Origin of the sequence: Bacillus sp. DX3.1, assembly GCF_030292155.1 — a bacterium.
GTDB lineage: Bacteria > Bacillota > Bacilli > Bacillales > Bacillaceae_G > Bacillus_A.
Genome location: NZ_CP128153.1, coordinates 673529 through 788871 on the forward strand (window position 1 = coordinate 673529; position 115343 = coordinate 788871).

At 36.2% G+C, this 115343-nt stretch carries 93 protein-coding genes and 3 pseudogenes (2 of these 96 running past the window's edge); 75 read left to right on the top strand and 21 right to left on the bottom strand.

Features of this window, described 5'->3' with window-relative positions; translation table 11 throughout:
* Nucleotides 1-398 carry the final stretch of a MocR-like pyridoxine biosynthesis transcription factor PdxR gene (gene pdxR, locus QRE67_RS03290; protein ID WP_286123523.1) on the top strand. It extends 1000 nt beyond the left edge of the window, so the window shows 398 of its 1398 coding nt (coding positions 1001-1398); its start codon lies off the left edge, out of view; its stop codon occupies nt 396-398.
* Between the two features lie 133 nt (nt 399-531).
* Here pdxR and QRE67_RS03295 read toward each other — a convergent pair whose 3' ends face one another.
* From QRE67_RS03295 to QRE67_RS03305, 3 genes are all read right to left on the bottom strand, one after another.
* Nucleotides 532-1044, bottom strand: a complete 513-nt coding sequence (locus tag QRE67_RS03295) for a GNAT family N-acetyltransferase (protein ID WP_286123524.1) — start codon at nt 1042-1044, stop codon at nt 532-534.
* A 263-nt stretch (nt 1045-1307) separates the two neighbouring features.
* Nucleotides 1308-2684: a sensor histidine kinase gene (locus tag QRE67_RS03300; RefSeq protein WP_286123525.1), complete on the bottom strand. Its 1377-nt coding sequence runs from the start codon at nt 2682-2684 to the stop codon at nt 1308-1310.
* A 116-nt stretch (nt 2685-2800) separates the two neighbouring features.
* Nucleotides 2801-3472, bottom strand: a complete 672-nt coding sequence (locus QRE67_RS03305) for a response regulator transcription factor (RefSeq protein WP_286123526.1) — start codon at nt 3470-3472, stop codon at nt 2801-2803.
* A 335-nt stretch (nt 3473-3807) separates the two neighbouring features.
* Here QRE67_RS03305 and QRE67_RS03310 point away from each other — a divergent pair, with 335 nt between their 5' ends.
* Nucleotides 3808-3930: a hypothetical protein gene (locus QRE67_RS03310; RefSeq protein ID WP_286123527.1), complete on the top strand. Its 123-nt coding sequence runs from the start codon at nt 3808-3810 to the stop codon at nt 3928-3930.
* A 776-nt stretch (nt 3931-4706) separates the two neighbouring features.
* Here QRE67_RS03310 and QRE67_RS03315 read toward each other — a convergent pair.
* Both QRE67_RS03315 and fdhD read right to left on the bottom strand, forming a co-directional pair.
* Complete coding sequence (locus tag QRE67_RS03315) at nt 4707-5213, bottom strand: GNAT family N-acetyltransferase (protein WP_286123528.1); 507 nt, start codon at nt 5211-5213, stop codon at nt 4707-4709.
* 399 nt (nt 5214-5612) lie between these two features.
* Nucleotides 5613-6422 (bottom strand): formate dehydrogenase accessory sulfurtransferase FdhD, encoded by an 810-nt coding sequence (gene fdhD, locus QRE67_RS03320; RefSeq protein ID WP_286123529.1) that lies wholly within the window; start codon nt 6420-6422, stop codon nt 5613-5615.
* 447 nt (nt 6423-6869) lie between these two features.
* Between fdhD and fdhF the strand changes: the two genes are divergently transcribed.
* The 18 genes and pseudogenes from fdhF to QRE67_RS03410 all read left to right on the top strand — a co-directional run bounded on the left by fdhF (nt 6870) and on the right by QRE67_RS03410 (nt 30400).
* Nucleotides 6870-9812 (top strand): formate dehydrogenase subunit alpha, encoded by a 2943-nt coding sequence (gene fdhF / locus QRE67_RS03325; protein WP_286123530.1) that lies wholly within the window; start codon nt 6870-6872, stop codon nt 9810-9812.
* Nucleotides 9813-9824: 12 nt separating this feature from the next.
* Nucleotides 9825-10310, top strand: coding sequence for a helical membrane plugin domain-containing protein (locus QRE67_RS03330; protein ID WP_286123531.1), 486 nt, complete (start codon nt 9825-9827; stop codon nt 10308-10310).
* Between the two features lie 348 nt (nt 10311-10658).
* The gene (locus tag QRE67_RS03335; RefSeq protein WP_286123532.1) at nt 10659-12530 is read left to right on the top strand and encodes a glycerophosphoryl diester phosphodiesterase membrane domain-containing protein; all 1872 of its coding nucleotides are present in this window, start codon (nt 10659-10661) and stop codon (nt 12528-12530) included.
* A 444-nt stretch (nt 12531-12974) separates the two neighbouring features.
* Nucleotides 12975-13763 carry a DeoR/GlpR family DNA-binding transcription regulator gene (locus tag QRE67_RS03340; protein ID WP_286123533.1) on the top strand — a complete coding sequence of 263 codons (789 nt, stop codon included), beginning with the start codon at nt 12975-12977 and terminating at the stop codon, nt 13761-13763.
* A gap of 167 nt (nt 13764-13930) precedes the next feature.
* A complete protein-coding gene (locus tag QRE67_RS03345; protein WP_286123534.1) occupies nt 13931-14797 on the top strand; it encodes a carbohydrate ABC transporter permease in 867 nt (288 codons plus the stop codon).
* A gap of 10 nt (nt 14798-14807) precedes the next feature.
* The gene (locus QRE67_RS03350) at nt 14808-15626 is read left to right on the top strand and encodes a carbohydrate ABC transporter permease (RefSeq protein ID WP_286123535.1); all 819 of its coding nucleotides are present in this window, start codon (nt 14808-14810) and stop codon (nt 15624-15626) included.
* 24 nt (nt 15627-15650) lie between these two features.
* Entirely contained in the window at nt 15651-17012 is a 1362-nt protein-coding gene (locus tag QRE67_RS03355; protein ID WP_286123536.1) for an extracellular solute-binding protein, read from the top strand.
* A gap of 99 nt (nt 17013-17111) precedes the next feature.
* Entirely contained in the window at nt 17112-18539 is a 1428-nt protein-coding gene (locus QRE67_RS03360) for a CehA/McbA family metallohydrolase (RefSeq protein WP_286123537.1), read from the top strand.
* On the top strand, nt 18532-19239 hold the full coding sequence (locus QRE67_RS03365; protein ID WP_286123538.1) for an HAD family hydrolase: 708 nt from the start codon (nt 18532-18534) through the stop codon (nt 19237-19239). Before QRE67_RS03360 ends, QRE67_RS03365 begins: the two co-directional genes overlap by 8 nt.
* A 68-nt stretch (nt 19240-19307) precedes the next feature.
* On the top strand, nt 19308-20408 hold the full coding sequence (locus QRE67_RS03370; protein WP_286123539.1) for an ABC transporter ATP-binding protein: 1101 nt from the start codon (nt 19308-19310) through the stop codon (nt 20406-20408).
* 662 nt (nt 20409-21070) lie between these two features.
* Entirely contained in the window at nt 21071-22204 is a 1134-nt protein-coding gene (ald, locus tag QRE67_RS03375) for an alanine dehydrogenase (RefSeq protein ID WP_286123540.1), read from the top strand.
* 105 nt (nt 22205-22309) lie between these two features.
* Nucleotides 22310-23725, top strand: coding sequence for an amino acid permease (locus QRE67_RS03380; protein ID WP_286123541.1), 1416 nt, complete (start codon nt 22310-22312; stop codon nt 23723-23725).
* A gap of 803 nt (nt 23726-24528) precedes the next feature.
* Nucleotides 24529-24906, top strand: a complete 378-nt coding sequence (locus tag QRE67_RS03385; protein ID WP_286123542.1) for an ArsR/SmtB family transcription factor — start codon at nt 24529-24531, stop codon at nt 24904-24906.
* 26 nt (nt 24907-24932) lie between these two features.
* Nucleotides 24933-27302, top strand: a complete 2370-nt coding sequence (locus QRE67_RS03390) for a heavy metal translocating P-type ATPase (RefSeq protein WP_286123543.1) — start codon at nt 24933-24935, stop codon at nt 27300-27302.
* Between the two features lie 335 nt (nt 27303-27637).
* A pseudogene (locus tag QRE67_RS03395) lies at nt 27638-28524 on the top strand (DMT family transporter).
* A gap of 365 nt (nt 28525-28889) precedes the next feature.
* Complete coding sequence (locus QRE67_RS03400) at nt 28890-29246, top strand: ATPase (RefSeq protein WP_286123544.1); 357 nt, start codon at nt 28890-28892, stop codon at nt 29244-29246.
* A gap of 549 nt (nt 29247-29795) precedes the next feature.
* The gene (locus QRE67_RS03405) at nt 29796-30011 is read left to right on the top strand and encodes a penicillin-binding protein (RefSeq protein ID WP_286123545.1); all 216 of its coding nucleotides are present in this window, start codon (nt 29796-29798) and stop codon (nt 30009-30011) included.
* An 89-nt stretch (nt 30012-30100) separates the two neighbouring features.
* Nucleotides 30101-30400 (top strand): hypothetical protein, encoded by a 300-nt coding sequence (locus tag QRE67_RS03410; RefSeq protein ID WP_286123546.1) that lies wholly within the window; start codon nt 30101-30103, stop codon nt 30398-30400.
* A gap of 401 nt (nt 30401-30801) precedes the next feature.
* Here QRE67_RS03410 and QRE67_RS03415 read toward each other — a convergent pair whose 3' ends face one another.
* On the bottom strand, nt 30802-32265 hold the full coding sequence (locus QRE67_RS03415; RefSeq protein ID WP_286123547.1) for a nicotinate phosphoribosyltransferase: 1464 nt from the start codon (nt 32263-32265) through the stop codon (nt 30802-30804).
* A 488-nt stretch (nt 32266-32753) separates the two neighbouring features.
* Between QRE67_RS03415 and QRE67_RS03420 the strand changes: the two genes are divergently transcribed.
* Both QRE67_RS03420 and QRE67_RS03425 read left to right on the top strand, forming a co-directional pair.
* Complete coding sequence (locus QRE67_RS03420; protein ID WP_286123548.1) at nt 32754-34025, top strand: helix-turn-helix domain-containing protein; 1272 nt, start codon at nt 32754-32756, stop codon at nt 34023-34025.
* Between the two features lie 315 nt (nt 34026-34340).
* A complete protein-coding gene (locus QRE67_RS03425; protein ID WP_286123549.1) occupies nt 34341-36020 on the top strand; it encodes a M4 family metallopeptidase in 1680 nt (559 codons plus the stop codon).
* A gap of 51 nt (nt 36021-36071) precedes the next feature.
* Here QRE67_RS03425 and QRE67_RS03430 read toward each other — a convergent pair whose 3' ends face one another.
* Nucleotides 36072-36620 carry a TVP38/TMEM64 family protein gene (locus QRE67_RS03430; protein ID WP_286123550.1) on the bottom strand — a complete coding sequence of 183 codons (549 nt, stop codon included), beginning with the start codon at nt 36618-36620 and terminating at the stop codon, nt 36072-36074.
* 153 nt (nt 36621-36773) lie between these two features.
* On the opposite strand from QRE67_RS03430, the gene QRE67_RS03435 reads away from it, so the two are divergent.
* The 5 genes from QRE67_RS03435 (at nt 36774) to QRE67_RS03455 (ending at nt 40805) form a co-directional block, all read left to right on the top strand.
* Nucleotides 36774-37076 (top strand): metal-sensing transcriptional repressor, encoded by a 303-nt coding sequence (locus QRE67_RS03435; protein ID WP_286123551.1) that lies wholly within the window; start codon nt 36774-36776, stop codon nt 37074-37076.
* 16 nt (nt 37077-37092) lie between these two features.
* Nucleotides 37093-39483 carry a heavy metal translocating P-type ATPase gene (locus QRE67_RS03440; protein WP_286123552.1) on the top strand — a complete coding sequence of 797 codons (2391 nt, stop codon included), beginning with the start codon at nt 37093-37095 and terminating at the stop codon, nt 39481-39483.
* A gap of 168 nt (nt 39484-39651) precedes the next feature.
* The gene (copZ, locus tag QRE67_RS03445) at nt 39652-39855 is read left to right on the top strand and encodes a copper chaperone CopZ (protein ID WP_286123553.1); all 204 of its coding nucleotides are present in this window, start codon (nt 39652-39654) and stop codon (nt 39853-39855) included.
* Between the two features lie 143 nt (nt 39856-39998).
* Nucleotides 39999-40517 (top strand): RNase A-like domain-containing lipoprotein, encoded by a 519-nt coding sequence (locus QRE67_RS03450; protein ID WP_286125180.1) that lies wholly within the window; start codon nt 39999-40001, stop codon nt 40515-40517.
* Between the two features lie 15 nt (nt 40518-40532).
* Nucleotides 40533-40805 (top strand): hypothetical protein, encoded by a 273-nt coding sequence (locus QRE67_RS03455; protein ID WP_286123554.1) that lies wholly within the window; start codon nt 40533-40535, stop codon nt 40803-40805.
* A 4-nt stretch (nt 40806-40809) separates the two neighbouring features.
* Here QRE67_RS03455 and QRE67_RS03460 read toward each other — a convergent pair whose 3' ends face one another.
* From QRE67_RS03460 to QRE67_RS03470, 3 genes are all read right to left on the bottom strand, one after another.
* A complete protein-coding gene (locus QRE67_RS03460) occupies nt 40810-42063 on the bottom strand; it encodes a VanW family protein (protein WP_286123555.1) in 1254 nt (417 codons plus the stop codon).
* Nucleotides 42064-42818: 755 nt separating this feature from the next.
* Nucleotides 42819-43835, bottom strand: coding sequence for an LCP family glycopolymer transferase (locus QRE67_RS03465; protein ID WP_286125181.1), 1017 nt, complete (start codon nt 43833-43835; stop codon nt 42819-42821).
* 340 nt (nt 43836-44175) lie between these two features.
* Nucleotides 44176-45354, bottom strand: a complete 1179-nt coding sequence (locus QRE67_RS03470; protein ID WP_286123556.1) for a NupC/NupG family nucleoside CNT transporter — start codon at nt 45352-45354, stop codon at nt 44176-44178.
* Nucleotides 45355-45445: 91 nt separating this feature from the next.
* On the opposite strand from QRE67_RS03470, the gene gloA2 reads away from it, so the two are divergent.
* The 3 genes from gloA2 (at nt 45446) to aspA (ending at nt 49345) form a co-directional block, all read left to right on the top strand.
* Complete coding sequence (gloA2, locus tag QRE67_RS03475) at nt 45446-45832, top strand: SMU1112c/YaeR family gloxylase I-like metalloprotein (RefSeq protein ID WP_286123557.1); 387 nt, start codon at nt 45446-45448, stop codon at nt 45830-45832.
* Nucleotides 45833-46047: 215 nt separating this feature from the next.
* Nucleotides 46048-47367: a hemolysin family protein gene (locus QRE67_RS03480; protein ID WP_286123558.1), complete on the top strand. Its 1320-nt coding sequence runs from the start codon at nt 46048-46050 to the stop codon at nt 47365-47367.
* Nucleotides 47368-47914: 547 nt separating this feature from the next.
* Entirely contained in the window at nt 47915-49345 is a 1431-nt protein-coding gene (gene aspA, locus QRE67_RS03485; RefSeq protein ID WP_286123559.1) for an aspartate ammonia-lyase, read from the top strand.
* A 147-nt stretch (nt 49346-49492) separates the two neighbouring features.
* Here the strand turns inward: aspA and QRE67_RS03490 are convergent, their stop codons facing one another.
* Nucleotides 49493-51100 (bottom strand): lactate permease LctP family transporter, encoded by a 1608-nt coding sequence (locus QRE67_RS03490; protein WP_286123560.1) that lies wholly within the window; start codon nt 51098-51100, stop codon nt 49493-49495.
* A gap of 944 nt (nt 51101-52044) precedes the next feature.
* Between QRE67_RS03490 and QRE67_RS03495 the strand changes: the two genes are divergently transcribed.
* Nucleotides 52045-52332, top strand: coding sequence for an ArsR/SmtB family transcription factor (locus QRE67_RS03495; protein ID WP_286123561.1), 288 nt, complete (start codon nt 52045-52047; stop codon nt 52330-52332).
* Between the two features lie 116 nt (nt 52333-52448).
* Complete coding sequence (locus QRE67_RS03500; protein ID WP_286123562.1) at nt 52449-52628, top strand: acid-soluble spore protein H; 180 nt, start codon at nt 52449-52451, stop codon at nt 52626-52628.
* A gap of 92 nt (nt 52629-52720) precedes the next feature.
* Here the strand turns inward: QRE67_RS03500 and QRE67_RS03505 are convergent, their stop codons facing one another.
* Together QRE67_RS03505 and QRE67_RS03510 are read right to left on the bottom strand one after the other, a co-directional pair.
* Nucleotides 52721-54112 carry a peptide MFS transporter gene (locus tag QRE67_RS03505; RefSeq protein WP_286123563.1) on the bottom strand — a complete coding sequence of 464 codons (1392 nt, stop codon included), beginning with the start codon at nt 54110-54112 and terminating at the stop codon, nt 52721-52723.
* Nucleotides 54113-54506: 394 nt separating this feature from the next.
* Complete coding sequence (locus QRE67_RS03510; RefSeq protein ID WP_286123564.1) at nt 54507-55472, bottom strand: ABC transporter substrate-binding protein; 966 nt, start codon at nt 55470-55472, stop codon at nt 54507-54509.
* Between the two features lie 174 nt (nt 55473-55646).
* Here QRE67_RS03510 and QRE67_RS03515 point away from each other — a divergent pair, with 174 nt between their 5' ends.
* The 3 genes from QRE67_RS03515 (at nt 55647) to fpuD (ending at nt 58592) form a co-directional block, all read left to right on the top strand.
* A complete protein-coding gene (locus QRE67_RS03515) occupies nt 55647-56651 on the top strand; it encodes a FecCD family ABC transporter permease (protein ID WP_286123565.1) in 1005 nt (334 codons plus the stop codon).
* On the top strand, nt 56648-57706 hold the full coding sequence (locus tag QRE67_RS03520; RefSeq protein ID WP_286123566.1) for a FecCD family ABC transporter permease: 1059 nt from the start codon (nt 56648-56650) through the stop codon (nt 57704-57706). Before QRE67_RS03515 ends, QRE67_RS03520 begins: the two co-directional genes overlap by 4 nt.
* A gap of 64 nt (nt 57707-57770) precedes the next feature.
* On the top strand, nt 57771-58592 hold the full coding sequence (gene fpuD, locus QRE67_RS03525; protein ID WP_286123567.1) for a petrobactin ABC transporter ATP-binding protein FpuD: 822 nt from the start codon (nt 57771-57773) through the stop codon (nt 58590-58592).
* A gap of 773 nt (nt 58593-59365) precedes the next feature.
* Here fpuD and QRE67_RS03530 read toward each other — a convergent pair.
* A pseudogene (locus QRE67_RS03530) lies at nt 59366-59476 on the bottom strand (SAM-dependent methyltransferase); the annotation flags it as partial.
* A 229-nt stretch (nt 59477-59705) separates the two neighbouring features.
* On the opposite strand from QRE67_RS03530, the gene QRE67_RS03535 reads away from it, so the two are divergent.
* Genes QRE67_RS03535 through QRE67_RS03545 form a run of 3 tightly spaced genes read left to right on the top strand, consistent with a single transcriptional unit; the run spans nt 59706 to nt 62388 of the window.
* Nucleotides 59706-60896 carry a glycine C-acetyltransferase gene (locus tag QRE67_RS03535; protein ID WP_286123568.1) on the top strand — a complete coding sequence of 397 codons (1191 nt, stop codon included), beginning with the start codon at nt 59706-59708 and terminating at the stop codon, nt 60894-60896.
* Nucleotides 60897-60941: 45 nt separating this feature from the next.
* Nucleotides 60942-61907 (top strand): L-threonine 3-dehydrogenase, encoded by a 966-nt coding sequence (locus QRE67_RS03540; protein WP_286123569.1) that lies wholly within the window; start codon nt 60942-60944, stop codon nt 61905-61907.
* A 58-nt stretch (nt 61908-61965) separates the two neighbouring features.
* On the top strand, nt 61966-62388 hold the full coding sequence (locus tag QRE67_RS03545; RefSeq protein WP_286123570.1) for an NUDIX hydrolase: 423 nt from the start codon (nt 61966-61968) through the stop codon (nt 62386-62388).
* A gap of 91 nt (nt 62389-62479) precedes the next feature.
* On the opposite strand, the gene QRE67_RS03550 is transcribed toward QRE67_RS03545, so the two are convergent.
* From QRE67_RS03550 to QRE67_RS03560, 3 genes are all read right to left on the bottom strand, one after another.
* Nucleotides 62480-64363 (bottom strand): vWA domain-containing protein, encoded by a 1884-nt coding sequence (locus QRE67_RS03550; RefSeq protein ID WP_286123571.1) that lies wholly within the window; start codon nt 64361-64363, stop codon nt 62480-62482.
* Nucleotides 64364-64366: 3 nt separating this feature from the next.
* Nucleotides 64367-65260: an ATP-binding protein gene (locus QRE67_RS03555; RefSeq protein WP_286123572.1), complete on the bottom strand. Its 894-nt coding sequence runs from the start codon at nt 65258-65260 to the stop codon at nt 64367-64369.
* A gap of 163 nt (nt 65261-65423) precedes the next feature.
* Entirely contained in the window at nt 65424-66953 is a 1530-nt protein-coding gene (locus QRE67_RS03560) for a cardiolipin synthase (protein ID WP_286123573.1), read from the bottom strand.
* Nucleotides 66954-67235: 282 nt separating this feature from the next.
* On the opposite strand from QRE67_RS03560, the gene QRE67_RS03565 reads away from it, so the two are divergent.
* Both QRE67_RS03565 and QRE67_RS03570 read left to right on the top strand, forming a co-directional pair.
* Nucleotides 67236-67550: a hypothetical protein gene (locus tag QRE67_RS03565; protein ID WP_286123574.1), complete on the top strand. Its 315-nt coding sequence runs from the start codon at nt 67236-67238 to the stop codon at nt 67548-67550.
* A 163-nt stretch (nt 67551-67713) separates the two neighbouring features.
* On the top strand, nt 67714-68475 hold the full coding sequence (locus tag QRE67_RS03570; RefSeq protein ID WP_286123575.1) for a C39 family peptidase: 762 nt from the start codon (nt 67714-67716) through the stop codon (nt 68473-68475).
* A gap of 248 nt (nt 68476-68723) precedes the next feature.
* Here the strand turns inward: QRE67_RS03570 and QRE67_RS03575 are convergent, their stop codons facing one another.
* Nucleotides 68724-70148, bottom strand: a complete 1425-nt coding sequence (locus QRE67_RS03575; protein ID WP_286123576.1) for an amino acid permease — start codon at nt 70146-70148, stop codon at nt 68724-68726.
* Nucleotides 70149-70626: 478 nt separating this feature from the next.
* Here QRE67_RS03575 and treR point away from each other — a divergent pair, with 478 nt between their 5' ends.
* The 18 genes from treR (at nt 70627) to QRE67_RS03665 (ending at nt 93990) form a co-directional block, all read left to right on the top strand.
* On the top strand, nt 70627-71337 hold the full coding sequence (treR, locus tag QRE67_RS03580) for a trehalose operon repressor (RefSeq protein WP_286123577.1): 711 nt from the start codon (nt 70627-70629) through the stop codon (nt 71335-71337).
* Nucleotides 71338-71494: 157 nt separating this feature from the next.
* Nucleotides 71495-72922, top strand: coding sequence for a PTS system trehalose-specific EIIBC component (gene treP / locus QRE67_RS03585; protein ID WP_286123578.1), 1428 nt, complete (start codon nt 71495-71497; stop codon nt 72920-72922).
* 15 nt (nt 72923-72937) lie between these two features.
* Nucleotides 72938-74596, top strand: a complete 1659-nt coding sequence (treC, locus tag QRE67_RS03590; RefSeq protein WP_286123579.1) for an alpha,alpha-phosphotrehalase — start codon at nt 72938-72940, stop codon at nt 74594-74596.
* 540 nt (nt 74597-75136) lie between these two features.
* Nucleotides 75137-76969, top strand: coding sequence for a GAF domain-containing sensor histidine kinase (locus tag QRE67_RS03595; protein WP_286123580.1), 1833 nt, complete (start codon nt 75137-75139; stop codon nt 76967-76969).
* A 1-nt stretch (nt 76970) separates the two neighbouring features.
* On the top strand, nt 76971-77612 hold the full coding sequence (locus tag QRE67_RS03600) for a response regulator (RefSeq protein WP_286123581.1): 642 nt from the start codon (nt 76971-76973) through the stop codon (nt 77610-77612).
* A gap of 560 nt (nt 77613-78172) precedes the next feature.
* Entirely contained in the window at nt 78173-82414 is a 4242-nt protein-coding gene (locus QRE67_RS03605) for a S8 family serine peptidase (protein WP_286123582.1), read from the top strand.
* 217 nt (nt 82415-82631) lie between these two features.
* On the top strand, nt 82632-83231 hold the full coding sequence (locus tag QRE67_RS03610) for a TasA family protein (protein WP_286123583.1): 600 nt from the start codon (nt 82632-82634) through the stop codon (nt 83229-83231).
* A 462-nt stretch (nt 83232-83693) separates the two neighbouring features.
* Nucleotides 83694-84665 carry a phosphotransferase enzyme family protein gene (locus QRE67_RS03615; RefSeq protein ID WP_286123584.1) on the top strand — a complete coding sequence of 324 codons (972 nt, stop codon included), beginning with the start codon at nt 83694-83696 and terminating at the stop codon, nt 84663-84665.
* Nucleotides 84666-84834: 169 nt separating this feature from the next.
* Nucleotides 84835-86295: an alanine/glycine:cation symporter family protein gene (locus QRE67_RS03620; RefSeq protein WP_286123585.1), complete on the top strand. Its 1461-nt coding sequence runs from the start codon at nt 84835-84837 to the stop codon at nt 86293-86295.
* 221 nt (nt 86296-86516) lie between these two features.
* Entirely contained in the window at nt 86517-87245 is a 729-nt protein-coding gene (locus QRE67_RS03625; protein WP_286123586.1) for an amino acid ABC transporter ATP-binding protein, read from the top strand.
* Between the two features lie 12 nt (nt 87246-87257).
* Entirely contained in the window at nt 87258-88082 is an 825-nt protein-coding gene (locus QRE67_RS03630) for a glutamate ABC transporter substrate-binding protein (protein ID WP_286123587.1), read from the top strand.
* A gap of 67 nt (nt 88083-88149) precedes the next feature.
* Entirely contained in the window at nt 88150-88806 is a 657-nt protein-coding gene (locus QRE67_RS03635) for an amino acid ABC transporter permease (protein ID WP_286123588.1), read from the top strand.
* The gene (locus QRE67_RS03640; RefSeq protein WP_286123589.1) at nt 88807-89451 is read left to right on the top strand and encodes an amino acid ABC transporter permease; all 645 of its coding nucleotides are present in this window, start codon (nt 88807-88809) and stop codon (nt 89449-89451) included.
* 244 nt (nt 89452-89695) lie between these two features.
* A complete protein-coding gene (locus QRE67_RS03645; RefSeq protein ID WP_286123590.1) occupies nt 89696-91120 on the top strand; it encodes an amino acid permease in 1425 nt (474 codons plus the stop codon).
* The gene (locus tag QRE67_RS03650; protein WP_286123591.1) at nt 91098-91475 is read left to right on the top strand and encodes an OsmC family protein; all 378 of its coding nucleotides are present in this window, start codon (nt 91098-91100) and stop codon (nt 91473-91475) included. The genes QRE67_RS03645 and QRE67_RS03650 overlap by 23 nt, the downstream gene beginning before the upstream one ends.
* Nucleotides 91476-91755: 280 nt before the next feature.
* Entirely contained in the window at nt 91756-93192 is a 1437-nt protein-coding gene (locus tag QRE67_RS03655) for a SulP family inorganic anion transporter (protein WP_286123592.1), read from the top strand.
* A 113-nt stretch (nt 93193-93305) separates the two neighbouring features.
* Nucleotides 93306-93728 carry a universal stress protein gene (locus QRE67_RS03660; protein ID WP_286123593.1) on the top strand — a complete coding sequence of 141 codons (423 nt, stop codon included), beginning with the start codon at nt 93306-93308 and terminating at the stop codon, nt 93726-93728.
* Nucleotides 93729-93870: 142 nt separating this feature from the next.
* Nucleotides 93871-93990 (top strand): DUF4027 family protein, encoded by a 120-nt coding sequence (locus tag QRE67_RS03665; RefSeq protein ID WP_286123594.1) that lies wholly within the window; start codon nt 93871-93873, stop codon nt 93988-93990.
* 124 nt (nt 93991-94114) lie between these two features.
* Here the strand turns inward: QRE67_RS03665 and glpT are convergent.
* Nucleotides 94115-94276: pseudogene (gene glpT / locus QRE67_RS03670) on the bottom strand (glycerol-3-phosphate transporter); the annotation flags it as partial.
* Between the two features lie 103 nt (nt 94277-94379).
* Here glpT and QRE67_RS03675 point away from each other — a divergent pair.
* The 11 genes from QRE67_RS03675 (at nt 94380) to QRE67_RS03725 (ending at nt 107689) form a co-directional block, all read left to right on the top strand.
* Nucleotides 94380-94838, top strand: coding sequence for a MarR family winged helix-turn-helix transcriptional regulator (locus tag QRE67_RS03675; protein WP_286123595.1), 459 nt, complete (start codon nt 94380-94382; stop codon nt 94836-94838).
* Nucleotides 94839-94857: 19 nt separating this feature from the next.
* Nucleotides 94858-96471: an MDR family MFS transporter gene (locus tag QRE67_RS03680; protein ID WP_286123596.1), complete on the top strand. Its 1614-nt coding sequence runs from the start codon at nt 94858-94860 to the stop codon at nt 96469-96471.
* Nucleotides 96472-96615: 144 nt separating this feature from the next.
* A complete protein-coding gene (locus tag QRE67_RS03685) occupies nt 96616-97587 on the top strand; it encodes a LacI family DNA-binding transcriptional regulator (RefSeq protein WP_286123597.1) in 972 nt (323 codons plus the stop codon).
* Between the two features lie 13 nt (nt 97588-97600).
* Nucleotides 97601-98497, top strand: coding sequence for a ribokinase (rbsK, locus tag QRE67_RS03690; RefSeq protein WP_286123598.1), 897 nt, complete (start codon nt 97601-97603; stop codon nt 98495-98497).
* On the top strand, nt 98494-98889 hold the full coding sequence (gene rbsD, locus QRE67_RS03695) for a D-ribose pyranase (RefSeq protein ID WP_286123599.1): 396 nt from the start codon (nt 98494-98496) through the stop codon (nt 98887-98889). The genes rbsK and rbsD overlap by 4 nt, the downstream gene beginning before the upstream one ends.
* Before the next feature lie 18 nt (nt 98890-98907).
* Nucleotides 98908-100392: a sugar ABC transporter ATP-binding protein gene (locus tag QRE67_RS03700; RefSeq protein WP_286123600.1), complete on the top strand. Its 1485-nt coding sequence runs from the start codon at nt 98908-98910 to the stop codon at nt 100390-100392.
* Between the two features lie 3 nt (nt 100393-100395).
* Nucleotides 100396-101331 (top strand): ABC transporter permease subunit, encoded by a 936-nt coding sequence (locus QRE67_RS03705; protein ID WP_286123601.1) that lies wholly within the window; start codon nt 100396-100398, stop codon nt 101329-101331.
* A 14-nt stretch (nt 101332-101345) separates the two neighbouring features.
* Entirely contained in the window at nt 101346-102269 is a 924-nt protein-coding gene (gene rbsB, locus QRE67_RS03710) for a ribose ABC transporter substrate-binding protein RbsB (RefSeq protein WP_286123602.1), read from the top strand.
* 34 nt (nt 102270-102303) lie between these two features.
* The gene (fsa, locus tag QRE67_RS03715) at nt 102304-102951 is read left to right on the top strand and encodes a fructose-6-phosphate aldolase (RefSeq protein ID WP_286123603.1); all 648 of its coding nucleotides are present in this window, start codon (nt 102304-102306) and stop codon (nt 102949-102951) included.
* A 408-nt stretch (nt 102952-103359) separates the two neighbouring features.
* Nucleotides 103360-105759, top strand: coding sequence for an immune inhibitor A (locus QRE67_RS03720; RefSeq protein WP_286123604.1), 2400 nt, complete (start codon nt 103360-103362; stop codon nt 105757-105759).
* A 1087-nt stretch (nt 105760-106846) separates the two neighbouring features.
* Nucleotides 106847-107689, top strand: coding sequence for an N-acetylmuramoyl-L-alanine amidase (locus QRE67_RS03725; RefSeq protein ID WP_286123605.1), 843 nt, complete (start codon nt 106847-106849; stop codon nt 107687-107689).
* A 250-nt stretch (nt 107690-107939) separates the two neighbouring features.
* Here the strand turns inward: QRE67_RS03725 and QRE67_RS03730 are convergent, their stop codons facing one another.
* Entirely contained in the window at nt 107940-109085 is a 1146-nt protein-coding gene (locus tag QRE67_RS03730) for an MFS transporter (protein ID WP_286123606.1), read from the bottom strand.
* A 225-nt stretch (nt 109086-109310) separates the two neighbouring features.
* Here QRE67_RS03730 and bdhA point away from each other — a divergent pair, with 225 nt between their 5' ends.
* Nucleotides 109311-110363, top strand: coding sequence for a (R,R)-butanediol dehydrogenase (bdhA, locus tag QRE67_RS03735; protein WP_286123607.1), 1053 nt, complete (start codon nt 109311-109313; stop codon nt 110361-110363).
* A gap of 318 nt (nt 110364-110681) precedes the next feature.
* Here the strand turns inward: bdhA and QRE67_RS03740 are convergent, their stop codons facing one another.
* The gene (locus QRE67_RS03740) at nt 110682-110984 is read right to left on the bottom strand and encodes an antibiotic biosynthesis monooxygenase family protein (RefSeq protein ID WP_286123608.1); all 303 of its coding nucleotides are present in this window, start codon (nt 110982-110984) and stop codon (nt 110682-110684) included.
* 501 nt (nt 110985-111485) lie between these two features.
* On the opposite strand from QRE67_RS03740, the gene QRE67_RS03745 reads away from it, so the two are divergent.
* The 5 genes from QRE67_RS03745 to QRE67_RS03765 all read left to right on the top strand — a co-directional run.
* Entirely contained in the window at nt 111486-112754 is a 1269-nt protein-coding gene (locus QRE67_RS03745) for a 3D domain-containing protein (RefSeq protein ID WP_286123609.1), read from the top strand.
* A 108-nt stretch (nt 112755-112862) separates the two neighbouring features.
* On the top strand, nt 112863-113090 hold the full coding sequence (locus QRE67_RS03750; RefSeq protein ID WP_286123610.1) for a helix-turn-helix transcriptional regulator: 228 nt from the start codon (nt 112863-112865) through the stop codon (nt 113088-113090).
* Nucleotides 113083-113556, top strand: coding sequence for a DUF2178 domain-containing protein (locus tag QRE67_RS03755; protein WP_286123611.1), 474 nt, complete (start codon nt 113083-113085; stop codon nt 113554-113556). The genes QRE67_RS03750 and QRE67_RS03755 overlap by 8 nt, the downstream gene beginning before the upstream one ends.
* 193 nt (nt 113557-113749) lie before the next feature.
* Nucleotides 113750-115186, top strand: a complete 1437-nt coding sequence (locus QRE67_RS03760) for a choice-of-anchor I domain-containing protein (RefSeq protein ID WP_286123612.1) — start codon at nt 113750-113752, stop codon at nt 115184-115186.
* Between the two features lie 96 nt (nt 115187-115282).
* On the top strand, nt 115283-115343 hold the 5' end (the start) of the coding sequence (locus QRE67_RS03765; RefSeq protein ID WP_286123613.1) for a class A sortase. Its footprint extends 575 nt past the window's final position; 61 of the gene's 636 nt are visible here — the first part of the coding sequence; the start codon lies at nt 115283-115285; its stop codon lies beyond the right edge, outside the window.

The window sequence follows — 115343 nt, forward strand, 5'->3', positions numbered from 1 at the left end:
TGTTCTATACACAAAGCGTTTCACGAATTGATCAAGAAATCATTAGAAGGTTTCTAAAAGAAGGACATTGGGAAAAGCATATTCATAAGATGAGGGTTGTCTATCGGAAAAAGAGAGATGCTCTTGTTGTAGCAATTGAAAAGCATTTTTCTACTAAGGTCGAAGTAATTGGCGAAGATTCGGGTTTGCACATCTTATTAAAGGTCCATAATGGGATGTTAGAAGAAGAATTAATAGAAAGAGCGGCGGTAAGCAGTATAAAAGTATATCCTGTTTCTACGTATTATAAAGAAGAAACAAGTGATGGAAATACAGTTTTACTGGGATTTGCCATTTTATCAGAGCAAGAGATAGAAGAAGCAATTCAGCTGCTATATAAGGCATGGTTTGGCAGGTAAAGTGAAACTTCCATCAGTTATGGATTTCTTCATCCATAACTGATGGAAGGCTCTCACTAATTGGAATCTTACTGCCTGTTTGAAATGAATAGAAGGTAATAAAAAAATCCTCAATTATGTGAGGATTTTCTTATTATTTTTCTTTATCTAAAAATAAAACCATATGCTCTTCATCCCAATATTGACCGTTATATTTTAGTGAACGCTCTTGTACACCAAAAGTTTTAAAGCCTAATGATTCATATAGTTTTTTCGCGCCATCATTTCCGACAACAACATCAAGTATGATTTGCTCTACTTCTAATTTCTTTGCTAAGTCAATACATGCTTTAATAAGAGATTTTCCAGCACCAAGCCCACGTGCTTTTGGTGATACATATACAGAACCGATTTTTGCTTTATGTCCTTGTTTTACGTATGGTTTCGTTTCCAGTGTCGCAACTCCGATTAGCGTATCCCCTTTAAATGCACCAAGGGTATAGTTTTCGTCTTGTGCTAACTTTTGTGCTTTATATTCAATGGGGCATTCTTTATTAATAATATCTTCGTAAGAAGAACTAAAAGCCTCAGGGTTCTGTTTTAATCCTTCTACACGAAGTTCTAAATAAATTTCTGCTTCTTGTTTTGTTAATACATGAATTTCCAATCGTATCACACTCCAAATCTTTGACAGTTGTAGTTACATTGTATATTGAAATAGTAATAATTTCAAAAAGATAGCTCTTCTTATTAATATTTTAATGTGTTTGTTAATAATTTGCGAATAAATATTAGCTAGTAACATAATAAAATGAAACTTCGTTTAGCATATTTTTAGCTCACACAATTGGGGTCTTACTACCCTTAGAGCGGGAGTCACCAACAGTGGCTCAATAGAGAGACTGCGGGTGATATTACGTAAAATCTATATTATTCGATCGGTAATTCAATGATAAATTCTGTTCCGATTCCTAGCTCACTTTTTACTTGAATAGAACCGTTATGTAACTCAATAATTTCTTTTGCAACAGCTAGACCAATTCCTTTGCCTCCTGTTGCACGAGTCCGTGATTTATCGACTCGATAAAAACGATCAAAAATGTGCGGAATATGTTCCTTTGGAATACCTTCTCCTTCATCTTGCACACATATAGAAAAAGTATGCTCACTTATAAATACATGTATTGTAATAGCTGATTTTTCGGGAGAGTGTTGATAGGCATTGTGTAATATATTCAACATGACTTGTTCCATTCGGCGTTCGTCTATACAAACATCAAGTGCACCTTCAAAACTGAACATAATATTCATTTGCTTTTTGGCAAATGTTGTTCTTGTTTTTTCAATCATTCGTTCTAAAAAGGGCTGCAAAGGAACCTTCTGTTTTTTTATAATAAATTGATGTTGTTCGAGCTGGACAAGGTCGAATAAATCTTGAACGAGTTCTGTTACACTATCTGTTTCATCTTCAATAATTTGCAAATATTCATCGCGTTCTTCTTTAGATAAGGAGTCTCTCTTTGCTACTTTTGCATAACCTTTTACATATGTAAGCGGGGTTAGAAGTTCATGAGCAACACTTGCTAGAAATTCATCGCGCTCTTTTTTCATATAGGTTAATTCATTTGATAATTCTTCAATTGTTGTTGCCAAACTACCAAGTTCATCTTTTCGTTTAATCCCTAATTTAATGGGCTTATTTAACTTTAACATTTTTTCTGTTGCTCTTTTCATTTTAATGAGAGGATCAGTAAGTACACGGGAAAAAATAAAAACAGAAATAGTTGTTAAAAGAAGGGTTAGTACACCAATAATAATAAATTGTTGTGTTAAACGAAGAATCATTTTTTCTAAGAAAGTTGTATCTAAAAACATATGTACATAGCCAGTTACTTGATTATTTATAATAATGGGACTGGCTGTTGAAATGAACTTTGATGTTTTCCAATTTTTTTCAATCATCGTTCCATCTCTAGAAATAGACTGTGTTTTGCAAGGGAGTTGCTTCAGCATTTCTTCTGTAACAGAATCAGAAGAAGAAAGAATTTTCCCATTAACATCTGTTATGACTAATTTTGTATCGGAATTAGAGTGAGATTCCATTGCTGTAGCATGCTCAAAGGCCCGTGGCCCATACCGTCTTTCAATAAAGTTACGGTAGCGATTCCCTTTTTCTAATAAGGCTGTTGTTTCTTCATCTATACGCATTTTTGTGAGACTTGTATAAAAGGATACAAAGGCTATCGTTTCAATACATAAAGATAAAATTAAAAAGTACGTACCTATCTTGAGGGAAAGTTTGTTCATTTTTCACCATACCTTAATCCCGCTCCAACGGGCAGTAATATCCTTACCTCAACAGCAAAGAAGTTTGGGGGATGAAGAAAATCCCCACTGGTAGAAGTTTTACTGTATCGTTACTATCATTCGTTCTTCCACTTATATCCTACTTTATAGATTGTCTCTAAATATTGTTCAACAGGAAAATCTTTTTTTCTTAATTTATCCCGAATATTACGAATGTGTGAATCGACGGTACGATATTCAATATCCGTTTGATAACCCCATATTTTTTCAATTAAGTCATCGCGGCTATAAGCACGGTTTGGACTTTGTAAAAAAAGCCCAAGTAGTGAAAACTCGATAGGAGTCAGTGAAATCTTTTCATTGTAAACAGTAACGGTATGCTTGGTTTTATCCCATTCAATGCCATTGAAGCTAATAAAACCATCTTTTTTCGTTCGACGCAATACCGTTTCAATGCGAGCAACTAACACTTGTTCATCAAAAGGTTTTGTAATATAATCATCGGCTCCAATTGTAAGTCCCTTTACCATATCGTAGTTTTGATTACGTGCTGTTAGCATAATAATCGGTACATTACTCATTTTCCTGATTTGAAAACATGTATCCCATCCATCTATATCAGGCATCATGACATCTAGCAAAATAATATCAAAGTCTTTTTGTTGGACAAGCTCAAGAGCTTCTAAGCCAGAAGTTGTTTTCATGCAAAAATAACCACGTGGACTTAAAAATAAATCTAATAGACGCAACATGCGTTCTTCATCATCAACTAATAAAATTTTTGTCATCGTATTGTACACCTCAAAACATTCATTCTGTATCCATAGTTTACATGAAAATGAGAAAAAACTCTGTTTATGAGATTTAATCATAAAGTATTTTTTTGTGCAAAAGCAATTGCCATAAAAAATGCACTACTTTTGCACAACTCTTTTTTATAATAGAAAACGTAGCGACACAAATACCCTATGTTGCGACATAACGTCATGTCATTTTATTTATAAAATGACAATTCCATTCTATTGTGTATGTGAGATATTGGGGATTTTCGTATTCACCTCGCATCGAATAAGGAAATTTTCCTATCTCACACTTTTTTTGATGTTATAAAGGGGACTTGCAAATGAATCAAAAAGAAGAACGTTTGAAAAAAGAAAAGCAGGATCGTAATGCAGCGGTTATGTGTATTGCAGTATCTATGCTGATTATCGTGACATGCGCAAATAAATTTTTCGGAATTCTATAGATCATAGAAAAACTCGTTGTTTCAGTTTCAGGAAACAACGAGTTTTTTATTATTTTGTCTATGTAAGAGGCTAATGATGAGTTTCCTAAGGGAATAAGGGATGAAAAAATGATAGAAGGCTTAAACAATAAACCAAGGAAGAAGAGCTAAAAATGTTGTGACAACAACTGTACCGCAAACTAACAAGATAAGATGTTTGTGCTGTTTCATGTCAAAACTCCTCCAATTATTGATTTAATTTCATTACAACAGATTTTTCGTTTACCATTACTTCTATCATTTTTGTCATCGCTTATCTCTCCTTATTGTTATTTTGTATTTTTAGTATAGCGAAATAGGGTGTGTAAGACGATCGATAAAAGTGACATGAACATTACATTATTGTAAGAAAACATACCTTGGTGAAAAATTATCCCGCTATTCGCGGGCAGAGACCCCCACTTCAAGATTCAGAGAGAAACAAAGAAGATAGGTGGGGGATAACTGCCCGTAAAAGCCCGATTGGTGAGGGCTAATGATCAGTGGGGGATGAAGAAAACCCCCACTGATAAAAGTTTTACTTTATCTTGTAGCGGTAAACGAAGTTATATGTAATACAAAAATAAGGATAGATGGAGCTGAGTATACTCAGCTCCATCTATCCTCTTTTTGTATTATACAATGTGTAATAATATCCCGCTATTCGCAGGCAGTAAAACCCCCACTGATCAAAGTTTCAATTTATATTGAATACTTTGTTTCATAAGAATTTGTAGTGATTTTACTTTTTCATACAATCAATCGTTTAAAAATAAAACCATATGTTCTTCATCCCAATATTGACCATTATGTTTCAAGGATCGTTCTTGTACGCCATATGTTTGGAAGCCAAGTGATTCATATAATTTTTTCGCAGCTGTATTTCCGATGACAACATCAAGCATGAGCTGTTCTACATGCAATTTATGGGCATTTTCAATAATCGCTTTGATTAATGCACGTCCCGCTCCAAGGCCGCGAACTTTTGGTGATACGTAAACAGAGCCAATTTTTGCTTTATGTTCTTGCTTTATAAATGGTTTCGTTTCCAAAGTAGCGATTCCAATTAAATCATTATCTTTAAATACACCGAGTGTACGTTTATCTGGATTATCCAAACGTTTTGCCATTGCAGCAACAGGGTCTGCTTGTTTTAGTACATCTTCATAAGAGGAACTAAAAGCCTCTGGATTTTGAATTAATCCTTCTACACAAACTTGTAAATAGATCTTAGCATCTTCTTTTGTTAATAAACGAATTTCCATGCAGGTGACCTCCTAAGTTTATCCCGCTCTATAGGGCAGCAGGCACTCCGCTCCAATGTTTGAAGCAAGGAGATGGCTGACCATAAGAGTCCGATTGGTGGAATTTTCTCAACTAATATAAATTCCGCTTTATACTTCATTAGAGCTTTGTTTACAAAGCAAATATATTCTGCACTCATTCCATCTTAATTTGTAAAAGAATGAGAAGAGATATGCGGTGAAGAGCGTATCTTCATTTGTTTTGCTATTGGTGAAGGCCAATCGTCGGTGGAGATGAAAAAATCTCTACTGTTGAAAGCTTCACTTTATGTAATGAAATTATATATTAACTTTATTAACTATTCAATAGTTAAATATGTTACATTTTCATAACTAAAAAATGACCCCTTTGTATAGGAGTCATTTTGTCTCTACTATATATCCTTCAATCCGACTTGGATGCGTATAAATATTGCAAGATCCATTTCGAATAAACCCAACAACAGTAATACCTAAATCGTTAGCGAGTTGTAACGCTAATTTCGTTGGGGCTGATTTGGAAAGAACAATTTCACAACCAATTTTAGAAACCTTTAATAAAATTTCAGATGAGATACGACCGCTAAATGCAATAATTTTTCCTTTGACGGGGATATCATTACGTAAACAATGACCATATATTTTGTCTAATGCGTTATGTCTTCCAATATCCATTCTTGATACGAGAATGTTATTTCGGTCACAAAGAGCTGTATTATGGACCCCACCTGTTTGACGAAATGTAGTAGAAGATTGCTGTAAGTTATTCATTAAATGAAAGCATTCTTCAGGAGTAATCGTTATATGTATATGATCCAATTTTTTTGCTTTTGCTGCATCATTTATAAAAACAAAGCCTTGTCTACTTTTCCCGCAGCAAGAAGTAACATATCGTTTATTATATAAGGTTTGATAGAGTGGATTGATTTGTGATGTTGTAACATGTACGAAACCTTTTTCCTTCTGTATCCATAACTCATCGATATGTTTATAAGAAGTTATAATCCCTTCAGAAATTAAAAAACCTACTACCATATCTTCAATATAATCTGGAGTACATACAACTGTTACATATTCTTCCCCGTTTAATTTAATTGTCACAGGATATTCTGTAACAATTTCATCTTCTTGTTCAAGAAATGGTCCAGCTTGATAACGTACCATTTTACATGTTTCTTGGACAGGTCCCATACGATTTCCCCCTTTATCCCGCTATTTGCGGGCAGTAAGGCCTCCACCTCAAGATTCCGAGAGTAGCAAAGAAGATAGGTGGGGGATAAACTGCCCGTAAAATCCCGATTGGTTCAACCTTTCTCAGTGGGGGATGAAGAACCACCACTGAGAAAAATTTTACTTTATATGTATTTTTCTCTCTATTCATCATAAAACAACAAGAAAAGAAAAGCATCTGTTATATACTTAATAGAAGATTTTTTGGTTATTATTGTATATGTAAGATATAATAGAATGGTAGAATATATATCAATTGTAGGCTTTCGGAGTAAACCTTATAGCATCTAGAATCGGCTTCTAAGATATGTTTTTAACATGAGCGTTTCAACAAAGAACGTATAGCAATTCAGTTTTGAAAACGTATTCAAAACGTATTGTGCAGTTGAGTGTAAGGAGAGGGAAACTATGGAAGAACAGACAGTTCGTGTAATCGTTGATGGAAAAGAATTTCTTTCATCTGGTGAAAAAACGATACTGCAATTATTTAACGAGAGTAATGTAGAGCATCCGCAAATTTGTCACGTACCAGAAGTAGATCCAATTCAAACTTGTGATACATGTATTGTGGAAGTGAATGGCAAGCTAATGCGTGCTTGCTCAACAAAATTAGAAGACGGCATGCATATCGAAAGAAAATCAGCGCGTGCTAAAGAAGCACAAACGGAAGCAATGGATCGAATATTAGAGAATCATTTATTGTATTGTACAGTATGTGATAACAATAATGGTAACTGTAAAGTTCATAATACGGTACATATGATGGGGGTTGAAGAGCAGAAATATCCATATGAACCGAAAGTCAGTGCTTCTGAAGTGGACATGTCTCATCCATTTTATCGTTATGATCCAAACCAATGTATTGCCTGTGGTCAATGCGTAGAAGTATGTCAAAATTTACAGGTGAATGAAACGTTATCAATTGATTGGAGCTTAGATCGCCCACGTGTTATTTGGGATAGCGGTGTGAGTATTGATGATTCATCTTGCGTTAGCTGCGGACAATGTGTAACAGTTTGTCCTTGTAACGCGTTAATGGAAAAATCCATGCTGGGGGAAGCAGGATTTATGACAGGTTTGAAACCAGACGTGTTAGATCCAATGATCGATTTTGTCAAAGATGTAGAACCTGGATATAGCAGTATTTTAGCGGTTTCAGAAGTTGAAGCAGCAATGCGTGAAACGAAGATAAATAAGACAAAAACAGTTTGTACATTTTGTGGTGTTGGTTGTTCATTTGAAGTTTGGACAAAAGACCGTCAAATTTTAAAAGTGCAGCCTGTATCAGATGCACCAGTAAATGGAATTTCTACATGTGTAAAAGGGAAGTTTGGCTGGGACTTTATGAACAGTGAAGACCGCATCACAAAACCATTGATTCGCCAAGGCGACATGTTTGTTGAAGCAACATGGGAGGAAGCTTTAGAGGTCGTTGCGTCTAATATGCAGCATATTAAAGAAGAACATGGTAGCAATGCCTTTGGATTTATTTCTTCTTCGAAAGTAACGAATGAAGAGAACTATTTAATGCAAAAGCTTGCTCGTCAAATATATGGAACAAATAACGTTGATAACTGTTCCCGTTACTGTCAATCACCAGCAAGTGATGGCTTAACAAAAACTGTTGGTATAGGTGGTGACACTGGGACAGTGAAAGATATTGCGGAGGCTGGCCTTGTCATTATTATCGGTGCGAATCCAACAGAGGGACATCCAGTACTTGCAACCCGTGTGAAACGTTCTCATAAATTACATGAACAAAAGTTAATTGTGGCAGATCTTCGTAAACATGAAATGGCAGAGCGTGCTGACATGTTCGTTCATCCAAGTCAAGGAACAGATTATGTCTGGCTGGCAGGTGTAACGAAATATATTATTGATCAAGGCTGGCATGATAAAAAATTCTTAGACGAAAATGTGAAGAACTTTGATGAATATAGCAAAATGTTAGAGAAATATACACTTGATTATACGGAAAACATTACAGGTATTTCGAAAGATACACTAAAAGAAATGGCTCGTATGGTATACGAAGCAGATGGTACTTGTATACTTTGGGGTATGGGTGTTACACAAAATACAGGAGGTAGTACAACATCTGCAGCCATTTCAAACTTACTGCTTGTAACAGGTAACTATCGTCGTTCTGGTGCAGGTGCATATCCACTACGCGGACATAATAACGTACAGGGTGCTTGTGATATGGCGACATTGCCAAACGTGCTTCCTGGTTACCAAGCAGTATCAGATGATGCACTACGCGCGAAATTTGAAAAAGCATATGGGACTACAATTCCGAAAGAACCGGGATTAAATAATATTGCAATGCTTGCTGCAGCAGAAGAAGGAAAACTGCGTGGTATGTATGTAATGGGAGAAGAAATGGCGTTAGTTGATTCCAATGCGAATCATGTGCAACACATTTTAGGTAATCTTGATTTTCTTGTCGTTCAAGACATGTTCTTATCAAAAACAGCACGTTTTGCTGATGTTATTTTACCAGCGGCACCAAGTTTAGAAAAAGAAGGAACGTTTACGAATACAGAGCGTCGTATTCAGCGTCTATATGAAGTTATGAAACCACTTGGCGATTCTAAACCAGACTGGTGGATTTTACAAAAAGTAGCTCGTGCACTTGGCGGAGATTGGAATTATGAAAATCCAAGTGAAATTATGGATGAAATTGCATCACTTGCACCGTTTTATTCTCAAGCGACATACGACCGTTTAGAAGGATGGAATAGTTTATGTTGGGGTAGTCATGATGGTAGTGATACACCAATGTTATATGCGGATGGCTTTAATTTCCCTGATAAAAAAGCACGTCTATCATTGGATGAATGGGTTCCACCAGTTGTAGCGCCGGAAGAATACGATTTATTATTAAATAATGGTCGTCTGCTCGAACATTTCCATGAAGGAAATATGACAAAAAAATCAGTAGGAATCTTATCCAAAATTTCTGATGTGTTTGTTGAAATTTCACCAGAGCTTGCAAAAGAGCGTAATGTGAAAGATGGTGGTCTCGTAGAGCTTACATCACCATTTGGGAAAATAAAAGTGCAGGCACTTATTACAGATCGTGTGACTGGTAACGAACTATATTTACCGATGCATGCGACAGTGAATGAAGAAGCAATTAATATTTTAACGGGAACAGCAACAGATATTTACACATGCACACCAGCCTATAAACAAACGCGAGTGAAAATGCGTGTACTGCGTGAAAAAGGAAAACGCCCGCTTCCTGCTTCAAACCCAAGAGATAAAAAACGTCATCCACAAAATGGTGTTGAAATTCAGCAGAAATGGCAACGAAAACAATACGTATCACTTGTGGATCAGGACTAGGGGGCGAAGAATGTGGCAAAAGAAATTACATTGATTCAAAAGAAAGTTATAACAGAAGAAGCGAAGAAGCAACAGTTATCAGATGAGTTGTTAACACAATTCGCTGAAAACCGCGAAGCAGTGGAAGAAACGATGCAATTGTTAGCTGGGTTGCAACAAGCTGGTCTATTAGATGCGGCAATTAGTTTACTAGCTGCGAAAGAGGATGTTTCTAAAATTGCCGTAGAGCAACTGAATCGTGAGCCGGTAAAAAATGCATTAAATAATATGATGGGGGCAGGAGAAGCGTTATCTTCTGTAGACCCAGAAGTGACTAAGCAAGTGACATCTAGTTTAGTTACAGGTTTACAATTTGCAACAGAAGAATTAAAAAAAGGCAAGAAAATAAAAATTATGGATTTCTTTAAAGTGTTAAAGGATCCAGATATAAATAGAGCGATTACTTTTGGCTTTAACTTTTTAAAAGCGTTTGGACAAGAATTAGAAGAGAAGAAATGATGAGGAAAGAGCGATGGATATGAAATCCATTGCTCTTTTATATATATGTATAAGAGTGTTAATGTTAGGCGGAACATATTATTATTAAAAGCATGGATTCCGAATATATATAAATCCATTTTGATTTTTCGACATATAGCCGCGGCTATGGATAACAAAAGGTGACCTGCACTCGTTTTCTCTCTTTGTTTTCACTATGTCTGGGACAGGAAAAGGATCTGACCGCTTCTATGCATGACCGGATGCTCTCTCCCGCCTAAAAAGAAGGGTTTTATGTCGTTTTTTTAATTTGTATTTATATAGAATATGGACTCCTTCTTAAATATAGTTTTAGAATTTGGAGGATATATGCTACACCGTAAAAGACTATCTATACCAGGGGTAATGAGACATTCCTTTCAAACAGTAAGATTTGCTTTTGGGAATGTATTAGCGTTTCAACTCGTTTATAAACTGTTAGCGGCAATTGTGTTTATCCCGCTATTCGGTATGATTTTTAACAAGTTATTATATTTAGGCGGTTATGCGCATGCGACAAATGAAGAGTTGCTCGCATTTTTGAAAACGCCATATGGCATTGCGGCAATTTTAGTTTTATCGATACTGGCACTTTTCCTCATTTTTACGGAGTTTGCAGTGCTCATTATGATTTCGTATTTTGCACATAAACGGCAGAAGGTGCGATTACGTCCTATTTTATATAAAACGGTAACGTATTTACCTTCTTTTTTCACATATTGCTTACCAGGATTTATTTTATATGTTGTTGTTTTACTACCTCTTTTAAGCATCGGTTATAAGTCCGCATTGATTCCCGAAATTCAAATTCCAAATTTCATTACGGGAGAATTGTTTAAAACAACAATAGGACAAGTAGGGTACTATACTTTTTTTGCGGTAGTAACGTACCTAAATCTTCGTTGGATTTTCGTTCTTCCTATTATTGTGTTAGAAGGCAAGACGTTTCGCGTTGCTGCACGTAAAAGTGCAATTCTTGTGAAAGAAAGCTTTTTTAAAGTCGTTTTATTTTTAATTGGATTCTTTATATCAATTGGGATTGTGTTTCTATTCTTTACAGGTATTTATCTCTTGTTATTGTGGGCACTATATTATGTTACAAATCCAGAAGGTACATTTGCATTGCTCGCAGAATCAACTTTATCCGTATTTCTAACAAGTACCTTATATGTATTTAGTTTTATCGTAACGCCGTTCTATATTATGGCGTTAACTCGCTTGTATTTACAGAAGGTTCCGATTGAAGAAGTTTTACTAGAAGAAGGATTAGATTATTCGAAAACAAAGGCAGATAAATGCTTCTTTAAAAAGCATCGTTTGAAATTTATCGGTGTATATATTGGCAGTGTTCTTGTAGCTGGAATGGTTGTTGCTTTTATCGTGGCATTTATTACGAACACGTATAAAGAACCGGTTATTATGGCACATCGTGGCTATATTTCTAAAGGAGTAGAGAATACGAAAGAGGCAGTGCAAGGAGCGATTGATGCAAAAGCAGATTACGCTGAAATTGACGTCTTGCAAACAAAAGATGGCGAGTTAGCAGTGATACACGATTTGAAATTAAAGCGTCTTGCAAATGCAGATGTACATGTATCAGATTTAACGATGGATGAGCTTCGACAGCTTACATTGAATCAAGATGGATTCTCAGGGGGAATTAGTACACTTGATGAGATCATTAAGCTTGCGAAAGGAAAAATCAAGCTTAATATAGAAGTAAAGTTGCACGGAAATGAGAAAGATTTTGTAAAGAAGGTTTTAAAAATAATCGAGAAAAACGAATTCGAAAAACAATGCGTGATTCAAACACTTCATTACCCGCTCATTAAAGAATTTAAACGTGCAAATCCAGATATAAAAGTAGGGTATGTACTATATGCAAGTGTTGCAAATTTAAAATATGTTCAAGCAGATTTTTATGTAGCAGAAGAATACATGCTGAATAAGCGTTTAGTAAACTCAGCTCGTAAATTAAATAAACCGATTTACGTATGGACTGTAAATGATATGGAAAATTTAAAGAAATATTATAAATTGAATGTTGATGGAATCATTACAGACTATCCGGAAGATGCAAGAGAAACGATTAAAGTGCTGAAAGAGCAAGAAGAGAATGAAACGGATATGTTTGATAAAATTACAGAAACAACGGAAGATTTATTTTCAAAATTATTTATGAGCTACCCGGCTGCTGGTTAAATACCAGGAGCTTATTTTGTGTAAAAGAATATGCTTCTAAAATATTAGAGGAATCCTAAAGTGTATATGTATATAAGTGTAAGTGTTAACGGAAGTGCATTATCATAAAAAAGATTGGATACAGATTAGCTAGTAGGGCTTCTAATTAGAATATGGTCCTCTGCTCAAATATAGTTTGTGCATTGGGAGGAAGATGTGTTATTCCATGGAAGATGAGACATTGCCTTCAAACTATACGATTTGCCTTTTAGAATGTTTAGACGAAATTGTTGGCTAGTTACTGCTAGTTACACTATACTTTAAGTAAATGAGTAAAGATGAACTGAAGAAAGATAATTTTTTAATACTGCTATAGATGATGTTATGTTAAAGGTATCACTCTAGTCTTTATCAGGGTCTTTAGAACTATGTATATTTTGTGTAATACGAAGAGGTGTTAATTAAATGAAATCCTACACACAATTTGAACGAAGAAAATACATACTTGATGAGTTAGAAAAATACAATCGAGTGATGGTAAATGATTTAGCCAAGGCGTTAAATGTTACCACAGAAACAATTCGAAGAGATTTAGATATGATGCATAAGGAAGGTAAGCTTACGAAAATACATGGTGGTGCAGTTAAGAAAAAAGATCATACTATTGAATTTTATTTTGACAAACGTCGATCTGAGAATATTGAAGAAAAACGAAAAATTGCTATGGAAGCAAGTAAATTAGTAGAAGATAATGATATTATTGCCATTGAAATTGGCACGACTACAATGCAAATTTTGGATTTTATACATGACAAAAAGAACTTGACGATCCTAACAAACTCAATACCAGCTGTTAATAAAGTTATTGAGCTTAAAGAACAGTATGATTCATTTGATTGTAAATTAATAGTCTTTGGTGGAATGCTAAATTCCAATTCATTAGCATTGTCTGGAGACGTGATGCTAAACTATCTTGACCACTTCACTGTTAATAAATTATTTGCTTCGTGTGATGGAATTTCTTTAGAAAAGGAACTGACATGTTCGTATATTGAGGATGCGCAAGTTTTTCAGCAGTTAAAGAAAAATGCAAAACAAGTTGTGATGATGATAGATGAGTCAAAGTTTAATTTAACAAAGTTTTATAAAAGCGGAAATTTTGATGATATAGATGCACTATATACAAATGCTAAACTCGATGAAGTATGGCAAAACGTCCTAATAAGTAAAGGGATTGAAGTAATAACAGTATAGAAAGAAAATCTTAAAGTAGACTATTTCTTAGTGAGGTAAGAAATAGTCTACTTTTTTGTTTATATGTTGTTTTGTTTTGTTATTATGTTGATTTTACAATTCGTTAACATAATAACAACATTGCGTTAATAATGTGCTCGTACAATATGAACTAGGAGGTGACAAGAATGCAAATAAAATTATCAAAAGCTGTGTTCTTTTTATTACCGGTTGGAATACCTCTAATATTGTTTTGGGTGGTTCCAAATTTAATTAGTTTAGGTATTAGTTTTACAGACTGGGATTTCATGACCAATGATTTTAACTTTGTTGGTTTAGATAACTATCTCAATTTGTTTACACAGGATTCTTTTATACAAGCATTGTTAAATACTCTTTATTTCGGAATTGGAACAGTCGTTCCAACGATTGTATTAGGTTTAGGTTTTGCATTGTTCTTTCGAAAAAAATTCAAAGGTTCTGCAATTTATCAATTATTGATTTTTTCACCTTGGGTAACACCAACGGTAGCTGTATCGATTGTATGGTCACTTCTGTATGAACCTAAATTTGGAGTTATCAATACGCTGCTAGAGTTTTTCGGGATACCTGGTCTGGACTGGCTGAAGAGTAGTGACACAGCGATGCTAGCGGTCATTATCGTAACAGTATGGAAATTAGTTGGATGGACGATGATTTTCTATATCGGTGCACTAGAGAAAGTACCAGATAGCTTGTATGAAGCGGCTAGTATCGATGGGGCGAATTCATGGCAGAAATTTCGATATGTAACATTACCGATGGTTTCACCAACAACCTTTTTCTTAGTTGTTGTTAATACAATTTCTTCGGTACAGGCGTACGATCAAATTAAAATTTTAACACAAGGTGGACCGAGTGGATCGACGCGAACGTTACTGTATTTATTCTTCCAGCAAGGATTTGAACAGTTCGATATGGGATCTGCAACGGCAATCGCATTTATTATATTAATTATTACAATCCTACTATCCGTTATAAACAAGATAATAGGTGACAAGTGGGTGAGCTATTAAGGTGAATGATATGAAAAAGACGCCATTAATTATAAAGCATCTCTTTTTAACTTTATCAAGTATCTTGTTTGTCTTTCCATTCATATGGATGGTACTTGGTTCATTTAAAACATCCAGTGAAGTATTACAAGGAGGGTTTTGGCCTAAGACATTTCACTGGGAAAATTATCGTGAAGTATTAGAAATTCTTCCGTTTCATACGTATCTATTTAATAGTTTTTATACCTCTTTCATTATTACGATATATGTACTTGTTTCGTCTGCACTCTTTGCTTATATGTTGGCATTTTATAAGTTTAAGGGGAAGAACTTGACCTTTAGTATTGTCATGGCAACGTACATGATTCCTGGAGCGGTATCGTATGTTCCGGTATATGTGATGTTAGGAAAGGCGGGCTTACTTAATTCGCATTTTGGATATATCATTTCTATGGCTGTGAGTGTATTCGGTATTTTTTATTTAAAACAATCATTCCACAAGGTTGGTTATGAAACGATAGAAGCAGCCAAAATTGATGGAGCAAGTGATTGGAAAATTCTTTGGAAGATTGTTTTTCCAATGACAAAGTCATCATTTGTAACACTAGGATTGGTCACATTTATTGGTAATTATAATAATTATATCTGGCCAGCTCTTATATTGAAAGATAATACTCAAAAATTAATTACGAACGGAATTGCTGATTATTTCATTAATAGTTCTTTAGGCCGAGATTGGTCGCACATTATGGTTGCAAGTACAATCGCCACAGTGCCACTCTTAATCGTATTTTTAGTTTTACAAAAATGGTTCCTTTCAGGCGTTACTGATTCAGGAATAAAAGGTTAACTAAATTTAAAGGAGACATTCGAGATGAGAAAATTATTCATGCTTTTAACAATTTTATCATTGTTTGTTAGTGCACTTGCAGGATGTGCAGGCGGAAATGGGAGTACTGTCAAAGCAACTAAAGAAGGAGAGAAGATTGTTGTTCCGTTTATTAATGGCGTAGGTGGTTCACTTGCAGACCGAGTAGATAAAATTGTCGAGGAATACAATAAAAGTCAAGACAAATATGTAGTGAAAACAACAAAAGCAGGTAACTACGATGAGTCTTATCAAAAGCTTCAAAGTGGATTTGCAGCGAATAACCAAGAAGCAATTGCATTGTTAGGTTCGGACGTCATTCAAGAATATGTTAAGAAAGATTTAATTGTACCTATAGATGAATATGTTAAAAATGATAATGAATTGAAAAAAGAAGAGTATGGAAAAGGTTTTATGAATCAAGCAACAATTGATGGGAAATTATATGGAATTCCTTTTTACGGTACAACTCAAATTTTTTATTACAATAAAAAAGTGTTAGCGGAAAATGGTTTTACTGCTGAGGATTTAAAGACGTGGGAAGGCGTAGAAAAAGTAGCAAAAAAAGTAGCAAAACGTGACGGGAATGAAAATGTCACATACGCAGGTTGGATGCCAATGTGGGGTACATCAAACTTAATTGACTCAGTTCAAAGTGCTGGAGGAAGTGTATTAAGTGAAGATGGAACAAAAGTGTTAATTAACGATGAAAAATGGGTTACAGTATGGGAAAAATTCCGTACGTGGATTCATGAAGATAAAATCATGAATATTCATTCAGGTGGAACTGGATGGGAATATTGGGATAAAACAATAATCGATCTAGTTGAAGGTAGAACGTTAGGATTTACAGGTTCATCTGGTGACCAAGGATTTGTTTTTAAATCGTTAGGTAAGGGAATGAATGAGGAAGAACGACTTAACACATTTGGCGCATTACCACAGCCAGCTTGGGGTAACAATAAGCCAGCACCAAAATTAGAAACTTATTTATTCACATTAACGAGAAATATTGACCCAGAAGTAGCAAAAGGTGCATATGACTTTATGAAATTTGCTACAAGTACTGAGAAAACGGCTGAGTGGTCAATGGCAACAGGTTATATTCCTGTTCGTGACAATGTAACAGATTATGGCCCTTATGCTGAATTTGTTAAAAAACAACCACAAGCATTAGTTCCATTAGAGCAAGCGAACCAATACGGAGTTGCACCATTCACAGATCCAACAGGTGGTAAAATCAATGACGCGTTAAATGTAGCGAAGGATAAAGTAGAAATTGAAGGGATTCCTGCCAAAAAAGCATTAGATGAAGCAGCTAAAATTGCACAAGAAGAATTGGATAAAGTTCTGAAAAAGAAGAAATAAACTTATGTATTACTTTGAAGAGAAACGTGAGGTGCTTTTGAAGCAAAGAAGTACCTCTATGATCCTATAATTAAAATATAGAAAAAAGGTGTGGGAATCATGATTGAAATGAAAAGTACCATGACTCTTTCTCCATTTGTAAAAAATAAACATTACTTTTTAATGGATTCAGCCGAGATTCTTAATTTCACATTAACTATTGATCAAGGAGTCAGTCGGAAAATCCCGCTTTTATTAATCTTGAGAGACTCTAGAGGTTGTGTGCGTATACAGTATCAAACACCAATTGTTGAAGAAAAACTGGTTGTCGCAAAAGATCCAAAGTTTTGTTCAGCTGGTTGTGCTGGAGGGGAAATACCGTCTGGTAATTGGGAATTAGAAGTAGTGTATACTCCTCATTGTGCAGATAAAGCACTAAAATTTACCGGAAGAAAAGTTGACTATACAGTAAATATACTGGTGAATGACGTGGTAGAGCGAGAATACAATCGAGAGCATTTTTGCAAAGAAAATGTTTTTATTGATGAACATGATTTTGAAAAAGTAGTGAATGAAGAGCAGCGTTGGTACAAAGGAGATTTTCATGTACACACAAATTTAACGGATGGCGAGATAGATGACGAACTGGCAATGAGTATATGTGAAAAACAAGAGTTGGATTTTTTATATGCGACGGAACACAATATTGTCATGCCATCTTATCAAAAAGGAAGCACATTGATTATACCATCTATGGAACTTACAACTCCTTATGGTCATTACAATATGTTCGGTATGAAGGAATACGTTAACTTTACAGAGTATTTAGATGAATCGCTTAGCGCCAAAAGCATGAATGAGCTATTTTCTCTCATGAAAGAAAAAGGCTATTTAATTAGCGTGAATCATCCATTTATGGAGCCTTGGGCGAACCAAATTAATATTAACTTAGAAAATATTCATACAATGGAAATAATGTGTGATCCAACTTATAAAAAAAGCAAAAAATCTACTTTAGAAGCTTTAAAGTTTTTCGATCAAATGTGGTTGAATGGTCTTAAAATCTGGGGGATAGGAGGAAGTGATTCCCATCTACATCCATCTAAAACCTTCCCAGGATCTAAAGACCCGTCGATTTATGGTGATCCAGGAACGTATGTATTATGTAATGGTTTATCTATTAAAAATTTAAAGGATGCTATCGAAAGAGGTAGAATTTATTTTTCGCGATTTAGAAAATTAGAGATAGATATTCAAAACGAAGGTAATGCCATTTATGTTGGCGATGAGGCTCAAGGGAATATCCGTTACAACATTCAGACGGATAAACCGTGCGAGTGGAGGTTAATTAGGAATGGCCAAATAATCGAAAAAGAATTTGGCAGCGAAGTAACCTTTGATTTTGATTTAAATGAAGGATCATATGCTAGAGTTGAGGGCTGGGAAGATGATGAATTAGTAGCGTTTATTAATCCTATTCGTCATAACGTTAGGCGTAAGAATATTAAAACATGGTATGAAGTTTTAGGGGGAGTCGAAGGTGAATAAAGGAATTATTTTTGATAAAGATGGAACACTAATACAGCTAGATTCTGTTTGGTACAAAATTGTTCATCGTGTGCTAGATGATATATTTCAAATGTATCCAAATGAAAAAAGTAAACGAAATGAATACCTAAAGATTATTGGTATGAGTGATAACAATTTTGAGAGTACAAGTTTATTAGCTTGTCGAACAAATTATTTTATTGCAGCTGCATGGTTTTCGTTATTAGAAAATCAAAATGTGAATAAAGAAAATTTTATTCATGATGTATGTACGTTATTCAAGAAGCACTCTACAGCAGATGATCTCGTGTTTACAGAAGTGGAAGGTGCAAAGGAAACATTAAAATATTTAAAAGATCATGAATATGTAATTGGAGTTGTTACAGCAGACGACGTTGATGCAGCTATTCATTCACTTAAAATGACGGGATTATATGATTATGTGGATTTTTTAGGTGCAGATGATGGTGTTAATAAAACAAAACCTGAAAGTGATTTTTATCATATATTCAAAGAGAAATTTTCACTGGCTGAAGAAGATGTGTTGATGGTAGGAGATACAATAACAGACGTTAAATTTGCAAGAAATAGCAACATTAAAGTGGTGGGTGTTCTGTCAGGTGCGAGCAGGAAGGACGATTTAGAAGGAAAAGCTGATTATATTTTAGACAGTATGAAGGAGATTTCAAAAGTTTTATAAAACAACTGTTTGATTAATATTGTCGATAACAGCATCTTTAAAAATAGCTAAAATTATAGGAGGCAATTATGGCTCAGCTATCATTCAAAAATATTTATAAGAAATATGATCATGATGTGACAATCGTAAAAGATTTTAATCTAGAAGTGAATGATGGAGAATTTATCGTTTTGGTTGGACCTTCAGGATGCGGAAAATCAACGACATTACGTATGATTGCAGGACTTGAGGAAATTTCAGACGGAGACTTTTATATTGATGGAAAACGTGTGAACGATGTGACACCGAAAGACCGAGATATTGCAATGGTTTTTCAAAGCTACGCTCTTTATCCGCATATGACAGTTTATGATAACATGGCGTTCGGTTTAAAACTGCGAAAATATAGTAAAAATGAGATTGACCAACGTGTGAAACATGCAGCACAAATCCTTGGACTTGAGAAATATTTAGACCGAAAACCAGCAGCACTTTCAGGTGGACAGCGTCAGCGTGTTGCATTAGGTCGAGCGATTGTTCGGAATGCAAAAGTCTTCTTAATGGACGAGCCATTGTCAAATTTAGATGCGAAGCTACGCGTTCAAATGCGTGCCGAGATTACAAAATTACACCAGCAGTTGCAAACAACAACTGTGTATGTCACGCATGATCAAATAGAAGCTATGACGATGGCGACACGCTTAGTTGTGCTAAAGGATGGTATCATACAACAAGTCGGTACACCTAAAGAAGTCTATGAAAAGCCAGAGAATGTATTTGTCGGAGGATTTATTGGATCTCCTGGAATGAATTTTTTTAAAGGAACATTAACAGAAAGTGCTGTTATGATTGATAAATGGAAAATTGAAGTTCCGGAAGAGAAGATGAAAAGTTTACAAAACAAAGGGTATATCAATAAAGAAATCATCATAGGGATACGTCCAGAAGACTTTTATTATGGAAAAACGCTTTTAGACTTACCGCATAATACAAAGATAACGGTAACGATTGATGTGTCAGAATTAATGGGATCAGAAACATACCTTTATTCCAACATCAATGGTCAATCCTTTGTTGCACGTGTTAACTCCTCAGTTGATGTGCATAGTCAATCAAAGATGGACCTAGCTTTGAATATGGACAAAGTGCATTATTTTGACGCTGAAACTGAAAAACGAATTGTTTTATAGATTATTCCATTATTAAGTTATCAACACTTTGATAGAATAAATTTCATTGGGCTTATCCAAAACAGGGATAAGCCTTTGTTGTTGAGTAACTTCTTTAATTTTTAACATGTTTGTTTTATATAAGTACAAGTTGAAAAACTGACATAAAAAACCCCTTTCTTTTTAGATGGACGAGAGTATCCGGCCATACATAGAAGCGGTCAGATCCTTTTTCTGCCCCACGCCAAGTTAAAACAAGGAGAGAAAACGAGTGCAGGTTACCTTTTGTTCTTTATAGCAGCGACTTATATGCCTGCGAATCAAAATGAATTTATATAAAAAGAATATAGTTCTAAAATATTACAGGGAATAGGAAGCGTATATGTATTCACTTTTCATTAATTTTTCACATTGTTATATTATTGTCAAATAATAAATGGTTAATACGCATTTGCCATGGTTATAATAAAAATAGAATGGTAGATAATAGAAAATACGAAACTTCCCCCATGAAATAAAGTTCTTTATATTTACACTATTCTAAATATATAAACTTTTAAAATTTGATATGTTAGCGTTTTCATAATTTTGAAGTTATGCTAGAATAAGGACATAAGTTATTAATTATTATAAAAAGAAAAAAGAATTCCTTTTTTCTGTTAATTATAAGGGGGCATTTCATTATGCGTATTGGGGTACCAACAGAAATTAAAAATAACGAAAACCGTGTGGCAATGACACCAGCTGGTGTTGTGCATTTAGTTCGTAACAATCATGAAGTATTCATTCAAAAGGATGCAGGTCTAGGATCTGGTTTTACAGATGTTGAGTATGTTGAAGCTGGAGCGAAAATCGTTGAAACAGCTGAAGAAGCTTGGAACATGGATATGGTTATGAAAGTTAAGGAACCAATTGAAAGCGAATACAAACATTTCAGCGAAGGTTTAATCTTATTCACATATTTACACTTAGCTCCAGAACCAGAATTAACAAAAGCTTTAATTGAAAAGAAAGTTGTAGCAATTGCTTACGAAACAGTACAATTAGAAAATCGTTCTTTACCATTACTTGCACCTATGAGTGAAGTAGCTGGTCGTATGTCTGCACAAATCGGTGCACAATTCCTTGAGAAAAACAAAGGCGGTAAAGGTATCTTACTAGCAGGTGTTCCAGGAGTAAAACGTGGTAAAGTAACAATTATCGGTGGTGGACAAGCTGGTACAAATGCTGCTAAAATTGCAGTTGGACTAGGTGCGGATGTAACAATCATCGACTTAAGTGCAGAACGCCTTCGTCAATTAGATGACATTTTCGGTAACCAAGTGAAAACTTTAATGTCTAATCCTTACAATATTGCACAAGCGGTAAAAGAATCTGATCTTGTTATTGGTGCAGTATTAATTCCAGGTGCAAAAGCTCCAAAACTTGTTACAGAAGAAATGATTAAATCAATGGAACCAGGTTCTGTTGTAGTAGATATCGCAATCGATCAAGGTGGTATTTTTGAAACAACTGATCGCATTACAACTCATGATAACCCAACTTATGAAAAACATGGTGTTGTTCACTATGCAGTTGCAAACATGCCTGGTGCGGTTCCACGTACATCTACACTTGCATTAACAAACGTAACAGTACCATATGCAGTACAAATTGCAAACAAAGGCTACAAACAAGCTTGCTTAACAAACTCTGCGTTATTAAAAGGTATTAACACATTAGACGGCTATGTAACATTTGAAGCAGTTGCAGAAGCTCACGGTGTAGAATACAAAGGTGCAAAAGAATTATTAGAAACAGAAGCTGTATCTTGCTAATTGTAGCATTGTACTAAATTAAAAATCGAACAATATTTCATACAATATGATAAGAGCTAAGAGAGAAGACCTCTTAGCTCTTCTTAGTAAAAGGGGGCATACATCGTGGCCAACCTATTTAAAAAGAAATCCGTTACGCAATTGTTAGGGGAAAGTAAAAGTAAGACTTTGTCGAAGACTTTAGGGGCATTCGATCTAACAATGCTAGGGATTGGTGCGATAATCGGTACAGGAGTTCTTGTATTAACTGGATTAGTAGCAGCAAGAGATGCTGGTCCAGCTGTTATTTTCTCATTTATGATTGCAGCAATTGTTTGTGGTTTTGCAGCGTTATGTTATGCAGAAGTTGCTTCCGCACTTCCGGTCTCGGGTAGTGTGTACACATATTCATACGCAACAATTGGTGAGTTTGTAGCCCATTTGATGGGATGGACGTTACTATCGGTATACGTCGTAACAACAGCGGCAGTAGCTGGTGGATGGACGGGTTACTTCCATAACTTAGTGAGTGGATTTGGATTAGAAATTCCAAAAGCGCTGTTAACGATTCCATCACAAGGTGGTATTGTTAACTTACCAGCAGTTATCATTACACTGGTGTTAACATTGTTATTATCACGTGGTACGAAAGAAAGTAAGCGCGTAAATAATGCAATGGTATTAATTAAAATTGGTATTGTTGTATTATTTATTGCAGTTGGTGTATTCTATGTAAAGCCAGAAAACTGGGTACCATTTGCGCCATACGGTTTAAGTGGAGTCTTTGCCGGAGGAGCAGCAGTATTCTTTGCCTTCTTAGGTTTTGATGCATTAGCAACTTCAGCAGAAGAAGTGAAAAATCCACAGCGTGACCTTCCAATTGGTATTATTGCCTCGTTAATCATTTGTACAATCATCTATGTTGCCGTTTGTCTAGTTATGACTGGTATGGTTTCTTATAAAGAATTAGATGTACCAGAAGCGATGGCTTATGTACTAGAAGTTGTAGGACAAGATAAAGTAGCGGGTATTATTGCGATTGGAGCTGTAATTGGTATTATGGCTGTAATTTTCGCTTACATCTATGCAACAACACGCGTATTCTTTGCAATGAGTCGTGACGGCTTATTACCGAAATCTTTTGCGAAAATCAACAAGAAAACAGAAGCACCAACGTTTTCAACTTGGTTAACAGGGATCGGTAGTGCTTTAATTGCCGGATTTGTCGATTTGAAAGAATTGTCAAACTTAGCGAATATTGGAGCGCTACTAACATTTGCGATGGTTGGTGTAACGGTTATCATCCTTCGTAAAACCCATCCAAAATTACAACGTGGGTTTATGGTTCCACTTGTACCAATCTTACCGATTATTTCAGTCGCATGTTGTCTATTCTTAATGGTTAATTTACCGTTACAAACATGGATCTACTTCGGTATTTGGTTGGCGATTGGTGTAGTCGTATACTTTGCGTATTCGAAAAAACACAGTCATCTAAAAGAAGACGAAAGTTCGCAAGATAGCTTAAAAGAAGCTAATTAAGGGATATAGATTTGAGCCTTGTGCGTTGGGGAGCGCGCAGGGCTTTTTTTGTTTTGTAAAAGGAAAAAAGAGATAACTTGTAGGATTTTGTATTTTGAAATTTATAAATGGGAATTTTCATTATGATCATTGGAATCAAAAGGAAGGATTTATCCCGCATTAATGGGCAGTAATACCTCCACCTCAAAGTTCTGCAAGAAGTAAAAAAGATAGGTGAGGGCTAATAATGAGTGGGGGATGAAGAAAACTTCCACTCATTAAAGTTTCACTTTATCGCTCTAAATGTGTTGATTATAGAAATCAAGATGGGAAATTAGGTTTCGTTAATCGTTGATGTAGTTAAAGCTGAATAGGTATAAGAAAAGAGGATGTGCTGAAGAGTCAATTTTTTAGCGAACATCCTCGTTTTATGTGCACCTATGATTTAGGGCTCATATATATATATAAATCCATTTTGATTTTTCGACATATAAGCCGCGGCTATGGATAAAAAAAGGTGACCTGCACTCGGCATGGGGCAGGAAAAGATCTGATCGCCTCTATGCATGGCCGGATGCTCTCTCCCACCTAAAAAGAAGGGTTTTATGTCGGTTTTTTAATTTGTATTTATATAGGACGATTTTGCATGAAGAGTTTAAAGTAGGCCGAAAATACGTTATATACTTGTATGGTTTGAAATGTGCACAAAATGTTCGGAAAATTTAGTGCGGATTTTATTGACACATATGAATAGACGCTCATATAATAAAAGTATAAGATATATGAATGAATGTTCATATGTTCAAATGAAGAGGTGAACTATAATGGCTGAAAATAAAGTAGAAACATGTCAGGAAGCATGTTCTCAAACAATTATTCATGAAGAAACTATTGATCAAGTAAAACAAACGATTCCAGCTGATGAAAGCTTAAGCAAAGTGGCAGAGTTATTTAAAGTACTAGGTGACCGCACGCGTACACGTATTTTACATGCATTATTTGAGGCGGAAATGTGCGTATGTGATTTAGCTTATTTACTCGGAATGACACAATCATCTATTTCACATCAATTGCGCGTACTAAAGCAAGCGAAGCTTGTGAAAAACCGTAAAGAGGGAAAAGTTGTCTATTATTCATTAGCTGACCATCACGTAATCCGTATCTTTGAGCAAGCATTTGAACACGTAAATGAGGAAGAGTAAAAAGAAAAGCACAAGGAGGGAGAAAGATGGCAGAGGCACTCGTGAAACGAAAACTTGTGTTAGAAGGATTAGATTGTGCAAACTGTGCGATGAAAATTGAAAAAGGCGTTGGTGAGTTAGAAGGTGTATCTTCTTGTTCGGTTAACTTTGTAACAAAGATGATGACAGTAGAAACAGATCAAAATAAAGAAAACAATGTGATTGCTGAAGCAAAGCAGCTTGTTACGAAACTAGAACCGCACATTCAGGTGCAAGAAGAACAAAAAACAAAGTCGGCAAAAGAAATTTTCCTATTAGAAGGATTAGATTGTGCCAATTGTGCAATGAAAATTGAAACAAAGGTAAAGGAAATGCCGGGAGTCTCAGCAGCAACTGTTGATTTTGTTTCCAAGAAATTAAAAGTCGAAGTTGTAAGTAAAAAAGAGCTTGAAACAACAGTACAGGACATCAAAAATGTTGTGCATAAACTAGAGCCAGATGTAAACGTAGTGCGAGAAGAAGAGAGGAAAGATCATGAACATGGACATAGCCACGATCATGGCGAAGGAAATGTTAAGAAAATGCTGTGGCGTATATCGATTGGTGCGGTTGTAACAGGGATTGCTGCACTTGCTGGATTGCCGCAAATGGTGACAATTCCCCTCTTTGTGATTGCATATCTTATAATTGGTGGAGATATCGTTTGGCGGGCTGTGAGAAATATAACCCGCGGCCAAGTGTTTGATGAAAACTTTTTAATGGCAATTGCGACGCTTGGAGCATTTGCAATTAAAGAATATCCAGAAGCAGTTGCGGTTATGCTCTTTTACCAAGTCGGTGAATTATTCCAAAGTGTTGCTGTGAATCGTTCTCGAAAATCAATTAGCTCGTTAATGGATATTCGCCCTGATTATGCCAACATAAAAGTAGGGAAAGAAACAAAACAAGTATCACCAGAAGAAGTACAAATTGGAGACCTTATCATTGTAAAACCGGGTGAGAGAGTACCGTTAGATGGAAAAGTAATCGAAGGAACATCAATGGTAGATACTTCAGCATTAACAGGTGAATCTGTACCTCGTGAAGTGGAAGTAGGGAATGATGTATTAAGTGGTTTCGTTAACCAAAATGGTGTGTTAACAATTGAGGTTACAAAAGAATTTGGTGAATCTACTGTATCAAAAATTTTAGATCTAGTACAAAATGCAAGTAGCCGCAAAGCACCGACTGAAAACTTTATTACGAAATTTGCACGTTACTATACACCGGTTGTTGTTATTACAGCAGCGGCACTTGCGTTTATTCCGCCTCTCATTTTAGAAGGTGCAACATTCTCTGATTGGATTTACCGTGCGTTAGTATTCCTTGTTATTTCTTGTCCGTGTGCGTTAGTTGTTTCCATTCCCCTAGGATTCTTTGGGGGGATTGGTGGGGCATCAAAAAGCGGTATTTTAATAAAAGGAAGCAACTATTTAGAAGCATTAAATGATGTGACGCATATCGTATTTGATAAAACAGGAACATTAACAAAAGGTGTCTTTAAAGTAACAATGATGGAGCCAAACGGTACAACTACGCAAGAAGAGCTCCTTGAATATGCTGCATTTGCAGAAGTGTATTCAAATCATCCAATTGCACAATCCATTCGAAGTGCTTATGGGAAAGCAATTGATGAAAATGTAATCGAGGACTACAATGAAATTTCCGGTCATGGTACGGTTGTAAAAGTAAACGGTAAAGAAATATTTGCTGGTAACGCAAAATTAATGAAAAAAGAAAATATTGCATTCCAGCAGCCGCAGACTGTAGGGACACTTGTTCATGTTGCTGTAGATGGCACGTATGCAGGATATATCGTCATTTCAGATGAAGTGAAAGAGGATTCTAAACAAGCGATCAAAATGCTAAAAGAACTTGGGATTAAGAAAACAGTAATGTTAACAGGTGATGCGAAGTTAGTTGGAGAAGCGGTTGGAAAACAGCTTGGTTTAGATGAAGTGCATGCTGAATTATTACCACAACAAAAAGTAGAAGAAATTGAAAAAATTGATGCGGCAAAACATGCAAAAGAAAAAATTGCATTCGTTGGTGATGGTATTAACGATACGCCAGTATTAGCTAGAGCAGACGTTGGGATTGCAATGGGTGGCCTAGGTTCGGATGCAGCGATTGAAGCGGCGGATATTGTTATCATGACGGATGAACCTTCTAAAATCGCAACAGCTGTCAAAATTGCAAAACGTACACGTAGCATTGTATGGCAAAACATTATCTTTGCACTAGGAGTAAAAGGACTTGTTTTATTACTCGGTGCATTCGGCATTGCAACGATGTGGGAAGCTGTTTTCTCCGATGTTGGTGTTACACTACTCGCTGTATTAAATGCAATGCGTGTATTACAAGTAAAAGATTTGTAAAATAAGAAGAGAAGCGAAAAGTTAAAAATACTATAATGATTAGAGGATACTACGTTCAATATAAGAGCGTATATCCTCTTTCTTTTTATATAATAAAATTTTTATATAGCTATGGAGGAATATATCTAAAATATATAGAATATTCAGTTGTTAATGAAAATTTTAAGAAGGTGGGGACATAGCCCACAGCGGAAGGCGTAGTGAGGTCTGTAAATCGAGGAGAATTAGAAAACGGAGCAAAGCTCAAAACAGGTGAACGGGGAATTTTTGTATCGCAAATCTAACAAATTACGAAATACTTTAAAAGCTAAAGAAAGACTAACGAGGGAATAAAGATGAAAATACAATTAAAAGCTGATTTAATGCTACTAATGATTACATTTTTTTGGGGTGCATCCATCTTACTTACAAAAATTGGCCTTGATTACGTACAAGAATATAATTTAATCTCATTACGTTTTATTATTGCTTTTCTTTTGTCAGGCATAGTATTTTACAAGCACCTAATCAAAATTGATTTTAAGACTATAAAATATGCTTTTATATTAGCTTCTATTTTGTTTATAGTTTATGTTTTTGCGACTTTTGGTACAAAGTATACATCTGTTTCTAATGCTGGTTTCTTAATGAGTCTCACAGTCATATTTATTCCAGTATTATCATCTATATTTTTAAAGCAAAGGCCTGAAAAAAAGTTGTATTGGGAATTGTTTTAACCATAGTAGGAATAGGTCTATTAACATTAAATAGCCAATTAAAGATAGGTGATGGTGATATATTATGTATTTTATGTGCTTTATTTTATGCAGTTCATATCATCGTTACTGGAACAATGACTAAGCATGTTAATTCAATTACCCTGGGAGTTTTACAACTTGGTTTCGTTGGCCTATTTAGTATCATTTTCTCAATGTTTATGGAAACACCAAAACTTCCTGACACTTCCGCATCATGGTTTTCAATCTTAGCATTAAGCATATTTTGTACAGCAATAGCTTTCATTGTTCAAATAATTGCACAGCAATATACCAGTCCTACACATACAGGTCTTATTTTTTCATTAGAACCTGTTTTTTCAGCAGGTTTTGCTTTCTTTTTCACAGGTGAAACTCTCACATTTAAAGGTTATTTAGGTGCAACACTATTATTATTAAGTGTATTAATTGCTGAACTAGATTTTAAAAGTTTATTAAAACTAAATTATAAGAAAAATATAGAATAGATATTTTATCATGGTACATAAAAATACATCTACGTTGAGAATATTCATTTGTATCATTCTAATTTACATAACCTAGATTTACTTCTGATGAATTCAATTATGTGAACTAGAGATGTATATGGTATACAATGATTTATGGCTTTTTGATTCATTTATAATAAATTAGTAGGTATGTCTAAGTTTAATAGATTTTTTGCACCAAAACTGTATTAAAAACTGTGAAATCATAATCCATATATTACTATTTTTTTATTTTTAGAACAAATTGATTAATTGATTTAGACCATTTTAATAAAGTATTGCATACTATGAAATTGTAATCTGCAGATTACTAATCTTTTGATTTAATTGGAGGTGAATTTAAAATGCCTTTCACTACTGGTCCAATTGAAAACGTAGGAAATCAACCTGCTAATGCAAATAGAGCTAGGGTTAAAATCCTCAATCGTACTGGAGGTCCACTTACTGGGGTAGTTAGATCTTTTAGACTTGACGGTACAAGAACATTAATCGAACAGATAAACTTTAATGTGGCTGCTAATGCTTCTAATTTTGTAACTCTAAGTTTAGTTCACTCTACTTTGGGACAAGCGCTTCAATACGAAGTTGAAATTGTTCCTAATCAAAACGGTGGTATATACAGTGTTTACGGAGTAACAGCTGGTGGCGTTATTATTACTGCACAACGAGTATTGAATTCAGAATTAACGCAGATTCTTTAGTTTTAAAAAATGGGTTGGGTACCTAAAAGGTGTCCAACCCATTTTATTGTCGATAATCATATGTTATGTCAGCTATATAAATCCAAATTTAAAAAACGACATAAAACCCTTCTTTTTAGGTGGGAGAGAGCATCCGGCCATGCATAGAAGCGGTCAGATCCTTTTCCTGCCCAGACATAGTGAAAACAAAGAGAGAAAACGAGTGTAGGTCACCTTTTGTTATCCATAGCCGCAGCTTATATGTCGAAAAATCAGAATGGATTTATATAGATATGATATACGGTATATATAAGTAAGAAAGGTAGTAATGCTTGTAGTTTATATAAGAGATGTAAGAGATTTGTTCGATCTTATAAATAGTGTATGTAAGAAAGAAAAAAGTACCTGTACCATTTTTTTAGGTATACAGCAACGATTCGAGGAATAATCAGCTGTATATGGAATTTTTTATAATAAAATATTTGAGAGAATATGAGGCTAATCAACAAGCGCTTTTTTGGTTGAAACATAGAATAATATTATCTTTGATAGAGAGGAGGTATTTTTTAGATGGCTAATCATGATAAATGTGTATGTGAACAATTAGCAAGATTACAGTTAGGTACAGAAGTAGATATTTTTCTAAGTGGAAATACAATAGAAGATGTTATTTTTGCTAATTTCGATCCGGAAAATTTTTGTGCAACTTTTGTAGATAATGAAACAGAACCAGGAACTGTGATTGTTTTAGATTGTCGAGACATTCTAGCACTTCGAATTGAATAATTAGGTAGCAAAAAGGGCTTTTTTCAAAGCTCTTTTTGCCATTTTATAAATTTATTTTTATATTAAATAAGTAAGAGAGGAAAAGAAAAATGTCAATTTTTATAAACTATACTATTACACCTAAAGTATTTGGTTTTAATTTAGTAAATCCTATTAATCAACAATCTTTTTATATACGAAATCTCAAAAAAAATTCTAAAAGTATGCGTTATCTTTTAGAAACATTTTATTTAGGAAGGAACGTAAAACAACTTTTAGTTAATGGAATAAGATTAATAGTCTCTATGTTTGTAGGATTCCATAATAAAACAGGTCTTGCTACATTTATAGATGAAAATGGAGACATTGTTTTAGTTAATTGTGATTCTATTGATGCAATTTTACTTTGATATAAATACAAATTAAAAAACCGACATAAACCCCTTCCTTTTAGGTGGGAGAGAGCATCCGACCATGCATAGAAGCGGTCAGATCCTTTTCCTGCCCAGACATAGTGAAAACAAAGAGAGAAAACGAGTGCAGGTCACCTTTTGTTATCCATAGCCGTGGCTATATGTCGAAAAATCAAAATGGATTTATATAAATAAAAAATAGAGTTATTTTACTTTTCTAATGTTATACAATTAAAAATTTATAAATAGGATAAATTTCCAAAAAATTAGTGGTATTCCTATATAAATTATACAAAGTAGTAAAAAAAGAACTGACTCATAAGTTAGTTCTTTTTCTGTTTTACTTTATTTTTTTAACCTCTTTAAAATTCAGGTCTTAATAACAATCACTTCTCTTTTTATTTTTGGATATTATTTGAAATTTGATCCCGCACAGTTTGAATATAATTCATTTTATGATCCCAGCACATTTGGCTTAGATCAACGGGATATTCTTCAGGGTTAAGCGTTCGTGTATATTCTTCCCAAAATAGTGCTAAACTGCTTTCTGCATAGGCTTGAATCTCTAGTATGTCAGGTAATTCATACGTTCTTTTACCATTTATGAAAATATCATGGTGTAGCTCACGTGCTTCGAAGTTCGTCACAAATTTACTAATGTACGTATGAACAGGGTGGAACATTTTTAACCGTTCTTCTTGTTGTGGTACTTCTGTTTCTAAAGCGATATAATCACCTTCTGTATGTTGGTTTACGCGATTAATAATACGATACACACGCTTTAATCCTGGTGTTGTAATCTTTTCAGGATTGGAAGAAATTTTGATTGTATCGTTTAATGTCCCATCCTCATCTTCAATGGCCACCAATTTATAAACAGCACCTAATGCGGGCTGCTCAAATGATGTAATGAGCTTTGTTCCCACACCCCACACATCGATTTTTGATCCCTGTGATTTTAAATGCATAATCGTATATTCATCTAAATCGCTAGAAGCGATAATTTTTGTGTTTGTAAATCCTGCTTCATCAAGCAGTTTTCGTGCTTCTTTTGATAAATATGCCATATCGCCACTATCAAGACGAATCCCGTAAAAATTAATGCGATCGCCAAATTCTTTCGCAATGCGAATTGCATTTGGCACACCAGATTTTAAAGTGTCATAGGTATCAACGAGAAAAACGCATTTCTCATGTGTTTCCGCGTATTTTTTAAAGGCAACATATTCGTCACGATATGCTTGGACAAATGAATGAGCATGAGTGCCTGCCACTGGAATGCCAAACCTTTTTCCTGCACGGACGTTACTTGTAGAAGAAAATCCCCCGATAAAGGCTGCGCGTGTCCCCCAAAGGGCAGCGTCGAATTCATGGGCACGACGTGTACCAAATTCCAGTAGCTCATCATTGTTCGCTGCATGCTTCATTCGAGCAGCTTTTGTAGCAATTAATGTTTGGTAATTCACAATGTTCAACAAAGCAGTTTCAATAATTTGAGCTTCTCCAAGCGGTGCATCAACACGCAGGAGTGGTTCATTGTTAAAAATAACTTCGCCTTCTATCATGCTGCGAATCGTTCCAGTAAACTTCATATTTTGTAAATAATGTAGAAATTCTTCCTCAAATTGAAGCTCTTTTAAATAAGCGATATCACTTTCGGTGAAACGAAAATTTTCTATGTACTCGATAATTTTTTCAAGACCAGCAAAAAGGGCATAACCATTTTCAAATGGAAGCTTCCGAAAATATAAATCAAAAACAGAGCGGCGATTATGAATGCCGTCTTTCCAATACGTATAAGCCATATTAATTTGATATAAATCTGTATGTAAGGCGTAACTATCGTCTTTATAATGATTCATTGCGAAAAACACCTCCGTAATTTGGTTATAGTATAACAATTTTTACTAGTTTATGCCAAAGAAGATCCTCTTAGTAAGAAGGAGGAGGACTTTCTTTGGATGATTATGTAGGAAATTTAGACATAATCATCCATACCATTGATCAAGTAAAAAGTACAGTCAAGTCAGTTGAAAAAACGACATAAAACCCTTCTTGTTAGGAGGGAGAGAGCATCCGGCCATGCGTAGAAGCGGTCAGATCCTTTTCCTGCCCCATGCGAAGTGAAAACAAAGAGAGAAAACGAGTGCAGGTCACCTTTTGTTATCCATAGCCGCGCTATATGTCGAAAAATCAAAATGGATTTATATAATATAAAATTTGGTTGTTTGGATTGGAATAAAACTCTTTTATCAAAAAATAAATAGAAAATTTGCATTTATTAATTTATATTTTTGCCATTTTTATGTATTATTAGAGTAGAGAGGGTAAATGAGAATGGAGGAGGACAATGCAACAAACTTTAGAAAAAATTGGCAAACAAGTTTTTTATAAGCGACTTCAGCAAAAAATGACACAAGAAGAATTATGTCAGGGCATTTGTTCCGTCTCATATTTAAGTAAAATTGAAAATGGAAAGATAGAAGCATCGGAAGAAATTCTGCAGTTGCTCTGTGTGAGGTTAGAGATTGCTGTGTCGGATTTGAGAGATGTGGAAGCTGAAGTGAAAGAGAAGCTGGATGACTGGTTAAACGCATTAGTTCATTTGGATAAACAACAGGTTGAACGCATATACAACGAACTACAGTCTGAAATGCAGCATGTTTTAGATTTTGAAATCATAAATTATTTTAATCTTCTTTATACACGTTATTTAATTATGAAAAGGGATCTTCCAGCGCTTGAAGAGGAATTAGAGAAGCTGAAGAAGATGTATAAGAAGTATTCGCCATTTCAGAAATTGTTGTATACGTATAGCAGTGCTTTGAGGTATTTCATGAAGCATAGATACAAAGCCTCACTTGAGTGTTTGATTCAAGCAGAATTAATGGCGAAAGAGCAAGGTTATTATGAGACCGGGATTTATTATAATTTAGCGCTCGTATATAATCATCTAGAAGCTGAACATATGTCACTACATTTTGCTCAAATTGCATTAGAAGGATTCCGAAATGAATATAAGTTTCGGAATGTAATTAATTGTCAGCTTATTATTGCTTTTAGTTATATACACAGGAAACAATATAGTGAAGCCTTAGAAATGTATAATAATATTTTAAGAGAGGCAAATTCTTTTGCTGATAAAGATAACATTATAGCGATGGCTTTAAATAATATAGGATATTTGCATTATCATAAAAAAGAGTATGCAAAAGCAAAGGAATATTATTTACAGTGTTTACAGTACAAAAAAGAAGAAGATTTTAGGTATATTGATACTACATATGAGATAGCTTTACAATGTGCTCAATTGCAAGAGTTTGAAGAAGCAAGGGAATGGATTACCAAAGGAATAACTGTTGCGAGAAAAGAGGAAAGATATAAAGGCGTGTTATATTTACTCTTAATGCTTCAGTATAAGTATTTTGAAAAAAAGGAAATATATATAAAGTTTTTAGAAGTAGAGGCTATTCCTTTCTTTAAAACAGAGGAAAATACAAAAGAATTGAAGAAGGTTTATTTAGAACTGGCAGAATACTTCGGAGGATTATCGGAATTCAAAGAAAGTAATCGCTATTATAAATTAGCGATAGCTTTGCTAGAAGAAGAGGGAGGACAATAGTATGAAAAAAGCATTTGTTGGTAGACTTGTGCTTATGATGTCCTTGATTGCTATAGTAGAGTTACAATATATTTGGATACCAGAAATGCTCTAGTCAAGAAATAATTTTAATAGAGATAATGAACGTATAAAGATACTTAAAAAGGTCCTTTCCAAAACGGAAAGGACCTTTCTCAATATTTGTTCCGCAAAATTCTACAAAAGTTGAGAAAAAATTTATTTTACTTTTTAGTATATTAATAGTGGAAACCTAATGCTAATATAAAATTACTCTTTTTCAAATTTTCAAAAAAAAATTATTAGGGGGAAGGTTATATGAAAAAGAAAAGTTTAGCATTTGTATTAGCAGCAGGAATGGCAGTTACGACATTTGGAGGGACAAGCTCTGCGTTTGCAGATTCAAAGAATGTACTCTCTACGAAAAAGTATAATGAGGCGGTACAGTCACCTGAATTTATTTCTGGTGATCTGACTGGTGCATCTGGGAAGAAAGCAGAATCTGTCGTTTTTGATTATTTAAATGCGGCAAAACAAGATTATAAGCTAGGAGAAAAGAGTGCGGAGGATTCCTTTAAAGTAAAACAAGTAACAAAGGATTCTGTAGGAGATGCGACAGTTGTACGTTTACAGCAAGTATATGAAGGAATACCTGTATGGGGATCTACTCAACTAGCTCACGTTGGAAAAGATGGTGCGCTAAAAGTGTTATCTGGAACAGTAGCACCTGATTTGGACAAAAAGGAAAAATTAAAAAAACAAAATAAAATTGAAGATAAAAAAGCGATTGAAATTGCACAGCAAGATTTAGGGTTAACTCCGAAATATGAAGTAGAACCATCAGCAGATTTATATGTATATCAAAATGGTGAAGAAGCAACTTACGCATATGTTGTGAAGTTGAATTTCTTAGACCCAGAACCAGGAAACTATTATTATTTCATTGAAGCAGATAGCGGAAAAGTGTTAAATAAATACAATACAATTGGTCATGTAACAAATGAAAATAAAGCTCCGCTTAAACCGGAAGCTGCTGTAAAACCTGTAACAGGAACAAATAAAGTAGGAACAGGTAAAGGGGTATTAGGAGATACAAAATCTATTAATACAACATTATCTGGATCTAGTTACTACTTACAAGACAATACACGCGGTGCAACGATCTTCACATATGATGCGAAAAATCGTTCTACGCTGCCTGGAACATTATGGGTGGACACAGATAACATTTTCAATGCGAGCCGTGATGCAGCAGCAGTAGATGCTCATTACTATGCTGGTGTAACGTATGATTATTATAAAAATACGTTTAACAGAAACTCTATCAATAATGCTGGAGCGCCGTTAAAATCAACGGTTCATTACGGAAGCAATTACAATAATGCATTCTGGAATGGCTCGCAAATGGTATATGGAGATGGAGATGGATCTACATTTGTAGCGTTATCTGGTGGAGTAGATGTAATTGGGCATGAATTAACACATGCTGTTACAGAATATAGTTCAAATCTTATTTATCAAAATGAGTCCGGAGCATTAAATGAAGCGATTTCTGATGTTTTCGGTACTTTAGTAGAATACTATGATAATCGTAATCCAGATTGGGAAGTAGGAGAAGATATTTATACGCCTGGTCAAGCAGGAGATGCACTTCGCTCTATGAGTGATCCAGCAAAGTATGGCGATCCTGATCATTATTCTAAACGTTATACAGGATCTAGCGATAATGGTGGTGTTCATACGAATAGCGGTATTATTAACAAAGCTGCTTATTTACTAGCGAATGGTGGTACACATTATGGCGTAACTGTGAATGGTATTGGTAAAGATAAAGCAGGAGCAATTTATTATCGTGCAAATACAGTATATTTCACGGAATCTACTACATTTAGCCAAGCTCGTGCTGGTTTAGTACAAGCTGCTGCTGATTTATATGGTGCAAACTCTGCGGAAGTTACAGCAGTGAAGCAATCGTATGATGCAGTTGGTGTAAAATAAGTTTCACTCCCCTTTAGGGACAATAAAAAAAGGAGCAGATGCTCCTTTTTTTTATTGTTTCTTCCACTTTTTCCATATATAAAATAGTCCGAGACAACCAGCAATCGTTATAATCCACTTTGCTTCCTTTGTTCCGTTCATTACATGATAAGCAGAATAAACTTCAATGAGCAATGCGGGTATTTTCCCTATTGTACTGGCGATACTGAAAGAGAGCAGTGACATTTTTCCTAGAGCTGCAAATAGTGTAACGATACTTGATGGAATAAATGGAACAAACCGAAACGATAAGACAAGTAAAAAGGCTTCTTTTCCTTGTACGTAAAGGAGACGTTCTATTTTTGGATAAGGGTTTATTTTTTTTTGGGCGAATTTTTGAAGTCCTAATCGATAGAAATAAAAGGAGACAATTGCTCCTAACGCTTCGCCAGCAATCGAAATAATCGTCCCATCGGATAAACCGAAAAGCTGTATGTTAATTGCTGTTAAGAAGATGCTTGGAATAAAACCAGCGAGGCTGATGATGATATTGAATAGGATGCTAAGTGGAATTGCAATACTGTAATGATCTGTGAGAAAAGAGTGAATGATTTCTTGCATCTATTTAAGTCCTTTGCCTTTTTTAGCATTACATCACATTTTATCTATAGAGGCAAGAGTGGATTTTATTATAATTATAAATTTTTTACAGTTAAAAACTTGCAAAAATATACCCCTTACGGGTATAATGTATATATGATGGGGGGTATATAAATGGATCATTGTTCAAATGAAGAAAAAATGGTTCCGCGAACGGACGAAGAAATTGATAGGGTTGTAAAGCGTTTAAAACGTATTGAAGGCCAAGTGCGCGGTATACAGAAGATGATTGAAGAAAATCGGTATTGTGTGGATGTCCTTATACAAATTTCTGCAGTACAGGCAGCTTTAAATAAAGTAGGTTTTTCATTGATGGAGCGTCACACAAGCCATTGTGTTGCAAAAGCAATTCAAGAAGGAAATGGAGACGAGTCGATTCAAGAATTAATGAAAGTCATCAAACAGTTCTCGAAATAGAAAGGGGATGAACTGTATGAGTAGTGTGAAACAGATAACGGTTGGTATCGATGGAATGACATGTTCGGCTTGTTCTGCCAGAATTGAAAAGGTTTTAAATAAGCTAGATGGTGTAGAAGTAAATGTGAATTTAGCGATGGAGCAAGCGACAGTTCAATATGATGCGGATGAACAATCTGTGGAGACAATTACGAATCGAATTGAGAAACTGGGATATGAAGTTCGAACGAAAAAAGTGAATTTAGACATTGAAGGAATGACATGCGCTGCATGTTCAAATCGGATTGAAAAAGTAATTAGTAAAATGGAAGGAATCGAAAGTGTTACTGTTAATCTGGCGATGAACACCGCAACAATCATATATAAAGATGGTATTATTACGATTCCAGCCATTTTAGAGAAAATAACGAAGCTTGGTTATAAAGGAAAACCTCAAGAAGAGACTGAGTCTAATAAAAAAGAAGAACAATTAAAAGGGAAACGAAAACAACTATTTCTTTCTATTTTGTTATCATTACCGCTTCTTTATACAATGGTTGCACATATGCCATTTGAGACTGGGCTACTCGTGCCGCACTTTTTAATGAATCCATGGGTACAATTATTATTTGCAACTCCGGTACAATTTTATATCGGCTCGCAGTTTTATATCGGTGCATACCGATCACTGCGAAATAAAAGTGCGAATATGGATGTACTGGTCGTACTCGGTACATCAGCAGCATATTTTTACAGCCTGTATGAAGGTTTGAAAACATTGCAAAATCCATCGTATTTACCGCAGCTTTATTTTGAAACGAGTGCAGTGTTAATTACATTAATTCTTGTCGGAAAATATTTTGAAGCTGTTGCAAAGGGAAGAACGACAGAAGCGATTTCAAAATTATTAAGCTTACAAGCAAAAGAAGCGTTAGTCATTCGAGATGGGAATGAAATGTTAATCCCAATTGAAAATGTTGTTATCGGTGATACAATTATTGTCAAACCAGGTGGAAAGATACCTGTCGATGGTATAGTTTTATTGGGTACTTCATCTGTTGATGAAGCGATGATCACAGGTGAATCTATTCCAGTTGATAAGCAGTCTGGAGATGCTCTAATTGGAGCAACCATTAATAAGAATGGCACATTAACAATGCGTGCAGAAAAAATTGGAAAAGATACAGCGCTTGCAAGTATTATAAAAATTGTTGAAGAAGCCCAAGGATCAAAAGCACCTATTCAACGTATGGCAGATACAATTTCTGGTATATTTGTTCCGATAGTTGTTGCTGTTGCCGCTATTGCTTTTCTAATCTGGTATTTTGCGATCACTCCGCAGGACTTACCGCAATCTCTTGAAGTTGCCATTGCAGTGTTAGTCATTGCTTGTCCTTGTGCATTAGGACTTGCAACGCCTACCTCTATTATGGTTGGAACTGGAAAAGGAGCAGAGAAAGGAATTCTTTTCAAAGGCGGAGAGTATTTAGAAGCAACACATAAAATTAACGCCGTTTTATTAGATAAAACGGGCACTGTTACGAAGGGGAAACCGGAAGTAACGGATGTGATGAGCTTGCAAGATGATATGCTCCTATTTGCTGCTTCAGCAGAAAATGTTTCGGAACATCCACTTGCTTCTGCAATTGTAGAATATGGAAAACAAAACAATATCGTCCTCTTACCTGTGGAAGAGTTTCGCGCGGTACCTGGACACGGTATTGAAGCAAATATAGAAGGAAAACAAGTCGTAATTGGAACACGAAAATTAATGAGAGAACATAGCATCGATATGGCGACATATGAGCAAGCAATGAGTGAGCTTGAAGCGGATGGAAAAACGGTCATGCTTGTAGCTATTTCGAGTCAGTTTACAGGGATGATTTCCGTTGCTGACACGATTAAAGAAAGCTCAAAAGAAGCCATTCATACAATGCGATCTGCTGGAATCGATGTTTATATGGTAACAGGAGACAATAAGCGAACTGCTGAAGCGATTGCAAAACAAGTCGGTATTGACCATGTATATGCAGAAGTATTGCCACAGCAAAAAGCTGATATTGTAGAGCAATTGCAAGAGCAGGGAAAGCGTGTAGCAATGGTTGGTGATGGTATTAATGATGCGCCAGCACTTGCGAAGGCGAATATCGGTATGGCGATTGGAACAGGAGCAGATGTAGCAATTGAAGCCGCGGATGTTACATTAGTTGGAGGTGACTTAGGTCATATTCCACAAGCGATTGATTTAAGCCAAAAGACAATGAAAAATATTCGTCAAAACCTGTTTTGGGCATTATTCTATAACGCGATTGGTATACCGATTGCTGCAAGTGGTTTATTAGAACCGTGGGTAGCTGGAGCTGCTATGGCATTTAGCTCTGTATCTGTTGTGACAAACGCACTTCGATTGAAACGCGTGAAAATATAAAGAGAATCCTATCGTAGTGATGTAATTTTTCAAATTCACACCGATGGATAAAATTATACGAATTTAGGCACTTACGGATGGTTTATCTTATACTGAGTTTCCTTACTTTGTGGATCATACTGCCCGTTTATGCGAGATAGATAAAATTTATTAAGGAGGAATACAAAAATGACTGTAACATTAAATGTACAAGGAATGACATGTAATCATTGTAAAATGGCGGTAACAAATGCACTGCAAGAATTAACGGGTGTAAAAAACGTAGAAGTTGAACTGCAAGCAGGTATAGTATCAGTTGAATATGATGAAGCAATGGTAAAAGTGGAACAATTAAAGGATGCAATTGAAGAACAAGGTTACGATATTGTGTAAGTGAAACTTCCATCAATAGGAGTACCCGTTAATGCGAGATGAATGAGACAAAGCGTGTGGAACTTTATCGTTCTACACGCTTTTTTCTATGTGAAATTGACTTTTTTTTAAGTTACGATAATAATCATGAAAGAGGTGATATGATGAAACGATTATGGAGTATTTTCTTTAGTGCAATGCTGGCGATGATTCTTATCTTAAGCGGTTGTTCAGGGCAAGAACAGAAAAAAACGAGTCCGAAAGAGAACAATTCAACATCGGTAGAAAAAATTAGTGATAACATTTTAGACGAGATGGAAGGGCCACCGAAAAATGGTCATACGATAGAACGTCATGTTGGAAAAACGGAAGATCAGTTAAAAGAAAGATTGCGTACAGATAAAATATCGGCTGCAAGTACATACTACGATAAAGAAACAGCAACAAAAGCTGTTAAAGACAGTTTGAAGCAACATGAGAAGGAAATTGAGAATTGGTTAAAGAATTCTAAAGAAAATCGTCTTGTACTAAATACGAGGCACGCATTTCCAGTTGGAAAAACAGTGTTTAAGCGAGATATGCGTGTACAAGATAAGCTTGTGAATACAGTTACTGTTTTAGCAAGAGATAAAGCGGGTTCATTAGGCTTTAAAATTATTACTTCTTATCCTTCAGATAAATAAAAAAGGGGGAGTAGCATGTATTCAACACTTCAATACTTTCTAAAAGCATACTGTACGTTAAGTGTGCATGAAGAAGAAATACTAGCTGTAATGAAAGAGTTTATTGAACAAGAGGAACGAGAAACCATCGAGAAATTGCGATATGAATTGTTACACATGCAGCAGCAAGAAGCATGGGAAGAAGGGTGTTTATTAGCAGCTAAACAGGGAAACCGTATTTGGTCCCTAGAAGAAACGAAAGAACATATGGAGACATTTGTAAGTTTGCTGCAAAACAAAAAGGCGTGATACTTCACGTCTTTTTGTATGTGCTTTTTGAAATTTGACCGTTCGAGATAATTTGACCGTTTTGCGTTACTTTTTTATATGTGACAGCAGTAATTCTAGTATCAGTATTACTGATAACCTTCGATGAAACTTCTACGTTTTTGCCAGTTGGTGTGCCAAAAATACGTGTTGTTACGCTACCACCATTAGAAAATGCTTGAATGTAAATATGTTTACCGGTATTGTTTTTAAATTTTAAATCTGGACCGTAATCAGCAACGGCTGCATCTTGCCCAAGCGGTAAGTAATGAACAGGTAATGAGTGATTACTACGTGCAACAACTCCTAAGTCAGCACGTAATACAGCACCGTATAATGTACTACTAACTTGGCAAACACCACCACCAGCACTTTGTTCGACTTTTCCATTTACAAATACTGCGGCTGATTTGTAGCCGTGCGCTGCATCTGTAATACCGACGCGTCCATTGAAGCTAAATGTTTCATCAGGTGCTACAAGTGCGCCGCTTAAAGTGTTAGCTGACTTTTTAACATTGAAGGATTGATTGCCATTTCGACCAGCCATAGGAGTAGAGTATTCAGCGATAACGTCTGTAATTCCCATCTTCTGTATATCTTCTGTAGTTCGTTCTGGTTTTATAGAAGCAATTGGAAGCTGAATATCTTGTGTGCGGGCAATGATAGCTTTTGTTGTTAACTCTTTTAGCTTATCTTTATCCACCTTTTCGCCATCTTGACTTTGGCTAATATTAATTGCTGTTCCTGAAACAGTTAAATCTGCATTCACAGGTTGCTTTAAGATCTCGTTATATTTTTCTTGCATAAATGCATCAAATGTTGCTGTATTTAACTGTGGTTCTAGTTTATAACCACGTTTTAATTCACCATTTTCAGATTTCTTTCTTATTTTATAACGATCGATAATGCCGCCTTTTTGTTCTTTAAAGATGTTGTCAACAATATCTGTTTCTCTATATTCCATACCTAGGTCTTTCCATGTATAAGTTTGTGTATTGCCTTGGAGAGTGTAGTTAAGCGATTTTTTTTGTAACTCATTCCCTTTTTGGTGAATAATTTCTTGAACTTCTTTTTTGCTTTTACCATCAAGTGAAATACCTTCAAATGTAGTGTGTGGTAACACAACTGTATCAAGCTGTTTGTTCAAATTTGATACATATTGATAACCAACAACTCCACCTGCACAAAGTAATAGTCCACCTGCAATGGTAGAACTAATAACTAAATTGCGTAGCTTCATTTATTTCCCTCCCCAAAAAACAAATATGTAAAGTCAAATATATTCTGTTTTTAACGTATGAATGATGAAAATAGTATTACATATGTACTAGTATACTATTATTTCCAGAAAAATCGTAATGTTTTTACAAAATTTGTTACTATTTTGTAACAAAAGTCTATTATCTTATAAGGGAATAAAAGGAAGGTTTGTTACTATTGTATTATAAATTATCAGAAAATTCAAATTTGTTTTACGGTTTTTTTAACAGTACTCCAGCTGAAGTCCCCTTCCTCAAGCATGTGCAGGGCATGGTCCAGGTGGTAGGGAGGGGATGAATGGTGGTCGTGGACAGCACGAAGTTTTTATTTCCTTTTTTGCGACATAGTGTAGGCTAGTGACAGGAAAAAACAAACATATGTTCTTTGTGTGGCTGTAGGGGAAGGGGGTGTCCGAACAGTATAAAGTGAAACTTTAATCAGTGGGGGGTTCTTCATCCCCCACTGATTAAAAGCCCTCACCAATCGGGCTTTTACGGGTAATTTATCTCCCGCCTAACTTCTTTGCCTTTTGCTGAACTTTGAGGTGGGAGGGGGCTTACTGCCCGTTAATGCGGGATACACGACGCCTGTAGAGCGTTGCTGATTGGGTATCCAATCAGCAACGCTCTATGAAACAGGAAGCCCCTTCTTCAAACACCTCGTTAGAATGTTAAAGAGGGGGCATTCACTAAGCGTAGATGAAAAATAAAAGGACCGTTGTTCACGGCCCTTTTATTATAACTTTTTATGTTCAGTTTTATCTGTAACACCGAGATGTTGTTTTAATGCCTTTGATATGTCCTGCACGCTTTTTTCTTCAGGAACATAGTAGTAGGTGCTGTTTATATATTCATCGTCACCTTTTACTTGAAGCTTGTCCATCTTTAAGTTTGAACCCATCGTATTTTTTGTAATTGTCATGATGTCATCAAAGGTTAAGTTTGTTTTTAAATCGTGATCAACTGCATCTAATAAATTCTCAATTTTATTAATAGAATTTATAGATAATGCCTTTTCAGCAATCGCTTCTAAAATGAGTTGTTGGCGTTGTCCACGCATATAATCGCTATCAATGTGACGAGTTCTTGCTAAAGCAAGAGCTTCTTCGCCATTTAAGTGTTGAAGGCCTTTTTTGAGGTGAATCGCATTCGGTTCATCTTTACTATTTTGCTCTGTAAATTCAACAGGGACATTCACATCAATGCCACCAAGAGAATCCACAATTTTTATAAAGGATTTAAAGTTGAATTTAACATAGTAGTCAACAGGAACATTTAAAAAGTTTTCAACTGTATCAATTGTACTATCAACGCCCCCAAAGACGTGAGCATGTGTAATTTTATCTTGTTTTTCGCGTGATTTAATATATACGCGAGTGTCACGTGGTATGCTTACAAGTTTTACCGATTTATCATTTTTATTAATTGTGGCAAGTAATAGCGCATCTGTACGTGTCGCACTGCCGTAAGATTTTTCGCGGATATCGCTTTCGTCCACACCCATAATGAGAACGGAAATATTATCTGTCATTGGTTTAACAGCTTTCTCGCGTTTATCAGATTTATCTCCTCTGCTCAGCTCAGAATATGCATTATTTACAATAGATTTTGCTTTACTGTATATATGGGAGAAATAGCCTCCACCACCAATTGCTACAATAAGTAATGGAATTAGAATAAACCATAGTAGACGTCTTTTTTTAGATCGCCTGGCTGAGGCTCTTATATATTTTTCTGTATCAAATTTCATTATCTAGTTCTCCTTTAGGTAATTCGATTTGTATAATATGCGGACAAGGCACATCTTTTATTTTCCAAAAAGACGATAATCTTTCACTTGAAATGAAAATGAAAGATAGGAAAAGGGTGACTACATCTAAGTGCGGCATATAAAGTGAAACTTCCATCATCCTACTGATGGAAAGCTTTCAACAATCGGAATCTTCCTGCCCGTTAGAGCGGACAAAAAATATTGTACGATAAATAGGAGGCGTTGTACATCAATAAAAAATAGATGTCTCGATTATTTATAAGACATCTAAGGGTATTTTATACAAAAAGGATCAAGAAGAAAAGGATTAAATTTTACCTGCTTATAGCATAATGCTAACAATAACCGCAGATAAAATACTGACGAGTGTAGCCCCGTATAGCAGTTTTAAACCGAAGCGAGCGACGACATTTCCTTGTTCTTCGTTTAATCCTTTTACGGCACCAGAAATAATTCCAATGGAAGAGAAATTTGCAAATGATACAAGAAAGACTGAAATAATACCTACCGTACGCGGAGAGAGCGTACCTGCTAGTTTACCTAAGTCCATCATAGCGACAAACTCATTTGTCACCAGCTTTGTAGCCATAATACTTCCTGCTGCCACGATTTCTTTAGTTGGCACACCGATAAGAAAGGCAACGGGGGAGAAGGCATATCCGAGCAACTGCTGAAATGTAATTCCAAAAATAATATGGAATAAATCATTAATACAGCTGATGAGGGCAACAAATCCAATTAGCATTGCACCAACGACAACAGCAACGCGAAATCCATCTAGAATGTATTCGCCTAACATTTCAAAGAAAGTTTGTTTCTCTTCTTTAATTTCTAAAATATCTTCTTCTTCTTTCACATCGTACGGATTAATGATGAGTACGATAATAAAGCCGCTAAATAAATTCAAGACGAGAGCGGTTACGACATATTTTGGTTCAATCATTGTCATATAAGCACCGACGATTGACATAGATACAGTAGACATCGCAGAAGCACAAAGTGTATAAAGGCGATGCCTTGGAATTTGGCCAAGCTGTTTCTTTACAGTAATAAATACTTCTGATTGTCCTACAATAGCTGATGCAACAGCGTTATAAGACTCCAGTTTTCCAAGCCCGTTTATTTTACTGAGGAAAAAACCAATCCAGCGAATACAGAACGGTAGGATTTTAAAATGCTGTAAAATACCAATTAAAACGGAAATAAATACAATTGGTAGTAGTACATTTAAAAAGAAAGGCATTTCTCCTTTATTAGCGATACCACCAAATACGAAGTTTATGCCGGACGCAGCGTAATCCAATAATTTCGTAAACAAATTAGAAATAGTTGTAACAAGCACGAGACCAATCTGTGTATTTAATAGTAAGTAAGTTAAAATTAACTGTATAATAAGCATAATGAAAATGGGTTTGAACTTAATATGCTTTTTATTGTTACTTGCAATGAAAGCAAGAAAGAAAACAAAGACAAGACCGAGAAAAAAAGTAATAAATTTCATAGTAATCCTCCTCAAGAGATGTTCTGTTACATAGGTTTTTCATTTCAAGGGAGAATATGCACGTTCGGTAAAGAAAGGGATGGATTAGGGAATGAATATAGTTAAAGTGCATCATATTGCAATTATTTGTTCGGACTATCAAAAATCTAAAAATTTTTATACAAATATATTGGGATTTAAAGTGTTAAATGAAGTATATCGGGAAGAAAGGGATTCATATAAATTGGATTTATGTGTAGGAGAGCAGTATCAAATTGAATTATTCTCATTTCCAAATCCTCCAAAACGACCAAGTTTTCCGGAAGCAGCCGGTCTGAGGCATTTAGCTTTTGCAGTTACTAACATACAGAAAGCCGTTCAACATTTACGACAATGCGGAGTAGAGACAGAGCCGATTCGTGTGGATGAAATAACGGGGAAACAATTTGTATTTTTTCAAGATCCAGATGATTTACCATTAGAATTGTACGAGCACTAAAAATTGGCGAAATTTATATAGGTTTGCTTCCTAATAAATGAAGAAAATAAAGACAAAGTAAAACCTCCATTAGTGGGAGTTTTCTTTATCCCGCTATTTGCGGGCAGTTCTCTCAAACATAACATCTTTAAGGGAGCTTACCACTTGTTAGAGCGGCGGAAAAACTTCTTTTCAAAAGGAGGTGTAACTTTAGCTAAGAAAGCTAAAGGTGTTCTTTGGAAATTGCTAAATTAATGATGGTGGCTATTCTAATTGCAATAACTGGTTTTTTTGTGGCAGTTGAATTTGCGATTATAAAAGTACGTAGTAGTCGTATTGATCAACTTGTGGGAGAAAAAAAACGAGGAGCGCTGGCAACGAAGAAAGTGATTTCAAATTTAGATGAATATTTATCAGCTTGTCAGCTTGGAATTACAATTACAGCTCTAGGGTTAGGTTGGTTAGGTGAACCGACTATAAAGCGCTTATTAGAGCCGTTATTTTTAAAGATGGAACTTTCACCTGCAATCGCAAGTACAATTTCTTTTATCATTGCGTTTGCAGTTATTACATTTTTGCATGTTGTTATCGGAGAATTAGCACCGAAAACATTTGCTATTCAAAAAGCCGAGCAAGTAAGTCTGCTATTATCTCAGCCACTCATTTATTTTTATCGCACTATGTATCCGTTTATTTGGGCATTAAATGGAGCGGCTCGCTTCGTGACGGGCATGTTCGGACTACACCCTGCTTCTGAGCATGAAGTTGCACATTCGGAAGAAGAGTTACGACTTATTTTATCGGAGAGTTATGAAAGTGGAAAAATTAATCAGGCTGAGTTTAAATATGTAAATAATATTTTTGAATTTGATAATCGTTTAGCAAAAGAAATTATGGTACCACGTACTGAAATTGTCGGTCTATATGAAGACGAATCATTTGAGACACATATTAAAGTGATTGGACAAGAAAAGTATACAAGATATCCTGTATTTGGTGAGGATAAAGACGAGATCATTGGGATGGTCAATGTAAAGGATTTATTTATTCATTATATGAATGGTGGACAAAGCGAAGAACGTTCCATCACGCTATATAAAAGGTCTGTTATTGAAGTGCTTGAAAATATCCCCATTCATGATTTGTTACTGCAAATGCAAAAAAAGCGAATCCCGCTTGCGGTTTTATATGATGAATATGGGGGAACAGCAGGGATTGTTACACTTGAAGATATTTTAGAGGAAATTGTTGGTGAAATTCGGGATGAGTACGATGAAGATGAATATCCACCAGTTCAACATATAAGTGATACATGTAAAATTGTTGACGGGAAAGTGCTAATAAGTGAAGTGAACGATTTGCTTGGCTTACATTTAGTTGCTGATGATGTGGATACAATCGGGGGTTGGTTGATGACGCAAAAACAGACAGTTACAGAGGGCGATATCATCGATACGAACGGCTGGATTTTCACAGTTCTTGAAAAAGATTCACATCAAATCAAGCGAGTTGAAATAAAAAGAGCTGAACCAGAAGGGAAAGTAATTGCTTTGTGAAGTGTATCATATATAAAGGCATGTGTTTAGCTATAGTTGTATTCATAACCTGTAACGAACGGGAGGAATATTTTTTATCCCGCTATTTGCGGACAGTAAAATTCCGATTGGTGAGGGCTAATAATCAGTGGGTGATAAAGCCCCCACTGATTGAAGTTTCACTTTATTAGACCGCGTTCTTACCGTTCGTTAATTATAATTTACTTTTACAGAAAAACATTGTTGTTTGCGCTTTTAAAATAGGTGTTATATAAATACAAATTAAAAAACCAACATAAAACCCTTCTTTTTAGGTGGGAAAGAGCATCCGGCCATGCATAGAAGCGGTCAGATCCTTTTCCTGCCCAGACATAGTGAAAACAAAGAGAGAAAACGAGTGCAGGTCACCTTTTGTTATCCATAGCCGCGGTTATATGTCGAAAAATCAAAATGGATTTATATATAGTGAAAGGGGATAAGAACACTTTTTTCTTGCTAAAAATAATATTTTCATAGAGAATAGTGTTTTTAGGTCATCAACCAGAATAAAAAGTATAGGTGATGGAATATGATAGCAACAAAAGACATTCGTATTGAAAAAGATTTTTTAGGGGAAAAAGAAGTGCCAGATGCAGCTTATTATGGCGTTCAAACGTTGCGAGCTGTAGAGAACTTCCCAATTACAGGATATCGTCTGCATACGTCATTAATTACAGCTATGGCAATTGTAAAAAAAGCGGCAGCACTTGCAAATATGGAGACAGGTTATTTACATGCAAATATTGGGGAAGAAATTGCAAAGGCTGCTCAGGAAATCATTGAAGGAAAATTCCATGATCAGTTTATTGTGGATCCAATTCAAGGAGGTGCAGGAACTTCCATTAACATGAACACAAATGAAGTCATTGCAAACCGTGCTCTTGAACGGATGGGATATGAAAAAGGAAACTATGCGACAATTAGTCCAAATACGCATGTCAATATGGCACAGTCAACAAACGATGCGTTCCCAACAGGTATTCATATTGCAGTGCTTATGATGTTAGAAGAACTTCTTGTTACAATGGAAGCACTTCATGGTGCATTTACTGATAAAGCAAAAGAGTTTGACCATGTCATTAAAATGGGGCGTACGCACTTACAAGATGCAGTGCCAATTCGGCTGGGGCAAGAGTTTGAGGCATATAGCCGCGTGCTTGGTCGTGATATAAAACGTATTAGGCAGTCTCGCCAACACTTGTATGAAGTGAACATGGGGGCGACAGCTGTTGGAACAGGATTAAATGCAAACCCAACTTATATTAAGAATGTTGTGGAACATTTAGTAGCTATTAGTGGATTCCCACTCGTTGGTGCAGAACATTTAGTAGATGCAACGCAAAATACAGATGCATATACAGAAGTATCTGCCGCGTTAAAAGTATGTATGATGAACATGTCTAAAATTTCAAATGACCTGCGAGTTATGGCATCGGGTCCGCGCGTTGGTTTAGCTGAAATTCAATTACCAGCTCGTCAGCCAGGGTCATCCATTATGCCAGGTAAAGTAAATCCGGTTATGGCAGAAGTGGTTAACCAAGTTGCCTTCCAAGTGATTGGAAATGACCATACAATATGCTTAGCATCAGAAGCTGGACAATTAGAATTAAATGTAATGGAGCCAGTATTAGTGTTTAATTTAATTCAGTCCATTAGCATTATGAACAACGCATTCCGTGTGTTCCGTGAATATTGTATTGAAGGTATTACTGCAAATGAAGAATTGTTAAAACAATATGTTGAGAAAAGCGTTGGAATTATTACGGCGGTGAATCCTCATATTGGATATGAAACAGCTTCTCGTATTGCTCGTGAAGCGATTGAGACAGGGAAATCAGTTCGTGAGCTTTGCTTAGAACATGGTGTGCTAACAGAAGAAGAATTGGATATTATTTTGGATCCGTATGAAATGACACACCCTGAAATTGCGGGAGCCGCGTTGTTAAAGAATAAAAAGTAATGATAAAAAAAGACCGATGAAGCGAATCGGTCTTTTTTCGTATAAAAGTAGGAATCAATTGGAATTAGTGAAGTACTATATCTTAGTGAATGGCTAGAAAGAAAAAGGAAATAAAAAACGATCCCTGTGCAAGGGATCGTTTTCATATTAGATAAAAAATTGAAGTAAGCTAATTACGGCCAAGAACATTAAACTATATTTCATTGTTGTTTTAAATAGAACGGATTCTTTACCAACTAATCCAACTGCTGCACAAGCAACTGCTACGGATTGCGGTGATACCATTTTTGCCATTGTACCGCCGACTACGTTTAGCGCAACGAGAGTAGATGGTACGATATCTAATTGAGCTGCAGTTACTGCTTGAAGCGGTGCGAATAAAGAACCACTTGATACTACTGAACCAGTTATGAATACGCCGATCCAACCTAGGATTGGAGATAAGATTGGGAACGTATCGCCAGTAGATGATAAGGCTAGTCCAAGAGTAGAAGACATACCAGAGTAGTTTGTTACATATGCTAATGCAATTACGCTGCAAATTGTGTAAATTGGAGCTTTTAACTCTTTTAATGTTTCAATAGCTAATTCTTTTATTAAATTTCCTTTTGCACGGTATACAAGAAGAGATACGATAATTGCTAGTACAATTGCAGTAGTTGTAGATGAAAATACATCTAGTTTGAAAATAGCTGCAAATGGTGTATCTGCATTTACAATTGGTGTTGTTTTAATAACTTGGTTGTGTAAACCAGGAACTTGAATATTCCATACTAAGCTTCCTAATGCACCATCTGGAGCGAATAAACCTTTAATAGCTTTTAAATTAAAGATTGTTACAAATGCAGTTAAGAATGCAAATGGTGACCATGCATATAAAATTTGTTTCATTGTATAACTATGTTTTTCTGCTTGTTTTGTTTCAGTTTTAGCTGAAGATTTTGGCTGCCATACACGTAGGAATAATGCTAATGAGATCATGCTGACAACAGCTGCGAAAATATCAGTAAGTTCTGCACCAAGGAAATATGTTACAACGAATTGAGTAATGGCGAAGGAACCACCACTAACAAGAATACCTTGCCAAGTTTCTTTAATTCCTTTTAAACCACCTACCATTGCAACAAGTAAGAATGGTAATACAAAGCTAATGAAAGGTAATAATGTAACTGTTTGACGACCTACAGTTAATGCATCTATTTGAGTTAATTGTGCTGGTACTGTAACTGGAATACCCATTGCACCCATTGCACCACCGGCAATGTTCGCAACTAAACAGATACCTGCTGCTTTTAATGGATCAAAGCCCATACCTACAAGTAATGCTGCTGTAATGGCAACTGGTACACCAAAACCTGCTGCGCCCTCTAAGAAAGCACCGAAGGAATAAGCGATTAATAATACTTGAAGGCGAGGATCGCTTGTAATGCTTGAAATACTGTCACGAATAACATTGAATTGCTCAGTTTTTACAGTTAATTTGTAAAGGAAAATTGCTGCGATAACAATTGTACAAATTGGATAAAATCCAGCAGCTACACCAAACGCAGCTGATGACACTGCCATAGTTGCAGGCATTTTGTAAACAAACACAGAAAGAATAATTGCTAAAATTACGCTATAAAGTCCTGATAAATATCCTTTGATTTTAAATACTGTTAAGCAAAGGATGAAGAATAAGATTGGCAGGGCAGCTACAAGCGCTGATAACCAAATATTGTTTAACGGGTCATAAACATGTGTCCAAGTATTCATAATAATGACAACTCCTATCTATAATATGTGAATTCATTCACATGCAATTGTGAAATTTTTCACAATCATCTTACATTGCTTAGTATATTCTCGTTCAACACTATTGTCAACGTGGAAAAGAATATTTATTCTATAATAATGTTAACTGTAAAAAATCCGCTACATTTTATCCATCAATTGGAAAAATAATAAAAGACGGAATGCTCGTATACTTTTGTAAGTATGAGAGCGTTCCGCCTTTTATTTATCCATATATTCCTTCATATTTTCGTACGTCATAGGTCCTACATGTTTAAACTGAATGATTCCTTTTGTATCAATTATATAGAAGGTTGTGGATAATCGTTCAACTAAGTGCAATACTAATAAGGCATACTATTAACCAATTTTTTATCCCGCTATTCGCGGACAGTAATATTCCCCCTCAAAGTTCGGCAGGAAGAAAAGAAGTTAGGTGGGGGATAAATTGCCTGTAAAGGCCCGGTTGGTAAGGGCTAATGATCAGTGGGGATGAAGAACCCCCAACGATCAAAGTTTCACTTTGTTATGAATTATCTTTATTTACAAAATTTAACTATTTTTATCGTGGCAAAGTAATTTTTATAGGTCAAACGCCTAAAAAATCCAATTCCCAACATAATCAAAAAACAATATTTTACAATATTATTGAGGTAAATAGAGCTGAACAAAAAATATAACAAAAATGCTGAGAAAACAGCGTTTAGAAGCAAAGTATTCCTATCTGTATGTTTTGCTTTTTCACTAAGTCATGTAGTATAATATTCAGAATCAGCAAGGGTTTTTCCTGAATTGTATGTTGATAAAAGGAGGAAAATATTTTTATTATTTTAGGTTGATAAAGTTGTGACGTAACAGGAAATATAAAAACAAATATATAACAATATATAAAGAGAAAATAAAATAGAAAAAATGAGGGGAACTTTATGAATCAAAATCAATTTGATTGTCGTATTTCAGAAGATGATGTACAAATGTTACGAGCGCTAGCTCATCCGATTCGCCTTCGTTTAGTGATGGAGCTTATGCAGCGTGGAACTTGTAACGTAACGCAATTGCAAGAAGTATTAGAAATTCCACAGTCTACTGTTTCACAACATTTGACGAAATTAAAGCAAAACAAAGTTGTTCGTTTTGAAAGACGTGGTTTAGAAGTTTATTATCAAGTACACAATGACAAAGTGAGTGAAGTTGTAAAGACATTATTTTCATAAAATTTGAATATTTAAGAAAAGGCGTATAGAAATATACGCCTTTTTATTATGGAATATATTTCAAAGAGATATGACAAGATAAAAAGGAGTGTAATAAATAGAAGGAGGGATGCTGAATGGAGTTAAAGCGAGTCAAGCAAATTCTATCATCTTCCAGTAGAATTGATGTTACCTATCATGGTGTACCTGTATGGATTGAAAGCTGTGATGAGGCGAGTGGAACAGCCAATGTGTATGATGTAAAAGTTCCACATGAAACGTTACAAGTGGATGTTATGGCATTAGAAGAGCAATAAAAAAGCGGAAGTTAGCTTTCAAAGGCTAACTTCCACTTTTTATTTATCCTACATTAACGGGCAGTAATACCCCTACTGAATAAAGTTTCACTTTACTCCATCATATGTGCAATTTTTTTAGAGAACAGAAGAAGTACAAAGCCTAGTACAATAACGATAATACCAATGCTTGCGAATACTTCTAAATATCCTAGAGATTGCGTGAAAGCAGCTAATGCACCTGCTAGGTAGTTTGCCATACCTGAACCAGCTAACCAAACACCCATTAATAAAGATGCTAATTTGACAGGAGCAATTGCACTTACCATTGATAGACCGATTGGTGATAAGAAGAGCTCACCAATTGTATGGAACATATATGTGATAACGATGAATAATAAATTTGCTTGGGCAGTAATATGAGCTTCATCGCTTCCAGTTTTCAGAACAGCCAATGTTAAAACGAGATAGCCGATTCCTAGTAAGATCATACCAAATGCCATTTTTGTTGGAACTTTTAAATCACCGCGTTTAGTTTTAGATAGTTTTATCCATAACATAGACACAAATGGTGCGAACAGTACGATAAATGCTGGGTTAACAGATTGGAACCAAGATGTTGGAACTTCCCATCCGAAAATTGTACGATCCACAAATGTGTTTGTATATAGTGTTAAAGAGCTACCTGCTTGTTCAAAGCCTGCCCAGAAGAAAACAACGAAACAAGTTAAAATGATAATTGCCCAAGTACGGTTTTTCTCTTGTTTTGTTAAAGTTTTTTTCTCAACAACTGCTGCATTTTTGTCTTTAGATTTTTTACCAATTACTACTGTTCCTGCATCACCAAGGTAACGAGGAGCTAATAAGTTGAAGAAAATTTGTCCAACAATCATACCAATACAAGCAGCTAAGAAGCCATATTTGTAACCCATTACCATAACGCCATCAACGCTTTGTTTAAAGAAATCTTCTGCTAGGAAGCCACAAATAAGTGGTGCAAAGAAAGCCCCTACATTGATACCCATGTAAAAAATTGTGAAGGCACTGTCACGGCGTGAATCATTTTCACCGTAAAGTTCACCTAGAAGTGTAGAAATATTTGGTTTGAAGAATCCATTACCAATAACTAATAGTGTTAATCCTAAAAATAGTCCTGTTTTTGTATTCATTGAAAAGAGAACGAAGTTACCAATGGCCATAATAATACCACCAAGGGTAATGGCATGACGTCTTGTAATGAAATGGTCAGTTAACCAACCACCGATAATCGGTGTGAAATATACTAATGCTGTGAAAATTCCGTATAATTGCACTGCGAATGCCTTATCAAATCCAAGTCCTCCGCTTACAACAGTCGTTGTTAAATAAAGAACTAAAAGCCCACGCATTCCATAGTAACTAAATCTTTCCCACATTTCTGTTAAGAACAACAAATATAATCCAGGTGGATGTTTCTTTGGTGATTGTTGTTCTCCAGCTTTGTCTAATTTTAAAGCTGCATCCATTTTGCTTCCCCCTAATCCTATATAACGGATATTTATGTAATTATTGTAATTCACAAAATATTTAGAAGTCAATAGAATTATATGGAAATAGAAATAAATTTCCTTATATAATCGCTTTAAACTTCGACCGTTGTTTTATTTTCCCCTAAAAAATTGATAATAAGCGTTTTCAAATGCAGTATTTCAATTCCGAAAGAAAATAAAAGAATGATTAATCTGAAAATTAAGAATGAAATAACTTTTCGGAAATAAAGAATATATCCACTAGTTATTTTTATAATATAACATATGGAAAATAAAAATACAAAATGAAATAATGTGAAACTTCCGTGAAAACGGAATAAAAAACAGCTCCAGAAAGGGGAGCTGTTTTAGAAAAGTATGAAAGAAAGTATTATTTTACAAAGCGTTTTTCAATATCATCTAGCAATAAGTTCGCAGCCATTACACCACCAGCTGTATTCCAAATAACATCGTCAACTTTGTATGCTTTGCCGTTTTTCACAGCGTTTAAGTTTTTGAATAGAGGATCGTTCGTATATTCTTTCTCTAATTCAGAACCTTTTTTCTCATTTCCTTTGTCGAATGTGAAGTAGAATAATACATCGCCATCCATTGCAGAAATACGTTCTTTTGATACGTTACGTTCTGCAAAATCGTTTTTATTTTGATCACCAGGACGTTTGAAACCAAGCTCTTTTAAGATGACACCAGAGAATGTATCTCCGTGATAAATACGGACATCACCAGGCATGAAGCGTACCATCGAAATTTCTTGGTTGACTTTATCTCCAAGTTTTCCTTTTAAGTCTTCCATACGTTTTGCGTAATCATCTAAGACCTTTTGACCTTCTTTTTCTTTATTTAATACCTTTGCATAAAATTTAAAGTTATCTTTCCATTCGCCACGTAATGTTTCAGCGTATACAGTAGGAGCAATGGCTTTTAACTGCTCGTACACTTTTTCATGGCGCATTTTATTTCCGATGATTAAATCTGGTTTTAAAGATGCGATTGTTTCCACATTCACTTGACCTTCATTACCTACGACTTTTACATCTTTCATTTTATCTTTAATATGTGGATACCATGGGTTACCAGTCCAAGATTGTACAGCACCAACTGGTTTGACGCCAAGAGTAAGCAAGGCTTCCGTTCCTTCATTTGTTAAAATGACAACGCGTTTTGGATTAGCAGGAACTTCTGTTTTCCCCATTGCATGTTCGACAGTAATCATTTCTTTTTTGTCTTCTTTTTTTGGCTCTGCTTTGTTGTCTGATTTACCGCAGGCTGCTAAAAGAAGGATAAAGGATAGTGCGCATACAAATAATGTAAAAGATTTTTTCTGAAAGAAATTCATGATGTATCCTCCTTGATATTGAGAATAATTTTCAGTAGCAAGCATGATATTAAAGCTTTATAATTAGATTGTCAATGGCTAAAATTGAGAATAATTATTAATTTCAATTGACAACCAGAATTGGGGTACAATACACTAACAACGTATCATTATGCATTGAAGGAGAAACGCTGCATGCTATTAAAAACAAATCAAGCAAAATGGATTGGACTATTTGTTGGAATCATTGCAGTTCTGACTTGTATTTGGGGGAGTATTATTTTCGGGTATACAAATACGAGCTGGAAATTAGCACTGGATGCTTTCTTCCATTTTAATGGTTCTAATGAACATATTATTATTCAAAATGTACGTCTTCCCCGTGCACTTATTGCAGCTAGTGTTGGTGCTAGTTTAGCCATCTCAGGTTGCTTTATGCAAACTTTAACAAAGAATCCGCTTGCTGCTCCAGACTTTATTGGATTAAACTCAGGGGCTGCCTTTTTCATTGTCGTAGCGATTGTTATTTTTTCCGTGACATCTTTATCTGCGTTTACGTGGATTGCTTTTTTAGGGGCAGCGTTAGCCGCAGCACTTGTATTTGCTTCTAGTTCTTTAGGAAAAGAAGGGACAACTCCGCTCAAGTTAACATTAGCAGGGGTAGCGATTAGTGCTCTATTTTCTTCCTTAACACAAGGATTGCTCGTGTTAAATGAAAAAGCATTAGAAGAAGTACTGTTTTGGCTTGCTGGTTCTGTACAAGGTAGAAAGCTAGAGGTATTACAATCTGTATTTCCATACTTATTGTTTGGATGGATTGCTTCTCTTATGATGGCAGGAAAAGTGAATACGCTTATGATGGGAGAAGATGTAGCGAAAGGTCTTGGACAACGAACGGTGATGATGAAGTCCTTTGTGATGGTAATCATTGTTCTATTATCTGGTGGGGCGGTTGCTGTTGCAGGTCCAATTGGATTTGTTGGAATTATTACTCCTCACTTTGCAAGAGCTCTTGTTGGGGTAGATCATCGCTGGAGAGTTCCATATAGCGGTTTACTAGGCGCTATTTTATTACTACTTGCAGATATCGCTGCACGGTATATCATTATGCCGCAAGAAGTTCCAGTAGGGGTAATGACAGCATTTATTGGTGCACCATTCTTTATTTATATTGCACGTAAGAGAGGACTTAGCAAATGAAGAAGTATATTCCGTTTCGTATAGGAAAAGACGGCCTCTCGTTTTTAATGTACAAACGAGCTTGTCTTGTCTTATTCAGTTTGTTAGCCTTGTTGCTCGTTTTATTTTTTGCGAGTGCAGGTATGGGAGATATGAAAGTAGCTCCGTACGATGTATGGCGAGCGTTAATTGGCAGCGGTGATGCGATGTCGAATATGGTTGTGAATCAGTTTCGCATGCCCCGTATTTTAATTGCGATTCTTGTAGGAATTGCTCTTGCTGTAGCCGGCTGTATTTTACAAGGGCTCGTTCGAAATCCACTTGCTTCTCCTGATATTATCGGGATTACAGGTGGTGCAAGTGTAGCGGTTGTACTATTTCTTGCTCTATTTAGTGATAAGAATAATGCATTAACAGTAAGCATTCATTATATGCCACTAGCTGCCTTTGTTGGTGCAACGATTGTTGCATTTTTTGTATATTTATTCGCTTGGAGAAATGATGGATTGTCAGCGATCAGTCTTGTTTTAATTGGTGTGGGATTTTGGGCGCTGACAAAGGCAGCGACAACATTATTTATGCTGTTAGCACCTATTTATCAAGCGAGTCAAGCTAATGTGTGGATTACCGGTACTGTTTACGGATCTTCATGGCAAAATGTTCAGGTGTTAGCACCTTGGGTTCTTATTTTGACAGTGATTGCTTTTGCTGCTGCTAGGCATTTAAATGCGCAAGAGCTTGGAGATGACATCTCTGTTGGACTTGGAATTCGTTTAACAAAATCACGTTTTTTCCTATTGCTACTTAGTACAGCATTAATTGGAGGAGCGGTAGCGTTTGCAGGTGGAATCGGATTTGTTGGTTTAATGGCACCACATATTTCAAGAAGGTTAGTTGGTTCTTTATACGGCGCATTACTTCCAGTTGCGGCTATCGTTGGTGCTATTTTAGTACTTGCGGCAGATTTAATTGGACGCACAGTCTTTGCACCGCTTGAAGTTCCTGCTGGTGTCTTTACATCAGCAATCGGTGCTCCGTATTTTATTTATTTACTTTATAAAAGTCGTAATTCATAAAGAAAAATATACATAGGCAGTTCTGACGTTACTGTCTACTAAAACGGAGTAAAGGAAGATGCGTATGCCAAAAGCATTAGAGACAAAATTATTAACATTGTCATATGGTGAAACAATTATTATTGATGAATTAAATCTTGAAATTCCTAAAGGAAAGATTACGATTTTTATCGGTTCTAACGGGTGTGGGAAATCAACTTTACTACGCTCGCTTGCTCGTTTATTAAAACCAACCTCTGGTGATATTTTGTTAGATGATCAGGCAATTCAAAACATGCAAACGAAGCAAATCGCTCGGCAAATGGCGATCTTGCCGCAAGGACCACAAGCGCCAGAAGGTCTTACGGTGATGCAATTGGTGAAACAAGGACGTTATCCATACCAAACATGGCTGAAACAATGGTCAGAAAAAGACGAAGAAATGGTGCGGAAGGCACTTGAAGCGACCAGAATGACTGAATTTGCTGAACGCGATGTTCATGCACTTTCTGGTGGACAACGTCAGCGTGCTTGGATTGCAATGACTCTTGCGCAAGATACAGATGTTATTTTACTAGACGAACCAACGACATACTTAGATATGACACATCAAATTGAAGTGCTTGACTTACTATTTGAACTAAATGAAACAGAGCAGCGCACAATTGTTATGGTATTGCATGATTTAAACTTAGCGTGCCGCTATGCCGATAACATTGTAGCCATTCAAGATAAACAGATTTATGCACAAGGAAGACCAGAAGAAGTGATTGATTGTAAATTAGTTCGTGATGTATTCCGTATGGATTGTCAAATTACAATGGATCCGTTGTTTGGAACGCCACTATGTATTCCACATGGAAGAGGAAGATGTTTACTTCCACAGGCAGCACAAATATCAAGATAAGGAAGCGATGAATACTTCATCGCTTCCTTATTTTTTACAAAAAAAGAGGAGGAAGAGAGGAATGCGCAGTCTATATAAATCCATTTTGATTTTTCGACATATAGCCGTGGCTATGGATAACAAAAGGTGATTTCTCTCTTTGTTTTTACTATGTCTGGGCAGGAAAAGGATCTGACCGCTTCTATGCATGACCGGATGCTCTTTTCCACCTAAAAAGAATGGTTTTATGTCGGTTTTTTAATTTGAATTTATATAAATGGATCTTGTTTTTCCGTTCCATACTTCTTCTTACTATATAAATCCATTTTGACTTTTCGACATATAGCCGCGGCTATGGATAACAAGAGGTGACCTGTACTCGTTTTCTCTCTTTGTTTTCACTTGGCATGGGGCAGGAAAAGGATCTGACCGCTTCTATGCACGGCCGGATGCTCTCTCCCACCTAAAAAGAATGGTTTTATGTCGGTTTTTTAATTTGAATTTATATAAATGGATCTTGTTTTTCCGTTCCATACTTCTTCTTACTATATAAATCCATTTTGACTTTTCGACATATAGCCGCGGCTATGGATAACAAGAGGTGACCTGCACTCGTTTTCTCTCTTTGTTTTCACTGTGTCTGGGCAGGAAAAGGATTTGACCGCTTCTATGCATGGCCGGATGCTCTCTTCCACCTAAAAAGAATGGTTTTATGTCAGTTTTTTAATTTGAATTTATATACGCGTATATTCTTTCTCATTTTGAAAATGCTGTATTTCCGGTGTGGCTTCTCATAAACTCGTAATCGTAAAACCAACTTGCTGCAGGGAAGTAAAGTATTGCTCAATGGTGAGATGATATTTGATCACTTCTTGGTCAATCCATGGTTCTACACGTTTGCCACTCGCTTGTAAATGCCATTGTCTCATCCCCTAGAAAGATTTTTTTAAATCTATCAAAATTTAGATAATCATGATAGATTTCTTTTGTTCCATCATATATAATTATTTAATGTAAGCGTTTTCTTTAAGCTATTTTTCTATAATAAATGTTAAAAACGTGTTAAGCTAGTAGAGGAATTATTGGCATTATTAAGATAATAATCCGCTTACATGAACGATAGGAGGCTTCACAATGTCTAGTAAAACACTTGCAAACTTTTTAGAAGAAAACTTAGAGGATTTAAAATCAAAGGGACTTTATAATGTGATTGACCCGCTAGAAAGTCCGAATGGACCAATCATTACAATCGGCGGGAAAGAATATATTAATTTATCTTCAAATAACTATCTTGGTTTAGCGACAGACAATCGTTTGCAAGAAGCAGCAATTGGTGCTATTCATAAATATGGCGTTGGAGCAGGTGCAGTTCGTACAATTAACGGTACACTTGATTTGCATATCAAATTAGAAGAAACAATTGCGAAATTTAAACATACAGAAGCAGCAATCGCATATCAATCTGGATTTAATTGTAATATGGCAGCGATTTCAGCTGTTATGGATAAAAATGATGCAATCCTTTCTGATGAATTAAATCACGCGTCTATCATTGATGGTAGTCGTTTATCCAGAGCGAAGATTATCGTTTATAAACATTCCGATATGGAAGATTTACGTAAAAAAGCCATCGAAGCGAAAGAATCCGGTCTTTACAATAAATTAATGGTTATTACAGATGGTGTATTCTCAATGGATGGTGACGTTGCGAAATTACCAGAAATTGTTGAGATTGCGGAAGAGCTAGATTTAATGACATATGTTGATGATGCGCATGGTTCAGGAGTACTTGGAAAAGGTGCAGGTACAGTGAAGCACTTCGGCCTTTCGGATAAAGTAGATTTCCAAATTGGTACACTATCGAAAGCTATTGGTGTTATCGGAGGATATGTGGCAGGTAAGCAAAATTTAATCGATTGGTTAAAAGTTCGTTCACGTCCATTCTTATTCTCAACAGCGTTAACGCCTGCAGACGCGGCAGCATGCATGCAATCTATTGAAATTTTAATGGAGAGTACAGAATTACATGATCGTCTATGGGAAAACGGACGCTATTTGAAACAAGGATTAAAAGAACTGGGCTTTAACATTGGGGAAAGTGAAACACCGATTACTCCTTGCATTATTGGTGATGAAGTAGTAACACAACAATTTAGTAAACGCTTAAATGAAGAGGGCGTTTATGCAAAATCAATTGTATTCCCGACTGTAGCAAAAGGAAAAGGTCGTGTTCGTAACATGCCAACAGCGGCTCATACGAAAGAAATGCTAGATGAAGCAATTCGTACGTATGAAAAAGTGGGTAAAGAAATGGGGATTATTTAATACATTTACATCTTTTGAAAGCTTGCAAATGAGGAGTGGAGAGAAATGAAAAAAATTTTAGTAACCGGCTCTTTAGGTCAAATTGGTTCTGAACTCGTAATGAAACTTCGTGATGTATACGGCGCATCAAACGTTATTGCGACAGATATTCGCGAAACAGATAGTGAAGTTGTAAAGTCTGGTCCATTTGAAACGTTAGATGTAACAGATGGTCAAAAACTACATGATATTGCGAAACGTAATGAAGTCGATACAATCATTCATTTAGCAGCTTTACTTTCCGCAACTGCAGAAAAAAATCCGCTATTTGCTTGGAACTTAAATATGGGCGGACTTGTAAATGCATTAGAAGCAGCACGTGAATTAAAGTGTAAATTTTTCACGCCAAGTTCTATTGGTGCATTTGGTCCAACAACGCCAAAAGATAATACACCACAAGATACGATTCAACGTCCAACTACGATGTATGGGGTAAACAAAGTAGCTGGGGAACTTTTATGTGATTACTATCATCAAAAGTTTGGTGTCGATACGCGTGGCGTACGTTTCCCAGGTTTAATTTCTTACGTTGCTCCTCCTGGAGGCGGCACAACAGATTATGCGGTTGAAATTTATTATGAAGCAATTAAAAAAGGTACTTACACCTCTTACATTGCAGAAGGAACATACATGGATATGATGTATATGCCAGATGCATTGCAAGCAATTATTTCATTGTTGGAAGCAGATCCAAGTAAATTAAAACATCGCAACGCTTTTAACATTACGGCAATGAGCTTTGAGCCAGAACAAATTGCTGCATCCATTCGTAAACATATTCCAACGTTTACAATGGATTACGCTGTTGATCCAGCTCGTCAAACCATTGCTGATAGCTGGCCAAACTCAATCGATGCAACAGCAGCGAAAAACGAGTGGGGCTTTAAAGCAGACTACGATTTAGATAAAATGACAGCTGATATGCTTGCAAAGTTAAAAAAAAAGTTAACAGCTGAGTTAATATTAAATTAAGGAAAAGAGCCGATTCATATGAGTCGGCTTTTAATTATTTTTTAATAAGGAGAAATACATGAAAAGAGTCGATGTTGTCTATGCGTTAATTTATAATAAGGCACAGGATCAAGTATTAATGGTACATAATGTGGAACAAGATGCTTGGTCATTACCAGGTGGTGCGGTGGAAAAAGGAGAAACATTAGAAGCGGCAGCGATAAGAGAGGTAAAAGAAGAGACAGGGTTAACTGTAGAGATACAGGGAATTGCTGCAATAAATGAAAAGTTTTTTACTGAGGTAGGAAATCATGCGTTATTGATTACTTTTCACGCCAGTGTGATAGATGGTCAAACTGGTATACAAGATGCAGATGAGATTTCAGTAGTAGAATGGATAGATATAAAAACGGCAAATGATCGGTTTCCATATTATGATGGGGGAATTGGATCGTTATTAGAGGCATCCATTCCATACAAATTCCAAAAAGAAATTGAATAGCAGAGGAGATTTTATCGGCGATTCGACATGGAATATCGACTCTTCGACAAATAGTGAATAAAAAACCAGGAGCTTATTTAGCTCCTGGTTTTTATTCAATCGTCTTCAGTAATAATTTCTTCAATAACGGTTTAATCTTCAATCGTAAATCCTCAGCGTGATTCGCAACTAAGAAGTGATGGTTATAAATATTTTTCATCAATTGATAAGTTGCTTCTTTTGCTTCGCCTTCTTCAATGAAAATTCCGATGACTTCCATACCGCTTTTACGCGCGAGTTTTACCGCTTCGTGTGTATCTAAAATACCATCTTGTTGATAGTCTAATGCAGATGGTTCACCGTCTGTAAATACGAGCAAGAATTTATGTTTCTCTGGTCGTTTTGCAAGCTTTTCAGAAACGATGCGAATAATGTAACCATCACGGTTATCTTCTTCTTCACGAAGTTGTATAATTTCTGGTCCAACGCTTGGAAGAGTTGAATTTCTGTACGTTACGACTTCATGAATCACATTTGGTTTGTCTTCCGGTGTAGCACTAGAAGCATCTTCCCAAAATCCACTAATTGCATGTGGGATTTTTAATGATTTTAATGCTTCGTGGAATAGAACAACACTCTTTTTCGTTTCTTCCATTTTGTTATACATAGAGCCAGAGCAGTCGACTAATAGTTGAAATGCAACGTCAAGTTCTTGTGATTCTTGCCCTTTTTTATAAAACATACGCGGTTGTTTTTCTGTATAAATACGTAAAAACTTTTTGCGGAGTCTACCGTAATATTTATCACTATTTGCGTTTGTTTTGTTCTCAATCGTTTTTTCAATAATTTTCTTTAATTCTTTTACGTCTTTATTAATGACTGATTTGATGGCTTGATAGTCTTTCTTGTCATCAGGGTTTGGCTTGCGCGCTTCTTTAAATGTATGAGAGGCACCAACGTTATATTTACCGTATATGCCTTCATTTTGACTAGAAGCGTGGGAAGCTCTCGCATCTTCTGCACTGGCCCCATCAAAGTTTGACTGTGTACTTTTTTGGGAAGTACCTTGTACCGAGCCGAGCGCCTGATCGCCATCCTCAGACTCACGAGCCGTGTCACCCATCATATTTGTTTTTGTACCACTTTCTAATTCGAAGCGTAAGAAGTTTTCATTTTCGTTATTTTTGTTTTCACGATGCCATGTAGAGAAGCTTTCATTAATTTTACTTTTATTATCATCGTCATCTACGATTTGGACATCATCATTCGCTAAATCTTCAGGACGGCCATTCTTTTCATCAGCAATAACAGATAAGTAGAGCGGTGCGTGCCCAAAGTAGTTGTTGAGCATATCGTGCTCAAGAAATCCTTCTAAGCGATAACGAATTTTTTCAACAATATACATTGTATCTTCTGTATTGCGAGCTTGGAACGTTTCGTGCAAAATGGCTTCAATTTGTTCAAAATATTCGTTGTTAAACATTTCGTATTTATCGCTTGTGAGTGAAAGATAGCATAGACAAAATAAACGATCTCCATGATAGTTACGAACACGGTTTATTTCATTTTGTGAGCCAAAATAATTACGATACATTTCCTTACGTCTTCTAAAAATGTGTTTCGTGCCAGGACGCAAGTTTTTCACAATTTCCTCAACTCGTAAATCTTCTAGCAGAACAAATAATTGTGTTAAAAACTTTTTAAGAGGCAACTCTTGTAATTCGATTGCATAAGAACGAATTAATTTCATGTCCGAGTAATGTTTATTACCAAGTGCCTTTAAAAACACTTCGCTTTTTAATCCAATTACTGTGTCCGCTTCTTTTCGGTCATCCCAAAAGTGACTGATGACCACTTTTTTTTCAATTTCGTCGTAGTATGCCTTGTAGCCATACTCTAAGTAAGCATCCTCTTCTTTTAGAAGAGCATACATTAAATTTTCCATTTGAAGAAACAGCGACGCATCGATTTTTTTGTCACTAAAAATTTGTCTCATGAATTATCCCTCAAAGAAATAACTTTCTGCTAATTCACGGACAGTCATTTGTTCTGTTTCATCATTTAATTTTGCGATGATACTTCGCTCAATCGCACGCATAACAGGGATATATACGCCTAAGTCACATGCGTCAATAATACCACGAATACTCGCTGCTTCTTCACTTACACGGCCATCACGCGCAAGTGGCATAAGGTCGCTAGCAAATGCAACAAATTTTTCGATCGTTGCAACGTCTTGTAATTTAGATTCAGATAATAATAATTCTTTTAATGTTTCACCTTGAATATAAGGAACTTCAATGATAACAAAGCGGTTTTTTAACGCTTCGTTCAGTTCGCTTGTTCCAACATAACCTTCGTTAATTGCGGCAATAACGCGGTATTCTTCGTCTCCATATACAACCTGTTGTGTAAATGGATTTGTAATCATTTTACGGTAATCTAGTGCCCCGTGTAGAAGAGGTAGTGTTTCTGGTTTCGCCATATTGATTTCATCGATATATAGGAAATGGCCATTTTTCATTGCTTTCATAAGAGGACCATCAACGAATGAAACTTCAGATGCTCCGTCTTTTGTTTTCAAAGTGTTGTATCCTAAAATACCTTCCACATCTAAATCAACAGAACAGTTAATGCTATGCATTGGCTTTTGGAATAGGGAAGAAAGTGTTTCTGCAAGTACTGTCTTACCGCTCCCAGTTGGCCCCTTTAATAGAATGTTTTTGCCAAGCAGAAGTGCTGTAATTGCATCTTCAATAATACTGCTATCTGACGCTTTATACATTTTTGTTCCAATTAAATGTGTATTTTCACCAGATGCTTGTTCATTTTTTTCGTGAATTGTTGCTAGTTGCTGCTTTAAATCAGCATGTATATGAAATTGTTCTAACATGTATTTCCCACCTAACATTATTTTCATAAAGTAAACAATACATCTTATGATAACTTGTTTTAATAGGGGATGCAAAGAAAAGAAGAGAGAGACAGAAGTGGGAAAAGTGCGTCATTATAAAAGAAAAAAGTAATCAAATTTGTTTTGATTACTTTTTAGAAATTTACAGCAAAGGTGAAATGAGTCGCATAAGAGATTCGAGTATTCGCTTTCCGATATTTCGTTTTTTGAATGAATCCCATTTAATTTCTATGGAATCTTTAAAATCTTGCTCAAAATCACGTTTTATATCTAAAACCGTTGTAGATTCATATAGCATTGCAATGAGCTCATAATTAAGTTCAAAGCTACGAATATCCATATTTGCTGTACCAATTGTTGCGATTTTATCATCAACAAGTACAATTTTGGCGTGCATAAATCCATCTTTATAGTGGTAAATGGATGCTCCTGCTTTTAAGAGTGGGGTAAAGTAGGATTGAGATGCTTGGTCACTAATAACACTGTCACTTTTTCCAGGATATAGAATGCGGACATCAATTCCAGCAGTTGCACTTAAACGTAGTAATGTTAATGTTTCTTGATCTGGAATGAAGTATGGAGTTGCAATCCAAATTGACTTTTTTGCAGATCCCATAACCGCTAACAGAGCATTACGAATACTTGTATCATCTGAGCTTGGTCCACTTGCGACGATTTGAACCGCGCCTTCTGCCTGATGAACTCCTTGACCTGGAAAGTAGTCTCTATTAATAAATGGATCCCAAGAATAATTGTTTAAACCGCTAGAGGCGTAGAGCCAATCTTCTAGAAAAATAGCTTGTAATTTATATAATGCTTTTCCTTCTATTTTTAAATGACTATCGCGCCAAATAGGAAACTTTTTAGAACGACCGAGATATTCATCGCCAACGTTGAGCCCACCTGTAAAACCAATGACTCCATCTACAATAACAATCTTACGATGGTTACGGTAATTTACTGTTTCAAGTAGCCACGGTGAAAGAATGGAATCAAATTCGATAATTTCAATTCCGGCTTCCTTCATAGGTCGTAGGAAGCGATTTCGTAGTGTATTGCTTCCAAGTCCATCGAAAAGAAACCGTACAATGACACCGGATTTTGCTTTTTTTATTAATGCATCTCGAATTTTCGTACCGATGTCATCTGAGCGATAAATATAGTATTGAATATGAATGTGATGCTGTGCGCTTTCGATAGCTTGTATGATTTCAGTAAATGTTTCTTCTCCGTTTGTTAATAGCGTTGTTGCTGTTTCATTTGCGACAGGGCCACCGCCAAATTTTTGTACAACCTTGGTTAAATAGGTAGACCGCTCACTTAATGAGGAAGGGAGTGCTACATCTAAACGTTTGTCTTCCAAAATCTCACGGAATACATTTCTCTTTTCCTCTGCACGATGTAAATGTTTTTTTCGTCTCCAGCGGCTTCGGCCAAAAAGTAGGTACAATAGTACACCTATAGCTGGAAGGAGTGCTAATACTAAAAACCATGCTAATGTGCTTTGTGGTGAACGATTTTCAATAAAAATAACGAAGGAAATCCCTATAACAGTGATGGGCCATAGTACACCAACAAAAGTGTATAACGAGATGATGGATTTATTTAAGAGCATGAGAGCAATCGCTGCAATTGTAAAAACAAGTAGTAATTGAACAACACGATTTTTCATATGTATGAACTTCACCTATTCTTTCTTATATGTACCCCTCATCAATAAAATAAAACTTTTCTCAATGAGGCTTTTTCATTTCTACTGAGAATTAGTCTTACGTACTTACTGCCCAGTAAGGAGGGACATAATGTAAGTTATCTTTAATAAAAGCCTTATTATAATATCCTTATTATAAGACATTTTGTTTTTTCTGCACAAATATAGATAAAATACCCATGCCCTCCACATTTGTCCTGCATAAGGTGATAAGAAATAAGCGTTAAGGGAGATGAAGGAGAAATGAACAATATACGTAATCATGGTGGTCATCACCATCATCATGGCGGTCATCACCATCATCATGGTGGTCATCATCATGGACATTATCATGACTATCACCACGGGCATCATCATGGTGGCGGTAGTTGGGGATGGGGAGGAAATACATTTTTTCCAGGGAGTTTTGCAGGAGGTTTGTTAGGAGGACTGACGGCTGGAGCATTAACGAGTGGTGGAGGCTACTATCCAGCGCCTTATCCAGTAGCGTACCCAGAACCATCCCCTGTGACATATCCCGTAACATATCCAACTCAATATCCATATGGTGCTTATTAATAAGTAACGTAAGTGATAACAAAAAGCAGACTGTTTCGGTCTGTTTTTTTAGTGGCTAAAGAACTATATATGATTCGGGAAAAAATAACAAAAGAATTTTATCTGTAATGGTACACAATAGAAAGGAATCATTTTAATATGAAATGGAGTCAGAATCATATATATGCAAAAATATGTGAAGTTGTATAAGGTTTTTTTTGTCTTTACAATACTGTTTGGGAGTTGTTCTCCTGCTAGTAAGAGAACTTCTCAACCGGTAAAAGCGGATCAGAAATCGAATCAATATAAGCTTCAGCAAGTAAAACAAGAGACGCCAAAACCTTTACCTGAGAAAATTGTATTATCACATGTTCCATTTATAAGACAACTTCCGGAATTAAAAAGGGGTTGTGAAGTAACGAGTTTGACAATGTTACTTCAGTCGGCAAATATTCAAGTAGACAAAATGAAGCTAGCAAAGGAAATACACAAAGTTCCGTTTTGGATTGGAAAGAAGCATGGACATCCAAATGAGGGGTTTGTTGGGAATATCTACACGTATTCTTATCCTGGATACGGTGCATATCATAAGCCAATTTACAAATTAGCACAGCGATATTTAGGAGAGCGAGCAATTGATTTGACAGGGAAAGATATAGAGAATATTTATAAGCAAATACGTTCTGGTATACCTGTATTAGTGGTTACGAATTCTACTTTTCGCCCTCTTTCCGATGATCAGTTTCGAACTTGGGAGACAGAGCAGGGCTCAATACGTATTACATACTACGAGCATAGTGTAGTTATTACCGGTTATGATAATGACAAAGTGTATATTCATAATCCTCTCGGAAAGGAACCGCACATAGCTGTTCCGAAAAATGAATTTCAAGCAGCTTGGGAGCAAATGGGTAAGCAAGCGATTAGCTATGAAAAAGGAGCTTAGGTAATTGAGCTCCTTTTTCGTTAAGTCAAACGTTGATTGGCTTTTTATTTATTGTGTATGTAATGGAGACATTTAGTTCTGTATTTATGGGGGGACTTTCTATCGTCTTGTTAGCTCGAAAAGACTATCATGTTCAACAACATAGAAGTAACTAATCTAAAGGTACTATGCCATCTTTATAGAAAAAAGGGGAGTTGCCAGCTAAAAATCCATTGTAAGTGGAATGTAGCTGGCAACTCCCTTTTGTGTTAGCTTGCTCTTTTATTTGGTTGTTCTGGCACGGATGTTGGTGAGTTTTTCATAAGAATTGGATAGAGAATAAGTCCTAGTACAAATAACCCGATACCTAAGAAAAATGTTTTTAAATCAGCTGTTCCTGTTTTGATCACCCAAATGGAATATAGGAACGCTAATATTGTAATGATACCGTCTTTTATTCGAGAACCTGGCATTACATCATATGTTTCCCCTGTAATAACAAGTTTTAGCTGATATAGAGTGGAAACAAGATATGGAATTAAATAAGCTAACGTTGCAACAACAATAGCAAAGTTATATGCTTCTGAAACAGTACCAGATATTGTTGAAAACAAGAAAACTTGCGTCATAATATTTGTAATAAGCAATGATTTTGAAGGACTTCCTTTTTTATTTGTTTTTCCAAATAATTTTGGGAAAAGTCCGTTCTTTGCTGCTTGATAAGGAACTTCTGCACTAACGACAATCCAGCCAACAGTAGAGCCGAATAACGATACAAGTGCAAGCAGAGCCATAATATAAGCACCGTTATTGCCAATTGCAAGGTTTAAAGCATCTACTAACGGTTTTTGTGATTCTTTTAAAGCATCTTGCGGAAGAGCACCCATTGTTAATAATGTGATTGCCATGTAAATTAGGAGTGCAATAATCAATCCGAAAATCGTTGCTTTTTTCACGTCTCGTTGCGATTTTGCTCTGTTAGAAAGCATGACCGCTGATTCAATACCGATAAATGCCCAAAGTGTTGCAATGGCAGCAGCATTTATTTGTCCGCCAAGTGGAATTGACTTTCCGGCTTCATTCATAAAGGTTTGGCCATCACCGAAATTAGATGCATTAAAAATGAATAATGTAATGACAATGAACATTGTAAATCCAATAATCTTTGCGATTGTTGCGAGAAGATTCATGTTACCAGCTCGGTCAATGTTTTGCGAAAGAATATATTGAATGCCCCATAGCATTATGCTACATACAGCAAATGTTAGGCCTTTTCCAAGTTCTAAGGAAAAACCGTTTATTGTAAAGAGAACTTGCTTACTTTGTAAAACTGGGAAAAATGTAGATAAATATCCTGCAAATGAAATAATAACAGAAGCAGTTGCAGCCCAGTTCGCTGCCCAATATCCCCAAGCCATACTATATCCAGCGACTTTACCTGTTTTCGGTGATTTAAACATCGCTTGTGCGTAACTTTGTGGACCAGCTTTTAACTCTGGTTTACGTATGGCAAGATTTCCGAATACAAGTGCAATCATAAATACACCAAGTCCTGTAATAGTCCATGCAAGTGTAGATCCCATCGGGCCTGATACGTTTGCTAAATTTGCCGGAAGCATAAACACGCCGCCACCAACCATATTCCCAACAACAAATGCTGTTAAAATCCATAAACCCCATTTTTTCATTTCCATGATTGTATAACTCCTTTGTAGTAGTTTTGTTTATTCATCATTTTTTTACTCCACATTTGTGGAAGGTTCACTTTATCTAGCGTTTTTTGAAAACAAAAAAGAGCCATGTAGATAAAAAATACCTACATGGCTCTTTGCCTAACGTAGGTACAACGGGAATAACCCTTGTACCTACGCGTAAATTTTTCCGCTAGGTTTCAAGGGTTTACGTATGATGATGATGTTTTTGTGCAAATGTAACTACAGTTGTATAAGTAAGCATAGTTCTTTGCTCCCTTTCTCCTCTGATTTTGAAATTAGTATACTACATGTTTTTTTAAATGAAAAGAAAAATATAAAAAATTTTATAAAAATGCGGATTATTGACTAAATATTTATATATATTTTTCTTGTATTGGAAAATAAGTGAGAGATTGGAATGAATTTCTGACATGCTATAATACAAATAGAAAAAGAAGGTGACAAGGGGTTATTTAAAATGATGAGTAAGTATGAGCAAATTTATAGCGATATAAGCAACTTAATTGATAATCGTAAGTTAAAAGAAGGAAATAAAATTCCGTCTGAAACGGAATTAATGAAGCAGTACGAAGCGAGCAGAGGTACGGTAAGAAAAGCTGTAGATTTATTGCAGGAACGTGGGTTTGTACAGAAAATTCACGGTAAAGGCGTTTTTGTTTTAAAGCGAAAAAATATTGAATTTAACTTTGGAGGTATTGTAAGTTTTCAGGAGGAAAATGAACGTCTTGGCCGCCACTGCATAACAAATGTGGTAGAAATGGAACAAATTCACGCAACAAAAGAGGTTGCGAAGTTATTGAATGTGAAAACGAAAACGACAATTGACCGTATTAAACGTGTTCGAAATATTGATGGAGAAAATGTAATTTTAGATGTGAACTATTTTGTAGTGGAACATATTCCAGGGCTGACAAAAGAAATTGCTGAAAAATCCATTTATAAATACATAGAAAAAGAATTAGGATTACATATTAGTTATGCACAGCGCGTCATTGAAGTACAGCCTTGTACAGAGGATGATCGCAATTATTTAGATTTAAATGGGACAGACTACGTTGTCGTTGTAAAAAACTTTACGCACTTATATGATGGTAGCCAATTTGAATATACGGAATCACGTCACCGCCTTGATATTTTTCATTTTTCTGATGTAGCGCGGAGAAAATAAAGAGATGAAACAATAGATGTTTCATCTCTTTTTGTATATTTTGAGAACAATGAGAAAAACTTTTTATCAACTCGTATATACGAGTATTGACTAACTTATATATACGAGTTAATATGTAATTGTAAACGTTGTCAAAAAAAGAAAAGAGGGACGGGATATGGGGAAAGACTATCGGAAAGCAGCGGAAGAAGTGCTGCAATATATAGGTGGTAAAGAAAATATTGACCAAGCAGCGCATTGCGTAACAAGGCTTCGCATCGCTTTAAAAGATGAAAGTAAAATAGATGGCGAGAAACTACAAGCGGTTTCTTTAGTGAAAGGTGCGTTTCATAACGCTGGGGTATTTCAGATTGTAATTGGTCCAGGAGATGTGGATCGTGTATATGCAGAATTGATAACGCTTGCAGGTATGCAGGAAGCAACAGTAGCGGATGTAAAAGATTCAGGAAATCAAAAATTAAATCCACTGCAAAAGTTTGTAAAAGTATTTTCTGATGTCTTTATGCCAATTTTACCAGCAATTGTAACAGCTGGTTTACTGATGGGGATTAATAATTTATTAGGTGCAAAGGACTTATTTTTTGATGGGAAAAATTTATTAGAAGTATACCCGAACTTAGGCGGATTATGGGATTTAATTAATATGATGGCCAATACGGCATTCGTGTTCTTACCAGCACTTGTTGGTTGGTCGGCAACGAAACGGTTTGGTGGTAGTCCGATACTTGGGATTGTTATGGGACTCATGTTAGTACACCCTGATTTATTAAATGCTTGGAATTACGGAAAGGCAGCGGCAGGACTTGATGGACAAAAGATTGAGTACTTTGACATTTTAGGACTTTTCAAAATTGAAAAAGTAGGATATCAAGGACAAATTTTACCGATTTTAGTAGCGGCGTTTGTATTAAGTAAGGTTGAGATTTTCCTTAAGAAACGCGTACCAAATGCCATTCAATTATTGGTTGTTCCGATTACAACGATTGTTGTAACAGGCGTGTTAGCATTAGGAGTTATTGGACCAGTTACGCGTTATATTGGAGATTTATTAACAACTGGTTTAGTTGGTGTATATGAAACAGTTCCTACTTTAGGAGCAATATTATTTGGAGCATTATACGCACCATTAGTCATTACCGGCATGCATCATATGTTTATTGCAATCGACTTACAGTTAATTTCACAAAATGGTGGTACGTTCATTTGGCCGATGATTGCACTTTCAAATATTGCACAAGGTAGCGCAGCGCTGGCAATGTTCTGGATCTCAAAAAATCAAAATGATAAAAGCATGGCATCAACATCAGCAATCTCGGCGTATTTCGGTATCACGGAGCCCGCGATGTTCGGTGTAAACTTACGAAATAAATTCCCATTTTATGCAGCGATTACAGGATCGGCAATTGCGGCAGTGTTTATTACATTAAATGGTGTGTTAGCACCAGCTATCGGAATTGGTGGGTTACCAGCATTTATTTCTATCATTCCGAAATCGATTCCAATGTTTGCTGTTGGAATGGTAATCGCAGCTTTAGTTCCATTTGTTTTAACATGGTTATTCGCAAAACGAGCAAAAAAGAAATAGAGGAGGTAGTGCAACATGAAAGATTGGCACAAAAGCGTTGTCTATCAAATTTATCCGAAAAGTTTTAATAGCTATTATAATAAAGAAACAGGCGATATAAAAGGCGTTACAGAGAAACTGGATTATTTAAAAGAGTTAGGGGTGGATTACATTTGGTTAACACCCATTTACCACTCACCGCAACATGATAATGGGTATGATGTGAGCGATTATTATGCTATAGATCCGTCTTACGGAACGATGGAAGAGTTTGAAGAACTTCTAGCGGAAGCGAAAAAACGTGAAATTGATATTATGCTTGATATTGTCGTAAACCATAGCTCAACGGAACATAAATGGTTCAAAGAGGCGAGTCAGGATAAAAATAGCCCGTATCGTGACTTCTATATATGGCGTGATGAAAAGAATAATTGGCAGTCTAAATTTGGTGGCTCTGCTTGGGAGTATGATAAAAAAACAGGGCAATATTATTTGCATCTATTTGATAAAACACAAGCTGATTTAAATTGGGAAAATGAAAAACTTCGAGAAGAAGTATACGAGATGATGCGCTTTTGGCTTGAAAAAGGGGTTAAAGGATTTCGCCTTGACGTAATTAATTTAATTTCTAAAGATCAACGATTTTTAAATGATGAGGGAACAGCAGCTACAAGTGACGGGCGTAAGTATTATACAGATGGACCGCGTGTTCATGAATATTTACAAGAGATGAATCGAGATGTATTTACGGGAAAAGATGTAATTACAGTTGGAGAAATGTCATCTACAACAATCGATAATTGTATTAAGTATTCGAATCCGGAGCGTAAGGAATTAAGTATGACATTTAGCTTTCATCATTTAAAAGTAGACTACCCAAATGGAGATAAGTGGACGAAAGCAGACTTTGATTTTGGGAAATTAAAAGAAATTATGTCAAATTGGCAAATTGAGATGCAGCAGGGCGGGGGATGGAATGCGTTGTTCTGGTGCAATCACGATCAGCCTCGCATTGTTTCTCGTTTTGGTGAGGATAAACAGTATCGAAATGAATCTGCTAAAATGTTAGCAACATCGCTACATATGTTGCAAGGAACACCTTATATTTATCAAGGTGAAGAAATTGGAATGACGAATCCAGGTTTTGATAATATAGATTTGTATCGTGATGTAGAATCTTTAAATATTTATAAAATGAAGCAAGGAGAAGGAATATCAAACGAAGAAATCATTGGTATCCTACAGCAGAAATCTCGTGATAATTCGCGCACTCCTATGCAGTGGAATAGGGAAGTGAATGCTGGTTTTACAACAAGTACACCTTGGATTTCGGTTGCAAAGAATTACAAAGATATCAATGTAGAAAAGGCGCTGCAAGATAAACAATCTGTTTTCTATCACTATAAAAAGCTAATTGAACTTAGAAAGAAGTATGATGTAATTACAGATGGTAAATATGAAATTGTAGATATGAATCATCCGAATATTTGGGTGTATACTCGTAAGTTAGATAATGAAGTATTACTTGTTGTAAATAATTTTTATGAGGAAACAATAACATATTCCGTACCAGAAGAAGCTAGAGTAAATGGAATGAAGCAAGAAATATTAATATCAAATTATGAGGATTCAGGTGAAGACATTAGAAATCTTGTATTGAGACCGTATGAATCTATCGTGTATCGATATATATAAATACAAATTAAAAACCGACATAAAACCCTTCTTTTCAGGTGGGAGAGAGCATCCGGCCATGCATAGAAACGGTCAGATCCTTTTCCTGCCCAGACACAGTGAAAACAAAGAGAGAAAACGAGTGCAGGTCACCTTTTGTTATTCATAGCCGCAGCTATATGTCGAAAAATCAAAATGGATTTATATAGTAAATAATTGTAATTAGGCTGCCGGAAATTTTGGGCAGCCTTTTCTTTAAAGATATAAATAATATGTGGTGTATTATTTTTACGAATTCAATAGTTCTATATTTGTATTCATTTATACTAGTAACACATACATCTTTTGTTCTATAGAGATTAGGACAAATGGCGTTTATAATTACACCATTTGATTGATAGAAAATGTAAGAAAAAGGATTTATACTAATTTTGTGTCTTGCCTGTTTAGGTGTAGCACACAGCCGGTGATTGGCTAGTGGGGTTTTCCCATTTTGCCAGTGCCGGTTTTTTGTTGGATAATAGAGAAAATATATTCTTTATAAAGAAAGAAGGGAATGTTTTGAAAAAGGTAGACTCTATTTTTATGACAGAACGAGTGGCTAGTTTTTATCTTTATTTTATTTCTTTTCTTGGTTTGATTTCTATAAGTATTTCCTTATTTGAATTTCAAATCCCTTCTCACCCAACAATACTTGTATTGCTATTGATATTTATGGGGATTGCTGAGTATTTTCCTGTACGATTTTGGAGAGGATTTAGCTCTCTTAACTTTCCGATTTTTTACGCTATGAGTTGGCAGTTTGGAACGAATATAACTGTTATCGCTCTTGTATTTGTTACATTAATTATTCATCTTCTTCGTCGTTCACCGATGGAAAGGATACTATTTAATGGTACCCAGCATGCTCTGAGTTTGATCTTGGCAGAATGGTGTTCTAACGAATGTATGTCTTTATTAGTTAGCGGAATGAACATGCCAGTCTTATATGAGAAATTAACGTTCTTGTTATTGTTCAGTATGTTTTTTAGCTTTTTTAACAATCTTTTTTACGATCTTTTAATGGTACTCCTTCCTCAGCCGTATTCGATACGTCAGTGGTACAAAAAAACCGTAACGGTATTTCTTTGTGAAACTTTTTGTTTATTTTACGCTGCTCTTATGCATATCTTAGATAGTCAATATAGTGTGGAGATAAACGAGATTACAGTGCTGTTCTTCTTTTTTCCACTTGCAGCAATCTCAGTCATCAGCTCTTTCTCTGTGCGAATACGGATAGAAAAAGAACGGTTATATGAATTGTTTCTTATTACAACGGAGATAAGTCGTGGGCTATCTGGAGGGAACTTGAAGCATATAAAACAATCGCTTAAAGGTTTTTTTGGAATACAAGCATATGTAATATGGACAAAAGATGATGGAGACTGGAATCTTCTATTAAAGGATGGTAAATTAAAGTCTGATATTTCTAATTATTCAGATATATATGGAGCGTTTGAGGAAATATCCAAAAATGTTGTTTTTAATGATTGGAAAGCTGGTATGGCTCCTGGGGATGAAGTGTTTGACGATGTTATACGCTCGATTGCATATTTTCCTCTTATTGTAAATAACGAATTGGTTGGGATGTTTGTTGCAGGAAAAAGTAGAAATGCAGGTTTTTTTCCGGAAGATGTGCAGTCTTTAGCGACGTTTTCTAACCAATTAGCTAACGTAGTTAAAACAAGGATACTCATTTCTGAACAGGAAAAAAGAATGATTTTAGAAGAAAGAAATCGAATTGCACGCGAAATTCATGATGGTATCGCACAAGCGTTGGCCGGAGTAATATTCCAACTAGAATCCGCCCAGAAAAAATACTGTGATAAACCAATTGAGATGCAGCAAGTAGTGGAGAAAAGTATAAGGAAATTAAGGTCAAGCTTAGGGGAAATTCGCTATTCTATTTATGCTTTAAAGCCGTATCCAACGCAACAATTAGGACTCAAACAAGCGATCGCAAGTAAAATAAAATCTTTAAAACAAGAATACGAACTAGACATTAGATTCAATGAAAGAGGACATTCTCGAACACTCAGTTTTTCTAAAGAAAGAGCCATCTTTGATACCTTCCAAGAGAGTTTGCAGAACATTGTTAAGCATGCAAAAGCGGAAAAAGTTAATGTTCTGTTAAGCTATCAGCGTGAGCACGTACTTTTAAAGGTGAAGGATAACGGAATTGGCTTTTCTCTATTTGAATCTATGGTTAAAACGAAGTGTGAGCCACATTATGGTATATTACATATGAATGAACAAGCTGAACAGCTGGGGGCTACTTTACAGATTGATAGTTCTGTAGGGAAAGGAACAGAAATTACACTGTTAATTCCAGATTCACAGACAAGGGGTGCGTAAAATGATTAAAATATTAGAAGTGGATGATCATGCTTTCTTACGGGACGCAATTCGTAGCATACTAGAGCTTGAATCCGATATAAGAGTAGTTGGAGAAGCGGTCTCTGGGGACGAAGTATTGGAGAAAGTTGAGGAATGCAGACCGGATTGTATTTTGATGGACATCAACCTACCTGGAAAAAATGGAATTGAAGCCACGTCGCTGGTGAAAAAACAGTATCCAACATGCCGAGTTCTCGTTTTGACTATGTATGAGCATGATGAGTATTTAATGGATGCGCTTCAGGCTGGTGCTGATGGTTATTTATTGAAGGATTCATCATCGGAGCAAGTAGTGGCAGCAATTCGAATGTTATATCAAGGCGATTCAGTTATTCATCCGCGCATGACTAAAAAATTAATTACGTATCATCAGCAACAAATGAAATCAGAACCAAAAGAAAATGAGCTGACAGAGCGCGAAAAGGAAATTCTCTTTGAATTGGTCAAGGGTCTTAGTAATAAAGAGATTGCTGCAGCTCTATATATTAGTGACAAGACAGTTAAAATTCACATCAATAAAATTTTCAAAAAACTGAATGTAAAGAGTCGTTCGCAAGCGGTTATTTATGCGGTTCGAAATCAACTGGTTCCGTTTGATTAAAGAAAAAAGTTTAAAAGAACTATCGTGTTTCTTTATTCTATATAAATCCATTTTGATTTTTCGACATATAGCTACGGCTATGGATAACAAAAGGTGACCTGCACTCGTTTTCTCTCTTTGTTTTCACTATGTCTGCGCAGGAAAAGGATCTGACCGCTTCTATGCATGGCCGGATGCTCTCTCCCACTTAAAAAGAAGGGTTTTATGTCGGCTTTTTAATTTGTATGTATATATATTACAAAGAATAAAGAACAAGATAGTTCTTTTGTACTATTTAGGTATAGAATCATTAGAACTAAAAGTACTCCTTTTGTTCAATTTTCAAAAAAATAAAAATGTGAAATAATATGTAAATAGAATCATAGTGTAATATTTTTTGGAATGCATATTGTAAAAACTTGTTGGTAAAAACAATTATAGGGAGGGGCTTCATGTCAAAAAAGGATTAATGTATGGGCAACTATATTGATAGAATTGTCAACGTTAAAAAATCAGAATATTCACAAGATAATTAATGAGGTTTAGAGAAAAATAATTTTGTAATTATAAGGAGATGCCATATGAAGAGAAGGAAATTTGGAAAGGTTCTTATTGGAACGCTGGCTGCAGGTATGTTATTGTCTCAAGGAATTCCGTATAACGTATTAGCAGAAAACGTAAACACATCTACTTTAACTGGAATTGCTGATGCAAATTCTGTATTGAAAGGACTCACAAAGGAACAGCGTAATGCTTTAAAAACATTAGATGCAAAACCGGGCTTTGTTATTTCACCTGGCATCAATACAGCAAGTCATGAGAATGTGAATGTAATTGTAGAGTTCAAGCAAGCTCCTGCTAAAATTGAGGTGCTAAAACAAGCAGCAAAAGGAAAGAAACTAGCTCTTTCTACTGCTGAACAAAAGGTGGAAGCATCTCATAAAGAATTTAAATCCGCACTGGAGCAGCTTCAAAAAAAGAAAGATGAAGGAAAAGATTTTAAATCTGCAAAAATAACAAGAGAATATAAAAACGCTTTTAATGGTGTGGCAATGTCCTTGCCTGGCAATATCATTGAAGATTTAGTTCGCTCTGGTACTGTAAAGCGCGTATGGGAAGATCAGGAGATCAAAATTGACCTGCCAAAAGAATCAGCTAAGGCTGCTATACAGCCAAAAATGGCAGATAGCGTACCGCAAATCGGTGTGGACAAGCTTCATGCAGAAAACATAACAGGTAAAGGAATTAAGGTGGGAGTATTGGATACGGGTATCGATTATAACCACCCTGATTTAAAAGATGCATATAAAGGATATCGTACAAAGCAAGGAGAATTTCCAAACAAAATAGATCCAAACGCTGTAAAAGGATGGGACTTTGTTAATAACGATGCTGATCCGATGGAAACAACATATAAAGACTGGCAAAATTCAGGGGGGGCTCCTGAATTCAATAATGGAAGTGCGTATTATACATCTCACGGCACACATGTAGCAGGAACAATCGCTGCAGGTAAGAAAAATGAGGTAGATTATGCTGTCCAAGGGGTAGCTCCTGATGTAGATTTGTATGCGTATCGTGTACTGGGTCCATATGGAAGCGGCCAAACAAATGGTATTCTTGCTGCAATTGACAAAGCAGTGAAAGACGATATGGATGTTATTAACTTGTCATTAGGCGCTTCCATTAATGATCCTTTATACCCTACTTCTGTGGCAGTGAACAACGCGATGTTAGCCGGTGTTGTAGCAGTTGTAGCGGCAGAAAATACTGGTCCAGAAGAAGGGACTATTGGATCACCTAGTGCGGCGGCACTTCCGATTACAGTTGGAGCAAGCGACGCTGCGATGACAATTCCAACATTTTCGGCTGATACAGGTGATTTACATGTGGATAAGATGATGCTGCTTGGAAAAAGCTTTACTGATAAACTAGAGGATTTAAAAGGGAAATCATTACCTATTGTATATGCGGGACTTGGAAAATCAGGTGATTTTACTGGAAAAGATGTAAAAGGAAAGCTAGCACTCATCCAACGTGGTGAGATTACATTTGATGAAAAAATTAAAAATGCTAAGGAAGCAGGCGCAAAAGCTGTGATTGTGTACAACAATGCAGATGGTGAAATTACAAGTTATCTTGGAGAAAGTACATCATCGATTCCATCTTTCCGCTTAACAAAAGCAGATGGTGAGAAATTACAAGCAAAAGCTGTACAAGGAGATGTATCTTTAACATTCGGGGAACTGAGTAACACAAAAACAGAAGGAGATTACTTAGCTGATTTTAGTTCACGAGGTCCTGCAAATAAAACAGATGATATTAAACCTGATATTGTAGCGCCGGGTGTGTCTGTTTTCTCTACTGTTCCTGAATATATAAATGATCCAAAAGATGGCGACAATTACCCGGTAGCGTATGGGCGTATGTCGGGTACATCCATGGCGAGTCCTCATACCGCGGGGGTAGCAGCATTAATTTTACAAGAACATCCAAACTACAGTCCGTTTGAAGTGAAAGAGGCGCTTATGAACACAGCGGTTGATTTAAAAGAAGAGCGCTCTGTATATGAAGTGGGATCAGGACGAATTGATGCTTATCATGCAGTTCATGCGGATACATCTATCGAGGTTATCGATAAAACGTCAAACATTGTAAATGATGAAGAAGTAGAAATTGAAGAAAAAACGGGCTCTATTGCATTCGGTTATAAAAATAAATTGGCAAATGCACCAATTAAAGATAGCCGAAAAGTTATGATTAAAAACAACAATCAAACAGAGGAAAAAGAGTTCAAATTAGAAGTAGAGTTTTCACCAACGAGTGTAGGTGTGCAGGATGCAGCGAAAAATGGTGTGAAATTGAATGTACAAGATTCTATTAAAGTAGCTCCGGGTACATCTGGAGAAATTCATCCTGAAATTCTCATTCCAGAAAACGCAGAACTCGGCATATATGAGGGATATATCCATATTTCGAATAAAAATAATGAAAACGAAACATACCAAATTCCGTTTGCGGTTCGCTTAATGGAACCAGGAATTAAATCTGTAGATTTATCTAGAGATGCGATGGCAACAGACCGAAGTAACTTCCACCAATATATGCTAGCACCATTTTCACCATTGGCATTTACATTGAACAGCCCAATGGAAACAATCGATGCGGTTGTTAAGGATCGAAAAACAGGAAAAGCATTAGGAATTGCAGGAACATTTGACGCAAGCAGACTCACTCCAAATGTTGAGTATTATATGCTCAGAGGTATGTCCGATTTTGTATTCCCATTTACAGGTGATCCTAACCAACCAATTGGGGATAAGCCTGTCACGTTGCCTGATGGGGATTACGAACTTGAACTCGTTGGATATGATAAAGAAGGAAATTCTTATACAAAAGGTGATAGCCTGATTATTGACAATGTTCAACCTGAAATAAAATTTACTGATGTACAACCTGGTATTCATGAGGTAAATGAATCAATGTTCAAGGAGGAAGATGGTCAACGGGCATTATGGGTTCATGGTAATATTTATGACTCTACGGTAGATGCATTAAAGGCAAAAGGTCTTCCGTATGATCAAAAAGCCAATTCAATTCTCTATTATGAAAACTCTAGTATGCCGTCAGGTTGGTTGAATACAATTCAAGCAAACGGTGATTTTAAATTTGGAATACTTCCAGAGGAAATAAATAAACCGTTAAATTTAAGGTTATTTGGATATGACACTGCGACTGCAGGGAATATAGGGAATGGATTTAAAGATTATACCTTTGTTAAAGAAGGAACAGAATATGCTGCTCCAAGCTATGACAAAGATACAATGAAGTTAGGAGAAAAAATTACTCTAACTTTAAATCTAAATAATGTAAAACAGCTTATGTCAGGTACATTTGAGATTCCTTATATGAAACAGCTGTTTAAATTTACAGACGTCAAACCAAATCCAGCACTTACAGAATATGCAAAACAACATGGACTAAACTTGAAATTAGAAGATCCGGTTATAAATACAGAAGGAACTTGGGAAGATAAGGTAAAAGTTGGCGCATCTTTAGAAGGGACAGAGTTTAAGGGATTAGATGGAGACACACCGTTTTTAGATGTTACATTCGAAATGACGGGTGATGAATATTATAATGAATTATATTCATTTGGAGTAAATAAATTCTCTTATACAAAATCTGGTGTATCAGAAGGCGTTGAGATTCCTACTTTCAAAGATAAATCCTTTGCTATTATTGCGAAACATTCAATGGTTAGAGGAAATATTGGACCAGAAGCATTCTTGAGTGAAGAGGGATATTTAGGTAAGAACGACTACACAAAATTGGGAGCAAAAGCGTACGCGGTTAGCCAGGATGGAAAGAAATATACAGGAACAATCAATGAACACGGTTATTTTGAAATTCATAATGTTCCTGTAAGTGATAAAGAATATGAAATTACTGTGGAGATGCCGGGGCATTTGAATAGTAAATTAACAGCAAAAATAGGTAAAATGCAGAATGGAGAATTAGTGGGACAAAATTTTGGAGCTAATATGGATGATAACCTTGCAGGTGATGTAAACGGCGATAAAATGGTGGATATTCAAGATGCTAGAATCGCAGCTCTATCATATGAAAAAGAAAAAGTGTCTGTAAAAGATGGTGACATTAATCAAGATGGTGTTGTGAACGAAACAGACATTCGTTTTATCGAGAAGAACTTCTTGAAAAAAGGTCCAGATGCCAAAGAGAATCAGAAGCCAAAAGAAAATGTTGGACCAGTGACATTAGAGAAAATCTTGCGCTCGATTGGATTAGAGCCGAACAAATAAGCAAGTATAATTCCTGAAGTGAAATTCAGAGTGGGGGAATGGAGCCCCCCCACTCTGATTAAAGTTTTACTTTATGATGAATATGTACCAGTGACGTTTTGTTGGGGCGTTACTGTTTTTTCTTAAAGTTTATATAAGTAAAGTATCCATTGATGTTATAGAATTAATATGTAATTGATAATCTGAATTTTAGGAATATTAAAGGGGGATTTTTAAAATGGGTTTTAAGAAAAAGCTTGGTATGAGTGCTATGATTGCAGCTCTTGGTTTATCTTTAATTGGGGGAGGAACGTATGCGTACTTCAGTGATAAAGAAGTATCACAAAACACGTTTGCAGCTGGCACTTTAGACTTGAGTGTTGATCCTGAAGTTGTTATCAACGTCGACAACATTAAGCCAGGGGATGAAATGGAGCGTGGTTTTCAACTAGTCAATAAAGGTACTTTAAAGATAGGAGACGTGAAGCTTCTTACTGATTACACTGTAACAGATGCTAAAGGAGATAATGGAAACGCTGATTTCGGTGATCACATTCGCGTTGATTTCTTATGGAACTTGGATAAAAATACAGTGCCTATATGGTCTACTACATTATCTGAATTGAAGAAAGCTACGCAAAACGGAAGTGTTCCTGACCTTGTACAAAAAGGTATTGTAGATCATGAAGGAAATGGACTTGCTCCTGGTGATGATGATACGTTCTATGTGATGTTTACATTCGTAGATAACGGTGAAGATCAAAATGTATTTCAAGGAGACGCATTGAATTTGAACTGGACATTCAACTCAATGCAAACAGAAGGTGAGGACAAGTAAGTTTGAGCATTCTCGTTCTTAAAAAGAACAATATATATAAATACAAATTAAAAAACCGACATAAACCCCTTCTTTTTAGGGGGGAGAGAGCATCCGGCCATGCATAGAAGCGGTCAGGTCCTTTTCCTGCCCAGACATAGTGAAAACAAAGAGAGAAAACGAGTGCAGGTCACCTTTTGTTATCCATAGCCGCGGCTATATGTCGAAAAAATCAAAATGGATTTATATAATGAGAAATTGAAGGGATATATTCTTAATAGAGTTATATTTTTGGCTGTGATTCAAACAATTTCTGGATAACTTTTTTAAATATTGTACAGATTGATTTTGTAAATCAATCTGTTTTTTTTTGGTCAGATTTCATCTATAGATAGGGTCTGAACTTTTTACTTGTATTCATAGCAGTACTTTTCATGTTTATAGCGAATTAAGTAAGGGATATATATATAGGAGGGATTAAATATGGAAATAGCTGTAGAACAAGTGTTTACAAATGAAATTTTAGAAGAGGCAGCAAATTTATTTAACGTTACAGTAGAAGAAACTTCGCTTGGAGATTTTGAAAACTATATTTTTCGCGCAAAAGATGAGAGCGGGATCTTCTATGTATTAAGGTTAACGCACTCCACACATCGCACTGAAGAACAAGTAGAAGCAGAATTAGAATTCTTACGTTATGTTGCGGGGAATGGTGCTAAAGTTGCAGCGCCATATCATTCAAAATCTAAAAAACTTGTAGAAACGATACAAGCGGAAGATGGGACCTATTTTTATGTTTCTCTTTTTGCATATGCAAAAGGAGAACGAGTAACAGGTGAAAAGTCGATTTTTTGGGGGGATCCACTTTTTGAAGCATGGGGAAAAGCGATTGGTCAACTTCATCGCCTTACAATTGATTATCCGAAAACGGAATATCGAGATACGTGGGAAGTAGAAGAAAAAGCAATTATTGATGAGTTAGATGATGAAAAGGTACAAAGTATTGCTTATACATTAATTGAAGAGATAAAGGCTCTTCAAATAGAAAAAACAACGTTCGGTCTAATGCATGGTGATATTCATCAAGGGAATTTCCATTATGATGGTAAAGAGTTAACGATTTTTGATTTTGATGATGCGACCTATAACTACTTTATTCACGATTTGGCAATGGTTATCTATTATTCGGTCCTTTCAACAAAATGGACTGATGAAGAGAAAACACATTTTGCACGTAAACAATTAAAAGTATTACGAAAAGGATATGAACTAGAACATACATTAGAGGAAAGCTGGTATGAATCGCTACCACTATTTTTGCGTCTTCGTGATATAGGTTTGTATGGTACGATTCAGAAAAAGTTCAAAGGGAAAGAAATGCCAAAACAGTTTCAAAAACTAGCGGATACACTTTACAAAAGAATTATTAAGCAAGAAACAATTGTGAATATATAATTCAGGTGATATAAAACAGGGTGTATAAATGTAACATACACTCTGTTTTTTTATACAAAAATATGTTTATTTTATCAAAATAATATTGTCATAGGTTACTTGTTTCTTATATAATTTTTGTATATTCAGAAAATTCTTTATAAATAAGGTAATAGGGAGGGGAAATGCATTGGAAGCTTTCGTAAACTGGTTGAATAATATCGTATGGAGTCCTGCACTTGTTTATTTATGTTTAGGAGTAGGTTTATATTTTTCAATTCGAACGAGATTTTTACAAGTCCGGCATGTAGGTGAAATGGTGAGACTTACATTTCAAGGAGAAAAGTCGGAAGCGGGTGTTTCTTCATTCCAAGCGCTAGCACTTTCATTATCCGGGCGCGTTGGAACAGGGAATATCGCTGGTGTAGCAACGGCAATCGCATTTGGTGGACCAGGAGCTGTGTTCTGGATGTGGGCTGTTGCTTTTTTAGGAGCAGGATCTGCTTATGTAGAATCGACACTTGCTCAAATATACAAAACGAAGCATCAAGGTCAATTCCGAGGTGGACCCGCTTACTACATTGAAAAAGGTTTAGGAGTTAAGTGGTATGCGCTCGTGTTTGTTGCTGCAACAATTCTTGCAACTGGGATGTTACTACCAGGTGTTCAAGCGAATAGTATTGCTGTAAGTTTGGAAACGGCTTTTGGTATTAATACATCTGTATCAGGAGCAGTATTAGTTGGTGCATTAGCACTTATTATTTTTGGTGGGGTTAAGCGTATTGTTAACGTAGCACAGGTCGTTGTACCATTTATGGCAATTGGATATATTCTTGTTGCTTGCGTGATTGTGTTTATGAATATTGAAAAGTTACCAGAAGCATTTATGTTAATTATAAAAAGTGCATTTGCATTAGAAGCTGCTTTTGGAGGAATTATCGGTTTAGCAATTTCTTGGGGAGTAAAACGTGGTATTTATTCGAACGAAGCTGGGCAAGGAACAGGCCCACATGCGGCGGCAGCTGCGGAAGTATCCCATCCAGCAAAACAAGGTCTTGTGCAAGCATTTTCCGTTTACATTGATACATTATTTGTTTGTTCAGCAACGGCGTTTATGATGATTATTACAGGCATGTATAACGTATTTGATGCAAGCGGAAAAAACTTTATTGTAAATAAACTGAATGGTGCACAGCCAGGTCCTGGGTATACACAGGCTGCGGTAGAATCTGTATTCCCTGGATTTGGAAACGGTTTCGTTGCCATTTCTCTTCTGTTCTTTGCGTTTACAACAATTATGGCGTATTACTACATTGCTGAAACAAATATCGCGTATTTAAATCGTGATAAAGATCGCCCATGGATGTCACTTATATTGAAGGTTGTTTTCTTAGGAGTTGTATTCTACGGCTGTGTGAAAACAGCAGCTACCGCTTGGGCTCTTGGTGATATTGGTGTAGGAATTATGGCATGGGTCAATATCATTGCAATCATACTCTTACAAAAACCAGCATTACTTGCACTGAAAGACTATGAAAAGCAGAAGAAAGAAGGAAAAGATCCTGTATTTGATCCGCAAGAGCTTGGAATCAAAAATGCTGATTTCTGGGAGCATGAATACGGAAAAGATAACAAAGAAGAAGTTTCATAAAGTAGAGCACTTGCAGAGCAATAACGGGCAGTAAAGTCCTCACCTTAAGATTCAGAGAAATCAAAGAAAATAGGTGTGGACTATACTGCCCGTAAAAGTCCGGTTCTTTTAACTAACTATCAGTGGAGGATGAAGAAAACTCCACTGATGGAAGTTTCACTTTATGAAAGATTAGACCGGGATAAAATATGGTGAAAATAGAGAAGCAAGGGGGAATTGGATTGATTGCTTTTCGGAATGTAAATAAGTTTTATGGTAACTTTCAAGTTTTAAAAAATATTAATCTGCAAGTTCAAAAGGGTGAAGTAGTTGTAATTGTTGGTCCATCAGGATCAGGAAAAAGTACACTGCTGCGCTGTATCAATCAGTTGGAAACAGTAACAGAAGGAGAACTATTGGTACAAGATGCGGAAGTACATCATCCCAAAACAGATATGAATCAATTACGTCGAAATATTGGAATGGTATTTCAGCACTTTTATTTATATCCACACAAAACAGTACTTCAAAATATTACACTTGCACCGATAAAAGTGCGTAATATTTCGAAAGAAGAAGCTGAGAAAACAGCGATGTTTTATTTAGAGAAAGTAGGTATTCCGGAGAAAGCTAATGTGTATCCACAGCAATTATCCGGAGGTCAGCAGCAGCGGGTGGCGATTGCAAGAGGATTAGCTATGAAACCAGAAATTATGTTGTTTGATGAGCCAACTTCTGCGCTAGACCCAGAAATGATTGGTGAAGTACTAGATGTCATGAAAACTTTAGCAAAAGAAGGCATGACGATGGTTGTTGTGACCCATGAAATGGGCTTTGCACGTGAAGTGGCAGACCGCATTATATTTATGGATGAAGGACAAATCATTGAAGATACAAAACCAGCAGATTTCTTTGCAAATCCACAGCAAGAAAGAGCAAGATTGTTTTTAAGCCGAGTGTTAAATCATTAAAGGAGGGGTTTCATGATGAAAGGGAAAAAGCTGTTCATTTCCATTATATTTGCATGTTTATTTACTCTTATAGTTGCTGGCTGTGGAAGTAAGAAAGAAGTGGCAAAAGAAACTTCTGGTGGAAATGTAGTTGATCAAATTAAAAAACGTGGCAAGTTAGTTGTTGGGGTTAAGCATGATACAAACTTATTTGGTTTGAAAAATCCATCGACTGGGAAAGTAGAAGGGTTCGATATTGATGTAGCAAAGGCGCTTGCGAAAAAAATTCTTGGGGATGAAAACAAATTAGAATTAAAAGAAGTTACTTCTAAAACGCGTATTCAGATGTTGAAAAACGGCGATATTGACGCAATTATCGCAACGATGACGATTACAGAAGAACGTAAAAAAGAAGTTGATTTTTCAGATGTGTATTTTAAAGCGGGTCAGTCTTTACTTGTGAAAAAGGGCAGTAAAATTAAGAGCATTGATGATGTGAAAAAAGGTGTGAAAGTATTGGCTGTAAAAGGCTCTACTTCTACAAATAACATTCGTCAAAAGTCACCGGAAGCAACGGTACTAGAATTTGAAAACTATAGTGAAGCATTTACAGCATTAAAGGCAGGACAAGGTGATGTGCTTACAACAGATAATGCGATTTTATATGGAATGGCAAAACAAGATGCGAACTACCAAGTTGTTGGGAAAATCTTTACAGATGAACCATATGGAATTGCTGTTCAAAAAGGAGCAACTGATTTAACAAAAGCGGTGAATGATTTATTAAAAGAAATGAAAGCAAACGGAGAATACGACAAGTTATATGAAAAATGGATTGGTGAAAAGCCAGAGAAGTGATATATAGGATCGAGTAAGAGGATGAGAAATACTCATCCTCTTCTTGTAAAGAAAGAGGGGGAAGCGCTTGCTTGACTTTTCTATTCTCTCAAACAATCTAGATTTATATTTAGAAGGATTTAAATATACAGTGATGTCCAGTGTTGTTGCATTAATTGGTAGTTTCATTCTTGGCATCATAATGGCAGTGATGCGAATTGCGCCCATTCGGATTCTGAATTGGCTAGGTACAGCCTATGTAGAGTTTATTCGGAATATCCCGCTAGTTTTAATAGCCTTTGCTTTTTATTTTGCTTTTCCAGTACTGGGCGTGACATTAAATGGCTTCGTTGCTGGTACTGCTGCACTTACTATATATACTGCAGCTTTTATTGCAGAGGCAATTCGCGCAGGAATTTTATCAGTTCCGAAAGGACAAATGGAAGCAGCGCGTTCTTCCGGTTTAACGTATGTGCAAGCGATGTATTATATTGTTTTACCACAAGCGATAAAAATAGTGATTCCACCGCTTGGGAACCAATTTCTTAATTTAGTGAAAAACTCCTCTATACTAGGGATTATCGCTGGAACGGATTTAATGTACCAAGGTGATTTAATCTCTACAAGAACATTTGTTACATTTGATGTATATATATTTGTCGGTATGTTTTATTTACTTTTAACTGTTCCGCTTAGCATGGGTGTTCGTTATTTAGAGAAACGCTTGGCGAAGGGAGCGGTGTAAATGGATTTTCAGGGTGCCTATACAGGAGATCATTTTTTATTTTTACTAAAAGGACTACTCGTTACGTTAGAAATCGCTGTTGTAGCCATTTTACTTAGTTTTATCATTGGTAGTGTAATCGGTACGTTACGATATACGAAAATACCGATTGTATCACCCATACTTGCCTTTATTGTTGAAATCATTCGTAATTTACCGCTTCTTTTGATTATTTTCTTTACGTACTTTGCATTGCCAGAAGCCGGATTGAAATTAGAGATTACAACAGCGGCTATTGTAGCTTTAACAATATTTGAAGCGGCGATGATCTCAGAAATTGTTCGCAGCGGTTTATTATCGATTGAGAAGGGGCAAATTGAAGCAGCACGTGCTTCCGGTCTATCCTATGTACAAACGCTGCGGTACATTATTTTACCGCAAGCTTTAAGACGAATGGTACCGCCTCTTGTGAGTCAATTTATCTCTTTGTTAAAAGATACATCATTAGCTGTCGTTATTTCATTGCCAGAACTTATGCACAATGCTCAAATTATAAATGGACAAAATGTTAACTATATGATTCCGACATTTATACTTGTTGCTTGTATGTATTTTGTAGTCAACTACAGCTTATCGCTTGTTTCCAGAAGGTTAGAAAGCCGTTAACTCTTACATGTAATGATATGTAAGAGTTTTTTTGTTATGTACGAATAAAAGAAGGAAAGAAATCCAATTTTTGTTGAATTTTATTTATCCCGCTATTCGCGGGCAGTAATACCCCCACCTCAAAATTTTACTTTATTTTATCAGAAAAGTTTTAATTTTATATAGAAATTGTAACCGCTTTCGTGTATATTTTTATTATCAGAAAATTTTAAAAAAACAGAGGGTACTTTAGGGGAGGATTACGATGCAGCAAACAACAAATGAGCAGTTACATCGTACGATGAAGAGTAGACACTTATTTATGATAGCGCTTGGAGGCGTTATCGGAACAGGGTTTTTCCTTGGATCGGGATATACAATTAACCAGGCAGGACCAGGAGGAGCAATTCTTTCTTATTTAGTAGGCGGATTTATTATGTATTTAACGATGCTTTGCCTTGGTGAACTAACGGTTGCGATGCCAGTTTCTGGTTCGTTCCAAAAATATGCGACGAAGTTTATCGGACCCGGAACAGGGTTTATGATCGGCTGGTTATACTGGCTTGGATGGGCAGTGACAGTTGGTTTAGAGTTAACATCAATTGGTTTAATGATGAAAAGATGGTTTCCATCTGTAGATGTATGGGTATGGTGTCTTGTATTCGGTCTTATTTTATATATGTCTAATGCGATCTCAGCAAAAAGCTATGCTGAGTTAGAATTTTGGTTCTCGAGTATTAAAGTTGTGACGATTATCGCATTTGTTCTTCTTGGAGGCAGTGCATTGTTTGGATTTTTACCGTATGACGGCAAAGAAGCAGCACCGCTATTCTCTAACTTTGTAAGTGATGGAGGATTGTTCCCGAATGGACTAGCAGCTGTGCTTCTGACAATGATTACGGTCAACTTTTCATTCCAAGGCACAGAATTAATCGGGATTGCCGCAGGAGAGAGTAAAGAACCGGAAAAAACAATTCCACGTGCGATTCGCAATACAGTATGGCGTATTATGTTGTTCTTTATTTTAACGATGACGATTTTAGTAGGATTAATCTCATGGAAAGATGCAGGAGTTATTGAAAGTCCATTCGTCGTTGTTTTTGATAAAATTGGTATTCCATATGCAGCGGATATTATGAACTTCGTTATTATTACTGCTTTATTATCTGTAGCGAACTCAGGATTATATGCAGCAACTCGTATATTATGGTCACTTGCAAATGAAGGAATGGCACCAACTGCTTTCAAAAAGGTAAATAAACGCGGTATTCCTATTACAGCATTAGTAGTAACGATTGCCGTTGCCGGATTATCACTACTAACAAGTATTTTCGCGGCAAGTACAGTCTATATGTACTTATTATCAATTGCAGGTTTATCAGCTGTAGCAAGTTGGATTATTATTGCACTTTCCCAAATCAGATTTAGACAGCAGTATGTGAAACAAGGCGGGAAAATAGAAGATTTAAAATATAAAACACCGTTATACCCAATTGTTCCGATTTTAGCGCTTATTACAAATAGCGTTGTTGTCATTAGTTTAGCGTTTATTCCAGAACAACGTATGGGATTATATTGCGGCATTCCATTTATCATTTTCTGCTATGTGTATTATTATATAAATGAGAAGCGGAAGAAAGTGACGAAAGTGGAGACGGGGCAAGCTTATGAAATTAACAATCAAACATGATGATATTAGGGCGGAGCTTTCGCATGGACACTTGCAGATTGGAAAAGAAAACGGATATACACCGTTAGAACTACTTATTGCCTCCATTGCGGGTTGCAGTGCGATTGTGTTTCGGACGATTTTAGAAAAAAAGCGTATTACGTATGATGAATTTACGATTGAAACTGAGATTGGAAGAAGTGAAGTTTTGCCAAGACCAGTGACGAGCGTCCATTTGCACTATAAAATAAAAGCAGATGGCATAACGCAGGAGAAGTTAGAAAAAGCATTAGAGCTTGCTGTGAAGAACTGTACGATTGCACAATCCGTAAAGGATAGCATAAAGATTACAGAGACAATTGAATTACTAGGATGATAAAAAGCTTGCGTTGTTTTTACACGCAAGCTTTTTTCGGCATGAGGATGGTAAAACAAGAACCTGCATTTAATGTGCTTTTGACCGTAATTTCGGATGGGGCTTTAATAAGCCGGGGATAAAGAACCCCCACTGATAGAAGTTTCACTTTATTGAGTATGTGATTGGGAAAGTTTTTCATAGAAAAAAATCTGACATTTGTTATATAATAGCACTCGTGTAGTCGGTTCGATTTTCTTACGGAGAAAATCAAAAATGATAGAAATAGAGGAGTGTTTTTTTGTTACAAACAGTAAAAACTGAATGGTTTTCCAATGTGAAAGGCGATGTTTTATCAGGGGTCGTTGTTGCATTAGCATTGATTCCTGAAGCGATTGCCTTTTCGGTTATTGCAGGTGTAGATCCAATGGTGGGATTATATGCGGCCTTTTGTATTGCGGTTACAATTGCGTTTGTTGGCGGAAGACCGGGAATGATTTCAGCTGCGACAGGTGCGATGGCTTTATTAATGGTAACTCTTGTGAAAGATCATGGTGTACAGTATTTATTTGCTGCTACTATTTTAACGGGTGTTGTACAAATTATTTTTGGAGTGCTGAAACTAAGTTCGCTTATGAAATTTATTCCTCGCTCTGTGATGAGTGGCTTTGTGAATGCACTAGGAATTTTAATTTTCACAGCGCAATTACCCCACTTTCAAGGTGCACATTGGCAAATGTACATGTTAGTCGCACTAGGTCTTACGATTATTTACTTATTCCCACGTATTACAACGGCAGTGCCTTCCACGCTTGTTGCAATTATTGTTGTAACAGGCATTGTACTTGTAAGTGGGTTAGAATTACGTACGGTTGGCGATATGGGGAACTTACCAAAAGAGTTACCGTTTTTTAGTATCCCAGATGTACCATTTACGCTAGAGACATTACGAATTATTTTGCCGTATTCTGTTATGTTGGCTGTAATTGGTTTACTAGAATCATTGTTAACAGCTTCTCTTTTAGATGATATGACAGATACACCAAGTAGTAAGCATAAAGAAGCACGCGGGCAAGGGATTGCTAATATTGTTGCTGGTTTCTTTGGTGGTATGGCAGGATGTGCAATGATTGGACAATCTGTTATTAATATAAAATCAGGTGGACGTGGCCGATTATCGACATTCGTTGCTGGTGGATTTTTAATCATCCTATTGTTCGTTCTTGGTGACTTTGTTGTTCATATTCCGATGGTAGCGTTAGTTGCTGTTATGATTATGGTGTCAATTGGGACATTTGATTGGCAATCTGTATTGTCTCTTCATAAAGTTCCAAAAGGGGATGCATTTGTAATGCTTGTAACAGTTGCGATTGTGTTGGTAACACATAATCTGGGTCTTGGTGTCATTATTGGTACGATGATTAGTGCGATATTATTCGCAGCAAAAATTGCAAAGCTTCACGTGAAACATTCTCATGTTGGTGAGAAGAAAGTGTATGCTGTTTATGGGCAACTATTCTTTGCATCTGCTACAGAGTTTGTAAATATATTTCATTTTAAAGAAAGTGTCAAAGAAATAGAGATAGATTTTACACATGCACATGTATGGGATGACTCTGCTGTGGCAGCGATTGATAAAGTGGTTATGAAGTATGAACAAAATGGTGTGAAAGTACATGTAGTCGGGCTAAATGAGCGTAGTGCACAGCTTGTTAAGAAACTAGCTTCTTATAATTAAGAAAGAAGAGGTTATCCAAGCTGCTAGTCATTCATGTAATATCCCTTTCGGATGACCGAAAGGGATATTTTTGTATTATAATATGAGTATGACTACGAAAGGGGTTTCAACATATGTACAAGCAGATGATACTGGCATGTGATGGTTCAGAACATGCGTTGCGTGCGGCAAAGCATGCAGTACACATTGCCAAATTTAGTAAGGAAGCAAAAGTTGAAGTTGTATATGTAGTAGATGGCAGAACGGCAAAATCAGATATTATACAGGGTCAAACGGATATAGAAACGATTTCTGCTAGTAGAAAAGATAGATTAAAAGAAATAGAAGTTTTATTACAGCGAGAAGAAGTTTTTTATAAGACTACGATTTTACATGGTGATCCAGGTGACACACTGGTCCAATATGTAAATACAGGAGATATTGACCTTGTGGTTCTTGGTAGTAGAGGATTAAACACATTGCAAGAAATGGTGCTAGGCAGTGTAAGTCATAAAGTAGCGAAACGTGTAAAATGTCCGGTGATGATTGTGAAGTAACAGACAGCAGAAATGTTGTCTATTTTTTTTAGGATAAAATCTTACAATATTGTAAGACTGTTGTTAGGTAATTCGATGTTATGGAAAGTTTTCTATTGATACAATAAAGACATCAAGTTAATCCATACAGGGGGACAAAAAAATGAAAGAATATCAAAATTTATCATATAGTCAAGTTGTTAGTCTTTTTTGTTTAGGTGGTTTTGTAGGCTCTGTTTTATTAGCCGTTACTATGAAAGTGTTTCAGCAGCTATTTCTGTAATATAGATTTTATAAGTGGAAAGGGAATGATTCTTATATACTGCCCAAAAATAGTAACAGGTATAATTGAAAAATAGCCTCCTGCATCGAGATATATGCAAGAGGCTATTTTTGTTCTTCTCATTTTATTTTGCTGTTTCAGTTTTGTTATTTGCAGTTCCCGTATTCCAAGTAAGAGCAAGGAATACAATTGTAAGCACACAAGATGCAAGTAATAGAATGAAACCGCCGTCCCATCCGAAAGCATCTACGATAAAGCCCATTGCAGCATTCGAAAACGCTACACCCCAAGGTAAACGTTTTCGCGAAAAAAGTTGTTGACACTATTAATTAGATGAATTAATATTTAAACACGTTAAATATTTTATTGCTTAAATAAGAGGTGGAAAGATGCAAAATGATATGACTCATATTGATAAAATTCAGGCGCTTGCATTTTCTATAGGAAAGAAAATGCAAACGGAATTATTAGAGCAATTACAATTATCAGGACTCACACCGCCGCAATTTTATATTTTAAAAATTTTAGATCATTACGGTGCATCGAGAGCGACAGAATTAGCGAAGAAAATGTATGTGAAGCCAAGTGCTATTACAGTGATGATAGATCGTTTAATCAATCAAGAATTAGTTTTACGCTATCATGACAAAAAGGATCGACGAGTTGTCGTAATCGAGTTAACCACGAAGGGGAAAGATGTATTAGAAGAGGCAATGACTGCTCGCAATCAACATATTGCAAAGTACTTCTCGCAATTAGAAATACAAGAAAGAGAAGATTTACTTCGTTTATTTGAAAAGCTAGAAGCAATTATTTGTCAAGCAACTGAGAAGAAAGAAACAAAGTAAAGAGAAGTGAGGAGACTATATGGAACAACAAGCAAATCAAAATAGAAAACTGTTGTTAATTGGTTTAGTTATTGCCATGCTATTTGCTGCATTAGACGGAACAATTGTTGGTACAGCAATGCCACGCATCGTCGGTGAGCTAGGTGGATTAAGCTTAATGACATGGTTAACAACAGCTTATATGTTAACATCAACGACGGTTGTACCAATCGCTGGTAAGTTGGCTGACTTATTAGGACGTCGTAACGTATATATGACAGGATTAATCATCTTTATGGTTGGTTCCGCACTTTGCGGAATGGCCAATGGTATGACTGAATTAATTATTTTCCGTGGTATTCAAGGTCTTGGCGGCGGTATTATGATGCCAATGGCAATGATTATTATCGGGGATATGTTTACAGGGAAAGAACGTGCAAAATGGCAGGGGATTTTCGGGGCACTGTACGGTCTTGCTTCTGTAATCGGGCCGCAAGTAGGCGGCTGGATTGTTGACTCTCTAAACTGGAGATGGGTATTCTACATTAACTTACCAGTTGGTATTTTAGCGACAATCTTTATTGCTATGGGCTTAAAAGGACATACAAAAACTGGTCCAATTCAAATCGACATCGCTGGTATTTTTACAATGATTCTCGGTGTTGTAAGTTTATTACTTGCATTAACATTTGGTGGGAAAGATTATGCTTGGGATTCTTGGCAAATCATTGGCTTATTTACACTTGCAATTGTAGGTATCGTAAGCTTTGTGATCGTAGAAACGAAAGCGAAAGAACCTATTTTACCAATGCACTTCTTTAAAAATCGTACGTTTACACTATTAAATGCGATTGGTTTCTTTATGAGTATCGGAATGTTCGGAGCAATCATGTTTGTACCATTCTTTATGCAAGGAATTGTCGGCGTAAGTGCTGCTGAATCGGGCACAATTATGACACCAATGATGATTACAATGATTGTAATGAGTATTATCGGTGGCCAGCTTGTGTTAAAAGTAGGGGTAAAACCACAAATTATTACAGGTATGCTCATTATGGCTGGTGGCTTTTGGCTCTTAACAACAATGGATATGCATACAACTAAACTTGTCGCAACATCTTATATGATGCTGATTGGTTTAGGTATGGGGCTTGTCATGCCGATATTAACATTAGCATTGCAAGAAAGCTTCCCGAAAAAAGATCTTGGCGTTGTAACATCATCTAGTCAATTCTTCCGTCAAATTGGAGGAACATTTGGGATTACGATTTTAGGTTCGATTATGAATAACACATCAGGTACCACTTTAACGAATAAATTAGTACCTGTACTGGATACGTTCCCAGCAGAGGCGGGACAAATGGTAACGGAATTTAAAGATATGATTCATACAGATCCACAAGGGTTATATTCTATGCTATTTAGTCCAGAAGCATTAAAACAAATGCCCGAAGCGATCTCAAATATCATCGTACCAATTTTAAAAACATCGTTAGTAGATTCACTTCATACCGTATTTATGACAGGATTGATATTTATCGTAGTTGGTGCGGTATTTACAATTTTCTTACAAAAAATTAAGCTTTCTGATCGTAAAAAAGAAGAAGAACAACCAGCTAAAGAAGAAAAAGATACGAATGTGTCTTATTCATAAAGAGAAAAGGCATCGCTTTTGAGCGATGCTTTTTCTTGTAAATTATAACATGATTCCTTTTTTAGACAGAAATGATTGACGTATTTTCGCAAATGCGTTATATTATTTTGTGTAAACGGTTACATGAAATGGAGAGGGAAGAGAATGAGTACGATTAAAGACGTTGCGAAGTTAGCGGGAGTATCTGTTGCGACCGTTTCCAGAGTGTTAAATAAGAATGGATACGTTCACGAGGATACGTTGAAAAAAGTGGAACGCGCAATTGAAATGTTAGATTATAAACCGAGCACAGTAGCACGTTCGCTATACAATAAAAAATCCCGTCTAATCGGTTTGGTCGTTCCAAATATCGTGAATCCATTCTTTCCAGAAGTTGCACGTGCCGTAGAAGACGTAGCACATAAGCAAGGTTACACGGTTGTATTATGCAATTCGGATGAAAGTTTAGAAAAAGAAAAACAATATATTGATGTGCTCAGACAAAATAATGTAGATGGATTTATTGTGGCAACGAATCCACAAAACAGTAGTAATTATATGAACTTAGCTGTGCCGATTGTAGCAATTGACCGCATGTTTAATGAACGTATTCCGACAGTGTATGCAGACAACTATGCAGGAAGCCAAGAAGCTACAAGGCTATTGTTAGAAAAAGGATGCACACATATTGCACATATTCGTGGACCACGTGATGTCAGTACAGCAAATGAACGTTTTGAAGGGTTTATTGATATCATTACGCAACACAACCTTTCGTATATGATTGCTGAAAGTACATTTGATCCCGTTGACAGTGAACGCGTCACAAAGGAATTGTTAGAAGAGTATCCGCATATTGATGGTATTGTAGCCGGAAATGATCTCATTGCAATAGGCGCAGTGAAAGCGGCGTTGCAAAAAGGGATTTCAATTCCGAATGATTTACAGATTATCGGATTTGATGGTGTTTCTTTAACTGAAATGATGTATCCATCTATTACAACAGTTGCACAACCTATTTATGAAATGGGGAAAATTGCTACAGAGTTACTAATGCAACAGATGGAAGGTAGCTCATTACAAACAGAACATTATCGTTTGCCGATTAAAATTATAGAACGAAATACAACGAAGTAAGGAGATAAGATATATGCCAAATATTGCAGTAGTAGGCAGTATTTCAATGGACTTAGTCGCGGTTTCGAAAAAGCGACCAAAAGCAGGAGAAACGGTTATTGGAGAAGCCTTTCACACGGTGCCTGGTGGAAAAGGGGCGAATCAAGCCGTTGCAGCAGCTAGATTAGGTGCAAATGTGGCAATGGTTGGAGCTATAGGTGATGATGCTTACGGGAAGATTGTTAGCGATAATTTAGAGAATGAGCATATTTTTATCGATTTTGTGGAACCGGTTACAGGTGAAACGACAGGAATTGCTCATATCGTGTTAGCAGAAGAAGATAACAGTATTGTCGTTGTGCAAGGTGCAAACCGTCTTGTAAATGAACAGGTTGTGGATCGGGCAAAAGACCTTCTTGTAAAAGCGGATATGGTTGTACTTCAACTCGAGATTCCGTTAGAAACAGTAAAATATGTCCTGCACATTTGTGAAGAGCATAAAATTCCGGTGATGTTAAATCCTGCTCCGGCACAAGTATTGCCAGAGGATGTTTTAGAAAAAGCAACGTACATTACACCAAACGAACATGAATGCCGTATTGTACTAGATGATTTTATTTCACCAATTGAAGAGTTGCTTGCAAAATATCCAAACAAATTATTGATGACAGAAGGCGGAAGCGGGGTTCGCTTTCACAATGGTACAGAGATTGTTCACGTACCAAGTATTTCTGTTGAAGTAGTGGATACGACAGGAGCTGGTGATACATTTAACGGTGCGTTAGCAGTTGCGCTTTCAGAAGGAGAAACACTACAAAAAGCAATTCGCTTTGCTAATATTGCTGGTGGTCTTTCCGTAACAAAGCTTGGTGCACAAGGCGGCATGCCAACGAGAGAGAGAGTGAGAGAAGTGCAGGTGATTGTCGGATGAAAAGGCATGGTGTATTAAATAGCGAAATTGCAGCGGTACTTGCATCGCTTGGTCATACAGACAAGATTGTCATTGCGGATTGCGGTCTACCGGTCCCTGAAGGTGTAAAACGAATAGATTTAGCAATCGAACTTGGGAAACCATCTTTTTTAGATGTATTACAAGTTGTAGCAGATGATATGGCAGTTGAAAAGTTAACATTAGCAGAAGAGATTACAGCGCATAATGCAGAAGTGAAGCTAGAGGTTGAAGCACGTTTGAAAGATGCTGTTCCTGAATATGTATCGCATGAACAGTTTAAAGAACTTACGAAGCAGGCGAAAGTTGTGATTCGTACAGGAGAAGCAACGCCATATGCCAATGTCATTTTACACGCAGGCGTGATTTTTTAATTAAGGGATGTGATGGGGATGCGTATTGAAATGAAAAATATTTCAAAAGCGTTCAATGGCAATCCTGTTTTGAAAAACGCACAGTTTTGTATTGAAGCAGGAGAAGTCCATGCACTTATGGGAGAAAACGGAGCGGGAAAATCAACGCTCATGAAAATTTTAACGGGTGTTTATACGAGAGATGGTGGCCAAGTCACGATTGATGGAGAAGAACGTACATTTAAAAATGCGAAAGAAGCAGAAGAATATGGCATTGCTTTTATTCATCAAGAACTGAACATACTACCGAATTTAACAGTTGCTGAAAATATGTTTCTTGGAAAAGAGCTTATGTATGGCAAAACAGGAATTTTGCGTACACGCCAAATGAATGGGGTAGCGCAGCAACAGCTGGAAAATCTTGGTCTTCATGTAAAGGGATCTATGCTTGCTAGTGCATTATCTGTTGGACAACAGCAAATTATTGAAATTGGCAAAGCATTAATGACAAACGCGAGTGTCATTATTATGGACGAGCCTACGGCAGCTTTGACAGATCGAGAAATTGAAACGCTCTTTGCGGTTATTAACAAATTGCGTAAAGAAGGTGTATCGTTCGTTTATATTTCTCACCGCATGGAAGAAATTTTTTCTATCTGTGATGCGATTACGATTTTACGTGATGGAGATTATGTCGGAACGCGATTGATTCCTGAAACATCGTTTGATGAAGTTGTCAGTATGATGGTGGGTCGAAGTATTGGCGAGCGCTATCCAGAACGTGATGCTGCTATTGGAGAAGTTATATTTGAAATGCGTAACGGCACGAAGAAAGGTAAGTTTGAAAATGTTTCGTTTCAAGTTCGAAAAGGTGAAATTCTTGGCGTTGCCGGATTAATGGGAGCAGGCCGCACGGATATTATGAAAGCCATTTTTGGATACGAGCCGTTAGATTCAGGACAAATCTTTATGAATGGCCGAGAAGTTAAGATTGATAGCCCGCTTGATGCAATACGGCAGCGGATTGCGTTTATTACAGAGGACAGGAAATCAGAAGGACTTGTATTAGATTTTTCTATTCGTGAAAATTTAGCATTGCCAAATTTGGGGAACCTTTCGAAAGGTAGCGTGATGGACAAACAAACGGAAGAGCAGTTTACAGCAGATATGATGAAGCTCCTAAATGTAAAAGCAGCAAATGGAGAACAGGCTGTCAAATCACTTTCCGGTGGGAATCAACAAAAAGTTGTCATTGCAAAATGGCTCGGGATTCATCCGCAGCTATTAATTTTAGATGAACCGACACGAGGCGTCGATGTTGGAGCAAAAAAAGAAATTTACTCGATTATGAACAAGTTTACAAGCCAAGGGGATGCAATCATTATGGTTTCATCTGAATTACCAGAAGTATTGGGGATGAGTGATCGTATACTTGTCATTCATGAAGGACAAGTAGGCGGGATTTTAGAGAAAGATAAGGCAACGCAAGAGTCGATTATGGCATTAGCAACAGGGGGAGAATAAGTCATGGCTAAAAAGGGGAATGTATTGCAACAACTCGGTTCGTTAATCGGATTAGCGCTTATCGTAGTAGTCATTACAGTGTTAAATCCATCGTTTATTGAGATACCAAACTTATTTAATATTTTACGCCAAGTATCTATTAATGCACTAATTGCTTTTGGAATGACCTTTGTAATTTTAACAGGGGGTATTGACTTATCGGTAGGTTCTATTTTAGCATTATCAAGTGCACTTGTTGCTGGGATGATGGCAAGTGGCATGGATCCGTTCCTTGGAATGACAGTTGGATTATTAGCGGGTCTTGTAATGGGAATTGTAAACGGTATCATCATTGCGAAAGGAAAAGTGGCACCATTTATCGCAACATTAGCAACGATGACCATTTTTCGTGGGCTGACGCTTGTTTATATGGACGGACGTCCGATCACTGGTCTTGGGGATCACTTAGCATTCCAAATGTTTGGTCGTGGTTACTTCTTCGGTATTCCTGTACCAGCTGTAACAATGATGATTGCTTTTGCTGCACTATACTTTATTTTAAAGAAAACAACGTTTGGTCGCCGTACCTTTGCAATTGGTGGGAATGAAGAAGCGGCAGCATTATCAGGTATTAATGTAACGCGTATGAAAGTAATGATTTACGGTCTTTCTGGAATTCTGGCAGCGCTTGCAGGTATCGTGTTAACATCACGTTTAGACTCTGCACAGCCAACTGCTGGTACTTCTTACGAATTAGATGCAATCGCTGCAGTCGTATTAGGAGGAACAAGCCTTTCTGGTGGAAAAGGTTGGATTGTCGGCACATTCATTGGTGTACTCATCATCGGTGTATTGAATAACGGCTTAAACTTATTAGGAGTATCTTCTTTCTTCCAACAAGTTGTAAAAGGACTTGTTATCTTACTCGCTGTATTAATTGATCGTCGAAAAGAAGCATAATGGAGGGACAATTCATGAAAAAATGGTTACTTGTACTCGTTGCACTCATGATAGTAATCACTGCTGGTTGTTCGATGGAACCGCCAGAATGGGCAAAGGATTCTAGCGATAAAGGTCGAAATAACAATGTTAAAGTTGGATTTTCTGTTTCCACTTTAAATAATCCATTTTTCGTCACGTTGAAAAAAGGTGCAGAAAAGAAAGCGAAAGACAGTGGTATTGAATTGATTGCGGTCGATGCACAAAATGATGCAGCAAAGCAAACAAACGATGTGGAAGACTTGATTCAAAAAGGCGTTGATGTAATTGTTATTAACCCAACGGATTCAGACGCTGTTGCATCAGCAGTAAGCGCGGCCAATGCAGCGAACATTCCTGTTATTACAGTAGACCGCGTCGCAAACTCTGGGAAAGTTATTTCACACATTGCTTCCAATAACGTAGAAGGTGGCAAAATGGCTGGTGACTACATTCGTGAACTTGCTGGTGAAGGTGCAAATGTTGCTGAGTTAGAAGGGATTCCTGGTTCTTCTGCAGCTCGTGAGCGCGGGGAAGGATTCCATAAAGTAGCTGACAAGGGGTTGAAAGTGGCTGCTAAGCAAGCGGCAGATTTTGATCGTGCAAAAGGTTTATCGGTTATGGAAAACATCTTACAGGCAAATAATGATATAAAAGCAGTATTTGCTCATAACGATGAAATGGCATTAGGCGCACTAGAAGCATTAAAATCTGCTGGAAAAACAGATGTTATTGTTGTTGGGTTTGATGCAACTGACGATGCTGTAAAGGCGGTTAAGGATGGCCGTATGGCAGCGACTGTTGCCCAAAAACCAAAATTAATCGGAGAGCAGGCGATGGAAACAGCAAAACAGGTGAGTCAAGACCAAAAAGTGGCGAAATTTATTCCGATTGAATTAGAGCTTATTAAGAAAAAATAAATATAAATCCAAATTTGGAAAGGAAGAAAAACAAATGAAATTCTTTATCGATACAGCAAACATTAGTGAAATTAAAGAGGCAAATGAATTAGGAATAGTAGCAGGTGTAACAACAAACCCATCACTTGTAGCAAAAGAGGGCGTAGATTTCCACGCACGCATTCGTGAAATTTGCAGCTTTATAGAAGGCCCTGTAAGTGCAGAAGTTATTAGTTTAGAAGCAGACAAGATGATTGAAGAAGGAAAAGAATTAGCAAAAATCGCACCAAACGTCGTTGTAAAAGTACCGATGACGAAAGAAGGATTAAAAGCTGTAAAAGCATTCTCTGACTTAGGAATTCGTACGAATGTAACATTAGTATTCTCAGCTGTACAAGCATTACTTGCAGCACGTGCTGGTGCAACGTACGTATCTCCATTCTTAGGCCGCTTGGATGATATCGGCCATAATGGTATGGACTTAATTCGCCAAATTGCTGACATCTTTGCAATTCACGGCATCCCAACAGAAATTATCGCAGCATCTGTACGCCATAGCGTTCACGTAACAGAAGCAGCATTAAACGGTGCACACATCGCAACAATCCCAGCAAATGTAATTGGAGCGTTAGTAAAACATCCATTAACAGATCAAGGAATTGAGAAATTCTTAGCGGATTGGGATAAATCACAAGGAAAATAAAGTGGAATTTTCATCAGTGGGGAGCGTCGTCTCCCACTGATGATTAGCCTTGACCAATCGGACATTAACGGGCAGTTATCCCCCTGTACTTTTCTGAATCGGGGTCTTACTGCCCGTTAATGCGGGATAAATCATGTTTTTGAGGATGCCCTAAAAGTAGCTAATTTGCTGCTTTTAGGGCATCTTTTTTATTTTTGACAGAAAAATAAAAAAATTCAGTATGTAATTATGCATAATCTCTTTTCTATTTTAATATTTAGTTATTTAATAGCAATAATAGACTTTTTGTATTGAGGGAAAGAGAGGAGGATATGTAAGAACGGTAACTATTTTTTATTTTTCAGCATTTATAATTTTAATTATTCGAATTTTTAGTTTTACGAAAATGGAAATTGAGGAGGGAATACATTGAAGAAAAAAACACCATTTAAAGTTTTTTCTGCATTGGCAATTACAACTTTATTAAGTTGTTCGTTTATTATTGGAGGACAATCTGCTTTTGCAGAAACAACTGTAAAATCTAGTAGTAAAAATCCAACTACTCCAATTGATGAAAACTTAATTCAAGAGGAGCGCTTGGCTGAAGCTTTAAAAGAGCGGGGAATGATTCATCCATCAGCATCGAAAGAAGAGACGAAAAAGGCTGTGGAGCAATATATTGAAAACAAGAAAGGCGATCAATCGAATAAAGAAGTACTTCCAGGTGATTCTGCTAAAGAAGCATCTGATTTTGTAAAACAAGAGAAAGAAACAAAAATGGAAGAAAAAGAAAAAGTAAAGAATCCGGTACAAAATGGAAGACCAGAGCAAATGCCTTCAGCAAGTAAAAAACAGCTAAATGGAAAAGTGCCGACGACTCCTGCTAAGCAAGTACCGTATAACGGAGCTGTTCGCACAGATAAAGTGCTTGTGCTACTTGTGGAATTTAGTGATTATAAACATAACAACATTGATCAAACATCTGGATATATGTATTCTAAAGATTTCAGCAGAGAGCATTATCAAAAGATGTTATTTGGTAATGAACCATTTACATTATTTGATGGATCAAAAGTAAAAACATTTAAGCAATATTATGAAGAACAATCTGGTAGTAGCTATACAACAGATGGTTATGTAACAGAATGGTTAACTGTCCCAGGGAAGGCAACAGATTACGGGGCAGATGCGAAGAGTGGTCATGATAATAAGGGACCAAAAGGACCTCGTGACCTTGTGAAAGAGGCATTAAAAGCGGCAGCCGAAAAAGGATTAGATTTATCTCAGTTCGACCAGTTTGACCGTTATGATACGAATCGTGATGGAAACCAAAATGAGCCAGACGGTGTTATCGATCATTTAATGGTCATTCATGCTGGTGTTGGACAAGAAGCAGGTGGCGGTAAATTAGGTGATAATGCGATTTGGTCACATCGTTCAAAATTAGCAAGAGATCCAGTAGCAATTGAAGGAACAAAATCAAAAGTTTCAAACTGGGATGGAAAAGTAGCTGCGCATGACTACACAATCGAACCTGAGGACGGTGCAGTTGGTGTGTTTGCTCATGAATTCGGTCATGATCTTGGTTTACCAGATGAGTATGATACGAAATATACAGGGAATGGATCACCTGTTGAAGCATGGTCATTAATGAGTGGCGGTAGCTGGACAGGGAAGATCGCTGGAACAGAACCGACAAGTTTTTCACCGCAAAATAAAGATTTCTTACAAAAAAATATGGGCGGTAACTGGGCGAATATTATAGAAGTAGATTACGATAAAATAAAGCGTGGTGTAGGAGTGCCTACCTATATCGATCAAAGTGTTACAAAATCGAATCGTCCAGGTCTTGTACGTGTGAATTTACCTGGAAAAAGCATTGAAACAATTAAACCAGCATTTGGAAAGAAAACATACTATAGTACAAGAGGCGACGATATTCATACAACATTAGAAACACCGTTGTTTGATTTAACAAAAGCTGGGGCAGCGAAATTTGATTACAAAGCAAATTATGAGCTTGAAGCAGAATGTGATTTTGTAGAAGTACATGCGGTTACAGAAGATGGAACGAAAATATTACTTGATAAACTGGGCGGTAAAGTTGTAAAGGATGATATGGATACGACAGAAGGAAAATGGATTGATAAATCATATGATTTAAGTCAATTCAAAGGAAAAAAAGTAAAATTACAATTTGACTACATTACAGATCCAGCTGTAGCATATAAGGGATTTGCAGTGGATAACACAATATTAACAGTAGACGGAAACGTAACATTCTCTGATGATGCAGAAGGACAAGCACAAATGAAATTAAATGGATTTGTCGTTTCTGACGGAACAGAAATGAAACCACATTACTATTATTTAGAGTGGAGAAACTATGCTGGTTCAGATAATGGATTAAAAGCAGGTAGAGGTCCAGCATATAATACAGGTCTTGTTGTTTGGTATGCAGACGATAGCTTTAAAGATAATTGGGTAGGTCAGCACCCTGGTGAAGGGTTCCTTGGTGTTGTTGATTCTCATCCAGAAGTGGTTGTTGGAACTTTAAGCGATAAACCGGTAATTGGAAAAACAGGATATCAAGTTGCTGATGCGGCATTCTCATTCGATCAAACACCAGCATGGAGTGTAAACTCAAGCGTACGTGGTCAATTTAATTATGCAGGTTTACCGGGTGTTACAACATTTGATGATTCTAAAGTGTACAGCAACAGCCAAATTCCAGATGCAGGCCGTAAAGTTCCACAATTAGGACTGAAGTTCCAAGTCGTTGGACAAGCGGATGACAAATCTGCAGGTGCAGTTTGGATTCGTCGTTAATAGATTGGTAGTGTAAGTGAAATAAAAAAGTACATTCTTCATATGGAGAATGTACTTTTTTATATATAAATACAAATTAAAAAATCGACATAAAACCCTTCTTTTTAGGTGGAAGAGAGCATCCGGCCATGCATAGAAGCGGTCAGATCCTTTTCCTGCCCCATTCCAAGTGAAAACAAAGAGAGAAAACGAGTGCAGGTCACCTTTTGTTATCCATAGCCGCGACTATATGTCGAAAAATCAAAATGGATTTATATAAAAATAAAAAAGAATTCTTAAAATAAAGGATTCCTTTTTGTTTTTACTTGAGTGTTTTTGATTATGTTTTTAGAGATAAAAGAAAGCGTATACATTAAAAGGTTATATAGAATTTAAGGTGATAAATTAGATCCATATTTTATCCCGCATTAACGGGCAGTAATACCCCCACTTCAAAGTTCAACGAAAAGCAAAGAAGTTAGGTGGGGATAAATTGTCCGTAAAAGCCCGATTGGTTCAACTAATAATCAGTGGGGATGAAGAAAACCCCCACTGATTAAAGTTTCACTTTATCAAAGAGTGTAGGGAAAAGAAATATTTCCGAGGAAATTGTCGAGATATAGTTGGTATTTGTGTACTTTTTCTACAAAATGAATGAGACGATATTGCTTTTATACTGCTATTTACGGGCAGTAATACCTTCACCACAAAGTTCGTCAGGAAACAAAGAAATTAGGTGGGGGATGAAGAAAATCTTCTAAAACTGTTAGATGAAAATAGGAAGTAATGAGTGTGTCAAGTATGCTTTTGAATTATATTATAACAATATAAAAATAATTAATGTCACTTGTTTCTTTTGAGAGAAATATGAAAATACATATATTTTTAATACTTGTTAATTTTATGATATGAAAAAATAATTATTGTAAAAAAGCAAAAATATGTATTGATTTTGCTTTTTATTTTAAGTAGAATTCAAAAGGATTAATAATGATAGCGGTAGTTTAATAGTTTGATAGTTTGATTTTAGGCAAGGGAAAATTATTTTTAGTAGATTCAGAGTATAGGAAATAATTATGAAGTTGTAAACAAAGGGAGAGTAAAGTAAGTGACAGCATTGAGAAATTTATCAATCTATGTAAAAGGTAGTATCGTTCTATTATGTTTTGCTTGTATTTATTTTGTTATGCCAACAACATATGCAAGTGCAGAAACTGTGAAAATTTATGTCGATCCAGGCCATGGTGGAACGGATACAGGAGCTATTGGAAATGGTTTGCGAGAAAAGGATTTAACATTAGATATCGCATTGCGTATTCGTAACATTTTAAATGCAGAGTATACGGGTCATGAAATTAGAATGAGTCGTACAAGTGATGTGTATCCTACCCTAACACAGCGAACAACTGATGCAAATAATTGGGGAGCGGATTTCTTCTTATCTGTACATATTAATAGTGGTGGTGGCTCTGGTTATGAAGATTATAGTTATCCGAATGCAGGAGCGCCAACTACAACTTATCAAAATTTAATTCATCAAGAAATTATGAAGACAACTAATTTTTATGATAGAGGAATCAAAACAAATAATTTCCATGTGTTAAGAGAGACGAATATGCCAGCAGTATTAACTGAAAATGGGTTTATTGATCGGGCAGAAGATGCTCAAAAGTTAGGAAATGCAACATTTAGAGAACAACTTGCAAGAGGGCATGCAAACGGTTTAGTAAAAGCATTTGGTTTACAAAAGAAAACGTTCTTAATTCGTGTGAAAGCAGAAGAATTATATTATTATAGTCAACCTGATTGGAATGCAAAGGCTGGTACTGTAAAACAAGGTGATGTATTCACTGTTGTGGAAACGTTAACTGTTAATGGTTCAAAAATGTATAAGCTAAAATCAGGAAACTACATAACTGCTAATCCAGCGTATGTTGAAGTTTTACAATAAAGAGTATATATAAATACAAATTAAAAAACCGACATAAACCCCTTCTTTTTAGGTGGGAGAGAGCATCCGGTCATGCGTAGAAGCCGTCAGATCCTTTTCCTGCCCAGACATAATGAAAACAAAGAGAGAAAACTATAGCCGCGGCTATATGTCGAAAAATCAAAATAGATATATATAAAAAATAGACAGTTTTTTAGCTGTCTATTTTTTATATGGACTGTTTTGTATACATGAAAATAGTAAATACATATTATTGTAGCTTTAATCTCCCTCTCACATATAACATCGAAGCAAACGTAAGCAAGAACGCTGTTCCAATCACAAAGCTTACACTCGGTGATGCTCCGATCGCCCCAACTATAAATGATCCAGCGACAACACCTAATGAGAAGAATGCGTAGAATAGTCCGAATGCTTTTCCTCGATTGTCTTCTGTTGTATTTTCAACAAGTAAGGCATTAATAGAAGGAAAGAGGATTGCAAATCCAATTCCATAAATGATCATGACAACAAAGAGCATGCCTTTTGTTGTAAATATGCCAAGTAAAGATAATGCTAGAGCCATTACTGCAATGCCAATTACCATCATTTTTTGACGGTTAAAGCGATCGTATATCCGATTTGTTGGTAGTAAGAAGAAGAGGATTGCGGTAATCCCAAAGACACTTAGCATCATGCCTGTTGTAGATGCTTTGAGTGCTAATGCTTCTACTTTCATCGGTAGCATATACGTTACAATTCCTTGTGAGAACATTAATGTAAAGGCTCCGAGATATGCTTGTAATAATGGCTCGGATTTTAGTAATCCAAGCATATCTTCTTTGTTCATCATTTGCGTCCGTGATTTATCTGTTCTTGCAATATGATTTGGCAACAAGAAGAGCGAGACGATTGTACCGAGTGCCATTAAGATAGAAATTGTAACGAAGACCCATTCTATGCCTGCGCTTGCTTTCATAATTCCGCTGAAAGCAGGACCAACGATAGCTGCTGTTCCGACAGCAGCACCAGATAAAGCCATTGCTTTCCCTTGTTTTGTTGATTTTGTTTGTTTGGATAAGAAAGTAAAGGCAGCTGGTATTAAGAAACCGTCGCTAAATCCATGTAGAAAGCGAACGATAATCAGTTGTTCGCCGCTTTGGACAACGGTATACAATAAGACTATGAGACTCGTAATTCCCATACTTATATAAAGAACTTTTTTCGCTCCAAATTTATCAACAGATGCACCTGCGATAATATTGCCGATCATATTGGCAAACGAGTACATCCCAACGACAAGGCCAATAATAAGAGGCGTTCCCCCAAGACTCTGTGCGTAAGTACTCATAATTGGTAATTGTGAAAATGTATCGAAAAACGCCACGATAACAATAAAATAAATGAAATATTTCAAGCAATGTTCACCTCTCCTATGCTATTATGGCACAATGCGAATTTCGCCTGCAATGAAATTGAATTAACAGATGTGGAAAAAAGTACAAAGTGACAAAATGATGAACATTTATTGTTAAAATTTAGTGAAATACGTATTGGTGTTTTGAAATATTTGGATGAAAGTACTATAATAGTTTTGTAAACTTCACCAGGTTAAGTTTATACATAGAGAGGGATGCATAAAATGAAAGCATTACTATGGTACAATCAACGTGATGTACGAGTAGAAGAAGTTCCAGAACCAACTGTACGATCAGGAGCAGTGAAAATCAAAATCAAATGGTGTGGTATCTGTGGAACGGATTTGCATGAATATTTAGCAGGACCTATTTTTATTCCAACAGAGGAACATCCACTAACACATGTAAAAGCACCTGTTATTTTAGGTCATGAGTTCAGTGGTGAAGTTGTTGAAATCGGTGAAGGTGTTACCAGTCATAAAGTAGGGGACCGCGTTGTTGTGGAACCTATTTATTCTTGTGGTAAATGTGAAGCTTGTAAACATGGACATTATAACGTTTGTGAACAACTTGTTTTCCACGGTCTTGGTGGAGATGGTGGTGGCTTCTCTGAATATACTGTTGTACCTGAAGATATGGTTCACCATATCCCAGATGAAATGACATATGAACAAGGTGCACTTGTAGAACCAGCAGCAGTTGCAGTTCATGCAGTGCGTCAAAGTAAATTAAAAGAAGGCGAAGCTGTAGCTGTATTCGGCTGTGGACCAATCGGACTTCTTGTCATCCAAGCAGCAAAAGCAGCTGGAGCAACTCCTGTTATTGCAGTGGAACTTTCTAAAGAACGTCAAGAGTTAGCGAAATTAGCAGGTGCTGATTATGTATTAAATCCAGCAACACAAGACGTATTAGCAGAAATCCGTAACTTAACAAACGGTTTAGGTGTAAACGTTAGCTTTGAAGTAACAGGTGTTGAAGTTGTACTTCGTCAAGCAATTGAAAGCACAAGCTTTGAAGGACAAACTGTTATTGTCAGCGTATGGGAAAAAGACGCCAAAATTACGCCAAACAACTTAGTATTAAAAGAAAAAGAAGTTGTTGGTATCCTTGGATATCGTCACATATTCCCAGCTGTTATTAAATTAATTAGCTCTGGTCAAATTCAAGCAGAGAAATTAATTACGAAAAAAATTACAGTGGATCAAGTTGTAGAAGAAGGATTTGAAGCGCTTGTAAAAGATAAAAAACAAGTGAAAATTCTTGTTTCACCTAAATAATAGATGATGAGAAAGTAGCCTCCTTCTAGAGAATAGAAGGAGGCTACTTTTTTATGTAGAGAAAAGTGATAGACTTTCTTTTGACTATATAAATACAAATTAAAAAAACGACATAAAACCCTTCTTTTTAGGTGGGAGAGAGCATCCGGCCATGCATAGAAGCGGTCAGATCCCTTTCCTGCCCAGACATAGCGAAAATAAAGAGAGAAAACGAGTGCAGGTCACCTTTTGTTATCCATAGCCGCGGCTATATGTCGAAAAATCAAAATGGATTTATATAGAAAGCATTTTGCTGTAAATTTACAACAAGATGCTTCTTTAATATGGATATTTCACATGAGAAGCATTGGACTTGGAAGAGAGAATATAGCTCTGGAATTGTTGATTCCAAGTTACCGTAGTTGCTTCTTTTTTTTGAGAAATCCACTCATGGTAATCTTCTTGCGTTTTCCATAGTATACGAATCATATATTCGTCCCCATGTTCAGTATGTTTGGTGCGAGAAAATTCTAGATTAATAAAGCCAGATGTTCCAGAAGGTGGGTAGTAGTTTTGTAGAGAATGTATCATTTTAGTTTCATAGCCAAATTTCATATGAAGGAGTTTTGTAACAATAAACATGATTGCACCTCTTTTTTAATATTTGTAGTGAATGAAAGTTGATATTCTATTTCAGTTATTGTTTATAAATATTATACTATTCTGAAAAATCTAAGTAAATAAAAGGAAGACGACATTCTTTTACAAATAGACGGATAAAGATAACTCTTTCGTTTTATAGGAATAAAATTGTTAGTACACCGACAATGACACAATAGAAAGAGAAGTATTTTAATATGTAGTTGTAGTAATCTGTTGTTTGCTGTCAAATGATTGTTTTTAGTCACAGTCACATTCTGTAGTATTTGACAATCTTTTCAATTTCCTGTAATCTGTTGTTTCTAATATTCGAATCTTATTTTAAGTAAGATTTACACACGCATAATTTGTTAAAAATTAAGAATTAATTACATTTTTTAGGTTATTTTCATTATTTTTCATGAAAAATAAACTGTATTTAATGAGTTTGTAAACAAACTGTAAAATAAATCATGTATAACTGTAAGAGAAGGGAGTCGGATTATGAACTATTTTAAGCGTATCAGTAGTCTAGTATTAGCAGGAATTATTTGTCTTTCTAGTACAGTCGCTGTAAAAGCTGAGTCAAACGACGAGAAATTAGACAACATGCAACAGCAATTGCAGCAGAATAACAATGATATTCAGCAAAAGGAACAAGAGAAGCAAGCTGTTAATAATGAAATTCAAGGTATCGAAAAAGAACTACATAATTTAAATAATACAATTACAAAAAATAAAGAAGAACAAAGTGCTCTTCAAAGTAAGATCGATGAAACGCACAAACAAATTGAGCAAAAAAAGAAGGAGATTATCGTTTTAGAGGATAAAGTCCTTGCTCGTAAAGATATTATGAAAAAACGTATGGTCTCTGTTCAAAATAGCTCAAATACGAGTTTAGTAGTAGAAGTTGTTGTAGAATCAAAAAATTTCGCTGATTTCTTACAACGTGTGAATGCAGTTTCTACGATTCTAGAAGCAGATAAAGAAATTTTACATCTACAAGAGCAGGATCTTCGTCAAATTGAAGCTGATAAAAAAGTAATTGACGAAAAAGAGGAATCTTTAGGAGTAGACAAACAAAAATTAGCAAAAGCACAAGCTGACTTACAAGAAAACTTGAAGAAACGTCAAGAAAATTTACAAGTTGTGCAAGCGAAATATAATCAAGTTGCAAGTCAAATTAACCTTGCTGAACAAGAAAAAGCAAAAATCGAAACGGATATGAAAAACGTACAAGAAACAATTGCACGTGAACAAGAAGCTGCGAGAGTAGCTGAAGAAGCTCGTGTAAAAGCAGAGCAAGAAGCGGAAGCTGCGAGAGTAGAAGAAGCAAAGGTAAGAGAAGAGGCGAAAGCTGACAAACAGCCAGCACCAGCTCCTCAGCCACCTGAATCTGAGAGCACTAGTAAACCAGCACCAGCTCCTCAGCCGGATTCTAAGCCAGATTCTAAGCCAGATCAAGGCGGGCGTGAAATTTATGTAGAAGCGACTGCTTATACGGCTGATCCATTAGAAAATGGTTACAAACCAGGAGAACATGTGTATTCTGCAATGGGACATGACTTAACTGCAAACTCAGGAATGAAGTTAATTGCTGTCGATCCAAGGGTTATTCCATTAGGTTCTCGTGTATATGTTGAAGGTTATGGAACAGCAATTGCTGGAGATACTGGTGGCGCTATTAAAGGACATAGAATTGATGTGTTAATGCCAGATAAAGCTTCATCTAGTGCTTGGGGTAGAAGACAAGTTCGTGTAGTAATTTTATAATTTAAAATCAAATCCAACTTTACATGTTGTAAGGTTGGATTTTTTTAAAAACAAAATGTTAAGTTGAGTTTACATTTTGTTAAATTTAGCATACAATGATGGTGAGAGGTGGAAAATTTGACCATTTGCAACAGAGTAAAGGAGCTGCGAGCTCGTTTTAACTTTACACAAAGCATATTAGCTGAAAAAGTTGGCGTAACGCGGCAAACAATTGCAGCAATTGAAAAGGGAGATTACGTTCCATCGTTATTATTAGCACTGACGATTTGTGATGTGTTTGATTTAAAGATGGAGGATGTGTTTGTTTTAAATAAGGAGGGGGAAGAGGTTGAATAGGATCGTTCTTTCGTATGTGGTGAATGTATTCTATATTGGATTGGCTAGTTGGACGTTTATTGAACTTTATTATGGTGTTATGGAGTTCGCAAATATCATTCGAACTGAGAAAGTATCATTTGAGGTATCAATAAATGCGATACCGTTCTTATTGCTATTTATTGTAGCGGTCGTATCAACGTTTTTTTACAGAGTACAAAAGAAAAAATATAAGTCCCTATCACTTTGGATGTATCCTTTATTGTTTCCACAGGAGGATGAACGTGAGAAAGTAATTACTGCGAAAGCGTGTCGTACTACTTTTATTTCATTGTGGTATGTTTTACCTTGTGCTATCGGATTCTTAACTTTTTCCCCTGTTATAAATCTATATATTCCAGAATGCCCGCTATATATCTTGTTTTTTATTTTCTTTATTCAAATGACGGTATTTCATGTTTCGCTATACCGAAATAAAATTGCTTAAAGACGTGCCGCGCACGTCTTTTTTTATCCCGCTATTTGAGGGCAATAATACCCCATTGTTCAAAGTTTCACTTTATATCTACCATGCGATAATGCATCCTATTTTTTACAAAACCTTAATGAATATAACGGTAAGGGTTTACAAATGGTTTTTATGATAGACATAGGTGTATCGAATAAGGGGGATTGGAGAAATGAAAAAAGCATTGTTATGCAGTGGTATGATCGCAAGTGTAATCTGGACAGGTAATACTGTAAGTGCGGAAATGATAGAAAAGGACCCGCAGCAGTTCGTGAATAAAATGGAGGTTTTGCCAAAGGGCAGCCTTTCTAATCCAGCGTATCGTGAGAAAGTGGAACAGATGGTGACGAGCTTTATTAGTAAAAAACATAAGGATACCAAAATTGATCGAGTTGCTTCATTTCAAATGCCAAGCGGGAAGGCCGAAATTACAGCGTCTACACCTGACGGTAATACATTAGTTGTTACGGAGGCGGACTTAGGACAAATTCGTATCCTATCGATTGCAGATTTAGAGAATATAAAAGTGCTAGGGGCCGTGAGTTTTAAAGAAATTCATTCAGAAGCAGAAGTAACGAGTGTAACTGTTACACCAGATGGCAAATATGCATTGGCTGCTTTTCGGAATGAGGATAATTTATATCATGCAAATAAAGGACAAGTTGCGGTGATAGATTTAGTAGCGCAACAAGTTGTGAAAACATATGAAGTAGGCGTAGGACCGGATTCGGTGGCGTTATCAGCAGATGGGAGAACGCTTATTATTTGTAATGAAGATGAGGAAAATGATCCAAATGACGATAATGAAGTAAATATGAAAAAAACAAAGCGTCCAGGAAGTATTTCAATGATTACATTCCCTAATGGCGATGTATTACACGGGGAGCATGTAGAACTTTCACTTGATATGAGTCACGTCGGTAACGGAGCAATCTATAAGCATGACCCGCAACCAGAGTATGTAGCAATTAGTCCAAAAGGAGACAAGGCAGCTATTACCTTACAAGAAAATAATGCAGTGGCAATTGTAAATATTGCAGAAAAACGGATTGAGAATATATTTGGTCTTGGGACGACAACACATAAAGCTGATGTGAAAAAGGATGGTGTTGTATCGTTTCAAGATGATATGACAGCACGCTTAGAGCCAGATGGTGTAACGTGGGATCCATCTGGCCGATTTTTAATTACCGCTAATGAAGGGGACCTTGGTAAAAATGAATTCAAAGATGATGTGAAATCAGGTGGAAGAAATATTTCTGTGTGGAGTCCAGCTGGATCTCTTGTGTACGATAGTATGAATCTCATTGATGAAAAAGTAGCAGCAGTTGGTTTATATCCTGATGCCCGAAGTGGAAATCGTGGAAGTGAAGTAGAAAATGTAGCTACTGGTATAATAAAAGGAAACCCAATTTTAGCAGTGGCTGCTGAAAGAGCAAATGCGGTATTGTTTTTCGATATGACTATCCCAATGTTCCCTGTTTATATCGGACTTGGACCATCGGCTGGAGCAGCACCAGAAGGGATTCATAAAATAAATAATCGGAATCTATTTGTGAGTGCAGATGAAGTAGAGGGTGTTTTGAGTTTTTATCATATAAATCAATAAGTTTCATTTCCTTTCGGTATTATACTTGTACATATGGTGATCTTATTTTATCATTTTATATAGAAGCAAGATACTGTAGGGGAAAGGATTTGGAGAATGAATAAGCGAAGAGTGTATAGTGTACTAGCAATCCTCCTATTTGTTATAGGTGGCGTGC

What these genes read in the sequence shown, in the direction of transcription:
- QRE67_RS03665 (WP_286123594.1), top strand. Translation starts at nt 93,871, where the DNA reads ATGAAAGAATATCAAAATTTATCATATAGTCAAGTTGTTAGTCTTTTT.
- QRE67_RS03440 (WP_286123552.1), top strand. Translation starts at nt 37,093, where the DNA reads ATGAGTAGTGTGAAACAGATAACGGTTGGTATCGATGGAATGACATGT.
- QRE67_RS03315 (WP_286123528.1), bottom strand. Translation starts at nt 5,213, where the DNA reads ATGGAAATTCGTTTATTAACAAAAGAAGATGCTAAGATCTATTTACAA.
- ald (WP_286123540.1), top strand. Translation starts at nt 21,071, where the DNA reads ATGCGTATTGGGGTACCAACAGAAATTAAAAATAACGAAAACCGTGTG.
- QRE67_RS03385 (WP_286123542.1), top strand. Translation starts at nt 24,529, where the DNA reads ATGGCTGAAAATAAAGTAGAAACATGTCAGGAAGCATGTTCTCAAACA.
- copZ (WP_286123553.1), top strand. Translation starts at nt 39,652, where the DNA reads ATGACTGTAACATTAAATGTACAAGGAATGACATGTAATCATTGTAAA.
- QRE67_RS03500 (WP_286123562.1), top strand. Translation starts at nt 52,449, where the DNA reads ATGGAGTTAAAGCGAGTCAAGCAAATTCTATCATCTTCCAGTAGAATT.
- QRE67_RS03430 (WP_286123550.1), bottom strand. Translation starts at nt 36,620, where the DNA reads ATGCAAGAAATCATTCACTCTTTTCTCACAGATCATTACAGTATTGCA.
- gloA2 (WP_286123557.1), top strand. Translation starts at nt 45,446, where the DNA reads ATGAATATAGTTAAAGTGCATCATATTGCAATTATTTGTTCGGACTAT.
- QRE67_RS03505 (WP_286123563.1), bottom strand. Translation starts at nt 54,112, where the DNA reads ATGGATGCAGCTTTAAAATTAGACAAAGCTGGAGAACAACAATCACCA.
- treC (WP_286123579.1), top strand. Translation starts at nt 72,938, where the DNA reads ATGAAAGATTGGCACAAAAGCGTTGTCTATCAAATTTATCCGAAAAGT.
- fsa (WP_286123603.1), top strand. Translation starts at nt 102,304, where the DNA reads ATGAAATTCTTTATCGATACAGCAAACATTAGTGAAATTAAAGAGGCA.
- rbsK (WP_286123598.1), top strand. Translation starts at nt 97,601, where the DNA reads ATGCCAAATATTGCAGTAGTAGGCAGTATTTCAATGGACTTAGTCGCG.
- QRE67_RS03705 (WP_286123601.1), top strand. Translation starts at nt 100,396, where the DNA reads ATGGCTAAAAAGGGGAATGTATTGCAACAACTCGGTTCGTTAATCGGA.
- fpuD (WP_286123567.1), top strand. Translation starts at nt 57,771, where the DNA reads ATGCCAAAAGCATTAGAGACAAAATTATTAACATTGTCATATGGTGAA.
- QRE67_RS03675 (WP_286123595.1), top strand. Translation starts at nt 94,380, where the DNA reads ATGCAAAATGATATGACTCATATTGATAAAATTCAGGCGCTTGCATTT.
- treP (WP_286123578.1), top strand. Translation starts at nt 71,495, where the DNA reads ATGGGGAAAGACTATCGGAAAGCAGCGGAAGAAGTGCTGCAATATATA.
- rbsB (WP_286123602.1), top strand. Translation starts at nt 101,346, where the DNA reads ATGAAAAAATGGTTACTTGTACTCGTTGCACTCATGATAGTAATCACT.
- bdhA (WP_286123607.1), top strand. Translation starts at nt 109,311, where the DNA reads ATGAAAGCATTACTATGGTACAATCAACGTGATGTACGAGTAGAAGAA.
- QRE67_RS03685 (WP_286123597.1), top strand. Translation starts at nt 96,616, where the DNA reads ATGAGTACGATTAAAGACGTTGCGAAGTTAGCGGGAGTATCTGTTGCG.
- QRE67_RS03600 (WP_286123581.1), top strand. Translation starts at nt 76,971, where the DNA reads ATGATTAAAATATTAGAAGTGGATGATCATGCTTTCTTACGGGACGCA.
- QRE67_RS03415 (WP_286123547.1), bottom strand. Translation starts at nt 32,265, where the DNA reads ATGAATCATTATAAAGACGATAGTTACGCCTTACATACAGATTTATAT.
- QRE67_RS03350 (WP_286123535.1), top strand. Translation starts at nt 14,808, where the DNA reads ATGAAAAAGACGCCATTAATTATAAAGCATCTCTTTTTAACTTTATCA.
- QRE67_RS03490 (WP_286123560.1), bottom strand. Translation starts at nt 51,100, where the DNA reads ATGAATACTTGGACACATGTTTATGACCCGTTAAACAATATTTGGTTA.
- QRE67_RS03450 (WP_286125180.1), top strand. Translation starts at nt 39,999, where the DNA reads ATGAAACGATTATGGAGTATTTTCTTTAGTGCAATGCTGGCGATGATT.
- QRE67_RS03605 (WP_286123582.1), top strand. Translation starts at nt 78,173, where the DNA reads ATGAAGAGAAGGAAATTTGGAAAGGTTCTTATTGGAACGCTGGCTGCA.
- QRE67_RS03540 (WP_286123569.1), top strand. Translation starts at nt 60,942, where the DNA reads ATGAAAAAAATTTTAGTAACCGGCTCTTTAGGTCAAATTGGTTCTGAA.
- fdhF (WP_286123530.1), top strand. Translation starts at nt 6,870, where the DNA reads ATGGAAGAACAGACAGTTCGTGTAATCGTTGATGGAAAAGAATTTCTT.
- QRE67_RS03510 (WP_286123564.1), bottom strand. Translation starts at nt 55,472, where the DNA reads ATGAATTTCTTTCAGAAAAAATCTTTTACATTATTTGTATGCGCACTA.
- QRE67_RS03565 (WP_286123574.1), top strand. Translation starts at nt 67,236, where the DNA reads ATGAACAATATACGTAATCATGGTGGTCATCACCATCATCATGGCGGT.
- QRE67_RS03360 (WP_286123537.1), top strand. Translation starts at nt 17,112, where the DNA reads ATGATTGAAATGAAAAGTACCATGACTCTTTCTCCATTTGTAAAAAAT.
- QRE67_RS03630 (WP_286123587.1), top strand. Translation starts at nt 87,258, where the DNA reads ATGATGAAAGGGAAAAAGCTGTTCATTTCCATTATATTTGCATGTTTA.
- QRE67_RS03550 (WP_286123571.1), bottom strand. Translation starts at nt 64,363, where the DNA reads ATGAGACAAATTTTTAGTGACAAAAAAATCGATGCGTCGCTGTTTCTT.
- QRE67_RS03680 (WP_286123596.1), top strand. Translation starts at nt 94,858, where the DNA reads ATGGAACAACAAGCAAATCAAAATAGAAAACTGTTGTTAATTGGTTTA.
- QRE67_RS03640 (WP_286123589.1), top strand. Translation starts at nt 88,807, where the DNA reads ATGGATTTTCAGGGTGCCTATACAGGAGATCATTTTTTATTTTTACTA.
- aspA (WP_286123559.1), top strand. Translation starts at nt 47,915, where the DNA reads ATGATAGCAACAAAAGACATTCGTATTGAAAAAGATTTTTTAGGGGAA.
- QRE67_RS03420 (WP_286123548.1), top strand. Translation starts at nt 32,754, where the DNA reads ATGCAACAAACTTTAGAAAAAATTGGCAAACAAGTTTTTTATAAGCGA.
- rbsD (WP_286123599.1), top strand. Translation starts at nt 98,494, where the DNA reads ATGAAAAGGCATGGTGTATTAAATAGCGAAATTGCAGCGGTACTTGCA.
- QRE67_RS03555 (WP_286123572.1), bottom strand. Translation starts at nt 65,260, where the DNA reads ATGTTAGAACAATTTCATATACATGCTGATTTAAAGCAGCAACTAGCA.
- QRE67_RS03570 (WP_286123575.1), top strand. Translation starts at nt 67,714, where the DNA reads ATGCAAAAATATGTGAAGTTGTATAAGGTTTTTTTTGTCTTTACAATA.
- QRE67_RS03740 (WP_286123608.1), bottom strand. Translation starts at nt 110,984, where the DNA reads ATGTTTATTGTTACAAAACTCCTTCATATGAAATTTGGCTATGAAACT.
- QRE67_RS03400 (WP_286123544.1), top strand. Translation starts at nt 28,890, where the DNA reads ATGCCTTTCACTACTGGTCCAATTGAAAACGTAGGAAATCAACCTGCT.
- QRE67_RS03660 (WP_286123593.1), top strand. Translation starts at nt 93,306, where the DNA reads ATGTACAAGCAGATGATACTGGCATGTGATGGTTCAGAACATGCGTTG.
- QRE67_RS03700 (WP_286123600.1), top strand. Translation starts at nt 98,908, where the DNA reads ATGCGTATTGAAATGAAAAATATTTCAAAAGCGTTCAATGGCAATCCT.
- QRE67_RS03615 (WP_286123584.1), top strand. Translation starts at nt 83,694, where the DNA reads ATGGAAATAGCTGTAGAACAAGTGTTTACAAATGAAATTTTAGAAGAG.
- QRE67_RS03470 (WP_286123556.1), bottom strand. Translation starts at nt 45,354, where the DNA reads ATGAAATTTATTACTTTTTTTCTCGGTCTTGTCTTTGTTTTCTTTCTT.
- QRE67_RS03305 (WP_286123526.1), bottom strand. Translation starts at nt 3,472, where the DNA reads ATGACAAAAATTTTATTAGTTGATGATGAAGAACGCATGTTGCGTCTA.
- QRE67_RS03545 (WP_286123570.1), top strand. Translation starts at nt 61,966, where the DNA reads ATGAAAAGAGTCGATGTTGTCTATGCGTTAATTTATAATAAGGCACAG.
- treR (WP_286123577.1), top strand. Translation starts at nt 70,627, where the DNA reads ATGATGAGTAAGTATGAGCAAATTTATAGCGATATAAGCAACTTAATT.
- QRE67_RS03650 (WP_286123591.1), top strand. Translation starts at nt 91,098, where the DNA reads ATGAAATTAACAATCAAACATGATGATATTAGGGCGGAGCTTTCGCAT.
- QRE67_RS03335 (WP_286123532.1), top strand. Translation starts at nt 10,659, where the DNA reads ATGCTACACCGTAAAAGACTATCTATACCAGGGGTAATGAGACATTCC.
- QRE67_RS03340 (WP_286123533.1), top strand. Translation starts at nt 12,975, where the DNA reads ATGAAATCCTACACACAATTTGAACGAAGAAAATACATACTTGATGAG.
- QRE67_RS03435 (WP_286123551.1), top strand. Translation starts at nt 36,774, where the DNA reads ATGGATCATTGTTCAAATGAAGAAAAAATGGTTCCGCGAACGGACGAA.
- fdhD (WP_286123529.1), bottom strand. Translation starts at nt 6,422, where the DNA reads ATGGGACCTGTCCAAGAAACATGTAAAATGGTACGTTATCAAGCTGGA.
- QRE67_RS03535 (WP_286123568.1), top strand. Translation starts at nt 59,706, where the DNA reads ATGTCTAGTAAAACACTTGCAAACTTTTTAGAAGAAAACTTAGAGGAT.
- QRE67_RS03405 (WP_286123545.1), top strand. Translation starts at nt 29,796, where the DNA reads ATGGCTAATCATGATAAATGTGTATGTGAACAATTAGCAAGATTACAG.
- QRE67_RS03520 (WP_286123566.1), top strand. Translation starts at nt 56,648, where the DNA reads ATGAAGAAGTATATTCCGTTTCGTATAGGAAAAGACGGCCTCTCGTTT.
- QRE67_RS03460 (WP_286123555.1), bottom strand. Translation starts at nt 42,063, where the DNA reads ATGAAGCTACGCAATTTAGTTATTAGTTCTACCATTGCAGGTGGACTA.
- QRE67_RS03610 (WP_286123583.1), top strand. Translation starts at nt 82,632, where the DNA reads ATGGGTTTTAAGAAAAAGCTTGGTATGAGTGCTATGATTGCAGCTCTT.
- QRE67_RS03370 (WP_286123539.1), top strand. Translation starts at nt 19,308, where the DNA reads ATGGCTCAGCTATCATTCAAAAATATTTATAAGAAATATGATCATGAT.
- QRE67_RS03495 (WP_286123561.1), top strand. Translation starts at nt 52,045, where the DNA reads ATGAATCAAAATCAATTTGATTGTCGTATTTCAGAAGATGATGTACAA.
- QRE67_RS03760 (WP_286123612.1), top strand. Translation starts at nt 113,750, where the DNA reads ATGAAAAAAGCATTGTTATGCAGTGGTATGATCGCAAGTGTAATCTGG.
- QRE67_RS03300 (WP_286123525.1), bottom strand. Translation starts at nt 2,684, where the DNA reads ATGAACAAACTTTCCCTCAAGATAGGTACGTACTTTTTAATTTTATCT.
- QRE67_RS03455 (WP_286123554.1), top strand. Translation starts at nt 40,533, where the DNA reads ATGTATTCAACACTTCAATACTTTCTAAAAGCATACTGTACGTTAAGT.
- QRE67_RS03390 (WP_286123543.1), top strand. Translation starts at nt 24,933, where the DNA reads ATGGCAGAGGCACTCGTGAAACGAAAACTTGTGTTAGAAGGATTAGAT.
- QRE67_RS03745 (WP_286123609.1), top strand. Translation starts at nt 111,486, where the DNA reads ATGAACTATTTTAAGCGTATCAGTAGTCTAGTATTAGCAGGAATTATT.
- QRE67_RS03345 (WP_286123534.1), top strand. Translation starts at nt 13,931, where the DNA reads ATGCAAATAAAATTATCAAAAGCTGTGTTCTTTTTATTACCGGTTGGA.
- QRE67_RS03355 (WP_286123536.1), top strand. Translation starts at nt 15,651, where the DNA reads ATGAGAAAATTATTCATGCTTTTAACAATTTTATCATTGTTTGTTAGT.
- QRE67_RS03310 (WP_286123527.1), top strand. Translation starts at nt 3,808, where the DNA reads ATGAATCAAAAAGAAGAACGTTTGAAAAAAGAAAAGCAGGATCGTAAT.
- QRE67_RS03515 (WP_286123565.1), top strand. Translation starts at nt 55,647, where the DNA reads ATGCTATTAAAAACAAATCAAGCAAAATGGATTGGACTATTTGTTGGA.
- QRE67_RS03560 (WP_286123573.1), bottom strand. Translation starts at nt 66,953, where the DNA reads ATGAAAAATCGTGTTGTTCAATTACTACTTGTTTTTACAATTGCAGCG.
- QRE67_RS03575 (WP_286123576.1), bottom strand. Translation starts at nt 70,148, where the DNA reads ATGGAAATGAAAAAATGGGGTTTATGGATTTTAACAGCATTTGTTGTT.
- QRE67_RS03645 (WP_286123590.1), top strand. Translation starts at nt 89,696, where the DNA reads ATGCAGCAAACAACAAATGAGCAGTTACATCGTACGATGAAGAGTAGA.
- QRE67_RS03410 (WP_286123546.1), top strand. Translation starts at nt 30,101, where the DNA reads ATGTCAATTTTTATAAACTATACTATTACACCTAAAGTATTTGGTTTT.
- QRE67_RS03425 (WP_286123549.1), top strand. Translation starts at nt 34,341, where the DNA reads ATGAAAAAGAAAAGTTTAGCATTTGTATTAGCAGCAGGAATGGCAGTT.